Genomic DNA, 110,699 nt, shown 5'->3' with positions numbered 1-110,699 from the left:
CTACGCGTACCTGCGACGGACGGCCCTTGGCCGGAGCAGGCGTGAATTTGAAATCGGTCAGGGCCATGCCCTTGCTGTTGCCAAGTGCGGCAGCAAGCTTCGGATCGGCATTGGCCGGAGTGAAGGATGAGATCGGGTCGAAGCTCAGCGAGATAGGCGCGGGCTTCTTCTTCGCCGTCGAGCCGGTCGCGGCGATCGCCGGGGACAGCACAAGGCCGCCAGCCGCTAACGCGGCCAGAAGCTTGGCTTCCTTGCGATGGACGACCTTAAGCAAAGACGGACTCTCTCCCTGTTTCGGAGTCGATATAGTTTGGAATAGCTGTCCGTTCCATGACTCGAATCGATTCAGTTGACGCCTGTTGCTGACTCAACACAATTTCTGCGCCGCGGAGGGACACCTTGCTCGTAAAGAGCCAGCATCTATAACGCCGCGACCGATAGTTCCCGAGGATATTCGATGACTCGCTTGCATAAGACTGCCGCTGTTTTGCTGGTTCTGGCATTCGCCAGCTCGGGATGCGCAAGGAACAGGAATGTCCCCCACGGCCAGGCGCCGTCGCGTCTGACCACGATTGGCGTGAACAGCTATCTGTGGCGTGCCGCGCTCGATACAGTTTCGTTTGCTCCGCTGCTTCAGGCCAACCCGAACAGCGGCGTGATCATCACCGACTGGTACTCCAATCCGCGCGCGCCGGGCGAGCGGGTCAAATTGACGGTCACCATCCTGGACCAGGACCTGCGCGCCGATGCGCTGCGCGTTTCGGCTTCGCGTGAAGTGAACCAGAACGGCGCGTGGGTTCCGGCCACAGTTTCGGCGGCCACGGTCCAAAAGCTCGAAGACATCATCCTGACCCGCGCTCGCGACCTCCGCCGCGTCGCCGTTCCGGGCTGATTCGCCCGACATGAGCAGCCGGTTCAACGCGGCTGAGGCCGACCGCCGCTGGCAGGCGCGCTGGGAGGAGCAGGGAAGCTTCGCTGCCGACAGCGCGAGTCCCAAGCCGAAGACCTACGTGCTTGAGATGTTTCCCTATCCGTCGGGGCGCATCCACATGGGCCATGTGCGCAATTACACGATGGGCGACGTGATTGCCCGATATCGGCGGATGCAGGGCCATGAAGTGCTTCACCCCATGGGATGGGATGCTTTCGGAATGCCGGCCGAAAATGCTGCGATGGAACGCGGTGTGCACCCGGGCGAATGGACCTGGGCAAACATCGCAACAATGCGGGATCAGCTGAAGCGGATCGGCTTTGCTCTAGACTGGAGCCGAGAGCTCGCGACCTGCGACCCTGCTTATTACGGCCACGAGCAGTCGCTCTTTCTCGATTTGTTCAACGCAGGACTGGTCTATCGCAAGGAGAGCGAGGTCAATTGGGACCCGGTCGACATGACCGTGCTCGCCAACGAGCAGGTGATCGACGGCAGAGGCTGGCGCTCAGGCGCGGTGGTCGAGCGACGCAAGCTCAACCAGTGGTTCCTCAAGATCACGCAGTTCGCAGACGAATTGCTTGAAGGTCTCGGGACGCTCGACAGATGGCCCGAGAAGGTCCGGCTGATGCAGGAGAACTGGATCGGTAAGAGCCGCGGTCTTCAGTTCCGCTTCCGCCTGGCGGAGCAGATCAACGGAATCAGCGATGTCGAGGTCTTCACGACGCGGCCCGACACGATCTTCGGCGCGAGCTTCGTAGCGGTGGCTGCCGATCACCGGCTTGCCCAAGCTGCAGCTGCCGCTGATGCGAAGGCGGCAGAGTTCATCGCTGAGTGTCGCGCGGGCGGAACCAGCGCCGCCGAGATCGAGACTGCCGAGAAGAAAGGCTATCGGACTGCAATCGAGACGGTCCATCCACTCGACCCGGAGTGGCGTCTCCCAGTCTACATCGCGAACTTCGTACTGATGGACTACGGAACGGGAGCAATCTTCGGCGTTCCCGGCCACGATCAGCGCGATTTTGAGTTCGCGAAGCAATATCAATTACCGATTCGGCGCGTCGTTGCGGCAAATACGCATCTCGCCTCAGAGCCGATCGGCGACGAGGCGGAGAAGGAGCACGGCGTTGCCGTCAACTCGCAGTTTCTCGACGGCCTCACGACGGAGAAAGCGGCGGCGGAAGTGATTCGCCGGGCCGAGCAGGCCGGCTGGGGCAAGGGAACGACTGCCTATCGCCTCCGCGATTGGGGCGTCTCCCGTCAGCGTTACTGGGGCACGCCGATCCCGATCATTCATTGCCCCACTTGTGGTGCAGTGCCGGTGCCGCGAGACCAGCTTCCAGTGGTTCTTCCCGACGACGTGGACTTCAAAACGCCGGGCAATCCGTTGGACCGCCATCCCACGTGGAAGCGCGTCGACTGCCCCAGTTGTGGCGGTGCCGCGACGAGAGAGACGGACACGCTCGACACGTTCGTCGACTCGAGTTGGTACTTCATCCGCTTCGCTAGCCAGCCCAAAGATCGGCCGTTCGATGCTGCCGAAGCCGCCGCCTGGCTTCCGGTCGCTCAATATATCGGCGGCGTAGAGCACGCGATCCTGCACTTGTTGTACGCCCGTTTCTGGACGCGCGCGCTGGAGCACCTGGGCGAAATCGGCATCTCCGAACCGTTCAAAGGCCTATTCACCCAGGGGATGGTTACGCACGAGACCTATCGCGCCGGAGACGGCAGCTGGCTGAGCCCCGACGAGGTCCGCAAGGACGGCGACGACTGGGTTCACATTGAAAGCGGTCAGCCGGTCACGACCGGCCGCGTCGAGAAGATGTCCAAGTCGAAGCGCAACACGATCGATCCTGAACCTATCCTCGCGAAGTACGGCGCGGATGCGGTGCGTTGGTTCATGCTGTCCGACAGTCCGCCGGAGCGCGACCTTGAATGGTCCGAAGGCGGGATTGAGGGCGCATCGCGCTTTGTGCAGCGCGTTTGGAAGCTCGCAAGCTCAGGCGCTGACGCGGCCGGCGAGGATCAGGATCTTGCCCGCAAGCTTCACCGAACCATCGCTGCGGTCGGCGAGGCGATCGAAGGTCTGCAGTTCAACAAGGCGATTGCGCAGCTCTACGAGCTTGTGACGGCGATCGAGAAGGCGAAGCCATCCGTGACGCGGACGGAAGCAATCCGCACGTTGATCCTGCTGGTCGCGCCGATGGCGCCGCACCTCGCAGAGGAGGCTTGGGCACTGCTCGGTAACGAAGAGCTGATCGCTGATGCAGCATGGCCCGCGTTCGATCCCGCTTTGCTTGTCGACGACCAGGTGACCCTGGCCGTGCAGGTCAATGGCAAGTTGCGCGATACGCTCACGGCGCCTCGCGGCCTCGACAAAGCTGCTGCAGAAGCGCTCGCGCTCGCTTCGGAGAAGGTGCAACGTCAACTCGAGGGCGCGGCACCGCGCAAGGTCATTGTGGTTCCCGACAGGCTGGTGAATATCGTCGCATGATGCGCCGCGCGGGCCTGATCGTCGCTATGCTGTTGCTGCCGTCGTGCGGGCTCCATCCGCTCTACGGTGGCGGCACAGACAGCGCCGCGGCTGCCGTTATGCGGTCGGTCGCAGTGGCTCCGATCCCTGGCCATCCGGGATGGCTGGTGCGCACAAAGTTGGTCGACCGATTGGGGCAGGCCGGTGAAGGCACTGCAACCTATCGGCTCGTCGTCACCCTGGACGACAACATCACCTCCTACGGACTTCGCCGGGACCAGGCAGCCACGCAGGAGCGGCGGACCCTTCGTGCCCGCTATCAGCTCGTCAACATGTCGAACGGAATGGTCGTGCTCGACGCGACTGCCGGTTCGGATACGTCGATCGATATCGTCAGTTCTCCATATGCGACGCTCGCGGCGGAACAGACCGGCCTGGAGTTGCTAGCGAACGAGGTGGCCGATCAGATTGTTTCGCGCCTGGCCGTCTATGCGGTGCGGACGCAGCAGGCGAAGTGAAGCTCTCCAAGCAGTCGATCGGCCGGGCCGTCGATCAACCTAACTCGGCGATCCGTTTCTATCTTTTCCACGGCCCTGACGATGCTCAATCGCGTGCATTGGGGCAGCGGCTCGTCCGTTCGCTTGGAGCCACGAAGTTTGCGGTTGCCTCCGGGACGGTAAAGTCGGACCCAGCCACATTAGCAGACGAAGCAGGTGCGATGAGCCTCTTCGGCGACTCTCGAGTCATATGGGTTGAACCTGCAGGTGACGAGATCGCCAGCGGTGTGGAGGCCCTGCTCGAGGCGACTTCGGTCGAGAGCCCTGTGGTCGCGATCGCCGGAGCGCTTCGCAAGACCTCTGCGCTTCTTAAGCTCGCCGAAGCTTCGCCGCATGCGGCCGCTTTCGCCGCCTACATGCCCGAAGGACAAGACGCCGAGCGCATGGTCGCAGAAGTGGGCCGCAGCTTCGGCCTCAAAGTGAGTCCAACCGTCGCTGCCCGGATTGCCGACTCTGCAGGCAACGATCAGGCGCTTGTGAGCCAGGAGCTGCAGAAGCTCGCCATCTATCTCGATGCGTCTCCGCAGACCCCGAAGGAGTTGGATCACGTCGCGATCGACGCGGTCGGGACAGATGCGGCGGAAGGCGACATGCTCCGTCTCGCCGACCTGGCGCTGAGCGGTGAAATCGATGAGCTTGCAGAAGAGCTATCGCGGCTGGTTCCCGGGGGCTCCGAGGCGATTCCGGTGGTTCGTTCACTGCAACGCAGACTTCTGATGCTGGCTCCAGCGAGAGCGCGGGTTGAGCAAGGTGAAAGCGCGGACGCCGTCATGACGTCATTAGGTAAGTCTTTGTTCTGGAAGGATAAGGCGATAGTTGGGCGAATGCTTGCACAGTGGAATGCAGAGCGTTTGGCCAAGGTAGCGGAGCGTGCTGGAAGGCTCGAACGCGGCCTGATGTTCGACCCGGCGCCGCAACAGGAAGCGCTTGGAGAAGAGCTGCTCGCGATCGCTCGCGAAGCTCGCCGACGCTAGGCTAAATCGGTTCGCCGGACAGTCGCTGGCACACCATGTCGAGCTGATCCAGGCTCGAGTAATGCAGCGTCACCGTCCCGCCCTGCCCTTTATGAGTCACCACGACCTTGAGGCCGAGGATGTCGCCCAGCTGGCGCTCCAGCGCGGCGAGGTCCGCGTCGACAGTCTTGGCGGCATTTCGAGCGCTGGCGCGGCCAATGTCGTGGCCAGGACCAATCTGCTTGGCTTGCTTCGCGCGATCTTCGGCCTGCCGGACGGACAGACCGCGCGCAACGATCTCCTGGGTCAGTGCCTCAGGATCTGGCGCTGCCGCAACCGCGCGGGCGTGTCCCATGCTAATCTCACCGTTGAGGAGTGACCGCCGAACAAACTCGGGAAGATCAAGTAGTCTCAACAGGTTAGCGACATGGCTGCGTGACTTGTGCACCAGCTTGGCGACATTGTCCTGGGTGTGGCCATGGCGATCGATGAGCTGCTTATAGCCCTCGGCTTCCTCGATTGCGTTCAGGTCCTCGCGCTGAATGTTTTCAATCAGCGCCAACTCGGCCATCGAAGCCTCGTCGATATCACGAACGATGGCTGGGATGACGTGGAGCCGGGCCTTTTGCGCTGCGCGCCAGCGACGCTCGCCGGCCACGATCTCGAAACCGTCGGCCACCGACCTCAACAAGATGGGCTGGAGGACTCCGCGTTCCGCAATGGAATCGGCGAGCTCGCTGATCGCTTCTTCGTCGAAGTGCATGCGCGGCTGGTTTGGGTTCGGCCGGATACGAGCAATCTCGACTTCACGGACGCCGCCCCGACCCTCGCCCGGTGCGTCCTGCGCTTGCGGCCGCTGGGCATCGCCAAGCAGCGCTGAAAGCCCCTTGCCTAACCCTCTATTGCGTTCGGTGCTCATGCGGCCTCCGCGACCTGCGGCAGCCGCGCGATCAGTTCCTTGGCCAAGCGCACGTAAGCTTCTGAGCCGGGACACTTCAGGTCATAGATCAACGCAGGCAGACCATGACTTGGCGCTTCCGAGAGTCGAACGTTGCGCGGGACGATGGTCTCGAAGACCACGGCGCCGAGGCACGCCCGAACGTCTTCAGCGACAGCCTGTGAAAGATTGTTGCGGCGGTCGAACATCGTCAGGGCAACACCAAGGATGGATAGCTCTGGGTTAAAAGCAGCGCGGATGCGCTCGACGGTCTGAAGAAGCTGGCTAAGCCCCTCGAGTGCGAAGAACTCGCACTGCAGGGGCACTAGCACGTTCCGCGCCGCCACCAGAGCGTTGACGGTCAGCAGCCCCAAGGACGGCGGACAGTCGATGAGGCAAATGTCCCAACGGGCCGAAGCTGCGGCCAGCGCTTTGTCGAGACGGTGAGCACGATCCTCGAGTGTGACCATTTCGACTTCTGCGCCCGACAGATCCACGGTAGCCGGGAGGAGATCAAGCCGGGGCACTCGCGTAGGCACCATCGCTTCGATGACCGACGCCGATCCGATTAGCACGTCGTAGCTGGAACGATGGCGTTCCGACGGTCCTACACCGAGCCCCGTGGACGCGTTACCCTGCGGATCAAGATCCACCAGAAGGACACGCCATCCGATTGCGGCAAGCGCCGTGGCAAGATTGATCGCCGTCGTCGTCTTGCCCACGCCACCCTTTTGGTTGGCCACCGCGATCCGGTTCATCACCTCTTCGCCCTCACCCCGCTACCGACCACGATTTTCGCTTCCGGGTCCGTAATGCTGTGTTCCACGTGAAACACACCTTGCCATGAGCGCCTCGCCTCTTCCAGTTCGGATTGCGCACTGCGGCCCTTGGGAAGCACCCAAAGCGTCTTTCTTGTGGACAGATGGTCGCACATGCTGAGGAAACGCGAGAGGGATGCGACCGCCCGACCGGTGATCACGTCGAAATGGCCACGCACGCTCTCGGCCTTCGCTGATTCGACAGTTACGCGGAGTCCGAGGGTGGCAGCGACCGATTTCAGGAACTCCGCACGTAACCGCCGTGGTTCAACCAAAGTGATTGGCCCCTCCAAAAGGGAGGCCAATACAATGCCGGGAAGCCCAGCACCCGCCCCGATATCCGCCCAAGAAGCTCCTGGCCGCGGTTCGAATCTCGCCAGTTGCGCGGAGTCAATGATGTGACGATTCCACAGGTCGTCTAGCGTCGAGGCTGAGATCAGATTTTGCCGGCGTGCTTCAGCCCGGAGGAGTTCCGCGTATGTCTCAAGCCGCCTGAATGTTTCACGTGAAACAGGGCGCCCCGCAGCTTCCGAGAGTTGATCAATCACGCTGCGGCGCGACGACTAACGGCAACATAAACAGCGGAAAGAGCAGCTGGTGTAACGCCTGCAACACGCGATGCCTGGTCCAATGATTCTGGTCGCGCTGCATTCAGGCGCTCGGTCATCTCCGTCGAGAGACCAGGGACTGAGCCGTAATCAAACCCGAGGGGAATCCACACTCGAGAGTCGCGCTGGACGACTTCCCATTCCCGCTGCTGCCTCGCGACATATGGTGCGTAGAGCGCATCAGCACGGCCTTCCTCAGTCTCTACCCAAGCCGCACTCGATCGGTCAGCAAAGTGGATTTCGATTGCCTCTCGGCGCTTGGGAGAAACGCAATCTGCACTCAACGCGAGTTCCCCAAGGCGGCTCGTCGCATTGTCGGCGCGCAACGAAAGGCGATACTCAGCCCGGGCCGTCATCATGCGGTATGGCTCATTCACGCCTTGAAGCGTGAGGTCATCAATCATCACGCCGATATAGCTGGTACGGCGATCGAACCTGACCTCATCCAGATCTAGCGCGGAGGCAACGGCATTCAGACCAGCGGCCAAGCCCTGGGCTGCGGCTTCTTCGTAACCGGTGGTGCCGTTGATTTGGCCCGCGAGGAACAGGCCCGGGACGTCCCTCACCTCCAGGGTGCCATTTAGCCTACGGGGATCGACAAACTCATATTCCACCGCATAGCCCGGGCGAACGATCTTCACCCGCTCAAGACCCGCAATGCTGCGGACGAAATCCCGCTGCACATCCATGGGCAGGGAGGTCGATATGCCGTTGGGATAGACCAGGTGATCGCTCAGACCCTCTGGCTCGAGGAAGATCTGATGCGCATCGCGCTCAGCGAAGCGCTTCACCTTGTCCTCGATCGAAGGGCAGTATCGCGGACCCCGCCCTTCAATCGCCCCGGCGAAGAGCGGCGAGCGATCGAAGTTTGAAGCAATGATCTCGTGCGTACGTTCATTTGTCCGCGTGATCGCACAGCACAGTTGCGGCTGCTGAAACCCGCCATTCAGCGCCGACATCGTCCACGCCTCGGGATCACTCGGCTGCTCTTCAAGGCGTGACCAGTCAATGGTGCGTCCATCCAGCCTGGGCGGCGTACCGGTCTTGAGCCGCCCCTGTCCTAATCCGATCTCTCGGATCTGAGCCGCCAACGGCACCGAAGCACTCTCGCCCCGCCGCCCGCCAACGGTGATCTCATCACCCACAAACATGCGGGCATCGAGAAACGTCCCTGTCGCGACTATCAACGCCCGGCATGACAACGAGCCCGCGCTCGTCTCGAGGCCGGCTACTCGCCCCTTGCGGATGATCAGGCGCTTGGCCTCCGCAACGACCAGGTCGACCTGATTCTCGCGCAGGAGCTCGCCAATGGCTGCCCTATAAAGTTGGCGATCCGCCTGAAGGCGCGGACCCCAAACAGCAGGGCCTTTGCTCCTGTTGAGCATGCGCCGGTGGATAGCCGCTCGGTCGGCGGCTCGCGCCATTAGTCCATCGAAGACGTCCAGTTCGCGGACCAGGTGGCCCTTGCCGACCCCGCCAATCGACGGATTGCACGACATCTGCCCGGCGTCTTCAGTGCGAAAGGTTAGGAGGCCAACGCGCGCGCCACGACGTGCAGCCGCAGCTGCAGCTTCACAGCCAGCGTGACCCGCACCAATAACCAATACGTCGTACATCGGCTGCGCCTTACCGCATCAACGTTTCACGTGAAACACCCGGCTATTTGCCCAGACAAAAACGGCTGAAAAGTGCGTCCAGTAAAGCTTCGACCCCTGCTCTCCCGGTCAACCGGTCCAAGGCACCCCGCGCTCGACGCAATTGCTCAGCGACCAGCACGACGTCGGAGGTCGAAACCGCCTCCTGCATTGCGGTCGCCGCTTCAGTGACATGCTCCACTTGGCGCCGGTTCAAGGCAATAGCCCCCTCACCGGGGAGCACCCCACGGGCTAGCTCTCCGATCCGGCCCATTAGCGTGCGAATCCCCGCGCCAGTCACGGCCGAAACGGCAACAGATCCCGCGGGTGCACGAGCGCGCTCGGCGCGGTCACATTGGGCATGCACTCTAATGAGCCGATCGTGCGCAGGCGCATCGTCTGGCTCACCAAGCCAGACAAGGACATCTGAGCCACGCGCGAGCATCGAAGCACGCTCAACGCCGATGGACTCTACAATATCATCCGTCTCTCGCAATCCAGCCGTATCCGTGAGCAAGATCGGTATTCCATCCAACGAAAGTGGAATCTCGATATGGTCCCGCGTCGTTCCCGGCACATCGGTGACGATTGCCCGCTCATCTCCAGCTATCATATTGATAAGACTAGATTTTCCAGCGTTGGGTGGTCCGGCGATCACGACGCGGACACCGTCCTTCAGGGGTTCGGCACGCGGCCGCTCGAGCCAGGCGTGCAACTCCTCGGCCAATGCGGTGCAGGATGCGAGCAATTGCGGGTCGGTTTCGACATCATCCTCATCGTAGTCGATGGCCCGCTCAGCCCGGGCGGACAGATCGAGCACTTGCGCCTGCCATGAGCTGATTTGTTTCCTTAGTCCGCCCTCCGCCATCGCGAGCGCCGATTTGCGCTGAGCTTCGGTCTCGGCCTCGATTAGGTCAGCCAGCCCTTCCGCTTCCGTCAGATCGATCCGACCATTCTCGAAGGCCCGTCGCGTGAACTCCCCGGGCTGCGCCTGTCTTAAGCCCTCAAGCGAACCTAAAGCTGACAACAGGGCATCGACGATCGCGCGACCGCCATGGCATTGAAGTTCGAGTACATCCTCGCCCGTCGAGCTTGCAGGCCCGTCGAAGCGCAGGACGAGCGCCTCATCCAGCAAATCGCCTGTCTCCGGATGCCGCAATTCTCTCACTGAGGCAGTTCGCGCCTCCGGAAGCGAACCGGCCAAGCGCCTACCCGCGTCATGCGCTGCCGGTCCGCTGACACGGATGATCGAGACGGCCGCCGGTGGGCGCCCGCTCGACAAGGCGAAGATTGTGTCCATGCGCTTAGGTGAGGAGCGGCTTGATCACCGGAGCAACGTCGTGAGCGCCCTCCCAGATCATCTTCAGCGCAACCCAGAGGATCACCAGCAGCCCGCCCCAGCCAATCCAGCGATAGCGATCGATGTACCTGGCGATCACGTTGGCGGCCAAACCCATCAGAATCACCGAAAGGATGAGTCCGAACACAAGGATATAAGGGTGGTCGCGCGCGGCGCCCGCCACAGCAAGCACGTTGTCCAGGCTCATGCTGACGTCGGCCAAAGCAACGCCCCAGGCGGCCTGAGCGAAGCTCTTGGGCATTCGCACGCCCGAATGCTCGTCCCCAACGATTTCCGCAGACCCAGGATTCTCATGAGGATCACGCAGTTCGCGATACATGCGCCAGGCGACCCAGAGCAGCAGCAGACCGCCGGCGAACACGAGGCCCACGATCTGCAGAAGCTGCGTCACAACGAGAGCGAAGGCGATTCGCAGGACCAGCGCCGCGAGGACGCCGATCATGATAACCTTGCGGCGTTGTTCGGCAGGCAGTCCGGCAGCGAGTGCACCCACGACGATCGCATTGTCGCCCGCGAGCACGATGTCGATGAAGAGGATCTCGAAGAACGCTGTGATCGCGCTCGGCGTCAGATAGGCAGTGAGGTCCATCGACAGACCCTAGTCGAGGCTGAGCACGGTCCTCAAGCCCAGTACGTTCTCTCCGCCGACCCAGCCCTCGTAGATCATGTGGAGCGCTACCCAGAGAATGACCGCCAGGCCAATGTAATTGATCCAATGATAACGTTGGATGAGCTTCGCCACGTAATTGGCAGCGAACCCCATGAAGAGCACCGAGAAAGTCAGGCCGATGAAGAGTAGCGCCGGCTCGTTGCGTGCGATCGAGGCCACAAGCAGCACGTTGTCCAGGCTCATGCTGAGGTCCGCGATGGTGATCTGCACCGCCGCCTGGAAGAAAGTCTTGGTCCGTGGCGGCCCTTCGACTGCCGGCGTTTCCGGATCGTCACAGACGACGGTTTTCGCCGGGTGCAGCTCCCGGAACATGTTGTAGGCGACCCACAGCAGCAGGAACCCGCCGGCGAACACCAGCCCAGTGATCCGAAGCAGCTGCGTCGCGATCACCGCGAAGGTGACAAGGAAGACCAGCGCCATGCCGACGCCGAGCATCAATACCTTGCGCCGGTCCTTTGGTGGCAGGCCAGACGCCAGCGACCCCATGATGACGACATTGTCGCCCGCCATCGTGAGGTCGCCGATGATGATCTGGCCCAGCTTCGCGAGCCCGCTGGCGGTCAGGACCGCCCCAAAATTCAGGCTCGGAAAGACCATACGCTTACTGGTTCATGGACGCGAAGAAGTCCTCGTTAGACTTGGCGTCCTTCATCTTGTCGAGAAGGAACTGCATCGCGTCGACGGTACCCATCTGCATGAGGATGCGGCGCAGCACCCACATCTTGGTCAGCGTTCCCTGTTCGACCAGCAGCTCTTCCTTGCGGGTGCCAGACTTTCCGACATCCAGCGACGGGAAGATCCGCTTGTCGGCGACCTTGCGGTCGAGAACGATTTCGCTGTTACCGGTGCCCTTGAACTCTTCGAAGATGACTTCGTCCATCTTGGAGCCGGTGTCGATCAGCGCAGTTGCGATGATTGAGAGCGAACCGCCCTCCTCGATGTTGCGCGCCGCACCGAAGAAGCGCTTCGGACGCTGCAAGGCATTGGCATCGACACCGCCGGTCAGCACCTTGCCTGAGCTCGGCACAACCGTGTTATAGGCACGACCCAAGCGGGTGATCGAGTCCAGGAGGATGACGACATCCTTCTTGTGCTCGACCAGACGCTTGGCCTTTTCGATTACCATTTCGGCAACCTGGACGTGGCGCGACGCGGGCTCATCGAAAGTCGAGGAAATAACCTCGCCATTCACCGAGCGCTGCATGTCCGTAACTTCTTCGGGCCGTTCGTCGATGAGCAGCACGATGAGGATCACCTCGGGATTGTTGTCGGTGATCGCGCGCGCGATGTTCTGCAGCAACACCGTCTTACCGGTGCGCGGCGGCGCGACGATCAGCGCGCGCTGACCCTTGCCGAGCGGCGAAACGATGTCGATGACGCGCGCCGACTTGTCCTTGATAGTCGGGTCGAGCGTATCGAGCTTCAGCTTCTCGTCCGGATAGAGCGGCGTCAAATTGTCGAAATTGACACGGTGGCGGACGGTCTCGGGATCGTCGAAGTTGATCGACGTGACGCGGGTTAGAGCGAAATAGCGCTCGCCTTCCTTGGGACCGCGGATCTCACCCTCGACCGTGTCGCCGGTACGAAGACCAAAACGGCGGACGACCGACGGCGCGACATAGATATCGTCCGGGCCCGCGAGATAATTGGCTTCGGGCGACCGGAGGAAGCCGAAGCCGTCGTTCAGCACCTCGATCGTGCCTGCACCCATGATCTCGACGCCGTTTTCGGCCTGGACCTTAAGGATGGAGAACATGAGGTCCTGCTTGCGCATCGTCGACGCGCCTTCGACCCCCATCTCCTCAGCCATCGCGACGAGGTCGGCGGGTGTTTTCTTTTTCAAATCTTTCAAATGCATAGGTCGTTCTTTTCTTGGGGAAGAGTCTTCAACGGGAGATTCTGGGCTTCACGAAATCGAAAGCGCGTGCGGCAGGACGCCGCCTGTTGGACAACGGATTTCCGGTGAAGAATGGAACTGACCGGGGAGCCCGTCGTGATTCGAGGTATGTTCAGCCGGGACCTGTGTCAATCAGTCGCTGCGATGTGCAGCGCCAGACGGTTCAGAACGGGCGAACAATCACCAGCACGACGATGATCGCCGCAGCGATGCCGGGGATCTCGTTGATCATGCGAACAGCCTTGCCAGAAAGCGGCCGCTGACCGTTGGCGAGCTTCTTGCCATAGCCGACCAGCCAGCCTTGATAACCGCTCAGGGCGATCACCATGGCCAGCTTTGCGTGGAACCAGCCTTGGCTCCACGCATCCACGTTGAACGCGAGCATGAGACCCAGGACCCATACCAACAGCATCGCCGGCGTCAGGATGATTGAACGGACCCGAGCCTCGCGCTCGATCCAGGCGCGGTCCTCGGGCGAGCCCACTGCCGCTTCCTGATGATAAACGTAGAAGCGAGGCAGCAGAAACAAGCCGGCCATCCAGAAAATCACGAAGGTGACGTGGGCAGCCTTTACCCATGGATAGGCCAAGCCAAGGAAGCCTGTCAGGTGCGGCACTAATCCCCCTTCACGAGCGCGAGCAGCTCTTCGACGTGGGCGATCGGCGTGTCCTGCAAAATCCCGTGGCCCAGATTGAAGATGTGAGGACGCTCGGCGAATGCGTCAAGGATGCGGCTGACTGCGGACCGCAACGTCTCGCCGCCTGCGATCAGCGCCAACGGATCGAGATTGCCTTGGACGGGCAGGCTGGCCGGCAGTGTCTTCGCAGCCCAGACCGGATCGACCGTTTCGTCGAGCCCTAAGGCGGTCACTTCCGTCTCACGGGCATAAGCCGAGAGCTTGGCTCCTGCGCCCTTTGGAAAACCGATAATCGGAACGCCACGATGGCGTTTACGCAGTTCGGCGACGATACGGGAAGTCGGACCGATCACCCATTCCTCGAACTGCGCCGGTGAAAGGCTGCCCGCCCAGCTATCGAAAAGCTGCACAACTTCGGCACCCGCTTCAATTTGCCCCGACAGATATTCCAGAGTCACATTCTCGATGCGCTCTATGATTGCTCCAAACGCCCCAGGATCGGTGTAAGCGAAGCGGCGGGCCTCAGCCTGCTCTCGACTACCGTGCCCCGCCACCATGTATGTGGCGACCGTCCACGGGCTCCCAGCAAACCCTATGAGCGTCTTTGATGGGTCGAGTACCGCCCGGACCTTGGTCACGGTGGCGTAAATCGGCCCAAGCCGCGCGGTATATTCGGTCAGGTCGTCCAGGTTCGCATTGAGGAGCGGCGGCGTAAGCCGTGGTCCTTCGCCCGCGACAAAGGTCAAATTCTGCCCGATCGCGAATGGAACGATCAGAATATCCGAGAAGAGGATCGCGGCGTCGAGCTGCGGGAAGCGCTTTAACGGCTGAAGCGTGATCTCCGCCGCGGCGTCGCTGTCATAGACAAGATCGAGGAAGCCGCCCTTCTGCTCACGCAGCGCGCGATATTCCGGCAAGTACCTTCCTGCCTGGCGCATCATCCACATTGGCGGAGGGTCTCTCCGCTCACCACGGAGGACCGAAAGCATGGGCTTGTCCGCCTGGACGTTCACCTGTTCGCCAGGCTTCGAAGGCACCCCTTCTCTCCCTTTATATAAATATAGAATAAGATTGATGATGTAATTGGCTGCGGGATGGCGGGGTTTAGGCGGCGCTTCCGGAATTGCCAACATGGCCCCGGTGGCGCTTCTCTCGGAGACACCGCGAGTCGGGCGTTAATGCTCCCATGATTCACAGGCTGAGGATTGAATCTGTCCCCGTGGATGAATCTTTGAACAGTTGAAGAGCGGAACCGTGCAATCGAGCGGTTGAGTGGGTCCCCAGCATCGCGCTAGCTTTCCAATGGCAGTTTTCCACAAGGTTATCCGTGGCCCTGATTCTTGCTTCCTCGAGCGCTATCCGGCGCCAGATGCTCGACGCTGCCGGCGTCGAATATGAGGCGATTCCGTCGCGCGTGGATGAAGATGAGGTCAAGGCACGCCTGATTTTACCCGAGGAAGTCGCGGCTCGGCTGGCAGAAGCGAAGGCGCTGGACGTCGGCTCCCGCCGCCCGGAAGCCATGGTGATTGGAAGCGACAGCGTCGTCAGCGTGGACGGGCGACTTTTCGACAAACCCGCTTCCCGTGAAGATGCCGCAGCGCACCTGCGATTGTTCTCCCGCAGGGAGATGAAGCTGACGAGCGCTGTTGCCTTGATACGCAATGGCGAAGTGGGCTGGTCGCACGTCGACACCGCACGCCTGTATGTCCGCGCATTATCGGATGAGTTTATCGAGACCTATCTCGACGCGGAATGGCCTGAGGTGGGATATTGTGTCGGCGTTTTTCGGATGGAGGGACGCGGTGTGCAACTATTCGACAGGATCGACGGCAACTACTTCACGATCCTAGGCATGCCGTTGATTCCACTGCTCGGCGCTCTCCGCCAGCAAGGATTGCTGCTGTCGTGATCCGGATCGCGCTGACTGGTTCGATCGGCATGGGCAAGTCCACCGTCGCAGACATGTTCGAGCGCGCGGGCATTCCCGTGTTCGACGCCGACGCCGAGGTCAGGAGCCTGCAGGGTCCTGGCGGAGCGCTCGTCGAACGCATCGGCGAGCAATTCCCGGGAACGGTCCACAGCGGTGTGCTCGACCGCGACAAGCTGGCCGGCCTTGTCCTCGACGACCCCGAGCAGCTCACTAATCTCGAACAGATTGTGCACCCCGCAGTCCACGACGCGCGGCAGGCCTTTATCGACAAGAACCGAGACGCCCCGGCCCTGCTCTTCGATATCCCTCTTCTTTTCGAGACTGGCGGAGAAAAGGAGTTCGACAAGGTCGTCGTCGTGTCCGCCCCATCTGACGTCCAGCGCACGCGGGTCCTCCGGCGACCCGGGATGACGGAGGACAAGCTGGACTCGATACTCGCCCGTCAAATGCCAGATGCCGAGAAAAGAGCGCATGCTGACTTCGTCATCGACACCAGCGGAGACCTATCCACAACTGAGGCGCAGGTCAGGGATATTCTCGCTTGTCTCGGAATCGCGGTGGGTGGATAGATTCACGCGTGCGTGAAATTGTATTCGATACTGAGACCACTGGGCTGAACCCGGCGACCGGTGATCGCATGGTCGAGATCGGCTGCATCGAGATCTACAATCGTGTCGAAACCGGCCGGCACTTCCACGCTTATTTCAATCCCGACCGCGACATGCCGTTCGAGGCTGAAGCGGTGCACGGCCTCAGCACGATTTTCCTGTCGGACAAGCCGCGCTTCAATGAGCGGGTCGAGGAGCTGCTCGAGTTCATCGGGGACTCGCCCCTCGTCGCTCACAATGCGGGCTTCGATTTCGGCTTTCTGAACTTCGAGCTCGAGAAATGCGGTCGGCCGCTTGTCTCCGCCAGCCGCATGGTCGACACGCTTCAGCTTGCGCGGATGAGGCACCCGGGTGCCAAGCACAGCCTCGACGCCTTGTGCATGCGCTTCGGAATCGACCGCAGCCATCGCGTCAAGCACGGTGCGCTCCTCGACGCGCAACTGCTTGCGCAAGTCTATGTCGAGCTGACCGGCGGCCGGCAGATCGGCCTTGGCCTGGTCGCCGAAGCGGGCAGCGTCGCGGTTCAACCATCGTCGCGCCCGGTTACCATTCGCGAGCCACGCCCAGCGCGGCCGCACTTCGCGGGCGAAGAGGAACTTGCCCGCCATCGCGCGTTTATCTCCCAGCTAATCAATCCGCTCTGGGCACAGTTCGCCAGCGCGAGTTGACGGCATCATGCGGGCGGGCCTAACGCCGCCCCGCGTCGATTGAGGAGCTACAAAAGTGGACGTTCGGGTCGCTGGACATCAAGTCGACACGGGCGAATCTCTGCGCGAACATGCTGAGCGCCGGATCGCCGAAATCACCCAAAAGCATTTTTCCAGAGCAGTAGGGGCCAACGTCACCTTCGGGCGTGGGCCGAACAACGATTACACGTGCGACATCGTCGCTCCGGTCGTGAACGGGGTCGTGCTGAAGGCCACTTATAGCGGCCGCGAGCCGGAGATCGCCTTCAATGGCGCCGCCGACCGGATCGAGAAGCAGCTGCGGCGCTACACGACGCGGCTCAAGGAGCATAAGGTCGACGAGGATGCCCAAGCATTCGTCGAGAATGCGTCCTACACGATCTTCCAACCGGGTCAGTCGGAGGAAGAGGAAGCCGATGCGCCGGCAATCGTCGCCGAAACCCGCGTCGATATCCCCGAATCCAGCGTTTCCGACGCCGTGATGCTGATGGATCTCAGGAACACCAACGCGTTGCTGTTCAAGAACAGCGGCACGGGTGAGTTCAACATGATCTATCGTCGCGAAGACGGGAATATCGGCTGGGTGGAACCTCGCACCCGCTAAGACGATACTGAAACAACAACCGGCCAGGTGCGACAGGTCGCACCAATGACGAGTTACGAGCATGCAGCTTGCCGATTTCCTCGACTTCGACGCGATCAAGACCAGCCTTTCCGGCGGCAACAAGCGCTCGCTGCTTCAGCAGCTGGCGAACGCCGCTGGCCAACGGCTCGGGCTCGATCAGGCGGCGATCCTCGCAAGCGTGTCGGAACGCGAGCAGCTGGGGTCCACCGGATTCGGGCAGGGCGTTGCCATCCCGCATGGTAAGATAGACGGGCTCAACCGGATCTACTGTCTGTTCGCCCGCCTGAGCGAGCCGATCGACTATAAGGCGATCGACGGCCGCCCGGTCGACTTGGTCTTCCTGCTTCTCTCGCCGGTGGATGCTGGAGCCGAGCATCTGAAGGCGCTTGCGGCGATCAGCCGTGTGACGCGCAACATCGCGACGCTGGAGAAGGTTCGTGGCGCGCGAAGTCGCGATGCGCTTGCTGCCGTGCTGATGGGCGCGGATGAGCGCGACGCCGCTTGAGCACCGAGCGGCTTCCCGCTCACCTTGAAGTCGCAGCGATTCTGCGCCGCGCCGAGGCGGCCGGCGACTTCGGGATCGTACTGCGCAAGGGCGATCCTGATCGCGGCTCGTTGCTTTTGCTGATCAACAGTCGGGGCCGCCACATTGCGTGCTTGGAGCGTGTCTTGTCGCTCGACGGCAGCTACTCCTGGCAGGCCGCTGGGCCCACCGAATCGTCGAGTTCCGTCGAAATCGGGGAATTCCTCGCTCGCCGAACACGATTCGACGAGGATTTGTGGGCTGTGGAACTGGATATCGCGCACCCCGAACGGTTCATCGCTGAAACGACCTCTGCGGGTTGACCCTGAGGTCTGCCCGGGGGACACCTCGCTCAACAACAAGAGCGGGGGGCATTCTGCGCGGGGAAATCGAGCAGGAATGCCACGCGAGACGGGGAACAGCCGAGGGGCGAAAAGCGGAAGTATTCGCGAGTAATTAAGCCTTCGTTTTTTCGGGCGGTTCACCGCAATTTCACGGCCTTTATGTTGCTTACGCTTCGACCAGCGTTGCTGTTTGTTGCTGCGCTCAGTGCAGCTTCTATCGCTCCGGCTCAGGCTGGACCAACTGTTGACTCTCCGGCTGCCTACGCTGTGGCCGATCTTCCGAAAGTTCCGGTTCCCGAGCTGCTCGACACTCAGGGCGAACCCCAACTTTCCGATTCCAAATCTCAGGCGTCTGACGACCGGGACAGCGACGATGCCGTCGCCCAGTCCGACGCAATTGCTCCCAAGGTTGGCGGCGACCTCCCGGCGATGGTTGCTCAGTTGAGGGGCTCTGAAGCCGGAAGCCGCGAGCTCGAATGCCTCGCCACCGGCATCTACTTCGAATCGAAGGGCGAGCCGCTCGCCGGGCAGCTGGCGGTGGGCCGGGTCATCGCGAACCGTGCCGCAAGCCGCGGCCGCTTCCCGCCGACCTATTGCGGCGTGCTGTTCCAGCGCGGGCAATTCTCATTCGTCCACGGCGGAAGGCTTCCTTCGGTGCCGCGGTCGAACAGCCAGTGGCAGACGGCGGTGGCGATCGCGAAGATCGTCGACCAGAACCTCAAGGAATCCGCGGTCGGCAACGCGTTGTTCTTCCATGCCCGCTATGTTTCGCCGGGCTGGCACGCCAAGCGCGTCGCGTCGATCGGCAATCACGTCTTCTACCGCTAAACGGTAGGAGGTCTGGGGGCGAAACGGGCGGGCTTCGGCTCGCCCGTTTTTCTTTGTGCGCGGTTGGCTATGTTCTAGCGATGTTCTAGGCTGACCGCATGGCAACGCGGCCCGATTCTTCCTGTTTCAACGACATTCCACCGATCGCGGCCGAGGTTGCCCGCGGCGTGACTCGCCTGTTCTGCCGGCAGGATCTGTTCGCCGTGTGTGAGATGCCGCTGCCGAATGGCCGGCGCGCCGATCTCATGGCGATCGACTCGAAGGGCGGTTTGACCATTGTCGAGATCAAGGTCGCCAAGGCCGACTTGCTCGGTGACGGCAAATGGTTCGACTATCTCGAATATTGCGACCGCTTCTTCTGGGCGGTGCCGCCCCATCTCGCGCGCATCCTCGAGGAAGAGAGATATCTCCCCGGGGAGGCCGGCCTGATCGTTGCCGATCGGTATGACGCCGCAGTGGTCAGGGATGCAGCCCATCGCCCGATGGCTCCGGCAAGGCGCAAGGCCGAAGTGCTGCGGTTCGCGCGCCGAGCCGCGCGCCGACTGTCGGCGCAGATCGATCCTTCGTTGGGCGACGCGAACTAGCTACTTCTTGGGCGAGGGCTTCTTCGCTTCGATCATTCCGAGAATGTCGCGAGCCCGCGGATCGCGCTTGGCATAGTCGCGCGCCGAGTAGCCTGCGGCGGTATCGGTTTTGTCCGGATCCGCGCCTGCAGCGAGGAGCATCCGCACGACCATCGGTTGCCGCTGGACGACCGCGGTGATCAGCGGAGTCTCGCCCATCTTGTTCGTACCATCGACCTTGGCCCCCATGGTGAGGAGCCATTCGACGCCCTGTGTGAAGCCGAGGCGAGAAGCTATGATCAACGGCGTGTCACCGCCCTTCCTGGCTCCCAGATTTGGATCAGCGCCCTTGTTGAGCAGGTAGCCGGTGTAGGTATCGTCGCTCCGGGCCACCGCGATCAACAGTGCGGTATTTCCTTCGGCATCGCGGGCATTGACCAGCAGCTTGGGATTGCCGCCGAGCAGCTCTTCGGCCTTGCCGCCGTCACGGTCCTTGACCGCCGTGACGAACTCCAAGCCTTTGTCGGTGCCGAGCTGCGCTGCCGCGGGCGCAGAGATGATCGACATGGCGGCTGCCGCAAGAATGGTAAAGCTGACTGGTTTCACTATCTATTGCCCTGAGTGACCCGCTTGATCGGGTCCGCGTAGCAGAGCAAGGCTGCCTTTGTCATGAATGCCGACACGCCATTTTGGGAGAAACCGCTCGTCGCGCTCGATCGTGGCGAATGGGAGGCCCTGTGCGACGGCTGCGGGCGATGCTGCGTGCATAAGCTTGAGGATGAAGAGACTGGCCTGCTCTACGCGACCAACGTCGCCTGCAAGCTGCTCGACCGGAGGAACGGGACCTGCGTCGACTACAAACACCGGATGAAGCGCGTTTCGGATTGCGTGAAGCTCGACCGCAAGAATCTGGCAGGCTTGGACTGGCTTCCTGAAACTTGTGCCTATCGGCTGCGCGCTGCAGGCAAGGCGCTTCCCGAATGGCATTACCTTATCTCCGGCAGCCGCGAGACCGTGCACGAGGCCGGACAGTCGACGCGCGGCTGGACCGTGAGCGAAGAGGACGCAGGCGAACTCGAATATCATGTGGTCGACCGCGCGCTCTGAAGCCGCTTTGGAAGCGGCGCTTCCCGTTCCGATTGAAATCCGCCCGATGCGCACGGCCCGGCGGATGCGGCTTCGTTTCGACGATTCGAGCGGGACACTGAAGTTGACCTGTCCGGCTCGAATGAGCCGGCGGACGGCCTTGAGATGGGCGTTAGACCAGCGCGACTGGCTCGAGGCCCAGCTCGCAAGAGCACTTCCCGCCGAACCATTCGCCGCCGGCTCGGTCATTCCCATCGAGGGGCGCGACACGCTGATCGTGTGGGATGAAAAGGCCCGACGAACGCCGATATTGTCTGATGGCCAATTGCACTGCGGCGGTCCCGAGGCTGGTCTGGCGCGGCGGGTGGAATCATTCCTGAAGGCACTCGCGCTGAAGACCATGTCGGCGGAAGTGACTGAATATGCCGAGGCCGCCGGCGTTCAGCATGGTCCGGTCAGCATCGGCGACGCCGGCACCCGTTGGGGAAGCTGTTCCTCGACCGGACGCATTCGCCTGAGCTGGCGGCTCATCCTCGCTCCGCCGCAGGTTCGCCGTTACGTCGTCGCACATGAGGTCGCGCATCTGAAGCACCTCGACCACAGCGCGAAGTTCAAGGCGCTGGAGGCTCGCCTGTTCGGGCCGGGACTTTCAGAAGCGAAGTCGATCCTAAAACGGATTGGTCCGCGGCTCCGACGCATCGGGCGCGGGCGCTAACGGATCATTGCTCGGCCGCGGCTGCGGCTGAGCCTGCGGAGGCGGCGCCTGCCGCTGCTGCTGCGGATATTGCTGCTGCGGCGGGAATGCTCGATCGAGTTCCTGCTGCGTCGGCTCGCCCGTCCCGTCCGGGCGCACCATGGGCTGCTGCTGCGGATAGCCTTGCTCTTGCGGCGGCATCGCAATTGGCATGCCATTCTCGTCCACGAGCTGCGGCTGAATGGCATTTTCGTCGACTGTGGCATCGCCAAACGCTTCTTCTTCCGGCGTCAGCTGCCAGTCCGGAATCGGCACCTGGGTTTCAAACTGTTCGATCGGCCTGCGGGCGACGGCGACGGACATGAAATCGTGGAACGCTCGCGCTGGAGCGGTGCCCCCCTGAAGCCCGGCGACTGCGCGCGCGTCGTCACGGCCCATCCACACGCCGGTGGTGAGGCCGCTGGAGAAGCCGATGAACCAGCCGTCCTTGTTCGAGCTTGTCGTTCCGGTCTTACCGGCAACTGGGCGGCCGATCTGCGCCGCCCGACCGGTTCCGCTGAGCACCGCCGACTGCAAGAGGTCGGTCATTTCAGCCGCAACCCACGGCGCGACCAGCACCCGCTCTTCCTCATTTTCGTGATTGTAGATCACCCGGCCATCGGCGGTGACGACTCGCCGGATGCCATAAGGTGTGACTGCTACGCCCTTGTTGTTCACCGACGCGAAGGCGCGCGTCATTTCGATCAGGCGAACGTCACTGCTGCCGAGCACCATCGACGGGAAGGTCGAGATCGGCGTTGTGATCCCGAACCGCCGTGCCATGTCCGCGATCGTCGAGAATCCGAGTTGCTCGCCGATCTTGGCGCTGATCGTGTTGATGGAGCGAGAGAAGGCTTCGCGCAGCGTCACCGGCCCAAGATTGGTCCGAGTGGAGTTTCGCGGGCTCCAGCCGTTAATAGTCACGGGCTCGTCGACGATCGTGTCGGTCGGCTTCATCCCCGATTCGAGCGCTGCCAGGTAGACGAATAGCTTGAACGCCGAACCCGGCTGGCGCGTCGCCTGCGTCGCCCGGTTGTAGATCGAGTCGACGTAATCCTTGCCGCCGACCATCGCCCGGACAGCACCATCGCGGTCGAGGGCCACGAGCGCGCCCTGCGCACCGTCAGGTGCATTGGCCCTGATCGCTCGGTCTCCGGCCGCCTGCATACCTGGATCGAGCGTCGTCCAGACGTCGATCGGTTCCTGAGTCTGATCGATCAGCTGGTCGAGCTGCGGCAGGGCCCAGTCGGTGAAGTAGCGAATGCTATTGTTGTTGTTGGCAGTCTGCTGGATGCGGATGCTAGCCGGGTCCACGGCCGCTGCGGCTTCCGGCGTGATGAAGCCGTTCCGCACCATGGTCTGCAGGACTACGCCTGACCGAGAGCGGGCGGCTTCGACGTCGGCCGTCGGCGAATAGTTCGACGGAGCTTTGACCAGGCCAGCAATGATCGCCGCTTCGCCTAGGCTCAGATGGTCCGCACCGTGACCGAAGAACTTCCGCGATGCCGCGTCGATCCCGTAGGCGCCGCCGCCGAAATAGACGCGGTTGAGGTAGAGCTCGAGAATCTGGTCCTTGGTGAACTTGCGCTCAAGCGCGAGCGCCAGGATCCCTTCCTTGATCTTGCGCCCATAGCTGCGGTTGTTCGTCAGGAAGATGTTGCGCGCCAGCTGCTGCGTGATGGTCGACGTCGCACTAACACGGTGGTTCTTCGCAACGGCGGCGCCGAGGGCGCGCGCGATGCCAATCGGATCGACGCCGATGTGGCTGCGAAAGCGGCGGTCCTCGGTGGAAATCAGCGCGGCGCGCATCTCCGGCGGGATCTGGTCGTAGGATAGCCATTTGCCGAAGCTAGGGCCGAGCGAAACCAGTACCGCCCCGTTCGCAGCGCGCACGCGGATCATCTGGCCCAGGTCGTTGCGCTTCGTCAGTTCCGAATAGCTCGGCAGGTACGCGACGGCGACTGCCACGGCGACGACGAGCCCGAGGACCGCCAGGACGCCGCCATAGATCAGGCCCTTAAGGACCGTCTTGAAAGTGGAGCGCCCTGATGAGGCAGCTGTAGGGCGCGAACGAGCCATTCGGGATCGGGATAGAAAGCTGGAGGCAGGACGACAATAGGCGAGCTTGAGCGCTGTGGTGCAGGCAAGGTTAGCCCCGGATTAACCGTGCTTTAGCGTGTGAGCGATAGAGCGCTCGGCATGGGCGGAACCAGGCTCTTGATTGTCACGCTCGCCGCAGCGCTTGCCGTTGTGGTCGCCCCGACGCCTGCGCACAGTCAGTGCCGACTGTGTGAGAAGCCTACCACGGCCATCGATGCAGGGCCGGGTGGCTCGGACGTTCAACTCGAGATTGAAACGGCGCTGAACTTCGATCGCCTGATCCTCGCCGGGTCAGGTCAGGGAGAAGCCGTCATTCGTCCGGATGGATCTACGATGGGCACTGGCGCTATCGGCAATGTCGGTCCGCGAGCTGCCGTCGCCACGGTCGTCGTGCACGGAGAGCCAAACCGCACGCTTCGCATTGAAGTGCCCAGAAGGATCGATCTCTACTCACTCGGCGGCGGCCGCCTGACCTTCGACCAGGTCGTCACCGATGCAGGGAGCCTCCCGAGACTGGATGGCGCGGGCAAGCTGACATTCCACATCGGCGGCACGCTACGCTTCAAGGGAAGCGAAGACGGGGATTTCCGCGGCGATCTACCGATTACGGTTGAGTATCAGTGAACCCCGTTGGCGTGCAGTTTCCCGGCACGCTCTCAATCGTGTCTGATCCGGACCAAAGCCTAAGCTCGCATTAACCAAGGCCCTTTCGGAAGCCGTAAGCGGTCAAGGTTAATAGCGACGCCACGGATGACCGGACTTCGGCCAACCGGCTGAGTTTGAATCAAGTGGGGACCTCAACAATGACCAAGCTTCTCCGTATTGCTGCTGTCACGACGCCTGTCGTTGCTATCGCGCTGATTGCTACTTCGGCGAATGCCGTGCCCGTCACCATCGGCGGTCCGGCCCTGGGCCATGCCAACATCGTGAAGCCGCTGACCCTCAAGAAGGATCGCGACCTCGATTTCGGTACCATCACCGTTCTTGACGCCGGTCTCGCCAAGATTGACGCCGCAGGCGCAGTCACCTGCAACGGCGGCCTGAGCTGCTCGGGCACGGCGACGACGGCACTGTTCACCGTCACCGGAACCAACAACCAGGTGGTGACGATCACCAAGCCGGCGAGCGTTACGCTGACCAACAGCGCGAATCCGGGGACGGACCTGTCGATGACCTTGATCGGGCAGGACACCGTCACGCTGACGAATGCTGGCGCACCGGGGACTCAGTTCCCGCTCGGCGGCCAGATGAACGTTCCGGCGAATGTGAAAGAGGGCACCTATCAGGGCGACCTCAACGTCACCGTCAACTATCAGTAATACCCAGGGGCACTGCGGCGGTTTCGGCCGCGCATGGAGGGGTCGTCAGGTTTGGCGGCCCCTTTTCCGTTGCGGCGCAAACAAGCGTGGTTGACCGAAATTAAACCATTCTGGTGGAAATAGCTGACCGGGTCTCGGGGAGTTGATTCAGCATGGCTGCGTGCGTTCGAGCGGTGACCCTGATGCTCGCACTCGGCGTGTCGACGCTGAGCTCGCAAGCCATGGCCGCCAACCAGGTCATCCAGATCAACGCCAGCGTCGCCAAGCCATTGGAATTCTCCAGCCTTCAAGACCTCGACCTCGGCACCATCACGTTGACACCAGGCACTTGGTCCGGGGCGACTGTGTCAATTTCACAGGCGGGCGTCTTCGCTTGCAACCCGAACGTCGTGTGCACGGGCACCGCAAAGCCCGCGATGTATAATGTTCAGGGCACCAACAAGACCGTCGTCCGAATTACGGCACCGAGCGTGACTCTGGTGAACCAGTCCGATTCGACGCAGAAGTTGACGCTCGTCCTTGATGGCCCGGGGAGCGTGACGCTCCAGAACTCAGGGGCGCCCGGCCTGAACTTCAACATCGGCGGATCGATCGTGCTGAACTCGACGACGGCAGGCGGCACCTATGCAGGAACGCTCAACGTCACCGTCGATTTCTGACGTCGAAAGGCTGTTTTCCCGACGTGGTTGACCGAAAATCAACCATTCCGGATCAATAAAGGCGGCGATCGCTCCGACCTGGAGCAAAGTGGGGATCGCCAGAATGACCGTCAGTTCCAAGCCGTTCGTATTGGCCGCGTTTGCTGCGGCCTCCATCTTCGGATTTTCCACGCCGGCGCGTGCGGGGGTCGGAGATCTGTTGGTGGCCCCGACGAGGATCGTCCTTGATGGCGGCCGCGGGGCGGAGATCGTTCTCAACAACATCGGCGAAGAACCCGCGACCTATCGGGTGTCCGTCGAGTTCCGCCGCATGACGGAAGACGGAAACCTCGAGGATGTGACCGATCCCACAGCCATGGACAAGGCGACCGCCGACATGATCGTCTATGCGCCGCGCCGCGTGACTTTGGCTCCCCGTGAACCGCAGACGATCCGCATCGCAGCCCGTGCGCCGCAGGGGCTCGCCGATGGCGAATATCGCGTACACCTGCTGTTCCGCGCGATCCCGCCCGCCAATCCGGTAGTGCAGCAAGCATCTGCGAAGGAAGAGAAGGGCCTGCGTTTCCAGCTCACACCGATCTACGGTGTGACCATCCCGGTCATCGTGCGGTTAGGCAATCTCGAAGCGAAGGCGGGCATTGCCGACGTGCGTCTCGAGAAAGGTGCTGACGGCAAGTCGGATGTCGCGCTCGACCTCACTCGCACCGGCAGCCGTTCCACCTTTGGCGAAGTGCGCGTCCTGAAGGCTGGGGTTAAGGACCCGATCGCCATTCAGAAGGCGGTCGCTGTCTATACCGAGCTCAAGGAGCGTCACGTCACCATCCCGGTGAACGCGGAATATAAGGGTGAGATCGTTGGACCGGTGACCGTCCAATATGTCGAGACGTTCAACGACGGCGAACATGTGATCGCCGAGACCAAAGCCGTCCTGCGCTAGGACGGGAACGGCCGGGGGGGGCAATTTCCGGTGCCTGGGCCGGGCCAATGGGCGCGTAACGCCGCGCTGCTGCTGGCGCTTTGCGCTGGGGCGGTCGGCGCGTCCTCGCCTTCCCTGCCGACCACCGCAACGCAAGCCGCCGCTTCTTGGAAAGCGGATCCCGACGACCAGCTGCTGCTGGACGTCAACATCCGGCAGCTCCGGCTGGGCGATGGAGTTCGCGCCTACAACACGCCCGAAGGCACATGTGTCGTCTTAGGCGACTTTTTGACCTCACTTGACGTGCCGATGCGCATCGACCTGGGCGCAAAGAAGGCGAGCGGCTGGGCGTTCAAGGAAAACAACCGTATTTCAATTGATTATGCGGCGGCTGCGGTGTCGTACGGCGGCAAGCAGGAGCCAATCACTCCTGGCACCATCCGTGAGACGCCCGAAGGTTGGTGCGTTCAAGCGACCGCCTTGTCCCGCTGGTTCGGGATCGGCGTCAAACCGGTAACGACGGGTTCGGTGCTGCTGCTCCAATCCGAAGCCAAGCTTCCCGTCGAGTTGGCGATCGAGCGCCAGAAGCGGGCAGCATCGATAAAGCCGGCCAAGTTCGACCTGTCGAGCCTTCCGCAAGTGCGCATCCCTTATCGCATGTGGCGCGCGCCGGCTCTCGACTTCGTGGTCAGCGCCGGCATGACCTATCGAGCCAGCGACGGCATGCGCGTCGATCGTCAGAGCTCGGTCTTCGCGGCGGGCGAGATCGCGCACCTTTCTTACGATGCCCAGCTCTCGACGACGCAGCAGGGGAAACCGAGCCTCCTACGGCTTCGTGCCTATCGCTCAGATCCCGACGGTGGGTTGCTTGGCCCGCTTCATGCGACCCATTTCGGATTCGGCGACGTCGCGGGCTTCGACAGCGGGCTCACCGGATCGGTTGTCAGCGGAAGAGGCGCGCTCATCACCAATCGCCCGCTCGCCGCACGAGCCGCCTTCGACCGAACCCGCTTCGAGGGAGACCTGCCAAGCGGCTGGGAAGCGGAAATCTACCGTAACGGCGAATTGCTCGGATTTGCCAAGCCCGACGGCAGCCAGCGTTATATCTTTGATAACGTTCAGCTTCTCTATGGCGAGAACAATATCCAGATCATTCTTTATGGCCCGCAAGGGCAGATGCGGACCCGCGACGAGATGATCAACGTCGGCCAGGACAACGTGCCGAAGGGCAAGACCTGGTATTGGGTGGGCTTCAACCAGCCGGGGCGCGATATCCTTGAGTTGGAAAAGCCCCCCGATGAAACGACCCTGCCCAAGGCGCAGGCGACCGCTTCAGTTGAGCACGGCATCGACGATCGAACGTCGGTGGGCGTGCTCGCACGCGCGATGCTCGTCGGGGACGAGCATTTGACCTTTGTCGAGGGTAACGTCCGAAGAGCGATAGGCCCTGCGCTCGTGGAGGTCGGCGCCGCTCGAGAATCGAACGGCGGATACGCCGCTCATGCCCAGATGCTCGGAAAATTCGGCACGGTGAACGTAAGTGCCGAAGCGCTTGTCGCGAATGAATTTCATTTGCAGACGGACGATCCGCAGAGCCTGCGCAAAGCAAGAATTGCGGTGGATGCCCCGGTGAGAATCGGTCGAACGATCGTCCCGGCGCATGCCGACATGCAGATCACCGACAACCGAGACGGAACCCGGCAACTCGACGCCGCCGCGCGCCTCTCGGCAAACATCGATCGCTTCAATCTCGCGACCGACGTGCATTACACCCGGCAATATGTGCCCCTAGGCACCGGGCCGCCTGGCGAGGTCAGCGTCGGACTGATCGGTACCGGGCATATCGGCGACGTGCGCATCCGCGCCGGCGGGAGCATCGATGTCGTCCCGTCAGCACGATTCAGCAGCGCGGAGATTTCCGCTTACTGGTCGAAATCCGAAGAGGTCGATTGGGAGGGAGACCTCGCTTACGACGCGTCGTCGCATGTGGGCCGCGCCAGAATCTCGCATGTTCGGCGGCTCAACAGCATCGCAATCGCGCTCACGGGCGAAGCCGCCACTGACGGTTCGGTGGCGTTCGGCGTCAATTTGAACTTCTCGCTCGATCCGACACATGGCCTGAGCTTCTCGCGGCGCCCGCTCGCTCAGGCCGGCGCAATTCGTGCCGTCGTATTCCGCGATCTCAACGACAATGGCGTGCGCGATCCCTCCGAGCCGTTCGAAAAGGGCGCTCTGATTACGACCGGAACGGTGCAATCCGACGCGGCGACCGACGCCAAAGGTGCAGTCGTGGTCGGCGGTCTGACCGCTTACGCGCCAGTTGCCGTCGGGCTTGATCAAAGCAGCCTCAAAGATCCAATGCTGGTGCCCAAGAAGGCGCTCCAAGTCGTGGTCCCGCGGCCTGGCGTGCCTGCAGAGGTGCAGATTCCGCTCGTTGGTGGTGGCGACATCGAAGGCGCCGTCCTCAAGAGTGCGGAGCTCGGCTTTGAGGGACTCGATCTTGAGCTGGTCGATGAGGCGGGCAAAGTCGTGAGCAAGGCGCGCACCGATTTCGACGGCTTCTTCCTGTTCGAGCGCGTGCCGTACGGCAGCTATATCGTTAGAATCTCGAAGGAATCGGCGACAGCTGCAAAGCTTGTGCCGGAGCTCGGCGTCTCTGTGACTGTGAGCATAGACAAGGCCGTCGTCCGGACGGGCGCCATACACCCGCACTCATTGCCGGTCATGGCATCGGCGGGAGCTCAATAGCTCCGGTTCAGGGAATGGTGCGGTCGAGAAGACTCGAACTTCCACGGCCTTTCGGCCACAGCGACCTCAACGCTGCGCGTCTACCAGTTCCGCCACGACCGCACGTCATGAAAAGGCTGGCGCCGGAACGGCCCCGCCACTGGCAAGGCGGCGCCTCTAGCAAAGCGTCCCATGGGGCGCAATGGCATGTTGAATCGCGGCAAATCCGGTCCGTTTTGGAACAAAGGTTAATGCGCTCTTTACCTTTGACGGACGTAAGCGTTACGCGTTCGTCATGCTCTTGTTCGCCGCAGCCGCTGCCCTTGCCGCATCGCCGCAAAATGCGCCGGCAGAACATGTTGGCGCCTCCGCTCAGGCTCAGGCTTTCGTGAGGATCATCTCAGGGGCGGTTCTGCGTTTGGGGGAAGGCCCGCAGAGTGGTGACGCCCCCATGGCACAGCTAACGGTCGTCCACACGGACGGCGCAACACGCCCGGCGAAATTGATCGAATTCGAATGAAATTGCGCGCGGCTTAGTCGCGCGGGTTTGCCAATGTAATCGTCAGATATTCGCCACCCTGGGGCACGTTCACTTCGGCGCTGTTGAAGCTCGTGCTCGCTCCGGCGGCCAGCGTTCGCGCAGGCGGAGCAATCGTCCATTTGTAGACCAGCTCGCCAGATTTGTTCTTGAGCTGCGCCTGGAGCGGCGGAACGACCTGCTCCTTGGCCGTCGGATTGATCACCCGGCCCGTGATGGTCACCAACTGGTTGCCGCTTTCGAGGTTCTGCCGATCGCGGTGGGTAACGATCAGGGCGAGCTGGCTCGCTGCACCCGTTCCAAGGCCCAGCTTCGCCTTGAGGTCCGCTGGAGCGAAGAAATAGAAGGCTGCTGCCAGCGCCGCGACGACCAGGACGACGATGAGGATCGTTAGGATCGGACTACGACGGCCCGGAGCTCTTGAGTCCGCTGCCGGGAAGGGGCTGAACTCGTCGTCCGTCGCTTCGGGAAGCGGTGGCTCGCGCCAGTCTTCTGCGGCAGCCGGTGCAGTGTCGACGACTTCGCCGGTTTCAAAATCGGCAGAAACGGCCTGTGCGCGACGTTCCGCAGCCAGCTCAGCAGCTTGCCTGCCGCGGTCGTCCTGATCGGCAGCGTCTGTGTGAGCAACGGGCGGCGCATTTTCATCCGCCTCATCGATCATCGCCTCCTCGTAGGCGCGTTCCTCGGCCTCGGGCCCGCTTCGCGGCTCGATCAGCGTCGCTTCTGCGAGGCTTTCGTCCTCTTCAGAAGCTACAGCCTCCGGATCTGCCTCGCTTGTGAGGACCATCTCAGCCTCAGGCTCCGGGTCCTGATGCCAGCTATGCTTGCAGGAGGCGCAACGGACCTGGCGTCCCATCGGTGGGATCGCGCCGTCTTTCACCACATATTGCGTTCCGCAATTCGGGCAGGTGAGGATCATTACAACAAAAGGCCTCTTCCGGGACGGTGTACTAAGGGTAAACAGGAATGCGCCGAACTTGGCAAGGCAGCGGGCCTTGCCGAGAGACAGTGCGTGAGTGGGGAGGGCACGAAAGCTGGCACATGTTGCCGAATTCGACAGCGTAGGTTTGCGCTACGGTACGGGCGCCGAAGTGCTTCGCGATCTCGATTTCCGGCTCGCGAACGGCGGCTTCTATTTCCTCACCGGGCCGTCCGGTGCGGGCAAGACGTCGCTGCTGAAGCTGCTTTACCTTGCTCAGCGGCCGACGCGCGGGCGCATTCGCCTGTTCGGCGAGGAGCTGACCGAAGCGCCGCGTGAATCGCTGCCCGATTTCCGCCGGCGCATCGGAGTCGTCTTCCAGGACTTCCGCCTGATCCGTCACCTTTCCGCTTTCGACAATGTCGCGCTTCCGCTGCGCATCAGCGGCGCCACTGACGAGCAGGTCGAGGGGCCTGTGCGAGAGATGCTGGCGTGGGTCGGACTTGCCGATCGTGCGAGTGCTCGGCCGCCGACGCTGTCGGGCGGTGAGCAGCAGCGTGTTGCGATCGCGCGGGCCGTGATCAATCGGCCAGATCTCCTTGTGGCTGACGAGCCGACCGGCAACGTCGATGCCGCAATGGCCCAGCGCCTCCTGCACCTGTTCAGCGCCCTCAATCGGCAGGGGACCACCGTCGTGGTTGCGACCCACGACGTGGGGCTCATCAACGCGACGCCAGGCGCGAAGCTGATCAGGCTCGAGAATGGCTCGGTCGCGGATCCGACTGGGACGTTACGCAACCCGCCGCGCGCTGCGCGGGGCGAGGCATAATGCTGAGCTGGCTGTTCGCATCGCCATCCGAAAGCCGGTTGCTGGGCGAAGCGCGGCTGCGCGGCCCGACGGCGTGGGTGATTGCGATCATGAGCTTCTCGATCGTCGTGATCGCCGCTGCAGGACTGGCGCTGGCGAGCACTGCCGGGACGCTCACCCAAGCCATTTCCTCGCGCTATTCAATCGAAGTCCCTGGGGGCGGTGGGAGCGTTCAGGCGTTGCTAACGGCAGTTCGCTCTACTCCCGGCGTGACCTCGGCAGACGCCGTCCCCGAAAGTGAGATGCGCCGGACGCTCAAGCGCTGGCTTGGGCCTGCCGCGGATAGCCAGGACCTGCCGGTCCCGGCGCTGGTCAATTTCGACGTCCGTGCGGGCACCGATCTCGCCGCCATCCAGAAGCGGGTTCACGCGATTGCCCCGGGCGCCAGCATAGCATCGCACCAGGAAGCCGTCGGTCCACTGCTCCATTCTCTGAGGCTGCTCCAGTGGGTGGCGTTTGGGCTCGTGCTTCTATTGAGCGCCGCCGCGTCGGCCGCCGTGGTGCTCGCGGCTCGAGGAGCACTCGATACCCACCGTTTCACGATTGAGGTCATGCACGGCATTGGCGCGACCGATGTGCAGGTCACGAACCTGTTTCAGCGCAAGATCGCGATCGATGCTTTCGCCGGGAGCATCGCGGGCGCCGCAGCTGCGGCTGTCGTTCTCCTGCTGCTCAGCGCAGGTGCTTCGTTCGCAGGGGAGCTGACTGGTGGCGCGACGCTATCCGGCTGGGACCTGCTGATCCTCGTTCTACTTCCCCTTGCACTGACCATTCTCGCGACCTGGGTTGCGCGGCTGGCAGTGCTCGCGGCACTGCGCAAAGCTCTATGATCGCTCGCTTCGCTTCACTCGTCGTCCTGCTCTACGCGGTCGGCTTCATATTCTTCGCATTCACCTTGGGCCGCCCCGCGCAGGCGAGCGCAGCGGCGACGGACGCTGCCGTCGTTCTGACCGGCGGAAGCGGCCGGATTGAGCATGCTTTAGATGTCGTCGACGCGGGCAAGGCGAAACGCCTGCTCGTCGCGGGCGCCGATCCTTCGGTGACGAAAGCCGACCTCCGCCGCCGCATTCCGGGCAGCGCGAAGACACTCAAATGCTGCGTCGACCTCGGCAGCGAATCCGTCGACACACGGACGAATGCCGAAGAAGCCGACCGCTGGCTGAAGCAGCACCGCTTCAACTCGGTCCGCCTCATCACCAGCGACTGGCACATGCGCCGCGCGCGCTATGAGTTCGAGAAGGTGCTTGGCGCTAAATATCCGGTCGTGACTGACGCGGTGCGCAGCGAGCCGAGCTTCCTCACCCTGTTCGGCGAATACAACAAGTATCTGCTCCGCCGCGGTGCGGTCTGGGCCGACATCTGATGGCGCTGCTTCGGTCGCTGCTTTACGCGGCGATTTTCTATCCGGGCACCGTGCTGTTCGTGCTTGCTGGCGTCGTTGCAATGCTGTTCGGCCGCCGGCCGACGCTGGCGGTCGTCCTCGGCTGGTGCGACTTCAATCATTGGCTCGCGAAGAACCTTCTTGGCATCCGCGTCCATGTCGAAGGCGAGATCCCGCCCGGGCCGTATCTGATCGCGGTCAAGCATCAGTCGATGTTCGAGACGCTGGAGATGGTCCGAATTTCCAAGCTGCCGGTGATCGTCCTGAAGCGCGAGCTCTCCGACATTCCGCTCTTCGGTGCCCTGACGCGACGTTATGGCGTCATCCCCGTAGAGCGCAGCGCGGGCGCCAAAGCGCTTCGCGCCATGGTCGCCGCGGGCAAGGAAGCCGTCGAGGCAGGACGGCCGGTCATCATCTATCCCGAAGGCACGCGCGTTCGCGTAGGGCAGATCCCCGCGCTACGGTCGGGCTTTGCCGGTCTCTATCGCGCGCTCGGCCTTCCGGTCGTTCCGGTTGCGGTCAACAGCGGTCGCCTGTGGGGACGAGGGCTCGTCCACCATAGCGGGACTGTGACCTTCAAGGTTGGCGAGATCATTCCGCCCGGACTCAAGCGGGAGCAGATCGAAGCGCGCGTGCACGACGCGATCAACGCCCTCGAACTAGCTCCGGAGGCGAGCGCCTAGCTTCTCTGCCGCGCCAACAATCTTGCGCGAAATCTCGCCGATCTGTTCATCGGTGAAGCTCTTATCGATGGGCTGCAGCGTCACCTCGAAGGCAAGCGAGAGGCCATCAGGCGCGTCGAAACGATCGAACAGTCGAACACCGGTGATAGCGGCCTTGTCGGCGCCTCGGATGGCGCGGACGAGATTCTCGGCCGGCGCATCACCGGGAACGATGAAGGCGAAGTCGCGGGTGATTGGTTGCAGCGGCGGCGGAGAGAAAGCGGCTCGGGCGCGTCCGGCCGACCGCGGTGCCGGGATGGCGTCGAAGTAAATTTCTGCCGCCACGGCACCGGCTGGCGCGTCCAGCTCTTTCTGAAGCTTCGGATGAAGCTCGCCGAAGCTTGCGACGATCGTCTTCGGTCCGAGACCCAGCTTCGCCGAGCGGCCCGGATGCCAGTTAGGCCCGGCGTCAGGATAGACCTGCAGGTTCGCGACCGGCGCACCCGCCGCCTCGAGCAACGCACTCACGTCAGCCTTCGCATCGAAAGCGTCGAACGACTGCGCCTTGCCCGACTGCCACTCACGCGGCTTGCGATCGCCGGCGAGCAGGAGCGTGAAGGTGGAATGCTCTGCGTCGCCGAGATAGCGGCGTCCGATCTCGAACATGCGCACCGCCGACGCGCCCCGGTCGAGATTGCGGCGTGCGGCTGCGATCAGGCCCGGCAAGAGCGACGGCCGCATGACCTTCATGTCCTCGCTGATCGGGTTGGCGATCCGCCAGTCCGCACCACCGAAGGCAGCGGCTTCGCCTTCCGAGATGAAGCTCCAGTTGATCGCTTCGTCGAGGCCGCGCGCCGCGGCGGTTCGGCGCACCCGCCGCTCCATTAGCTGTGATCGCGTCGCCGTAGGATGAGCAATGCCCGGCTCGCGCTCCAGTGGAGTGGACGGCACCTTGTCATAGCCTTCGACCCGCGTGACTTCCTCGACCAGGTCGGCCGACCCGTCGATGTCGCGACGCCAGGTCGGGACGATCACGGTCGACCCGTTCACCTCGAAACCGAGGCTCCCGAGGATCTCGCGCTGGCGCGGCTCGGGAACGTCGAGGCCGCCAAGGGTTCGGGTGCGATCGAAGTCGAAGCTAACCACCTTGCGCTCGACCGGCGGTTCGCCCGCGCGAATTTCGGCGGAGGACTCACCGCCGCAAATGTCGAGGATCAAGCCGGTCAGGATCGCAAGTCCATCACCGAGGAACGCCGGATCGACGCCTCGCTCGAACCTGCTGCGCGCGTCGCTGCTCAGCGCCAGTGCCTGGCCGGTGCGCGCAATGCGCTCCGGCGTGAAGTAGGCAACCTCGATCATCACGTCGGTCGTGGCGTCGCTGACGCCCGAATCCTCGCCGCCCATGATGCCGCCGATGTCGTGCACTTGGGCGTCATCCGCGATCACCGTCATGAACGGCTGGAGCGCATATTCCTTCTCGTTGAGGGCGAGCACCTTCTCGCCCTGGCGGGCCGCCCGAGCCGTGAGAGCGCCAGTCAGCTTGGCGATGTCGTAGGCGTGGCTCGGCCGGTCTAGGTCGAGCATGACATAGTTGGTGATGTCGACCAGCGCCGAGATCGGACGCTGCCCCGCCGCCTTCAGCCGTCGCTGCATCCACTTCGGCGAGGCACCATTCTTCAGCCCGCGGATCGCTCGGCCGTAGAAGGCGGGGCACCCGTCCGGGTCTTCGATCCTGATCGGAACCGGGCAATCGAAGCTGCCTTCGATCTGCGGCACCGCAAGCGGCTTCAACGTTCCCATGCCGGCCGCAGCGAGATCGCGCGCAATGCCGCGAACGCCCATGCAGTCCTGACGGTTGGGCAGCACCGCAACGTCGAACACGACATCGTCGAGGCCGGCATATTCGGCATAGGCCGTTCCGACCGGCGCATCCGCGGGCAGCTCGATGATACCGCTATGGTCGTCGCCAAGCTCCAGCTCGCGCGACGAGCACATCATGCCGCGGCTCTCGACGCCGCGAATCGCGGCAATCTTCAGCGTGATGTCGCTTCCCGGAATGTAGGCGCCCGGAGGACCAAACACGCCGACAAGGCCGGCACGCGCATTGGGCGCGCCGCACACGACCTGGATTTCCTCGCCGGTGCCTGCGTCGACGGTCAGCACCTGAAGCTTGTCAGCCTGCGGGTGCCGCTCCGCCGTGAGCACGCGCGCGACCCGGAAGGGCGCGAGCGCCTCGGCCGGGTTGGACATTTCTTCGACCTCAAGGCCGAGCCATGTGAGCCGATGCGCGATTTCCTGCGGCGAGGCGTCCGTGTCGAGATGCTCGCGAAGCCAGTCGAAGCTGAACTTCATGCGCCCAGTCCGCCCGAAAGCGTGGGCACGTTCAGCGACCGGAAGCCGTAATGCTTCAGCCAGCGGATATCGCCGTCGAAGAAGGCGCGAAGGTCGTCCATGCCGTACTTCAGCATCGCGAGACGATCGACGCCGGTGCCAAAGGCGAAGCCTTGCCACTCATCCGGATCGAGCCCGCAATTGGCGATGACGCGCGGATGGACCATTCCGCTACCGAGCACCTCCATCCAGTGGTCCGATCCGCCGACGACGCGGCGGCCATTCTCCCAGGACCAGCCGACCTGCACGTCCGCCGACGGCTCGGTGAAGGGGAAGTAGCTGGGGAACATGCGGATCACCACGTCGTCGCGCTCGAAATAGGCCTTGAGGAAGGTCTCCAACGTCCACTTGAGGTGACCGAGGTGGATGCCCTTGTCGATCACCAGCCCTTCGATCTGATGGAACATCGGCGTGTGCGTCGCGTCGCTGTCGGAGCGGTAAACCCGCCCCGGCGCAATGATGCGGACCGGCGGTGGGTTCTTCTCCATCGTCCGGATCTGGACGGGCGAGGTGTGGGTGCGCAGGACGTACGGTTCCTCACCGGGTTCGCGAGGCTCCAGGTAGAACGTGTCCTGCATTGCCCGCGCCGGATGGAACTCCGGCATGTTGAGCGCGGTGAAATTGTACCACTGCGTCTCGATCTCGGGACCTTCCGCGACCGAGAAACCCAGGTCGGCAAAAATCTCCGCGAGCTCGTCCATGACCTGGCTGACCGGGTGGACGGTGCCGGAGACGCTCTCGGGTGCAGGCAGCGAGAGGTCCATCGTCTCGGTCGCGAGCTTGCGTTCGAGCTCAGCGGTCTCGAGTGCCGACTTGCGGTCCGAAAGTGCGTTCGAGACCTGCTCTCGGAGCGCGTGGATCTTCGGGGCCTCGGCAGCGCGCGTTTCGGGGTCCATCGAACCCAGCGACTTGAGCTTGGCGGTGATCTCTCCCGATTTGCCGAGCAGCGACACTCGCACGGAATCGAGGTCCTGCAGATTTTCGGCTGCGGCGATACGGTCGAGCAGAGCGTCGGACATGGGCCGAGCCTCTAGCAATGCCGCGCTGCAAAATGCAAAGGCACAGGAGTCATGGGCGACTGGCCTGAACTCAGCGTCGAACGCGATCACGACACACTCGCGATCCTGCATCTCGCCTCGCAGATGCTCGGCAAGATACGCGTTGCCCACGCGCCTTGGGCGAACCACGGCTGGCACGTTGCCCTTCAGCCGGTGGCCAACGGGTTCGAAACGCTGCCGACGTCGTCCGGGGACGGAAGGACGTTCACGCTCCGGCTCGACTTTTGCGAGCATGCGATCGTCTTGTGGGCTAGCGACCGCTCACGTGAGCAGGTCTCGCTCGATCTCGGGAATATCTCGGCCATCCATTCGGCGCTGATCGAGATGCTGGACCGGCATCGCCTGCCTTCCAGCTTCAACGGCACGCCGAGCGAAGTCGAAAATGCAGTGCCCTTCGCGGAAGACACGGCGCAGCGCGCCTACAGTCACGATTCAGCCGAGCGCCTTCGCCAGGCCTTCGCGGAAATGATGCCGGTGTTCGAGCATTACCGTGCCGGCTTCATCGGCAAGTCGACGCCGGTGCAGCTTTGGTGGGGCGCCTTCGACCTGGTGGTGAGCCGCTTCTCCGGACGAACGGCGCCGAAGCACCCCGGAGGACTCCCCGGCCTTCCCGACCGGATTACGCGCGAAGCGTATAGCCACGAGGTGGCAAGCGGCGGCTTTTGGGCCGGAGGCGTGACTGCAGCCGAGCCTTTCTTCTACGCTTATGCCTATCCGGAGCCGGAAGGGTATCGCGCCGCCAAGGTCGCGCATGGACGATTCGACGAACAGTTCGGCGAGTTCGTGCTTCCCTATTCCGAGGTTCGCGCGTCTCCGGATCCCAAGGGAGTGCTCAGCCGGTTCCTGCAATCCTCTTACGAGGCAGGGGCAGACCTGGGCCGATGGGATAGAGCAGCGCTGGAGCGAGAGCCGGTCGCGCCCTAACTCGGGACGAACGGGTAAGGCGAAATCGTCTTCCGGTTCTCTTCTACCGCCAGCATTCGCCCTGCAGGAGCCGTTGCGCGATAGGCGCATTGCAGTCTCGGACAGACGGCACAGGCCGGCCCCACCGGCGTCGCCTCGGTGTTCACCAAGTCCAACCCGTCGGCATAAGCGATGCGGGGAGCATGCTTCACATCGCAGCCAAGACCGATCGCGAGCAATGCATCGTCGCGAAGGTCGGGGCGGATCGGCCGCTCGATCGTGCGGCTGATGGTGAAGAAGCGCTGGCCGTCCGGCGTTTCTATGAGCTGGCGGATCGTCTGGCCCGGAGTCTGGAACGCGGTGTGCAGGTGCCAGCGCGGACAGGTGCCGCCGAAGTGCGAGAAGGGGAAAGCCTCGCCCGCATAGCGCTTCGAGATATTTCCCGCCGGATCCACCCGAAGCATGAAGAACGGCACGCCCTTCGCGCCGGAGCGCCCCAACGTCGTCAGCCGATGGGCTACCTGCTCGACGTTAGCGCCGAACTGCGCGCAGAGCCGATCGATCGCGTACCGATGCTCCTCGGCAGCCCGGAGAAACTTGCCGTAGGGCATGATGATCGCGCCGGCTGCGTAATTGGCGAAGCTCATGTGCAGCAATCGCCGGCTTCCGGGGTCAGGCGGACGTGCCGCTTCCAGCATCCGCGCCAGAATCGGCGCAAACTCCAGCAAGGCAAGCTGATAGGCGATTCCGAACTGACGGTTCTCCGGCCTTAGGAGCGAAGAGAGCATCAGGATGCGCCGCTGCGCATCGTAATGCTGGCTCGCATCTTCCAGGATTTCGGGCCCGACGACGCGGACTTCGACGCCCCACGCTTCCTTGAGGCGCTGCCGGAGCGGCTCCGCAACGGACAAGGGATGATTGAACGCTCCGCCGAGCGTCTCAGACGCTTCCTCCAGGTCGGGATAATGGTTGCGCTGGGACTGAATGTAGTCACGAACCCAGGTCTCGGGAGTAATCAAGGCGCGAGGATCCGATCCGGCGGTGTCGGCTTCGGGCTGGCGCTGAAGCTCTCGGAAAGCGGTATACAGCCGTGCAATCCCCTCGGTCACCGCAGGCACATTGTCCGCCAGTTCGACCAGTTCGTACCGGCTGACGCCGAGGTCGGCGAGCATCGGGTCTGAGAAGACCTCTCCGAGTTGCTGCGCTCCACCGCCCTCTCCGCTCTCCGAGGCGAAGGACTTCACATCGACGTCGAAGCTTTCGGCCAGCCGAAGCAGGATGCCCGCGGTTACTGGCCGTTGATTGCGTTCGAGGTGATTGAGATAGGAGCCGGAAATGCCGAGCTCGTCCGCCATCTGGCTCTGGTTGAGCCCGCGATCGCGCCGCAGCCGCTTGAGCCGCGCTCCGAGAAAAAGCTTGCGCTGAGCCATGATTAGTCAAGCTGTCAAAGAATTTACAAACGGACAAGTCGAAAGCTGACATCTAGTCCCTTTTCGGTGCGACTTTTACCATGCGGAGGGGTTTTCCTGCGCCTCGACACCGACTCACAGGGGAATGAAAATGAGCGACTTCGGCGTGGTAGTGGCGGCTCCTCAGGGCCGGTTCGATGGGATCCAGCGGCCCTACTGCGTCGAGGATGTGCTCCGGCTCCGCGGTTCGCTTCCGATCGAACATACCGTCGCACGTCAGGGTGCGCTCAGGCTGTGGGATCTCCTCAACCAAAGCGAGCCGATTCGAGCGCTGGGCGCGCTGTCCGGCAATCAGGCGATGCAGATGGTCCGCGCCGGGCTTCAGGCGATCTATCTGTCCGGCTGGCAGGTTGCGGCCGACTCGAACGTCAGCGGTTCGATGTATCCGGACCAGTCGCTCTACCCCGCCAATTCCGGTCCGGAGCTTGCGCGCAAGATCAACAAGACGCTGCAGCGCGCCGATCAGATCGAGCATATGGAGGGCGGCGCGAAGCACGACTGGTTCGCGCCGATCCTGGCCGATGCCGAAGCGGGCTTTGGCGGGCCGCTCAACTGCTTCGAGATCATGAAGGCCTATATCGAAGCAGGTGCGGCGGGCGTTCACTTCGAAGACCAGCTCGCCAGCGAAAAGAAATGCGGCCATCTGGGCGGCAAGGTGCTGATCCCGATGCAGGCGGCGATCCGCAACCTCGACGCGGCGCGGCTTGCAGCCGATGTCTGCGGCGTTCCGACGATCCTCGTCGCGCGCACCGACGCGGAGAGCGCCAAGCTCATCACCAGCGATGTCGACGAGCGCGATCGTCCGTTCATCACCGGCGAGCGCACGCCCGAAGGTTTCTTCCGCCTCAAGGACGGCACGGGCTTGGATCATTGCATCGCGCGCGGTCTCGCTTTCGCGCCGCACGCCGACCTTCTGTGGTTCGAAACCAGCCATCCGAACCTCGATGAAGCTCGCACCTTTGCGGAAGGCATTCACGCGCAATTCCCGGGCAAGCTCCTCGCTTATAATTGCTCGCCGAGCTTCAACTGGAAGGCCAAGCTCGGTGACGAAGTCATTGCCAAGTTCCAGCGCGAACTCGGCGAAATGGGCTACAAGTTCCAGTTCGTCACGCTTGCCGGGTTCCACAGCCTCAACCATGCAATGTTCGAGCTGGCATCCGATTATCGCGACCGCGGCATGGCCGCTTATTCGGAACTGCAGGAAGCTGAATTTGCCAGCGAAGCCGCCGGTTACACCGCGACTCGCCACCAGCGCGAGGTAGGCACCGGCTATTTCGACGCGATCGCCACCGCCGTCTCGGGCGGACAGGCGTCCACCGTCGCACTGAAGGAATCCACCGAAGCCGCCCAGTTCCACGGGAACGAAGCGGTTGCGGCCGAGTAGGAGGAAGTTGATGGGACAGCGTTATTGGGTCGTCGGCGGCGATTATTCCGACTGCGCCTTCAAAGACCTCAAGCCGGGCACCGAGATCGTCCACGGCCCCTACAATGACGAGCTGAAAGCGAGGATGGAATGGCAGCGCCTGACCTTCCGCGATCGCTGCGGTGCAACCGAGCGCTATTCGATCTGCATCGAACCGGCCCTACATTGATGGACGTGCTCGATATCTCTTACATCATCGCGGAGCCGTCGCGGGTCCGCGGCGCCAATGAAATCCTGACCCCCAGCGCGCTAGAGTTTCTTTCTGAGCTGCACGAACGGTTCAACGACCGTCGGCTGGAGCTGCTCGAAGCGCGTGAGGAGCGGCAGGACCGCTTCGATGCCGGCGAGCTCCCCGACTTCCGCGAGGATACGCGTGACATTCGCGCGGCGGACTGGACGGTTGGAGACATCCCCCGAGACCTACTCGACCGTCGTGTGGAGATTACGGGGCCGACCAACGCCAAGATGCTGATCAACGCGCTCAACTCCGGCGCCAAGGTGTTCATGGCGGATTTCGAGGACGCCACCTCGCCCGTTTGGGACGAGCTGGTCCAGGGCCAGGCGAACCTGCGCGACTATTGGAACGGGCGTCTCGACTACACCGATCCGGACAGCGGCAAGCATTATGCTGTCGGCGACGATCCAGCGGTGCTGATGGTTCGGCCGCGCGGCTGGCACTTGCCGGAAGACCATGTGACCGTCGGCGGCGATGTGATCTCGGGGTCGCTGTTCGATTTCGGGCTGTACCTTTGGCACAACGCGCGTTCTTCGCTGGCGAAAGGCTCGGGACCTTACTTCTACCTTCCGAAGCTCGAGAGCCGCGAGGAAGCGGCGCTGTGGAGCGACGTCTTCGCATTCGCGGAGAACAAGCTCCGGCTGGAACGCGGTACCATCAAGGCGACTGTTCTGATCGAGACGCTCCCCGCAGCATTCGAGATGGACGAGATTCTCTACGCGCTGCGCGAGAATATTGTCGGCCTCAATTGCGGCCGCTGGGATTACATCTTCTCCACGATCAAGCGCTGCGGCCGCTCGGCCGACCGGCTGACGCCCGACCGCGCCTTGATGACGATGGATAAGGCCTTCCTCGCCGCCTACTCGCTGCGGCTCGTCGCGACCTGTCACCGGCGCGGCGCCTTTGCGATGGGCGGAATGTCGGCCTTCATTCCGGTGAAGGGCGACGAGGAAAAGAACCGCGCGGCCTTGGAAAAGGTCCGCGCGGACAAGCTGCGTGAGGTCGGCAATGGCCACGACGGCACCTGGGTTGCGCACCCGGCACTGGTGCCTGTCGCCATGGAAGCCTTCGAGGCGATGGCACGCCCCAACCAGCTGTCCAAGATGCCAGATCATGTGCCCGGCCGCGATGAGATGCTGGAGCTGCATCAGGGCGTCCGCACCGAAGCCGGCGCCCGCGAGAACATCCGCGTCGGTGTCCAGTATGTCGCCGCCTGGCTCGGCGGAAAAGGCGCGGTGCCGCTCTACAACCTGATGGAAGATGCGGCGACCGCGGAGATCTGCCGCACGCAACTATGGCAATGGCTGAAGTATGAAGCGCCGCTCGACGATGGGCGGAGCCTGACGCTCGACCTGTTCGAACAATGGTTCGACGAGGAAGTCGGCCCGCTCGCCGAAGTGCCGAACATCGCCGAAGCGGCGCGACTGATGCACAACATGATTGTGTCGGACGATCTAGTCGAGTTCCTGACGCTGCCCGCTTACGAGTTGCTGGACTAGAGCGACCGCTCCCAAACGATCAGCGGGCCATCTTCCTCGTCCATGCGTTCGCCTCTGTGAGAGAAGCCGTTCCGCTCCAGCACGTGCTGCGATGCCGGATTCTCGGTCGAAGTTTCGGCGCGAACGAGACTGACGCCGCGTTCCATAAGGATGGGGAGCAGCTTACTGACTGCCTCTGATGCGAATCCTTTTGCCCACCGAGAAGCCGCAACCCCGTAGCCGATCTCGACCTGATCGCCGCTGTCGATCTTGAGGCCGATGATGCCGACCAGTTCGTCATCCACCACCATCAGCCAGTTGGCCGGCAACTGGCGGACGATCTCGATCACTTCAACCGGGGCGAGGTCGGGCGCCAGCGAAAGTGATCGCGTTGCGGCACGCTGCCCCAACAGCCATTCGAAATCTTCGTCAGTGGCGAGTTCGAGCTTCATGTCACCTCGATGGAAAAAAAGGGCGCCGAGATTGCTCCCGACGCCCTTCGTTGTTCGTGCCTGAGAAAGCTTAAGCCGCCTTCTTCTCCAGCGCGCCCTTCGCCTGCGCGATGATGGCGCTGAATGCCTCAGCCTCATGCATCGCGATGTCCGCGAGCACCTTTCGGTCGAGGTTCACGCCGGCGAGCTTCAGCGCGTGCATGAACTGGCCATAGGTCAGTCCTTCAGCGCGAACCGCGGCGTTGATGCGCTGGATCCACAAAGCGCGGAAGCTCCGCTTCTTCACCTTGCGGTCGCGATAGGCGTACTGCCCGGCCTTCTCGACGGCCTGACGGGCGATGCGGATCGTGTTCTTGCGACGGCCGTAATAGCCCTTCGCCTGCTCCAGAATCCGCTTGTGCTTGGCGCGGGTGGTTACACCCCGTTTGACGCGTGCCATGTCTTATCCGCTCCTTACTTGAGGCCGTACGGGGCCCAGGCCTTCACGCGCGCCGTATCGGCATCTGCGAGAATTTCCGTGCCGCGGTTCTGGCGGATATACTTGGCGTTGTGGCTGATCAGCCGGTGGCGCTTGCCCGCCACGCCGTGCTTGATCTTGCCGGTCGCGGTGAGCTTGAAGCGCTTCTTCACGCCGCTCTTGGTCTTCAGTTTGGGCATTTCGTCTCCTTAATGCGCCGCCGAAGGTTTCCCCTGGGACGCGACATTATCCAATCGCCACGGCATGCCTTTGGGCCGGGCCATTGGTTTTCCAACGATCTGGAAAGCGCGCGCCTATAGAGGCGGCATGCGATTCTGGCAAGCGAAGCCGCTTACCAGGGAATGCGGCTCCCGTCGTAAGCGAAGAACTCGCCGGAGTCTTCGGGGCGCAGCTGCTCGATCACGCGGCGCATTCCCGAGACGCTCTCTTGTGGCTCGAGCGGCGCCGAACTGCCGCCCATCCGCGTCTGCACCCAGCCCGGGTGAAGCATTGTCGCGATGACGCCTGAGCGCCCGACATCGAGCGCGAGATTATGCCAGGCCATGTTGAGCGCCGTCTTGGAGCTCCGATAGGCGAGATAGCCGCCGGAGCTGTTGTCGGCGATCGAGCCCATCTTCGTGCTGATGGCGATGAGCTTCCCCTTGGCGCGTTCCACCAGAGGGCGGACCGATTGAGCGAGCAAATAGGGCGCAACCGTGTTGACCTCGAACGTTTCGAGCCAGGCTTGCGCGTCCTCGGCCGTGTTCGCGTCCTTCGGACCGTAGGTGCCGGCGTTCGCAATGAGCAAGTCGAGCGAATCGAGCCGATCGCCGAAGCTCGACACCGCTTCCCAATCGCGCATGTCGAGCTGCTCCACGCGAATGCCGAGGGCATCGAGCTCGGGACTCGATTCACGTGCGGTGGCGATGACGGTCCAACCGTCGGACGAATATTGACGCGCGAACTCGAGGCCTAGGCCGCGGTTCGCGCCGGAGATCAGGACTGTCGGCATGTGCGCTCAACGCAGGGCACGCCCGAAGTTCCCTAATCGAACAGGCTGGAGACCGAACTTTCGTCGGCGATTCGGCGCATCGCCTCGCCGAGCAGTGGCGCCACGGTCAGGCGGCGGATCTTGCTTCCCTTGGGGTCGGGCTCGCCGGTCCAGATTGTGTCGGTGACCACGAGTTCGCTCAGCTCCGACTTCGAAACGCGAGCAGCTGCGCCTCCCGACAGAACGCCGTGGGTGCAGTAAGCGAACACCTCAACCGCGCCCTGCTGTTTGAGGGCTGCCGCGGCATTGCAGAGGGTGCCGGCCGAATCGACGATGTCGTCGACCAGAATGCAGGTCCGACCCTCAACGTCGCCGATAATGTTCATCACTTCGGATTCGCCCGCTTTCTCGCGGCGCTTGTCGACGATGGCCAGCGGCGCGTTGTTAAGCCGCTTCGCGAGCCCGCGTGCACGGACCACGCCGCCGACGTCAGGCGAAACAACGAGGAGGTCCCGATTGCCGAAGCGCGCGCGGATATCGGTTGCGATCACCGGCGAGGCAAAAAGATTGTCCGTCGGAATATCGAAAAAGCCCTGGATTTGCCCCGCGTGCAGATCGATCGACAGGACGCGGTTGGCACCGGCGGTCGTGATCAGGTTCGCCACCAGCTTGGCGGAAATGGGGGTGCGCGGACCGGGCTTCCGATCCTGCCGGGCATAGCCGAAATAAGGCACGACCGCCGTGATCCGCTTGGCCGACGCGCGGCGCAGCGCGTCGACGCAGATCAGCAGCTCCATCAAATTGTCATTGGCCGGGTAGCTGGTCGACTGGAGCACGAAGACGTCCTCACCGCGGACGTTCTCGTTGATCTCCACGAACACTTCTTCGTCGGCGAAGCGGCGCACGCTGGCATCGGTCAGCGGCACTTCTAGATAGTCGGAAATGGACCGGGCCAGCGGTGCGTTGCTGTTCCCTGCGAGCAATTTCATTCGTCAGTTCCCCGAGCGGCGTGGAACGGCTTTAGCGGGCGGTTACGTTTCCGGAAAGGTTGCCGAAGCAGGCGGGGTCGCTAAATCGCCCTCATGACCGACCGGCTCCGTATTGCGTTCGCCCAGATGAACCAGCGCGTCGGCGACCTCGAAGGCAATGCCGCGGCGATGCTGGAGATGCGCCGGCGGGCCAAGGACGCAGACTTGCTGCTCTGCCCGGAGCTGCAGGTGACGGGCTATCCTCCCGAAGATCTGGTGCTGAAGCCCGAATTCGTCCGGCGCACGATGGAATGCACTGAGAAGCTGGTCGAAGCGACGATCGAGCCGGGTCCGGCGATGCTGATCGGTACGATCATCGACGAGGGCGGCCTGAATTATAATGCATTCATCCTTGCCGACGGGGGCCGGGTGATCGGGCGGACGCTGAAACGTGAGCTGCCCAACTACGGTACCTTCGACGAGAAGCGCGTCTTTGCTGCCGGTCCTTTGCCGGAGCCGATCGAATTCCGGGGCGTGAAGCTTGGCGTCCCGATCTGCGAGGACATCTGGCAGGAAATCGTTTGCGCTCATCTGGCCGAAGCCGGCGCCGAAATGCTGCTGGTCCCGAACGGCAGCCCCTACGAACTCGACAAGGACGACATCCGGTTCCGGCTGGCCCGCAACCGCGCGCTGCAAACCGGCTTGCCCATTGCTTACGTCAATCGCGTCGGGGGCCAGGACGAACTCGTCTTCGATGGCTCCTCTTTCGTAGTTCACCCTGACGGCGAGCGAGTCGTTCAACTGTGCGACTGGGAAGAAGCGCTGCTGATCACCGACTGGGAACGCACGGGCGAGGGTTGGCGCTGCACGACGCGCGAGACCCACGATCTCGATGCGTTCCCGAAGGATGTCTATCTCGCGATGATGGTCGGTCTGCGCGATTATGTTCAGCGCAATGGCTTTCCCGGCGTGATCCTGGGGCTTTCCGGCGGCATCGACAGCGCGCTGTCGGCCGCCGTCGCGGTGGACGCGCTGGGCGCGGACAAGGTCTGGGGCGTGATGCTCCCATCCAAATATACGAGCGACGAAAGCCTGGACGATGCGCGGGAGTGCGCACGAATGCTGGGCTGCCGCCATGACGTCATCTCCATCGCGCCGGCCGTCAGTGCCGTCGACGAAATGCTGCCCGATCTCAACGGCTTGGCCGCCGAGAATGTCCAGGCCCGCCTGCGAATGGTGACGTTGATGGCGTTGTCCAATGCCGAAGGGCAGATGCTCCTCACCACCGGAAACAAGAGCGAGATGTCGGTTGGATACGCCACGCTCTACGGCGATATGGCTGGCGGCTATTCCGTCCTGAAGGACGCCTACAAGACGACCGTTTTTGCGCTCTCGCGTTGGCGCAACCGCAACAAGCCCGAAGGGGCGCTTGGGCCGGATGGACCGGTAATGCCCGAAAATGTGATCACCAAGCCGCCGACCGCCGAGCTGCGCCCGGGTCAGAAGGACGAGGACAGCCTCCCGCCTTATTCCGTGCTCGATCGCATCCTCGAAGGTCTGGTCGACAAGGAGCAGTCCGTGCAGGAGGTCGCCAATGCGACCGGAGAGGATGCGGCGCTAGCGGGCGACATCGAGTCCAAGCTCCTGAAGGCGGAATATAAGCGCCGCCAGGCGCCGCCGGGCGTGAAGATCGGCAATCGCAATTTCGGCCGCGACCGCCGCTATCCGATCAGCAACTTCTTCCACACCGGCCCGAAGACGAAGCTGCCGCGATGAGCGTCGTTACCCGCTTCGCCCCCTCGCCGACGGGTCGGCTTCATGTCGGCAATATTCGGACGGCGCTGCACAATTATCTCTTCGCGAGGAAGAACGGCGGGAAGTTCATCCTCCGTATCGACGACACCGACCGGGAACGCTCGACCGCCGAGTTCGACCAGGCGATCCGCGACGACCTCGAATGGATGGGCCTGATCCCGGACGAGACCGTCCGTCAGTCCGAGCGGTTCGATCTCTATGAGCGGGAATTCGAGAAGCTGAAGGCCGCCGGCCGGGTCTACGCCTGCTACGAGACGCCCGAAGAGCTGGACCTCCGCCGCAAGGTGCTGCTCGGCCGAGGGCTCCCACCGGTTTACGAACGCAAGCCCGCGGACGGGCCGGTGCCCGAAGGTCGCGCGCCGCACTGGCGGTTCAAGCTCGATCACGATGCGCCGATCAGCTGGAGCGACCTGATCCGCGGCGAGCAGACGTTCGATCCGAAGCTGCTGAGCGATCCCGTCGTTCGGCGCGAGGACGGCAGCTGGCTCTATCTCCTGCCGAGCGTCATCGACGACGTCGACCTCGGCGTCACACACATCGTTCGCGGTGAGGATCACGTCTCCAACAGCGCCGCGCAGATTCAGATGTTCGAGGCGCTCGGAGCCAAGCCGGCGGAGTTCGCGCACGAGGCCCTGCTCGTCGCTGCCGAAGGCAAGCTCTCGAAGCGTCTCGGTTCTTATGGCGCCGAGCATCTCCGTGCGGAGGGCGTTGAGCCCATGGCCATGCTGTCCGTCCTGGCGCGCATCGGCACCTCACAGCCAGTCGAACCGGTGGCGAATCTGGGCGAGCTGGCGGAAGGCTTCGACTTCGGGACGTTCGGTCGGGCCCCCGCGCATTTCGACCCACACGACGTCGAGCTGGTCAACGCGCGCCTTCTTCACAAGCTGGATTATGCAGCCGTTGCGGAAAGCCTGCCGGCCGATGCGAGCGAAGAGGATTGGCAGCTCCTTCGTCCGAACCTCGAACGCTTGAGCGATTTCCCCGCTTGGTTCGCCGTGCTTCGCGGAGACATTGATCCGCCCGAACTCAGCCACGATGAACGCTTGCTCGTGAAAGACGCGGCCTCGATTGCCGAGCGACTCGAGTGGAATGCAGAAACCTGGAAATCGTTGACCGGCGAGCTCAAGGAGTCCTCCGGCAAGAAGGGCCGTGAGCTATTCCATCCGCTTCGGCTGGCGCTGACCGGCCGCGAAAGCGGTCCCGAGATGGCCGGGCTTCTCGCGCGAATGGGTCAGGAGCGGGCTGTCCGCCGCCTCGAAGCAGCCGCCAAGCGCTAACAACAAATCTTTTACTTCCTCGGCAACAAAGTGGCTTTAACGTCGTTACGTTATGTTGTAACATGCGTTCCAGAGCCACTTGGGAGAGGAGGTTCGAGATGCTTGAGTACGCGCCCAACCGCGGCAAGATCGCGCAGCGCAAATCCAGCCCCAACGCCATGTTGTTTGTCGCCTGCGGGCACATTGTCGCGATCGCTGTGGTGATGAGCGCGAAGATGGATCTGCCGCAGATGATTAAAGATCCTCCCTTCGTGGTCGATTCTATACAGACCCCACCTCCTCCCGATCCGATCGTCACAGCGCCCAAGCCGCAACCACGACCGACCCAGATCACCACGATCGAAAAAACAGTGGTGCCAACGATCAAGCCGACCGATGATCAGCCGATAGTCGACAAGCTGGCTTCAATCGATCCAGGCCCACCGGTCATGATTGGAGGCGCCGGTACGTCGCGCGTCGACTTCACAAAAATCCTCCCTCTTAGCACCCCGGCTCAGCTCATCACTCCGAGCCGCGACCTGAAACCTCCGTATCCGGACTCGAAGCTGCTCAATGAGGAAGAGGCCGCGCTTCAACTGCGTCTCACCATTGACGATCAGGGCCGCGTCGTTGCCGTCAACCCGGTCGGCCCGGCAGACCCGGTCTTTCTCAGCGCCGCGCGCAAGCACCTCCTCGCGCACTGGCGCTACAAGCCGGAGGTCAGGGACGGCCGCGCGGTGGCGAGCTCGATCGTCATCACGCTGCGCTTCCAGCTCGACGGCTGAAGAGCAGGGCTGGCGATTGCCCCCCGCCAGCCCTATCTTTCGGGCATGTCCTGGTTCCCCAGTCCCTCCAGCCCGCGCGCGGCCTTCCGCGACCTCGGCGCATTCATGCGCCAGCGCAGCCGTGAGCAGGTGATAGGCGGCGCGCTCGCCCTTCTCGTCACCGCGATCATCGTCTTCGAATTCGTGATCGACGCGAAGATGGGCACTTCGCCCGGTCCTCAGGTCGTCTACGCCGACATCTATTCGGCGAACCGGACGGACGCGGAGATCATCGCCGATCAGAAGAAGGATCAGGCTAAGAAGCTCGCTGCCGAGAAGGAAAAGCAGCGCCAGTATCAGAAGCTAGAAAAGCAGCTCGGGATTGAGTGACGACCGCAAGTGGATGGGGGAGGCGCTTGCGCTCGCGAACGATGCGAGAGGCCAGAGCGCGCCCAATCCGAATGTCGGCTGCGTCATTGTTTCGCCATCCGGCAGGATTGTAGGTCGCGGCGCGACGGCGCATGGTGGGCGGCCGCACGCTGAGGCGATCGCGCTGGAGCAGGCAGGCAAGAAGGCCAAAGGCTCGACCGTCTGTGTGACGTTGGAGCCCTGCGCACACGATAGTCCTCGCGGACCGGCGTGCACCGAGCTCCTGCTGAAGGCGAAGCCCGAGCGAGTCGTGATCGCCCTTAAGGATCCGGACCCGCGTACGTCCGGCAAGGGTATCAAGCGGCTGCGCAACGCAGGTATCGAAGTTAGGCTAGGCGTCGAGCGCAAGGCTGCTGCCCGTTCCCTCGCTGGATGGCTGACCCGGCTTGAGCTCGGGCGGCCCAGGATCACGCTCAAGCTCGCACTTTCGATCGACGGCAAGATCGCTTTGCCATCCGGCGAGAGCAAATGGATCACGGGCGAAGATGCCCGGGGCAACGTCCATCGCGAGCGGGCGCACAGCGATATGATCTTGGTTGGGCGTGGCACCTATCTCGCCGACCAGCCCCAGCTCGACGTGCGTCTTCCGGGACTCGAAGAGCGATCGCCCCGACGGGCGCTTCTTACCCGCGGTGAAGCGGTCGACGGCTGGGAAATCCTTAGAAATCCGCGGGATGTGTATCGACTTCATGACGTCAACGACCTTCTCGTCGAAGGCGGCTCGGCGACCGCGACGGCCTTTCTCTCCGAAGACCTCGTGGACCGAATCCTGATCTATCGGGCTCCGATCATCGTCGGCGAGGGCAAGTCGTCGTTCGGCTACGTCGGCCTCGATGCGATCGCGGATGCACACGGGCGCTGGGAGCTGACCGACGAAAGCCGCCTCGGCGTCGACCGGCTCGAAGTTTACGAGCGGGTGCGGGAGGGCTAGGCGAGCGCCATGTTCACCGGGATCGTCACCGACGTCGGTACCGTCCGCAGCGCCGAGCAGCGCGGCGACCTCCGGCTGCAAATCCAGACCGGCTACGATCTCGATACCGTCGATCTAGGCGCGTCGATCGCTTGTTCGGGCGTGTGCCTGACGGTCGTCGACAAAGGCGAAGACTGGTTCGCGGTCGACGTATCGGGCGAGACACTCTCGCGGACGGCAAAGGACATGTGGCGGGAAGACGCGAAGCTCAACCTCGAGCGCTCATTGCGCTTGGGTGACGAGCTCGGCGGCCATATTGTCACTGGCCACGTCGATGCGGTGGCGGAAGTCGTAGGCATCTGTCTCGACGGCGATTCGAAGCGCATTGGGATCAGCGTCCCCCGTGCGCTCGGCCCGATGATCGCGGCCAAAGGCTCGATCTCGCTCGACGGCGTGTCCCTGACCGTCAACGAAGTGCGCGATGCCGAGGATGGATCGACTCATTTCGCGGTCAACATCATTCCGCACACCGCTCAGAACACGACGCTGGGAGAATTCGCTGCCGGGCGACAGCTCAATGTCGAAGTGGACGTCCTCGCCCGCTACATCGATCGGATGCTCGCCGCTCGCGCACAATAGGAACACATCTGTTCCTTCTTACGATCACATCACAATGTGATATATGGCCGACTCATGAGCACGACCCTCATCGAACGGCTCGAAGCCATCATCGCCACCGGAGAAGTCAGCCGCGCCGGGCTTGCCCGTGCCGCCGGACTCCATCCCAACAGTCTGCGGAAGATCGGCCAGGCCGACTGGAATCCAACCGCCGATACGCTGACCCGGCTCGAAAAGCTGATCCAGCGCGGCAATACCGAAGTGCTGGTGGGCACCGAAGCGATCATCAACGAGGCTCGCAACGGCCGCATGTTCATCTTGGTGGACGATGAGAGCCGCGAGAACGAGGGCGACCTCGTCATTCCGGCGCAGATGGCGACGCCCGACGCGGTGAACTTCATGGCGCGTCACGGGCGGGGTCTCATCTGCCTGGCGCTCACCAAGGAACGCGCGGATCACCTCGGTCTCGAACCGATGACCCGCACCAACCGCAGCCGCAACGAGACGGCCTTCACCGTCTCGATCGAGGCCAAGGAAGGCATTTCGACGGGCATCAGCGCGGCCGATCGGGCGCGCACCATCGCGGTGGCGATCGAATCGGCGAACGGTCCCGAAGCAATCGTCTCGCCGGGCCATGTCTTCCCGCTCATCGCCAAGCCCGGCGGTGTGTTGATCCGTGCGGGTCACACCGAAGCGGCTGTGGACGTGTCTCGTCTCGCCGGCCTCAATCCCAGCGGGGTGATCTGCGAGATCATGCGCGAGGATGGGACGATGGCCCGCCTCGAAGACCTGATGGACTTCGCGCGTACGCATGGACTCAAGATCGGCACGATCCGCGACCTCATCGCCTATCGTCTCAAGAAAGATCATCTGGTCGAGAAGGTCGCGACTGCTCCGTTCAAGGCGAGCAGCGGCAAGGAATGGCAGGCCCAGGTTTTCCGCGACAAAGCGAGCGGGGAAGAGCAGCTCGCGCTGGTGCACGGCGCGCTCAACACCGAGGAGCCGGTGCTGGTGCGCATGCACAGCCTCGACCTTTTTGCTGATATCCTCGAGGAAAAGGGACCGCGTTCGGGACAGCTCCAGGATGCGATGCGGATCATCGAAGCGGAGGGCTCAGGTGTTGTTGTCGCGCTACATGCCGCCGCGCCCGGATCGTTGTCGCGCTCGATCGACATCCGCGCGGGCAAGCCGGTCGAGACCGGCGACGCGGTGCGGGGCTACGGTACCGGCGCGCAGATCCTCGCGGCTCTCGGTATCCACGACATGATCCTGCTGACGAATACGCATCACTCGCCCGTGGCGCTCGCAGGCTACGGCCTCGCCATCGTCGAAGAGCGCGCAATCACGGCGGAGGCCTGACGAATGGCCACCATCCTTCTGGCTGAAGCGCGCTTCTATCCGCACCTCAACGACATGCTGCTCGAAGGTGCCCGCAGTGCCATCGAAGCAGCCGGCCATAAGCATGAGACGCTGACCGTTCCGGGTGCGCTGGAGTTACCCGGAGCCATCGCGCTGGCGGCCCGTAGTGGACGCTTCTGCGCCTTCGTGGCTTTGGGCGTCGTGATCCGAGGCGAGACCTATCACTTCGAAGTCGTTTCCGAAGAAAGCGCGCGCGGCCTGATGCAGCTGACGATGCAGGGCTATGCGATTGGAAATGGCATTCTCACCGTCGAGAACGAGAATCAGGCGATCGCCCGGGCCGATCCGCGCCGCGGGAACAAGGGCGGCGGCGCGGCCGAAGCGGCGCTGGCGTTGTACCAGCTACGCGAGAAATACGCACCCTGAGTTGCCTACGCGCTTCGCTCCCACCAATGACGCGTCGAATCGTCATTGGTAGCGAAGCATCCAGTTGAGTTCCTCCTCACCGCATCGTCTGGCTTTCCCTGCCCTCCTGCTCGGCAATGTCGCGCTGGCGTTCGGGCCGTGGATGGTGCGCCTTGCCGATGTGGGTCCGGTAGCAGCTGGCTTGTGGCGGCTCGTTCTTGCCCTGCCCTTTCTGTGGCTGGTCGCGAAAGCCACGAAGCAGGAGCCGCATTGGCCTAACCGGGCACTCGTTATCACGGTCGTGATTGCGGCGATTTTCTACTCGCTCGATCTCGCGACCTGGAATGCGGGGATCCGCATGACCAAGCTCGGCAATGCAACCCTGTTCGGTAATTCGGGCAGCTTTGTCTTCGTCGTCTACGGGCTATTCCTTGCGCATCGCCTGCCCTCGGGACGGCAGGCCTTCGCGCTTCTCCTGGCACTCGGCGGCGCGGCACTGCTCATGAGCTCGAGCTACGAGCTCAGCCCCAAGAATTTCACGGGTGACCTGCTGACCCTCCTCGCCGGCCTTCTCTACGGCGGCTATCTGATCTTCGTTGAGCGCGCCCGCACCGAGCTGCAGCCCATGCCGTTGCTGATCCTCGCAACGGCCTTTTCGGTACCTGTCCTGCTCTTCGCCAGCATCGGCCTCAACGAGCGCATCTGGCCGCACGACTGGACTCCGCTGATCATCTTCGCTTTGTCGAGCCAGGTCGTCGGTCAAGGGCTGCTCGTCTATTCGATCGGCACGCTGCCGCCGCTGGTGGTCGGCTTGGCACTCCTGACGCAGCCGGTCATTTCCGCGATGATCGGCTGGCTGGTCTATCGCGAGGGACTGTCGCTGGCCGACGGGATTGGCGCCTTGGCGATCGGAGCGGCGCTGGTGCTCGTGCGTTTGCCGGAGCGGGGCTTGCGCAAGACGGAGGAGCAGCCCAGTTGAGCGCGATGGACAACCCAAGTCCTCTCGAAAAAATCCGCCGCCAGCTGGCGCTCGCGATCGGCGAGAACGCCGTGTTCGACGGTTGGACGCGGGCAGCGGTCGATTCCGCCGCCCAGCAGCTCGGCGTGGATCCGGTCCAGGCGCGTCTCGCCGTTCCCAAGACCCAGGCTGGGATGATCGACCTCTACATCCAGGAAGTGGATCGGGCGCTCGAAGCCTATTTCACGCCTGAGCGGCTCGCGAACATGAAGATCCGCGAGAAGATCCGCTCGCTCGTGTGGAAGCGGCTCGAGATCCAGGGGCCCGCCCGCGAAGCGGTGCGGCGAGCGCTAGCGATCCTCGCCATGCCGCAGAACCTGCCTCAGGCGATGCGCACCTCATGGCGCACGGCGGACCTGATGTGGCGGATCGCCGGCGATACCAGCACCGATTTCAACCATTATACGAAGCGGATGACGCTGGGCGGGGTTTACGGCTCGACCTTGCTGGTCTGGCTCGATGACCAGAGCGAAGGGTGGATGGAGACCGCGGCTTTCCTCAATCGACGCATCGATGATGTGATGAAGATCGAGAAGGTGAAAGCCGACTGGCGCAATTCGTCCGGGCAGCATTTGAGTCTGTCGCGTTTCCTTGGAAGGCTCCGTTACCCGCCGCGTTGAGCTTTAATCTTCAACTGCTTCCATCCCGCGTTCGTTAATGATAATCACTCGCAAGAATGAACGCGCCCTTTCAGCCAGACACGGTTTCGCTCGATCAGTTGAAGGTCGGGACCAAGGCGCGCGTCGCCTCGATTGCCTGGGATTCGCTCGACGAAGGCGAAGGCTGCCGCCTTCAGCATTTCGGCTTCGATGAAGGCGTGACTGTCGAGCCGCTGCACCTTGGCCCGTTTGGCCGAGACCCGATTGCGATCCGCGTAGGTCGCATGACCGTTGCGATTCGGCGCAAGCATGCCGGGGCGATCCGCGTAGTCCCGCTCGACAGGTGAATCCGCTCCCACTCGTTGCCGTCGCCGGTAGCCCCAATGCCGGCAAGAGCGCGCTGTTCAACGCGCTCACTGGCGCGCGCCAGAAGGTCGGCAATTATCCGGGCGTCACTGTCGAACGCCACTCCGGACGATTGATGCTCGCTGACGGTCGGCCCGTCGAGCTGGTCGACCTGCCGGGCGCCTACAGTCTCGATCCGGCGAGCCCCGACGAGGCGGTCACCCGCGACGTGCTCCTCGGCCAGCAGAAAGGCGAGCGGCAGCCGGACGCCTTGGTTATCGTCCTAGATGCTTCGAACCTCGACAATCATCTGAGGTTCGCGCTCCAGCTCATTGAGCTGGGCCTTCCGACCGTCATCGCACTCAACATGGTCGATCTCGCCAAGCGCGACGGCCTCGAGCTCGACTCGAAGCGATTGTCCGTCGAGCTCGGCGTGCCGGTGGTTGAAACCGTGGCCGTCCGCCGCCGCGGGATCGCCGAGCTCCAGACGGCCGTCGACGACATGCTCTCCGCGCCGTTCTGCGGCGTGCACAAGCCAGTGAAGAGCGATCTCATCCACCTGCAGCGCCGTGCCCGCGAGATCGCCACGGCAGCGGTGGTCAGCGAAACGCCGGTTCGCCGCTGGACGCACCGGCTCGATGCCGTCCTGCTTCACCCGGTTCTGGGTCCGCTGATCCTCGCCGCGATCATGTTCGTCATGTTCCAGGCCGTGTTCGCGTGGAGCCAGACTCCCGTTTCGTGGATCGAGGACGGGGTAGCCTGGCTCTCGCAACTCGCAACAAATGCGCTCCCGCAAGGCATGCTGCGATCATTGGTCGTTGACGGTGCGATCGCCGGCGTCGGTGCCGTCATCACCTTCCTGCCGCAGATCCTGATCCTGTTCCTCTTCATCCTGCTGCTCGAAGGTACCGGTTATATGGTCCGAGCGGCCTTCCTCATGGACCGGCTGATGCATGGCGTCGGCCTCTCCGGCCGTGCTTTCATCCCGCTGCTGTCGAGCTTCGCCTGTGCGGTTCCCGGCATCATGGCCACGCGCACGATCGACGATCCCAAGGACCGCCTGACCACGATCCTCGTCGCGCCGCTGATGACCTGCTCGGCGCGGCTGCCGGTCTACACATTGATCATCGCAGCCTTCATTCCGAACACGCGGGTCGCCTGGGGGGTGGGGCTGCAGGGCCTTGTAATGTTTGGCCTCTACATCTGCGGAATCGCGGGCGCTCTCGCCGCCGCCTTCGTGCTTCGACGCGGCGTGCTGAAGGGTAATAGCGGCGGCTTCATGATGGAGCTGCCCAAGTACCAGTGGCCGTCGCTCAAGGACGTTGCGATTGGCCTGCTCACCCGCGCCCAAATCTTCCTGAAGCGTGCCGGCACTATCATCCTCGGCACGACCATAGTGCTGTGGGCACTGGCGAGCATCCCGCAGGCCGACCCGGGTCAGAAGCAGAGCGAAGTATCTATAGCTGGTCACATTGCGAACGGCATCGAGACCGTCGTTAAACCGATCGGCTTCAATCATGAGATCAGCCTCGCACTGCTCCCCGCTATGGCGGCGCGAGAAGTCGCGGTGAGCGCGATCGCTACCGTATACTCCCTCGACTCGGCGGACGATCAGGCTGGCGCAATGAAGCTCGAGAATCGCCTCGGCCACAGCTGGCCGCTGCCGACTGCCCTCGCCTTCCTCGCATGGTTCGTTTTCGCACCGCAGTGCATCTCGACCATCGCCGTCACCCGTCGCGAGACGAACGGCTGGAAGTGGCCGCTCTTCATGATCGGTTACTTATTCGCGCTCGCCTACATTGCGGCGGGCGTCACCTACTGGACGGCGGTCGCACTGGGTCTATAGCTGCTCCTCAAGAAGAGGAGAGTGACATGGCGGGCGTGAACAAGGTGATCCTGGTCGGCAATCTGGGTGCGGATCCGGAGGCCCGTTCGCTCAATAACGGCGGCGAAGTGGTGAACATCCGAATCGCCACGTCGGAGACCTGGAAGGACCGCGACGGCAACCGCCAGGAGCGGACCGAATGGCACAGCGTCGTCATCTTCAACGAGAATCTCGGCCGCGTCGCGAAGAACTATCTGCGCAAGGGTTCGAAGGTTTACGTCGAAGGCCAGATCCAGACCCGCAAGTGGCAGGACCAGTCGGGTAACGACCGCTACACGACCGAGATCGTGTTGCAGCGTTTCCGCGGCGAGCTTGTGCTTCTCGACAGCCGCGAAGGCGCCGGCGGTGGCCGTGGTGCCTTTGGCGACGATTTCGGCGCCGATGACTTTGGCGGCAGTGCGCCGTCCCGTCCGCAGTCCCGCCCGCAGCCGGCGGCGTTCGACACCGACCTCGACGACGACGTCCCCTTCTAAGCGTCGTCGTTTTTCTTCAGTTTCGCGAGCGCGGCAAACGGACTTGCCTCCGCTTCGGTCAGCACGCCCGCTTCCTTGAGTGCGGCGTCCGCACCAGCGCTGCGGGGATAAGGATTGAGGCTGAGCGCCAGCGTATCGGCAATTGCCGTGCCGAGATCGATCACTGCGCCATCGTGAAAGACCACGTCGCAGTCCGACTCGCCGAGCTCGATTTCCTCGTCCGGACTCGCTGACGCAGGTTCGGGCGTGAACAGAATCTCGAAGGCCTCGTCCACATGCGCGGGCACTGGATCGCTCGTCACCACGCAACTCTGGTCGAGTGCGGCGCCGATGCGGCCTTTCGCGCGCACGATGTCCCCGGTCTTCGAGAGCGTGACGTGCGCCTCCAGGCGCTCCAGCGCCTGCAGCCCCAGGCGTTTGGCGGTCGCCTCGCGCTCCGCGTCGTCGGCGACGAGATCGAGCCGCTCGCCGTCCCTGATCTGATCGAGGCGGAGCTGATGCGCGAATCGGTCGGTCATCCGATCTTCCCTTCAACCAATGCGTCGAGATCCGTGCGCTCGAGGCGGCTCCAGTAACGGCGCAGCGATTCCGACGAATGCAAAAGCGCGTCCGGCGAGACTTCGCCTTTGTAGAGGCTTTCGTGCGCCGGTTCGTTCCAGTCACTCTTATTTACGGTCGCGCGCCAAAGATCGACTCGCCGCGAGAGCGAACCGACCAGCTTGCGCACGGTCCGCCCTAGCTTCGGGTCGCCAAGCCCCATCTCGCGATGCTCCGTCTCCATCACCTCGATGAACCGCTCCGTCAGCGCCACCGAGGCAGCATTGCCTTCGTCGCCGACCTGCTCGAGCCGAACAAGGGCAAGCGCCGTCAGCGTCGCCAGCACTGCGAACCGGCCGTCGACAGTGTCCGGCACCGTGCCCTCCACATACCAATGCGGCTGGCGCATCTGGGCATTGATCGCGCCGAACAAAGCGGCGCCGCGGTCGGGCTCGGCCGTTAATCCGCGGAACAGGAACCGGAACATAGACATATCTCAAACTTGCGCGGCAGCTTATGGGCGGCATATGAGACCCGCGCTCGAAGAGGCAAGCCTGTCCAAGCCGAGCACCCCTGGGAAGGTTCGAGAATGAAGCTGGCGTTGTTCAAAGTCTCCATCGCGGTTGCAGGCGTAGCGCTGCTCGCCGGCTGCTCGACGACGCGCGTGCACAAGGGGACCGTGCTCGACCCGCAGCTCGCCAGCTCGATCCAGCCCGGCGTCGACAACAAGGACTCGGTCGCCAAGCTCCTCGGACGGCCAACCTTCACGGGCGAGTTCACGCCGGACGACTGGTACTACGTCTCCCGCGAAGCCCGTCAGATCGCGTTCGGCAATCCCAAGGTGATCGACCAAACGGTCCTGCGCGTGACTTTCGACCAAAAGGGCAACGTCACCTCGGTCGGAAAGACCGGCAAGGAAATGGTGCTGAACGTCAATCCGACCAATCGCAGCACGCCAACCCTCGGCCGCAAGAAGAGCTTCTTCGACGAGCTGTTCGGCAATATCGGTCAGGTTGGCGCCGGTGGCCTCGGCGGGCCGCAGCAGCCTCAATAAGCGCGCCGCTTCCTAGCAGCCGTACTTTGCCCTAAGCGGCCGCGATGACTGCGACACCGGCCGGCATGACCTATGCCGACTATCTGAAGCTCGACCAGCTCCTGACGGCGCAACAGCCGTTGTCGAACCTGCACGACGAGATGCTGTTCATCGTCATCCATCAGACGAAAGAGCTGTGGATGAAGGAGATGCTGCACGAGTTGCGGCTGGCGATCGCTCTGGTCGAAGAAGATCGGTTTGCCGAGGCCTATAAGGCGATGGCGCGGATCAGCCGCATCCAGGCGGTGATGACATTGTCGTGGGATGTGCTCTCGACCCTCACGCCAGTGGACTATCTCAAGTTTCGCGATGTCCTGGGCACGTCGTCCGGCTTCCAGTCCGCACAATTCCGCGAGATCGAATTCCGGCTCGGGCTCAAGGAGCCGAACTTCGTCAATCACTATCCCGATGGCAGCGAGGAACGCGCTCGACTCGAGCTGGCGTTGCGCGAACCGAGCCTGCGCGACGCGGCCATCAGGGCCCTCGAGCGGGCAGGTTTCGACCTTGGCGACCGATCTGAAGAGGCCCTCTCCGCAGCGTGGTTGGAAATCTACCGCGACGCGGATCGCTGGTTCGAGCTTTACGAATTGGCGGAGAAGCTGGTCGACATCGACGACGCTCTTGCCGCCTGGCGCTTCAAGCATGTGCTGACGGTCGAGCGGATCATCGGCAACAAGCAGGGCACCGGCGGCTCGGCCGGCGCGCCCTACCTTCGCGCCACTCTCGAAAAGCGCGTCTTCCCTGAACTGTGGTCGCTGAGGACTGCTCTTTGAGCTTCAAAAGGCTGTTCTCGCGGAGCCTGTCGGCCGATCCCGAGCGGCTGCACTTCGCGTCGCACAGTCATCACCTGTGGCCCGACGCCAGCTTCGACGGGCAGGTCGAAGGCTGGAACGACGCCGCCCAGCTCGCCGACCGCAAGTGGGAAAAGGTGATGGGGGAGGTATGGCCCGAAGCGCAGCGCCACGTCGCGCGCGAGCTCGGCACCGGCCAGCCCGAGGCCGTCGTCTTCTCCTCGAACACCCACGACTTCCTCATCCGTCTGGTCACCGCGGCCCCGCGGCGCGGCGGCGGTCCACTGCGCGTCCTCACCACCGATGGCGAGTTTCACAGCGCACGTCGCCAGTTCGCGCGTTGGGCGGAAGAGGGCTGGATCACGCTCGAGCGCGTTGCCGCCGAGCCATTCCAGGATCTCTCCAAACGTTTCCTCGAACATGCACGCAGCGGCGATCACGACTTCATCCTTATCAGCCAGGTTTTGTTCGGCAGCGGTCGGACCTTCGACCTCGTCGACGAACTGGCGGAGCTGAGTCAGCCCGAAGGGCCTTGGGTCGTAATCGACGGCTATCACGCCTTCATGGCCATTGATCGGCCATTCGGAGAGCAGGCTGCGCAGAGCGCCTTCTATCTCGCGGGCGGTTACAAATATGCGATGGCCGGTGAAGGCTGCGCGTTCCTTCATGCGCCGCCTGGCTTTGGACCTCGCCCGCCAATCACCGGCTGGTACGCGGAGTTCGAAGACCTGAGCCTTCCCCCTGGAAGCGTCGGCTATGCCAAGGACGCATCGCGGTTCCTCGGCGCGACCTTCGATCCTTCGGGGCTGTACCGCTTCAACGCCGTACAGCGCATGCTCATTGAGCAGGGCCTTACGACCGATCGCATCGCGGTGCATGTCGCTGCGCTTCAGAAGCAGCTGCTCGCCGCCCTGGCTGCAACGCCGCTCGCGGACGCCGAGCTGTTGAACCCGCTCGATGGCGCGTGCCACGCCCGCTTCCTCGCATTCCGCAGCCCGCACGCGCAGCGCTGGTACGAAGCGCTAAAAGCGCAGAAGTGCATCACCGACGTGCGGGGTGACGTGCTCCGCATTGGGTTTGGCATCTATCAGGACGAAGGCGACGTTTCGAAGCTCGTGACTTTGTTGGGGGGAATGGAGTGAGTGAAGTTCAGCCGCGGCGCGCGCCGCTCGTGCTCGCGTTTTTGCTCATCGCTTACATCTTCAATTTCCTCGACCGCCAGATTCTCGGCATTCTCGCGGCGCCGATCAAAGCCGATCTCGGTCTCACTGATGCGCAATTCGGTGCCCTTGGCGGCACCGCCTTCGCATTGCTATTCGCCTTCCTGGGAGTGCCGCTCGCGCTCCTCGCCGACCGGACCAGCCGCAGCACTGTGATCGCCTGCTCGCTTGCGGTGTGGAGCGCATTCACGGCGCTTTGCGGTACCGCGACCGGATTTTGGCAGATGTTCTTCTATCGAGTCGGCGTCGGCGTCGGCGAGGCCGGCGGTGTAGCTCCTTCCTACGCGTTGATCGCCGACTATTTCCCGCCCGAGCGCCGGGCCCGCGCGCTGGCGATTTTTTCGCTCGGCATTCCCATCGGGTTGGGGGCCGGCTCCTACATCGGTGCGCACCTTGCAGCCTGGTTCGGGTGGCGCGCGGCATTCATCATTATGGGCGTGCTAGGCGTGCTCCTGGCACCCGTCCTTCGGTTAGTCGTCCGCGACTTGCCTCGCCCTCCGGCCTCCAAGCAGGCGCCATTGACGGATGCGTTCGTCATCATCGCGAAGAAGCCGGCCTTTTGGCTGCTCGCCTTCGGCGCCTCGGCGAGCTCGCTGTGCGGATACGGCCTGGCCCTTTGGACGCCGTCGATCCTGATGCGCAGCTTCAACCTCGATTTGCTTCAGGCCGGCACCTTCCTAGCCAGCCTTGTCGTGATCGGCGGATGTGTAGGGGTATTTGCCGGCGGCTGGTTCGCCGACCGCCTCGGCCGTGCCGACCGGCGCTGGTATGCGAGGCTGCCGGCCATCGCCTGGCTGATCACCGCGCCGACCTTTGTTGCGGGTTTTTTCGCGCCGAATCTCTGGGCCGCATGGATCCTGCTGCTGATTCCCAACGCGCTGAACATCCTGTGGCTCGGACCGATCGTCACTTCCGTCCAACACCTGGTGCCGGCCCGTATGCGGGCGACCGCTTCGGCGAGCTTCCTCCTCATCAACAATCTAATCGGCCTCGGCGTCGGGCCATGGCTGATCGGCCGCATCTCCGACGGTTTTAAGTCCTCCTATGGCGTGGATGCATTGCGCAACGCGGCTGTTGTCTGCTGTGCATTCTATCTCGTGGCCGCTTTGCTGGTCCTGCTTGCCGCCAAGCCCCTGCGCGAAAGCTGGGTCGAAGACGAGAAAAGCCAACTCCCTGAATAGCTTAGAAATTTAAGGTTCAGCCTAGTGCGCTAAACCGCAGGTTCCATCCGTTAAGAGGTTGGAACGGTGCGGCGAACGAGCCGTTTTTGCCGTTCGAAGGGAGATTTTGTGATGACCAGGCTATTTCTCGCTGCAGGCGTCGCCGCACTCGCGATCGCGGCCCCGGCGACAGCTAAGCCAGGCGGCGGACATGGTGGTAGCCAGGGCGGCCAGCCACAGGCTCAAGCGCCTCACGGGGGCGGCAATGGTGGAGGCGGACAGGCACGTCAGCGCGGTGGCGGTGGCGGCGGTCCCCGCATGCAGATGCAGCGTCAGGGCGGCGGTGGCCAACGCTTCCAGGCGCAGTCCTTCCAGCGCCACGGCGGTGGTGGCCAGCAGCAGCGCTTCGCGATGCAGCGTCAGGAGCGCCAGCAGGTCCACGCCCAGCGTCAGCAGCAGCAGTCGCGCGGCTTCGAGCGCCAGCAACGCCAGGCGCAGAATCGGAACGTTGAGCGCCAGCAGATGCGCGTCCAGCGCCAGGCTCAGAACCGCGATGTCGAGCGGCAGCAGATGCGTCAGCAGCGTCAGGCGCAGAATCGCAATGTCGAGCGCCAGCAGCAGTTCCGTCAGCAGCAGGCTCAGAACCGCGGGTTCCAGCGCCAGCAAATGCAGGCGAACCGCAACCTGCAGGCGCAGAATCGCGGTTTCGAACGCCAGCAGATGCGTCAGCTTCAGGCTCAGAACGGCAATTTCGACCGGATGCGCGGCAACCAGTTCCGCACGGCGGAACGTCAGCGCCTGAACCAAGAGAGCATCCAGCAGCTGCGTCAGCAGCGGTTTGCGGACCGTCCGCTCAACAACGGGCAGTTCGCGCGCAACGCGAAGTTCAATAACGACGCCCGTCAGTTCGTGCAGAACCAGCAGCGCGACTACTGGCAGGCGGTGAATGGGACGCGCTTTGCGGCACTCAATTACGGCGCTCGCAACACGATCCTTGCGCCGACGGTGGTCGAGCGGTTCGTCGGCGTCCCGGTCGCGACGGTGGGCAGCTTCGCGGCCCTCAGCCCTCTGCCGGCATCGATCCAGTACCTCTATCCGAATACGCCGAACTATTATTACCAGTACGGCGACGGCTATCTGTACCAGGTCAACCGCGGCTCCGGCCTGATCGCGGCGCTGATGCCGCTCCTCGCGGGCGGCTATTTGCCGGGGCAGTATCTGCCGCCCACGTACATGAACAGCTATGTCCCGGCGGCCTACGGGTACAATGCCTTCTACCCGGACTATGGCGGCACCTGTAACCGCTACGGCTACGGTGTTGTGTACGAGGTGGATTGCTACACCGGCTTCGTCGAGGACGTGATCCCGGTCTACTCGGGCGGCTACGGCGTCGGGCAGATCCTGCCATCGTCCTACGCTTACTATAACGTCCCGCAGCAGTATCGCCGCGTCTATTACGATACGCCCGACTACAATTACTGGTACGCGCCTGGCGCAATCTATCAGTACGACCGTGGGTCGAGCATGATCACATCGGTCGCGGCGCTGCTGTCACCGGGCTTCGCGGTCGGCCAGCCGATTCCAGTCGGCTACGACGTGTACAACGTCCCTTACGGCTACCGCGACACCTACTTCGATACGCAGACTGCCTGGTACCGTTACAACAACGGCTACATCTATCAGGTCGACCCTGCGACGAGGTTGGTTACGGCGATCGTTGCATCACTCCTCACCTGAGGGCCAACGTTAAAATCCACTGACGATGGATCGCATCTGGCCGGGCATGCGTTGCCCGGCCATTTCGCCCTAAGAACGAATCAAGGAGAACAAGGGCATGAAGACCCGAGTACTCATGTTGAGCATCGCCGGCGCGTCGCTTCTTGCGGCGGCTGCCTGTGGCAAGAAGGATAATGGCCCCTCGAACGGAGCCGCACCCGAAGCGCAGACGCCGAAGGCGCAGAAGGCTGCGGGTAGCAAGACGATCGCAGCCGGCATCCCGGCTAACAGCCGCTTCATGACTGCCGCGAAGGCGGCAGGCCTCGATCAGACGCTGGCAGGCCCTGGACCCTACACTGTCTTCGTTCCCGACGACGCGGCCTTCGATAAGGCGCCTCCGGGCACGTTCGACAATGATCCCAAGAATCGACCGCAGATCACCGGTGTGCTCACCAATCTGATCCTGCCGGGTACGGTGCTCGTCGCCGACATCGACAAAGCGATCGACGCGAACAAGGAACACAAGGCGCTCCTGGCGACGGTCAGTGCCGGAACGCTGACGGCGACCAAGGATGGCGGCAAGACCGTCCTCACCGACTCCGCTGGCAACAAAGCGACCATCACCCAGGGTGACGATCAGTTCACCAACGGCGTCGTCCATCACATCGATGCGGTGCTTCTGCCGAGCAAGGAAGCCTCGTCGCCGCGCGCCGTGGGCCAGAAAGCAGGCAAATAGCCGCTACATCTTGCGTTTGCACAAGGCTTCGTCCCCAAGATGAAGCTTTGCGCATCATTCCACTTCCGCAGGCAAAACGGCTCGCTATAAAAGTCGTCTAGCCAAGCGGATGATGGGGTGTTTGCGCGATGAAAGCGACGATTGAACGGGCGGTCCTCCTGAAGAGCCTCGGCCACGTCCAGTCGGTCGTGGAGCGGCGAAATACCATTCCGATCCTGTCCAACGTGCTGATCGAGGCGCGTGAGGATGGATCGATCCGCCTGATGGCGACCGACCTCGATCTTCAGGTCGACGAGAGCATCCAGGCGTCTGTTGCTCAGCCGGGCGCCACGACTGTCTCAGCGCACACCTTGTTCGACATCGTCCGCAAGCTTCCCGACGGCAGTCAGGTCGAACTGACCGCTGCCGAGGGCAAGATGCAGGTCGTCGCCGGGCGTTCGCGCTTCAACCTCTCGACGCTGCCGCGCGACGACTTCCCGGTGATCGCCGAGGGCGAGCTGCCAACGCGCTTCGAGCTGCCCGCTGCGACGCTGCGCCAGATCATCGAGAAGACGCGCTTCGCAATCTCGACGGAAGAGACCCGCTACTATCTAATGGGCATCTTCCTCCACGTGATTGACGATCAGCTGCGCGCTGCCGCCACCGACGGCCATCGCCTCGCGCGAGTCACCGTGCCGCGTCCGGAAGGCGCCGAGGGCATGCCTGACGTAATAGTGCCGCGCAAAGCGGTCGCCGAGCTCTACCGGCTGCTCGAGGAACTCGAAGGCACCGTCGAGATCTCGCTGTCGCCGACGAAGGTTCGCTTCGGCCTTGGTAGTGCAGTGCTGACCAGCAAGCTGATCGACGGCACCTTCCCCGATTACAACCGCGTCATCCCGACCGCTAACGACAAGCTGCTCAAGCTCGATCCCAAGAGCTTCTCGGCCGGCGTCGACCGCGTCGCGACCATCGCCAGCGAGAAGACTCGCGCCGTGAAGATGGCGGTCGACCGCGACAAGGTGACGCTCTCCGTGACCAGTCCGGAGAACGGCCTCGCCACGGAAGAGCTTGCCGCGGACTATGGCTCCGACGGTCTCGAGATCGGCTTCAATGCTCGATACCTGCTCGACATCCTGAGCGAGATCGATGGCGACACGGTCGAGGTCCATCTCGCCGATGCCGCGGCCCCGACGCTGCTGCGCGAAAACGACAAGTCGAATGCGCTGTACGTCCTCATGCCAATGAGGGTCTGACCAACCGAGGAGATAAAGGTGCACGTCGACGTCGAAGAGCCTCGCGTTCACCCTCCTCACACCGGTTCACGTCGAGCGGATCTCATCCTCCCGCTTGTCGCGCTGGTCGTCTCGTTCGTGTCGATCGCCATCGCGTGGCACCACGCTCAGGTAATGACTGAGCTAGTCCACCAGAACGAGAAGCTCGTCGAGGCGAATTCGCTTCCGTACCTCCAGGTCTACGATGGCAACGCCAATCACGTCGTGTCGCTCAACGTCACGAACGAAGGCGTCGGCCCAGCCAAGATTCTCACGACCGAGGTCAGCGTCGACGGCAAGCCGGTTCAGGATCTGGAAGAGCTGCTGCGGGCATGTTGCGAGTCGGGTACGGAGGGCGTCAGCGCCTCTTCGCTAGACGGCCGGATGGTTCGCCCCGGAGAGACGGTTGCCTACGTTTCCTATCCCGAAGCCGCCATGGGTGCGCTGCATCGCGCCGCGTTCGACCGCGCGAGACAGACCGACCGAATCGTGACCCGCGTCTGCTATTGCTCGGTGTTCGACGATTGCTGGATGGCCGACAGCCGCGATCCGACGCCTGACCCGGTCAAGCAGTGCACGCCGCCCAAAAATCCGTACACGGAATAGCTGGCCCCTTGACGTGCTTCGATGAAGGCGCCTCCATTACGAAGTCATCGACCGGCGCGAGCAATAGCGGCTAAGCCGCTCCCGTGCCCGTCAGCCGTCTCTCCCTGACCGACTTTCGTTCCTACAGTTCCGCGCTCATCGAGCCGGCGCCGGGCTTCGTTCTGCTGTATGGCGAGAACGGCGCCGGCAAGACGAACCTGCTCGAGGCCGTGTCGCTCCTGACGCCCGGACGCGGGCTTCGCGGAGCCGCATTATCCGAGATGGCGCGCCAAGGCGGTGATGGCGGTTTTGCGGTTGCGGCACGGATCGGCGACACCGACATCGGTACAGGCACGCAGCCTTCCGCTCCTGAGCGCCGGCAGGTTCGCGTCAATGCGGCACCCGCGTCGGTGAACAGCCTTTCCGAATGGCTTTCGATCCTGTGGCTGACGCCTGCGATGGACCGTCTATTCACGGGAAGCGCGGGCGATCGCCGCCGCTTCCTCGACCGGCTGGTGCTCGCGCTCGAACCCGGCCATGCGCATCACGCATCGCGCTACGAAGCGGCCATGCGCAGCCGCAACAAGCTGCTCGCGGAGGACGGATGGGACGAGACCTGGCTCGGCTCGCTGGAACTCGCAATGGCCGAGCATGGCTCAGCCATTGCCGAAGCTCGCGCCCGCACCGTGACTGCGCTCAGCGAACGCCTCGAACGGGCACCCGAGGACGAGTTCGCCCGCGCCTCGATCGCGTTGGAAGGCTGGGCGGGTGGGGACCTTGCCTTGGCGTTGCACGCTTCGCGGCACCGCGACGCCGCAGCCGGCCGCGCCATCGAAGGCCCGCACCGGCAAGACCTTCTGGTCACGCATCGCGCTAAGCAAATGCCGGCAGCGCGCTCCTCGACCGGGGAACAGAAAGCGCTCCTACTCGGCCTCGTTCTTGCTCACGCAGAACTGGTCACGGATCGCCGCGGACAGCCTCCCATCCTCCTGCTCGATGAGGTGGCCGCTCATCTAGATCCACAGCGCCGCGCCGCTCTGTTCGCGCGTCTCGAAGGTCGAGGGCAGGTGTGGATGACGGCGACTGAAGCGGATCTCTTCAATGAAATCGGCCCCGCCGCAACCCGCTTCCGGGTTGCAGACGGGGCCGTATTCGCGTCCGCTTAGCGGCGTTAGGCGATAGCCGCAGTCCTGCGGCGCCGACGGCAGGCAACACCGATCGCGCCGAAGCCGAGCAACATCATAGCCCAAGTCGCCGGCTCTGGGACCGCGCCGGCGACGAGGCTGACGTTGTCGAGCCCAAGCCATCCAGGATCGTTGCGCTGGTTGAATGTAAGGGTGTCGGATCCCGTCCCGAGCACGGTGAACTGATACAGCGTGTTCCCCTGACCGCCCGCATTGTTCAGGATGCTTCCGACGATCTCGGTTCCGTTCCAGCTCGCGCTGAAATAGTTCGGAGTGTTGCCATCGTTCGAAAGGTAATAGCTCAGCGTATATGACGTGCCCGCCGTGGTTCCGACTAGCTGGGATAGCGTGCCGCAACAGCCGATATTTCCTAGTGCCGCGAAGTAGGTGCCTTCCTGCGGGAAGAGCCCGTCAAAACCGGCAGTTTCCACGCCGGTGTTGTTTGCACTCACTGTCCAGCCAGTGAAGTCGCCGGTCTCGAAACCACCATTGGTGATTTGCGCCTGGGCCGGGACCGCCGTGATAAGTGCCCCTGCCAGCACGGCCGATGCTAGGAAAAAATTGCGCATGCCATATCCCCTATTTAGTTAGGCACACTGCCGATTAACTGCGCGCGCGCGATATAGCGGTTACGGCTGGTAAACGCAAAATAAACCACTTTGGAGCGCGGTCCAAATTCGTGCGTTGCCTCACGGGCTCTATCAAATCGACTGAAACTTCCAGCCAAGTGGACTTTTGAGCGTCTCACCCCTATATTGCACTGCAACACGAGGCGCTTTCAGCAAGCGGCGTGATCTTTCTCGACAGGATCGAGACTGGCCCGCGCCTCCCCGAACCCATGCTCTCCATTTCACGCGGGGTGCTTTTTGAACCCCAGCGTGCCCGCGCCTCAGCGCGGCGCATGGCTTATTCGATTGGACTTTCATGACTTTCCAGACTCTCGGCCTGTCTAAGGGCCTGCTCGACGCGCTTGCGTCGAAAAATTACTCGAACCCGACCCCGATCCAGCGCGACGCGATTCCGCTCGTGCTTCAGGGTCGGGACCTGCTCGGCATTGCCCAGACTGGCACCGGCAAGACGGCGGCGTTCATGCTGCCTGCGATCGACCGGCTTCTTGCGTCTTCGCGCGGCCGTCAGATGCCGGGGAGCGCACGTATGCTCGTTCTCGCGCCGACGCGTGAGCTTGCGGCCCAAATCGCCGAGGCGGCTCGCGCCTATGCCGGCAACACGCGGCTTTCAGTCGGCGTGATCTTCGGCGGCGTGCCGGTGCCGCGCTCCATCCGCGAAGTCGGTCGCGGACTCGACGTGCTCGTCGCGACGCCCGGCCGCCTGCTCGACCTTGTCGATCAGCGCGCGCTCGACCTGTCGCGCCTCGAGATCCTCGTCCTCGACGAGGCTGACCAGATGCTCGATCTCGGCTTCATCCACGCGTTGAAGGCGATCGTGAAGCTGATCCCGGCCAAGCGCCAGACCTTGTTCTTCTCGGCGACCATGCCGAAGAGCATCCGCCAGCTTGCCGACACTTACCTTCATCATCCGGCGCAGGTCGCGGTGACGCCGGTGGCCACGACGGCAGAGCGCGTCGATCAGAGCGTCACGTTCGTGAACCAGGCGGAAAAGCAGGCGCTTCTGACGGCCTTCTTCCAGTCGACGACGATCGACCGGGCGCTTGTGTTCAGCCGGACCAAGCATGGCGCGGACAAGATCGTGCGCTTCCTTGAAGCGGCGGGCATCGCAGCCAATGCGATTCACGGCAACAAGAGCCAGGCGCAGCGTGAACGGGCGCTCGACCTGTTCCGTTCGGGCGAAGTTCCGATCCTCGTTGCGACGGATATTGCCGCGCGCGGCATCGACATCCCGGGCGTCAGCCACGTGCTGAACTTCGACCTGCCCAACGTGCCGGAGCAATATGTCCATCGCATCGGCCGCACCGCGCGTGCCGGCGCGGAGGGCGTCGCCATCGCATTCTGTGCGGAGGACGAGCGGCCATACCTTCGGGATATCGAGCGGCTTACACGCCAGAAGATCGAGATCGTGGCTTTGCCCGAGGGCTTCATGGCAACGGTCGAGGCGCTCAAGCGCCTGAAGCCGGCGCCGCGCCGTGCGGCTCCAAAGCATGCGCCGCGACCAGCGACCAAGGCCGATCGCCGTGCCGACGGCCAACGCCGCCAGCAGCGCAACGACCGTCCGCAACAGCAGCGGGGCGAGCGTCAGCAGCCACGCGGCGACCGTCCGCAGCAGCCGCGACATCCCGGCCGCTCAGACGGACACTCCGCCCATCGGCCGGAAGGCGCGCGTCCGAAGCGGAAATTCCGCGGCCGTCGACCGAACGGGCCGCGGCGGTCCGCGAGCTAAGGCTGTCCTACAGCCCGGCCGATGTGCAACCAGCCGAGCTGGCCGCTAGATGGGGTATTCGGGCTCGCGCCGATGCTCGTCACTGCGAAGATCAGTGAAGATTGAACATTTGGATTCACGCGCGTGCGCATGTGCGCGCGCGTGACTTCCCTCCCGGAATCCCTATATCTGTACTATGGCAACCGACCCCAACCAGAATTCTTATGGCGCAGACAGCATCAAGGTCCTCAAGGGCCTCGATGCGGTGCGCAAGCGTCCCGGCATGTACATCGGGGACACCGACGACGGCTCCGGCCTCCACCACATGGTGTTCGAGGTCAGCGACAACGCGATCGACGAGGCGCTCGCCGGTCACTGCGACCGCATCCTGATCCAGCTCAACCCGGACGGATCCGTCACCGTTGAGGACAATGGCCGCGGCATTCCGACCGGCATCCATCCCGAAGAGGGCGTGTCGGCCGCCGAGGTCATCATGACCCAGCTTCACGCCGGCGGTAAGTTCGAGAACACCAGCGACGACAATGCTTACAAGGTCTCAGGCGGCCTCCACGGCGTCGGCGTTTCGGTCGTCAATGCGCTCTCGGAATGGCTGGACCTGACCATCTGGCGGGACGGCGAAGAGTATTTCATGCGCTTCCGTCACGGCGACGCCGAAGCGCCGCTTAAGGTCGTCGGCCCCGCGCCGGAGGGCAAGAAGGGCACGCGTGTTACGTTCCTGCCGAGCCCCGAAACCTTCAAGATCACCGAGTTCGACTTCGAACGGCTGGAGCATCGCTACCGCGAGCTTGCCTTCCTCAACTCCGGCGTCCGCATGATTCTCGCCGATGCACGGCATGAGGAGCGGGTCGAGCACGAGCTTTATTACGAGGGCGGCATCGCTGCGTTCGTGAAGTATCTCGACCGCGCCAAGACGGCGCTGTTCCCGGACCCGATCGCCATCTCCGCGGTGCGCGACGGAATCGGCATCGACGTCGCGCTCGAATGGAATGATTCTTATTACGAGAACGTCCTGCCGTTCACGAACAATATCCCGCAGCGCGACGGCGGCACGCATATGGCTGCGTTCCGCGCGGCCCTGACCCGCACGATCAACAATTATGCCGAAAAGTCCGGCATGCTGAAAAAGGAAAAGGTCACGCTGACCGGCGAGGACATGCGTGAAGGCCTGACGGCGATCGTGTCCGTCAAGCTGCCGGATCCGAAGTTCAGCTCGCAGACCAAGGACAAATTGGTCAGCTCGGAGGTCCGCCAGCCGCTCGAAGCATTGATGAGCGACAAGATGAGCGAATGGCTGGAAGAAAATCCGGCTAACGCCCGGGCAATCATCCAGAAGATCATTGACGCCGCCGCCGCCCGCGAAGCCGCGCGCAAGGCGCGCGAGGCTAGCCGCAAGTCGGTGCTTGGAATCGCCTCGCTGCCTGGGAAGTTGGCCGATTGCCAAGAGCGTGATCCGGCGCTTAGCGAACTGTTCCTGGTCGAGGGTGACTCGGCAGGCGGCTCGGCCAAGCAGGGCCGCAACCGTCACAACCAGGCGATCCTGCCGCTGAAGGGCAAGATCCTGAACGTCGAGCGTGCGCGCTTCGACCGGATGCTGGGATCGAAGGAAATCGGGACGCTGATCCAGGCGCTCGGCACGTCGATCGGCCGGGAAGAATTCAACCTCGAGAAGCTGCGTTATCACAAGATCGTGATCATGACGGACGCCGACGTCGACGGTGCGCACATCCGTACGTTGCTGCTGACCTTCTTCTACCGGCAGATGCCGGAGCTGATCGAGAACGGTCACCTCTTCATTGCCCAGCCGCCGCTGTACAAAGTCAGCCGCGGCCGGTCGGAGGTCTACGTCAAAGACGATGCGGCGCTCGACGATTATCTCGAAGAGGCCGGTCTCGAAGGGCTGGTGCTCGACACCTCGGAAGGGCAACGTTCGGGGCAGGACCTCAAGACCCTGGTCGACCATGCTCGGCGCTTGCGCACGCTGATGCGTTACGCGCCGCGGAAATATGATCCGGCGCTGATCGAGGCGATTGCCATCAACGGCGGTCTCCAGGCCGATTTCGATAAGACTCGCAAGGCCGCTGCTGTGGCTAAGGTCGCGGAGTGGCTTGGTGCCAGTGATCCCGAGGCGACATGGTCGGGCGAAGTCGCTGCGGAGGGCGGCTATCTGCTCAAGCGCCTGTGGCGGGGCGTGACCGACGCTCACATAATCGAGCCGACGTTCCTGATTTCCGCCGAAGCGCGGAAGCTCGACGCGCTCGCCAAGGAACAGGCGGCGACCTACGCCAAGCCTTCGACTTTGCGCACGTTGAAGAAGGGTGCGGCGGTTCAGCAAGAAGCTGAGGTCGGACCGGGCGAAGGCGAGGAAGCGGCCGAGCAGGCCGAAGCCGACACCAAGGGCAAGCCGGTGACGATCACTCGTCCGTCGGAACTGCTCGACGCCGTTCTGGCGGCGGGGCGCAAGGGTCTTTCGATCCAGCGCTACAAGGGTCTTGGCGAGATGAATGCCGAGCAGCTGTGGGAGACCACACTCGACCCGGCCAACCGCTCGTTGCTCCGAGTCGAGATTTCGCAGGCGGACGTCGCCGACGAGATCTTTACCCGGCTGATGGGCGACGTTGTCGAACCGCGCCGCGAGTTCATCCAGGACAACGCGCTGAGCGTCGCCAACCTGGACGTCTAGGAACTATTCAGCAGCAATGGCTATTGGCGCTGTTGTGAGCAACGGCCAGACGATCACTCTCGCCAGCTACAACATGCACAAGGCGGTTGGCCTCGACGGCCGCCGCGACCCCCATCGCGTGCTCAAGGTCCTTCAGGAAATCGACGCCGACATCGTCGCGCTCCAGGAGGCCGACCGTCGCATCGGCGGGCGCGGCTCTACCGTGCCGCACGAGCTGATCGACAGCCACGGCCTTTATCGTCCGGTGCACCTCGGGGTCCGACACAAGCGCGTGTTCGACAAGGCTCGGCAGCACACCGACCGCATCCTCAAGGTCAACACGCGCAACATCGGCTGGCACGGCAATGCCATCCTGGTGAAGCCGCACATCGGCGTGCTCGATTGCGCGGCGTTAGAATTGCCGACCTTGGAGCCGCGCGGCGCCGTGATTGCGGAACTGCTGATCGACGAGAAACCTCTGCGGGTCGTGGGCATGCACCTCGACCTCTCCGGCCTGTGGCGTCGGCGCCAAATGCGAGCGATCCTCGAAGCCATCGCCCAGCGGCCTCACAAGATGCCGACGGTGATGATGGGCGACACCAACGAGTGGCGCACTGAAGCGGGCTGTCTCCGGGACCTCAACGGCGAGTTCCAGATCGCACCGACGGGACCGAGCTTCCATGCCCGCCACCCGGTAGCGACGCTCGACCGCATCATCGTCGCAAGGGAGCTGAACATCGAAGCTGCCGGCGTCCATATGAGTGCGACGGCACGGCGCGCGTCCGACCACCTTCCGATCTGGGCGCGCCTTTCGGCCTAGCCGGCGATCTTCCTCATCCGTCGCCGTTGGATAGACGATCCGATCCCCATCGCCTCTCGGTATTTGACCACGGTCCGACGAGCGCAGTCGAAGCCGCGCTGCTTCAGCATTGCTGCAATCGCGTCGTCGCTCAGGACTTCGGTCTCATGTTCGATGATGTCGCGGATCCCGGCCTTCACCGCTTCGGCGGCAGCGCCATCGCCTTCAGCGGAAGCGACGCCGGAGCCGAAGAAGTATTTCAGCTCGAACAGCCCCCGATCGCACAGCAGATATTTGTTCGACGTAACGCGGCTGATCGTGGATTCGTGCATTCCAATCGCTTCGGCCACTTCTCGCAACGTCAACGGCTTCATCGCCGACACGCCACGTTCGAAGAATCCCTGCTGCCGCTTCACAATTTCGGAGACGACTTTGACGATCGTCCGTGCCCGCTGGTCGAGAGCTTTCACCAGCCAGCTCGCGCTCTGCAGACACTCGCTGAGCCAGGCCCGCGAAGCCTTGTCCTGCGGGCCCGATTTGAGCTCCTGATAGTAGCGGCGATTGACCAGCAGCCGGGGCAACGTCGCCTGGTTTAGCTCGACTGCGAAGCCGCCGCGGGTCTGACGGACGAACACGTCCGGAGTGACATCCTCCGCTGCCGAGGTTGAGAACTGGCATCCAGGCTTGGGATCGTAGGAGCGAAGCTCGCGGATCATGTCTGCGAGGTCTTCGTCGTCGACCCCGCAGATCCGCTTGAGGTCGTTGGTTCGGCCCTTGGACAGCAGTTCGAGATTGTCGATCAGCCGCGCCATGGCCGGATCGTACCGGTCGACGGCCCTGGCCTGCAGCGCGAGGCATTCGGACAGCGAGCGGGCGCCGACGCCTGCTGGCTCGAGCCCCTGAACAAGCTCAAGCGCCTTCCCGACGACCTCAAGCGAAGCGCCAGACAGTTCGGCGATCTGGTCCAGTGGAATTGTCAGATAACCCGTCTCATCCAGCGCTTCGGCGATGATCCGCGCGAGATCGCCTTCGGGGCCGGAGACGCCGTGAAGCTGGTCGAGCAAATGCTCGGACAGTGAGGCGGCAGAATATTGAACCCGTTCGAAATCAAAGGCTTCTTCGCCACCAGATGACGTCACGACGTCAGCGAAACTGTCCGTTTCCAGCGCCTCGGCGGTCCAATCGACGTCGAGCGGCCGGTCGTCGTCGGCCTGGCCGCGGATGAGATCGTCCGCTCCCGGGTCGTCGGGCGCATCGTCGCCTTCCACCTCTTCGCCGAAATCGACGGCGGCAGGCGCGTCAGCATCACTCTCACCGGCCTGCGCTTCTAGAAGCGGGTTCTTCGAAAGCTCTTCGGCAATGAAGGATTCCAGCTCGAGGTTGCTGAGCTGAAGTAGCTGAATCGCCTGGCGAAGCTGGGGCGTGAGGACCAGCTGCTGCGTCTGGCGAATGCTTAGAGAGGGCCCGAGACCCATAAAGCCTCGCTACAGGGCGAAGCTCTCGCCGAGGTAAAGGCGCCGGACCTCTGGGTCGGCGACCAACGCATCGGGAGTACCAGCAAACAGCACCTGACCGTCGTAAATGATGCAGGCCCGGTCGACGATGTCGAGCGTCTCGCGAACATTATGGTCGGTGATCAGCACACCGATGTCCCGCTGCTTCAGCTCTTTCACGAGATCGCGGATATCGGAGATGGAGATGGGGTCGATGCCGGCAAACGGCTCGTCCAGCAGCATGATCGACGGGTTAGCGGCCAAAGCGCGAGCGATTTCGCACCGGCGACGCTCGCCGCCTGACAAGGCCATTGCAGCCGATTCGCGGAGGCCGGTCAGCCCGAATTCGTCTAGAAGCTGCTCCAGCCTGTTCCTGCGGACCTGCGGATCGGCCTCCGAGACCTGGAGGACGGCGAGGATGTTGTCCTCGACGCTCAGCCCGCGGAAGATCGACGTTTCCTGCGGCAGATAGCCAAGTCCGAGGATCGCGCGCCGGTACATCGGCAGGTCGGTGATGTCCTCGCGGTCGAGGAAGATTCGCCCGCTGTCCGGCTTCACCAGCCCCATGACCGAATAGAAGCAGGTCGTCTTGCCGGCGCCGTTTGGCCCGAGAAGCCCGACGACCTCGCCCCGGTGCACGTCCAGCGAGACGTCGTGAAGCACCGCGCGCCGGTCGTAGGCCTTGGCGATCGACCGGACCTCTAGCCCGTCCACCCCCTGCCGCGCTTCGGCGGAGGGCCGTGGGAAAGGCGCGGCTTCATTCATGGGAGGGCTCAGCTTCCGTTCTTCTGTGGAACGGTGAAGTGACCTGTGACGCGACCGCCACTGGAGTTCACGCCCGGGGGTCCGCCATCGACCACGGCGCGGCCGGTGTCGAGATTGATCACCAAGCGCTGACCCTGGACCACATTCTGCTTCTGAGTCAGTCGGACGTTGCCGATGATCGTGATCAGCTTCCGGTCGAGATCGTAGATACCGAAATCGCCCTTTGCTGTCTCAGAAGGGCTTTGGACGGTCACTCCGCCCGCCGCATCCAGACGATGGATCTGCACGCCGCTGCCGCTCGCGCCGCCGGCGCCGGGCTTATTCGAATAAGCGACGGTCAGCCGCTCCGTGTTGAGGGTCAGCTCGGCCTGCGTGGCATGGACGTTGCCGATGAAGAGGGCTCTGTCCGCACGATCCTGAACTTCGATCCGGTCGGCCGTGACGTCGACGGGGGCGTTGCTGTTGTGGCCCTTGAGAGCCGACACGTTCCCCTGTTGCTGCACCTGAGCGAAAGCCGCGCCTGCTCCGGCAATACCGGCAGCTGCAAGGATGATGCCAACGAAGCGCACAGACGTCATCTGACCGCCCCTTGCGTGATTTTCAAGCGAGCCCCGCCATCGAGCACGACGGTTCGACTGTTGAGGTCGCCTTTTAGTTGAGCCGCCTGGAATTGGCCGAGTCGCATTTCTCCGGCAGCAGGGCCTGAACTCTGGACGCGGCGTTGCTTGAGGTCGACCGTGACGTCCCGTGTCGCGAGCTTGAATCCGTCGCCTCCGACGACCTTCACCGGTCCGTCAATGGCGATCTTCTGGGTGTCCAGATTGTAGCGACCCTGGTTCGCGCCAATCACCAGCGGCCCGTCGGAATGATTGAGCTGCGCTCGGACGCCTTTGATATCGACAATTGGCACTTCGGCACTGTGCTGGATGGCATTATTCGCGGTCATTTCGAAAGTCTCGCCCTTGTCGTCCGTCCCGGTGTAGCGGGGCGAATCGACACGCATGCGTTCGCGCGCGGTCTCCACCTTATTCTTGTCGAGGATGAAGCTGACGTCCCCCCGTTTCCCAAGCGGCGCGAGGGCGAGGATCGCGATCAGGATCCCCACGGCGCTAGGAAGCAGGATCTTGGACCAGCGAACCAGGCGATCATGGTTGCTTCCGGGCTCCGCCCAAAACTGCTTTCCCGAGCGGGTAGAGCTCTTGTTGTCAGGCATCAGCCGTCATGTGCGAAAATATCCTGATCGGGCCAACCCGCGATATCGAGGAGCGCCCGAGCAGGAAGGAAGTCGAAGCAGGCCTGCGCCAGCGGCATGCGGCCTTCGCGCTCGAGGCGCTCGTCGAGCTTGGCCTTCAGCGCATGGAGGTAGCGCACGTCGCTGGCCGCATATTCGCGCTGCGCATCGGATAGTTCGTCGGCGCCCCAGTCGCTCGTCTGCTGCTGCTTCGAAATCTCGACGTTCAGCAGTTCTTTCACCAGGTCCTTGAGGCCGTGGCGGTCGGTGTAGGTACGGACGAGGCGGGAGGCCGTGCGTGTGCAGTAAAGCGGCGCGGCCATGATCCCGAGATACGCCTGCATGATCCCCACATCGAATCGGGCGAAATGATAGAGTTTGAGGCGATTGGGATCGCTGAGAAGCGCCTTCAGATTGGGAGCGGCATAATCGCTGCCACGGCGGAATCGAACGAGATGCTCGTTGCCGCTGCCGTCGGACAGCTGTACCACGCACAGTCGGTCGCGGCCGGGAATCAGGCCCATGGCTTCAGTATCGACCGCAATCGGTCCGTCAGCGAATCTGACGTCCGACGGTAGGTCTTCCTCGTGGAAATAGACGGCCATGGATACTCCTGCGGGTGGGCTCTCAACCTGCTTTAGTCCGCGTTTCCCGGACCTTGCCAGCCCCTCGAATCCGTTACGAAGATTCAATCACTAGGCCCTGTAGTATTTTTCGGGTAAGGGTGTGAATGGTGCGTGAGCGATCTGCGCACTGTGACCGGTTGCGCACGGGGCCCAAGCGCGTTGGTTCTAAATCATTGCGGGCTCACGGAAGTTTGGACAAGCATGGGTTTCGACAGAGGGCGCAAGGGGGATCGCGGCGGACGCGGCCGCGATAAGCGCGACAATTTCGGCGGTGGTGATAATTTCGGCGGCGAGTTCGCCGGCGGCGGATTCGAAGAGCGTGGCGGCTACGGCGGCGGGCGCGGCGGATTCGGCGGCGGTGGCGGCTACGGCGGCGGAGGCGGCGGTTATGGTGACCGCGGCGGCTTCGGCGGCGGTGGCGGCGGCGGCTTCCGCGGCGGTGGCGGCGGTGGTTTCCGCGGCGGCGGCGGTGGCGGAATGCCTCCCCAGGTCGTTGGCGAAGGCAAAGGCGTCGTCAAATTCTTCAACCCGCAAAAGGGCTTCGGCTTCATCGTTCGCGATGACGGCGGCGAAGATGTGTTCGTTCACATTTCCGCAGTCGAGCAGGCTGGACTCACCGACCTGGCCGACGGCCAGCCGCTCGAGTTCACGCTCGTCGACCGCGGCGGCCGCATCTCGGCGACCAACCTGCGAATCGAAGGCGATCCGATGCCGGTCGAACGTAGCGGCGGCGGAGCTGGAGCGGGTGCGGGTGGTCCGCAGCGTCAGCTCACGGGCGAGAAGGCCAGCGGAACGGTCAAGTTCTTCAACTCGATGAAGGGCTTCGGCTTCATTCAGCGCGATGATGGCCAGCCCGATGCATTCGTTCACATCTCGGCTGTCGAGCGTGCGGGCATCCCGACGCTCAACGAAGGCGACCGACTCGAGTTCGAGCTCGAGGTCGATCGCCGCGGCAAGACCGCTGCAGTGAACCTTCAGTCCATCAGCTGAAGCAAACCAATTTTGGGGGCGGAAGGGTCGGCGGAGTGATTCGCCGGCCCTTTTCCTTTGCCCTCAGTTCATCGGGATCGGTCGACCTTCGACCATGACGTAAGCGATGTGCTGGACCGCATTGGGATCGGTCAGCGGGTCTCCATCGACGGCGATCAGGTCGGCTGACTTGCCCGGGTCGAGCGTGCCAGTCACGTTGGAGATCCCCATGAGGTCCGGGCCGCCCTTGGTTGCAGCGACGAGCGCGTCCCGCGGAGTCATCCCTCCCTTGGTGACCATCAGCGCGACTTCTTTGTTCGCGTCCTTGTGCGGCGCGACAGCGCTGTCAGTCCCGAGCGCGATCTTCACCCCGCTGCGGTAGGCCAGGTTCAGTCCTTTGCCCCAGACAGCGAAGGTTTGGCGGGCTTTAGCTTCCATTTCGAGTGTCAGCTTGCCGCTGCCCATGATCGACTGAACGCCCGTGAAGGCCATCAGCGTCCCCGAATAGTAAGTGCCGTGGGCCTTCATGGCCTTGGCGCCTGCCTCGTCGAGGAATGTGCCGTGCTCGATCGAATCGATGCCGGCATTTGCCGCGGCCTCGATCCCGCGAGCGCCGTGCGCGTGGGCCGCGACCTTGAGGTGGAGCGAATGCGCCATGTCGGCGATCGCCTTCAGTTCCTCATCGGTGAAGTGCTGCTCGAGACCCATCGCCCCAGGATCGAGCACGCCGCCCGTCGCCATGACCTTGATCACGTCCACGCCAGCGGCTGCGAGCTTGCGCACGACCTCCTGGCATTGCTGGGCGCCAGTGCAGACGCCTTCGGTCATGTGGGCCTCATTCACGGCTGCTGCGAGCTCGGGCGGCAGGGCCGTGGCGGGATCAGCGTGACCGCCGATGATCGAGAGCGGATCGCCCGAAACCTTGATTCGGGGTCCCGGAAAGCGCCCCTCACCCACGGCGTCTCTCATGGCGATAACAGCCGCCGTGTTGCCGCCCAAATCACGAACGGTGGTGAAGCCTGCACGGGCCATTTCCAGCGCGTGCGTCAGCCCAACGGTCGCCGCATAGGGGTTCGACCGAGATTGCGTGTAGCCGATGTACCAGGGCTCGCCGCTGTTGCCGGTGAGATGGACGTGGACGTCGGTCATGCCGGGCAATACTGTGCGGCCGCGCTCATCGACCACCGTAGCGCCCGAAGGCGCGGTGAAGCCATTCTCGATCCGAGCGATCCGCCCATTCTCAACGATAACGGTGGATGCACCCCGGGCAGGCTGCGCGGCATCGACGATCAGGCGACCCGCCTGGATCGCATAAGTTTCGGCATTTGCCGCACTGGCAGCAACGAGCGCCGCAGCACTCGCGAGCATATGTCTGATCATGAAGCCCCCTCCAACCTGAAGCGGCAAGGCTTAACGGCTCGGGGCTCCGCTTCAAGTTACCAGTGACTGAAGCGTGGAGATCTGATCGGCCTCGTTCGCAGGCTTGTCGGTGCGGATGCGGCTGACGCGGGGGAAGCGCATGGCTAGGCCGGACTTGTGCCGACCGCTGGGGTGGATCGAATCGAAGGCAACTTCGAGGACGAGGCTCTTCTCGACTTCGCGAACCGGACCGAAGCGCTGGATGGTATGGGCGCGGATCCAGCGGTCGAGCCAGCGAAGCTCTTCGTCGGTGAAGCCGAAATAGGCTTTGCCCACGGGAAGCAACTCGCCTCCCTCGTTCCAGCAGCCGAAGGTGTAGTCGCTGTAATAGCTCGAGCGTTTGCCGGACCCACGCTGGGCGTACATCAGCACGCAGTCGGCAGTCAGCGGATCACGCTTCCATTTGTACCAGAGACCGGTGCGGCGACCGGCGACGTAAGGGCTGTCGCGGCGCTTGAGCATGATCCCTTCGATGGCGACATCGCGGGCACCGGCGCGGAGATCTTCGAGCTGCTCGAAATTCTCGGCGTCGATCAGTTGGGAGATGTCGAACCGTTCTGGGTCGAGCTTTTCTGCGAACTGCTCCAGGCGGACACGCCTCTGTTCCCAAGGAAGCTCCCGCAGGTCCTCCTCGCCATCGAAGAGAATGTCGTAGAGCCGGACAAACGCCGGATAGGAGCCAAGCATCTTTTGGCTGACGTTCTTCCGGCCCAGCCTTTGTTGGAGGGCATTGAAGCTGGCGGCCGATTCGACTTCGAGCCCGGAGCCCTGAGCCTCGCCTCGAACGAGCAGCTCGCCATCCAGGACGGCAGGCGTCCGGAATGCTTGCGCGACGTCGGGAAAGCTGCCGGAGATGTCGTCGCCGGTGCGGCTGTAGAGCCGAGTTTCGTTCCATGCATGGACCAGCTGAACGCGGATGCCGTCCCACTTCCACTCGGCCGCATAATCGTCGAGCGAGATCTTCGTGTCGTCGAGGGGATGGGCGAGCATGAAGGGCCGGAAAACCGGGACGTCGCGCACGGTGGGCTGCTCGCCCCGCCCCTCGGCCCAGTCGAACAGTTCCGTGAAAGGCGGGCGCAAGCCGTGCCACACTTCTTCGACCGCCTCGACTTCCAGGCCAAACGCCTGTGCCAGCGCTTGCTTCGCCAATCGCGCGTTGATCCCGACGCGGAGTTCGCCGAGCGCAAGCTTCAGGAGCGCATAGCGGCCCGATGCATCAAGGTGATCGAGCATCGATGCGAGCACCCGCGGCGCCTCCAGCTTGGACGATGATCGAAGACGGTCGATGGCGTCCGTAATGCGGATCGTGGCGTCGTCGATCTCGGAGGGTTCGCCAGTACGTTTGGGCCAAAGCAGCGAAACGGTCTCGGCCGTGTCCCCGACATAGTCGCGGCTCATGTAGAAGAGTACCGGATCGATCGTTTCTTCCACCAGGCCGCGAATGGCTGCGGGTTTCACGTGCGGGATGTCGAGCGTGCCGGTGAGCGCGGCCAGGCCGTAGCCGCGGTCGGGGTCCGGCGTCTCCTTCAGATAATCACCGATGAGCTGCAGTTTGGTGTTGCGCGAACGCGTGTAGACGAGATCGTCCAGAAGTTGCGAGAAAGCGCGCATGGATCAGCAGTTCGGCAGTAAACGCGCGTTTCGCAAGATTGCTGCTTGGTTCTTAGTTCTGTTGCTCGGCGCGGTTGCTTTGCTCGCGTGGATGTATCGGGAGGCGACTTCCGACCCGATAGTACGCAAGGCCCAGTTGGAGGTCCCCGGACTGAGCGAGCCGCTGCGGCTGGTGCTCTTGTCGGACATTCACGTCGGCGGACCGGACATGCCCCCCTCACGGCTTCGGCATATCGTCGATCTGGTCAATGCTACGTCGCCCGATCTCGTGCTGATCGCGGGCGACTTCGTCAGCGACAAGAGATCGAGCACTCGCATCTACAGCGTGTCCGATGCGATCGCTCCTCTCAGTGGCCTCCGGTCGCGGCTTGGGACAGTCGCCGTGCTGGGCAATCACGATCATTGGCGCGACGCCATCGCGATCCGGACGAAGCTCCGCCAAGCTGGGATTCGCGTGCTCGACAACGATGCCGTGCGCATAGGGCCCCTAACGATCGGCGGGGTTGACGATCCCTACACCGGCAACGATCAGCTCGGCCGAACCCTTCCGCGGATGCGCTCGGAAGGTCGGCCGTTCGTTCTTCTCAGCCATAGCCCCGACATCTTCCCGCAGGTTCCGTCGGATGTCGCGCTCACAGTGGCCGGACACACTCATTGCGGACAGATCCGGCTGCCGCTGATCGGAGCGGTCTCAACCATGTCCGACTATGGCGAACGCTATGCCTGCGGTCGGATCGACGAGAATGGAAGGACGCTGATCGTGTCGGCGGGTCTGGGAACGAGCATCCTGCCGCTCAGGCTTGGTGCGGCGCCGGACTTTTGGGTGATCGAGCTCCGCCCGAGGCGCTAGCGGCGATCAGTGCAGGCGAATCGCCATGGCGGCGAGGATCGCAGTGCAGTCGCCGTCGGAATCGCTATTCAGCGCTTCGTCGACATGTTCGAGGCAACATTTCATTGCGACGCGGTGGCCCGGGAGAAGGGCCAACTGGGCGGAATGGCGTGCGAGCCCTTCCAGCGCGGCAAGCCCATTCACGGCCGCGAGCCGGCGAATCGCGTCCATCTTGGCGTGCATGTCGAGAGGAGAGAGGCGTGGTCCGGCTTCACGGATCTCGGCCACGCGCAGGCCGACCTCGTTCCTCACCTTGGCGAGCGGATCGGTAGCCATGGACGTTCCCTCCTGATTTAACGGAGGTTCGCCCAACTGGGTTAAGGCGAGGTTACAGCGTTGCGTCGGTTGACAATTCAGCGACGCTGCGTCATTGGCGCCACACGTGAGCGGCGGCAGGCCGCTTTTCTTTTTTCTAGCATTTGGGACTTGCCCGATGGCCAAGCCGGCAACCGTCAAGATCAAGCTCGTCAGCAGCGCCGACACCGGTTTCTTCTACGTGACGAAGAAGAATCCGCGCACTCAGACCGAGAAGCTCAGCTTCAAAAAGTACGACCCGGTCGCGCGCAAGCACGTCGAGTTCAAGGAAGCCAAGATCAAGTAAGCCGACCGCGGCTCTGCCGCGCCGTCAGCCTTCTTCGCCTCCGGCCTCCGTTGGTCCGGGGGCGTCTTCCGATTCGTTCGGCGTGAACAGCGGATCCGCCGCTTCTCCCTGAGCATCCCCGCGCCCGGCCTTGAGCAGCTGCTCTACGGTTTCCGCGAAGCGCATCACTGAAATCGGTTTCGACACATAGGCCTGCGCACCCGCGGCCCGAATCCGTTCTTCGTCCTCAGTCGTGGAATAAGCCGTCACCGCCATGATCGGCGTGGGCGCCAGCTCCTCGTCTGCCCTGATCAAGCGGATGAGGTCGAGCCCGCTAACGTGAGGAAGCTGGATGTCCGTGATCACCAGGTCCGGGTGAAAGCCTCGCGCGGCATCGAGCGCATTTCGGCTGTCGGTCACTGCTTCAGGCTCATGGCCATGTGCCGCGAGCAAGTCGCAGAACAACTTGATGTTCAGCGCATTGTCCTCGACGATCAGGATCTTGGCCAAGCTGTTTCCTTCCACCTTATGTGATGCGTGTAGGGCGTGATTCGACCAATACCAACCGACCCCTATGCCATGGCGCTTTCCGCTTTGGCCGCGACGCTCTCCGACGAACGGCGTGCGCAACGGTTCCTGGACCTGACCGGAATCGAGACAGACGAACTGCGCGCCAAGGCGGACGATCCACGCCTGCTGGTGGCACTCATCGACTTTCTCGAGGCGCATGAGCCTGATTTGCTCTCGGTTTCGGAGGCGATTGGCGTAAAGGCCGACGAGCTCGTCGCAGCCCGCATGCAGATCGAAGGAAGACCATGACCAAGACTGTCCTCATCACCGGCGCCACGGCTGGATTCGGGCGAGCTGCAGCCAAGCGCTTCGTTAGCGGCGGTTGGAATGTGATTGGGACGGGACGGCGGGCGAAACGGCTGCGCGAGCTGCAGGACGAGCTGGGAGATGCGTTCTTGCCGCTCGAGATCGACATGCGGGATCGCGATGCGGTCGAGAGCCTAGCCAAACTCTCCGCGCCGTGGGGAGAGATCGACCTCCTGCTCAACAATGCGGGCCTCGCGCCGCCGACAGATCCGCTGCCTGACACAGACTGGGACCGGATCGAAGAAGTGATCGACACCAATATCGTGGGCCTGGTCGCGCTAACCCGCGCGCTCTTGCCGAAGCTGGTCGAGCGCAAGGGCCAAATCATCAACCTATCATCGGTTGCTGGAACCTATCCCTACAAGGGCGGGGCCGTCTACGCCGGGACGAAAGCGTTCGTCCGCCAGTTCTCGCTAGATCTGCGTTGCGACCTCGCCGGCACCGGCGTTCGGGTGACCTCGGTCGAGCCTGGCATGGCCGAGACCGAGTTCACGATCGTCCGCACCGGCGGGGACAAGGAGGCCTCCGACAAGCTCTACTCGGGCATGGACCCGATGACTGCCGAGGACCTCGCCGACCTATTCTGGTGGCTCGCCAACCTGCCGCCGCATATGAACATCAACACCATCGAGCTGATGCCGGTGAGTCAGAGCTGGGCAGGCTTCACGGTGACCCGCGAGGGTTGATTCCAATGGGCTTGAGTGCTTGGGGCAGCGCATGAGCATCGACCAACGCCTCTCCGAACTCGGCATCACCCTTCCGCAGCCTGCTGCTCCCGTCGCGGCCTATGTCCCGGCTGTCGAGCATGGCGGCGCGCTGCACATTTCTGGACAGATCAGCTTTGCCGAAGACGGCAGCCTGATCAAAGGGCGCCTTGGCGAGGACGTCGATTTGGACGGCGGAATTGCGGCGGCGCGCCGCTGCGGGATCATGTTGCTGGCGCAGATCAAAGCGGCGCTTGGCTCGCTCGACCGCGTCGAACGCATCGTGAAGCTGGGCGTGTTCGTGAACAGCGCGCCGTCCTTCACGGACCAGCCGAAGGTCGCGAACGGCGCTTCCGAATTGATGCAGGAAGTGTTCGGCGAGGCCGGACGTCATGCGCGCAGCGCGGTCGGAGTCGCGGTGCTGCCGCTAGGGGTCGCCGTCGAAGTGGATGCGATCGTCGCGGTCCGAGCCTGACCCGTTAGATCCCGGACCCGCGGGCTTCGCACACCGCGGGTTGCACTATGGCCCGGGTTTTCCCGAGAATAGCCTGATCGCTTTTGCGGCGGCGCTCGAAATGGGCGCCGGTATCGAATGCGACCTGAGGCTGACTGCCGACGACCAAATCATCGTCTTCCACGATTCGGATGCGATGCGTCTCTGCGCAAGCCCGATGCGAATCGGCGCGTCGAAGCTGGCCGATTTAAGGCGCCTGCGCCTGGGTGAGCAGCCGATCCCGACCCTCTCCAGTCTCCTATCGCTTGTCGATGCGCGCGTGCCGCTGCTGCTCGAGATCAAGGTCGAGAAGGATATCTGGAGCTGGGCGCCCGCGCTGGCGAACGGGCTTGCCGGCTATCGTGGTCGGTTCGGCGTGATGAGCTTCGATCCAAGAATTTCGCGCCTGCTGAAGACCAACTTGCCGGGCGTGAGGCGAGGGTTGGTCATTCGCGACGGATTGCCGGCAGCGCGGCGGCGTCTGGCGATGTGGCTCGCCGATCCCCAATTTATCGCGGTGGAACGGACCGCACTCGGCAAGCCCTGGGTGGAACGCGCTCGGCGGCGTATGCCCGTCTACAGTTGGACGATCCGCACGGAGGAGCAGCGGACGCAAGGCGCGGTTCATGCCGATGCGCTCATCTGGGAAGCCGATGGCAGACCGCGAATCTGAAGTCCTCGCAAAGATCGCCTCGGGTGTTTCCGGCCTCAACGCGCATGCCTGGGACCGGCTGAACGGCAGCGACCCGTTCGTCAGCCACGCCTTCCTCTCCGCGCTCGAGGATTCGGGCAGCGTCGGGCCCGGCACCGGCTGGACGCCTGCACCGATCTTGGTCGAGGATGAGGGAGGACGACTGGTTGCCGCGGCGCCGGCATATCTGAAAAGCCACAGCCAGGGCGAATATGTGTTCGATCACGGCTGGGCCGACGCGTGGCAGCGCGCGGGCGGCGAATATTATCCCAAGCTACAGGTCGCGGTGCCGTTCACGCCTGTGCCTGGGCCGAGATTGCTCGGTGATCGGCCGCAGCAATTGCTCGCTGCGATCGAGGCCGTGACCGTGCAGAACGGCATCTCGTCCGCGCACGTCACCTTCATCGACGCGGACGGCGCGGGCGAATGCGAGCAGCGTGGGTGGCTGATCCGGCACGGAGTCCAATATCATTGGTTCAACCGCGGCTATTCGACCTTCGAAGAGTTCCTCGGCACGTTGACGAGCCGCAAGCGCAAGACGCTGCGCAAGGAGCGAGCGGTGGCATGCGAAGGCCTGGAGATCCGCGGACTACGCGGCACGGAGATCGGGCCTGATGAGTGGGACGCGATGTGGGCCTTCTACCAGGACACGGGCAGCCGGAAGTGGGGGCATCCGTACCTGACTCGTGAGTTCTTCGATCTTATCGGCGAGCGCATGGGTGACCAGTTGCTGCTCTTCCTCGCCCACCGCGATTCACGCCCGATAGCCGGAGCACTGAATGTCGTCGGCGCCGACACCTTGTACGGACGTTATTGGGGATGCACCGAGGAAGTGCCGTTCCTGCACTTCGAGCTGTCTTACTATCGGGCGATCGAATGGGCTTCCGAGCACGGGTTGGCCTGCGTTCAGGCGGGCGCGCAGGGCGAGCATAAGGTGGCGCGCGGCTATGAGCCGGTGGTCACAAGATCCGCGCACTTCATTCCCAATGCGAGCTTCCGCAACGCCGTTGCAGAGTTTCTGGACGCGGAGCGTGCCGGTGTAGCCACCGAAGTCCAATGGCTTCGACAGGACTTGCCCTACCGTTCGTCCGCTTCCGAATAGATCCGCACCGTCCGTCCAGTCGCGTCCGCTATCCCGCGGTACATTGCGGGTGTCGTGAAGCCCCAGGCGGCGTCGCCGTTCGGAGCGACGGCAATCAAGCCGCCCTTGCCGCCTAGCGATGCGATGTCCGCAAGCACAGCGTCGAGCGCTCCCTGCAACGACTGACCTCCGAGGCGAACTCGCTCGGCGAGTTGATGCGCCGCGACCGCTCGGATGAAGAATTCGCCGGAGCCGGTGGCGGACACGGCGGCAGATCGATCGTCGGCGTATGTACCCGAACCGATCAGCGGAGAATCGCCGACGCGGCCCCAGCGTTTTGCGGTCAGTCCGCCGGTCGACGTAGCGACGGCGACATGTCCATCGACATCCACCGCGACGGCGCCAACGGTGCCGTACTTCACCTCGTCGTCGAACCCGCCCTGGCTCATAAGCTCTTCGAGTTGCCGACGGCGCTCGGGAATCTCGAACCAGCTGTTTTCGACCTGTTCGAAGTCATGGTCGCGCGCGAAGTCGTCGGCACCTTTGCCCGAAAGGAAGACGTGCGGACCGGTCTGTAACAATGAGCGAGCAAGGCTGATCGGTGCGCGGGTCGTGCGAAGGCCTGCGACTGCTCCGGCTGCTCGATTGCTGCCATCCATGATGGCGGCGTCGAGCTCAATGACGCCCTCGGCCGTCAGCACGCTGCCGCGGCCAGCGTTGAAACAGCTGTCTTCTTCAAGGACGCGGACTGCAGCCTCGACTGCATCGAGCGCGGACTCGTGCTTCTCGAGGATGGAAGCGCCCGCCGCGAGCGCGGTCTCAAGCCCGTCGCGCGCGCATTTTTCCTGCTGCGGATCGAGTTTGCCGGGACGCATCGAACCCGCGCCACCGTGCACCACCAAACGCCATCGAGTGTCAGTCATGCGGGGGCCTTAGCGATGGCTCCACGGACGCGCCAGTTGACGATTGCGGGTCAATCATATAATTATGATATCATATTTATGGAGGCAATAAGGTGGCAAACGACAAGGTCATTGCACTGACTGCGACCAGCGAGCGGCCCGCTTCGACGATGAGCGGCTATGCGATGCTGATCATCCTCTTGGTCGCGATCCTCGCCGACATTTACGGCATCACGCAGCTTGGAAGCGCGATCAATGTCGCCGCGCCGCTCGGGATCGTCGTGGTCGCAACCCTCGCGTTCATCCTGGTGATGCCGGGGTTTTACATGCTGCAGCCCAACCAGGCGGCCGCCATCACCCTGTTCGGTGAATATAAGGGCACAGATCGCACGACCGGCCTTCGCTGGACCTGGCCGTGGATGGCCAAAAAGAAGCTGTCGGTCCGCGCCAACAACTTCATCTCCGAACGACTGAAGGTGAACGACCTTCGCGGCAACCCAATCGAAATCGCGGCGCAGATCGTCTACCGCGTGGTGGACACGGCGCAGGCCTTGTTCGACGTCGACGACTACCGGCAGTTCGTTCGCGTGCAGGTCGAGGCGGCAATCCGGACCATAGGTTCGCGCTATCCTTACGACGACTTCACGCATCAGGAGATCACGCTCCGCGGCAACCATGAGGAGGTCGGAAGCGCACTTCGCGAGGAGCTGATCGCGCGGCTCGCCGTGGCGGGCATCACCGTCGATGAGTGCGGCTTCACGCACCTCGCTTATGCACAGGAGATCGCCGGCGCGATGCTTCGACGCCAACAGGCGCAGGCCGTGGTCGCGGCACGCAAGACGCTGGTCGAGGGCGCGGTCGGCATGGTCGAAATGGCGCTCGATGCCCTGTCGGAGAAGAACGTCGTCGAACTCGACGACGAGCGCCGCGCAGCCATGGTCTCGAACCTGATGGTCGTGCTCTGCGGCGAACGCGACACTCAGCCCGTCGTCAACACTGGCACCCTGTATCAGTAAGCCATGCCCGACGGCGGCGAGCGCAAGGCGTATCCGTTACGCATCGATCCGGCCTTGTGGGCGGCGGTCGAGCGCTGCGCCGCCGCCGAGCTCCGAAGCGTCAATGCGCAGGTCGAATGCCTGCTTCGCGAAGCGCTGGCCGAGCGAGGCGTGAAGCTGAAGGGTCCCGCCCCGCGGAGGAAAAGGGGCCGCCCGCCAAAGGAGAAGCGTGATGAGTGATGGACCCGAGTGGTTCGCGCCGAAGCGTTACGGCTATGGCTCGGGGCTGCCGATCACCTGGCAAGGCTGGGCTATCACGCTTGCGTTCGCTGTCCTGATTGGCGGGATAGCGATCGCGTTGCGCGACCGCCCCGTTCAGCTGTTCGCGGCAATCCTTCCCGTGATAGCCATCCTGATGTTCATTTGTGCACGCACCACGCGAGGCGGATGGCGGTGGCGCTGGGGCAATGAGGACTAGCCGACGGTTAAATCGCGCTGCTGGTTGACCAGCCGCCATTCGTCCAGATCGCCGAGCATGATGCGTCCCGCCTGTTCGGTCAGATCGGCGGCACGCGAGAGCGGGACGTCTCGGCGCAATTCCTGCTCGATGTTCCGCAACGTGTCCGCGGTCGCCAGGGAGCGCAGAGCGTCCCCGCCGAAATCTGCCTGGAAGCGAATACCGAAAACCGCGGTTCCCAAGGCCGGGAATCCCGCCGATACCAAAGTAAACCAGTTGCCGAACCGGTTCACGTAATGGGCGTCGATCGCGAGACCGACGAGTGTCGCAACCGACACGAGCAAAGTCCCCGCGAATAGCATCGTCCCAATCCGCTCCAGTCGCTGGTCCAGCTTCTCGATCTGGATCGAATGACGCTCATGATAACCGACCTGCGGTGCCACCTCATATTCGGCGATCGCCTTGGCGAGCGATGCTGCGCGTTGTCGATCGATCGAGCCGGTCGGACATCCCATCGCCCGCCACACGCCGCTCGCGTACCAATCGATCCAGCGTCTCGGCACGGGGTTGGTCGATGTCCCTGGCGGATCGGGCGAGGCAATCCCGAGCAGCTTCAGGCTGCGCATGGGCCGCAGGCGCTCTGCCAGCTGGCGATAGTCGAGCCAGCGGCGATGCCATTCGTTTCGGGAGCCGATCGTCGCATTGAGGATGATCGCAAGTGTGATCACCACCTCCAGCGCGGCGAAGTCGAACTTGAGGTGCGGTGCCATGAATGCGCTGAGGCCGAGGCACACGGCGATGCCGCCCAGCAGGAAGTTGAAGATGTGCCCGCTGCGGTAGGTCTGAGCAAAATGCGTCGCGAGGCGATCGGCCCAACTGTAAGCCTGCTCGAGCAGATCCATCGGTGCTGAGATATGGAGTGCGTCCGCGCAGCCTTCGCGATAGCGGCGCCATTCGTCGCGGATCTGCGCCTCGGCGTGCTTGTTGGCGAAGTCCTTCCGCCCGAACTTGCCTACTCCGGCGGCTGCCAGAAGCAGCGGATATTCGACGCGCGTGCGAATTCGCCTCAAGCGCTCGTGCGTGAAGCGCCGCAGGAACTCCTGCTCCTGGGAATCTGGCGGCGGCATGAGGAGACCCTCAAGCAATGCGTCCATTCCGGCCCGGTCCAGCGGGCGTTCGGCGGTGGGCTCGTCGGCAGTGGTCATCACGGTCGGATCGAATGCGCTCCACAGCAGGCGCGACGCAGCCGTTGGGTCAAGCGGCAGGTGAATGACCGCAGTGCCGCGTGTGATCGCCAGTTGAACGACCTCGCCGGTACCGCCGCGGCCGCGTGGCGGGAGACCATCCCAAACTGCGATCAGCGCGTCGCAGTGAGACACGGTGGCACGGCCTGTCATCACATAAGCGTCGATGAGGCGCTGCCCGTGGCCGGGCAGTTCGAGCACGCACTTAGCCTTCGCGACCAGCGCATCGAAACGCTCCCGTGCCTCATCGCTGGCGAGGCTGGCGCGATATTCCGCTCGCTGGAAGGGCAGAACTGCCTGCAGCTCCCAGCCGAGATCCAATGCGACTTCCGCCGCGATCTGGTCGGCGCCGTCCGCAATCGGCGATACGAAGCGCATCTGCGGGGGATCGGCGGAGAAGCAGGCACGCTCCCTGGCGAAGAGCGCGGCGCCCGAATCGGCGACCAGCCGGAGAACGTTTTGTATACGCAGCCGCAAGGCGCCAAGGCTGCCGGGCGGCAAACTATCCGCGCGATGGCCAGTGATGCCTACGCTGAGGACGAAGGGGAGTTGAGGCGGTCCCTTGCTTCCCTGCACCACTCGTTTCGATGAACCGATTGGCGGTGCGGGCGCGTTCAATGAGACCGCCCCTTCATGGAATTAGCTACCACCATTCCGAATGATTGGATCGAAGCTGATCGGCAGCCACGTCTTGTCATTGCAGGTGAAATTCCACTGGTACGATACATCCTGGGCCGGACCCGAATTGTTATCGGTGAAAGCGGCAGTATTGCCGTTGATCGTCACACCGACAATCTGCTGCGAATTTTCGCCCGGATTTGGCGGGCAAGTCGAGCAATTGTCCTGCGCGTCCAGGCTCAGGAAGGTAATTCCGAGCCCTGTGTTGTCAGTCAGGTTGAAGTTGAAGCGGTGTTGGCCCGACTTGGCTGGAAGGCTGGGGCTCGCGTCGCCGGAGGCCACGCTGATCACCGCATTTCCGCCAACAATATTGGCGACGAGTTCAATGGTACCAGGCGGACCGCCAACTTGTGGGTGAGGCTCCATCACTCCGGCGTCTGGACGTCCCATGATCTTTCTCCTTTGGATCTGACGCGTCACCAGCCGCTTGAGAATGAGGCGGCTCAGAGCTCACGTAGCTCAGTTCATCGTCCTCGATTGTCGATGATCGGATCGAAGACTGGTTGCTGGCCGTCCTCGCAAACGAAGTTCCACCGGAAACAGACGTCCATCGAGCCCTTATTGTCGTTGTTGTCGACGAACTTTGCTGACGCGGTGTTTATCTTCACCTCATTGGCGGGGATCTGACTCGAATGCAGCCCGGAAACTGTAGGGGGGCAGGTCGATCTGTTGTCCTGCGTATCCAGGCTGACGAAACTGACCTTCTGCTTCGGATTTGTGTTGTTCTTGAGTGTGAAATGAAATGGCGTGGGTGGATCTCGGTATGCCAAAACATGCTTCGCTGTCTTGCCGGTGATACGGACCGTCCCATCTGTTTCGGTCTTTGCAGTCAATGTACGGTTCACCATCGCACGATCCTTTCCATCGAAACGACCATCAAGCCTTTCGGTAGCTCATAGATTGCAGCCTTGATCTGATTGGCTGCGCCTCAGCCTCCCGGCCGAGCCGGCGGAGGATCAGCGCTTGCTCTGCCATTTGATCGGGCTCCAGCGGCGCACCGCGAGGGATCTGCGACAGGGCGGCCTCCCAGGTCGCGCCGGCTGCGCGGGCGTCGCCGAGGTCCAGCTGCATGTCTCCGACCACGCGATACGCACCGGCAACGAGGAGGGCGTCGTGAACCTTGTTGCCGCTATTCACGGTCTTAGCGATCTCCGCCGCCCGCTGTGCGAAGCTGAGCGCATCACTCTTATTGCCCGCGGCTCGCGCCAGCGCCGCTTTGAGGCTCCAGCAACTGCTCATGATCGCGCGCCAATCCGCCTCGCGCGGATCTCGGGAGAGTAGGCGCGTAGCGCCATCGCAAACTGATTGGGTGAGGCCTGCGGCCTCGTCCTTATTCCCCACGACGATCAGCTGTTTGGCGAGGTCAGCGCGGGCCTGGGAGGCATATTCCAGCCACCGGGCGTTGGTGGGTTCCTTCGGAAGCAAGACGTCGGCCTGATCGACGGCTGCACGAAATTGCTGCAACGCTAGGTCGTCTCGCCCTTGCTCCGCATACATCCGTGCGAGCTTTTGCCCGGCGGGAATGAGACGCGCCTGGAAGTCGACATCGCCGGTCTCGCTGAACAGCCTGCGCAGCACGTCCATCCCTTGGCGCCGGGCCGAGATAGCTTCAGCATAATTGCCCGTCGCGTGGTCCGCGTCCGCCAGCCAGGCGAAGGACTCGGCGACCCCCTGTTGATATTCCCTGTTCCCCGGATCCGCGGTTGCGATGGCCTGCATCGTCCTCATCGCTTCGCGGAATTGCCTCGCGGCTTCCGGGAAACGACGCTGGTCGTTCATGAGCACGCCGAGGTTGGTGTCCGCATATTGCTTTTCCATGCGGTACTTCATGCTGTCGGGTGCGAGGGCGACTTCTTGCAGCGACAGCCGCTTATATTCGCGCATGTTCGCTTCCGCAGTGCGGAAGTCGCCCCGTTGGTGTGCGATCTCCCCAACGTAGAAGACATTCTGTGCGTGCTCGTAGAGGCCTTCAGGATTCGACGGGTTTCGCGCGATGGCCTCCGACGTTCCTTTGATCGCCTCACGATAAAGCTGCAGGGCCTTGTCGAACTCACCGCGTGAGTAGGCGACCTGCGCCATAAGGCTAAGTGCGGCTGATCGTTGCGTCAGTGCCGAATCGCTCAGGTCAGCGGTACCCTGCTTCTGATAGTAGGCCAGCACCTTCGACCCGACCCCGTCCAGCGCATCGAGCCGGCCTATGGGCTCGAGCTTGTCCTTGAGATCGCCGAGCATGAAGCCGACGAGACCTTCCGCCTCGCGCCGTTGCTCGCGCGCCTCGTTACGCGCCTGCATGGCGGTAACGGCGAGGGTGCTGGTGACGGCCATGCCCCCCAGCGATGCTGCCGCGAGCCAAGCCAGGCGCCGCTGGCGCCGCGTCGTTTCGCGCTGGACGAGCTCGTCGAGCCCTACCCCGAGCATCCCCGCGACCAGTTTCAGAAAGGCAAGGCGCTTCCCTTCCCCGCTGTCGCGGAAATCGGCAGCTAGCGGATCGGCCCGTTTCGTCGTCTGGTGGCCGCGCCGGTCATATTTGAAGCGCAAAGCGGGCGGAAAGCATTCCTCCTCTTCCCGACCGGGCATCTCGCTGGCGAATGGCTCGCCAGCCGCGACGGCCGCCAACACGCAGCCCTCAGGTCGCGTCCGCTTGAAGGATTCGATCTCGGCATTCGTCCAGAATGACTTCGCGGCGGTGGGTGAACAGAGGACAATCAGGAATTGGGAAGCTGCCAGCGCCGCCTTGATCTCCTCGGCAAGGTCTCCGCCAGCGGACAGATCGTGCTGGTCGCGAAAGATCGGGGTCAATCGCCGGGGGACCACGCCATTCGCCGTTAGCTTGCCGGCAAGCGAGTGCGGCACCCGGAATTTCTCGAGTTCCTGGTGCAGCCAGTCGGCTAACTCCTTGTCTTTGTGACTGTAGCTAAGGAACGCGTAGAAGCGCGTCCTAAGGCGAGGGACGCGACTATGATCCGCTTCCGCCCCGGCAGAACCGTCAAATTGTGGCAATCGGGCAAGCTTGGCCATCGGCCGCCCCCAGCGAGTCCGTTAACCCTGTTAACACAGGAGGGTATCTCAGCCTAGCTTTGCCCCCGGGGACGGACCGCCTATATGCGGGCCATGTCCATCCGTCCCTGGCGAGATATCGAGCGGCGTCAGTCGCGTCAGATCATGGTCGGCTCCGTCCCTGTGGGCGGAGACGCGCCGATCAGCGTGCAGACCATGACCAACACGCCCACCGAGGATGCAAGGGCGACGATTGATCAGATCCGCCGCTGCGAGGACGCTGGAGCGGACATCATCCGAGTTTCCTGCCCTACCGCGGAAGCAACGACCGCATTGAGGCAGATCGTGCGCGAGGCTCGCGTACCGATCGTCGCGGACATCCACTTTCACTACAAGCGTGCGCTTGAAGCGGCGGACGCCGGGGCCGCGTGCCTCAGGATCAACCCAGGAAACATCGGTTCCGAGGAGCGGGTGAGGGAGGTCATTGCCGCCGCCCGCGCTAATGGCTGCGCGATCCGTATCGGCGTGAACGCGGGCAGCCTCGAGAAGGACCTGCTTGAGAAATACGGGGAGCCGTGCCCAGAGGCCTTGGTCGAGAGCGCGCTCGACCATATTCGCATCCTCGAGGATCACGGCTTTCGCGAATACAAGGTCGCCGTGAAGGCGAGTGATGTCTTCCTGGCCGTGGCGGCCTATCAGCAGCTCGCGAGCGAAGTGGACTGTCCGCTTCACCTCGGCATCACCGAGGCGGGCGGCCTGATCGGCGGTACCGTCAAATCCTCGATCGGTATCGGCAACCTGCTCTGGGCGGGGATCGGCGATACGATCCGCGTGTCCCTGTCTGCCGAGCCTGAGGAAGAAGTACGCGTCGGCTACGAGATCCTGAAGGCGCTCGGCATCCGCAGCCGCGGCGTTCGTGTCGTGTCCTGCCCGTCATGCGCGCGGCAAGGTTTCGACGTGATCCGTACCGTGGAGGCGCTCGAACAGCGGCTCCAGCACATCAAGACACCCATGTCTCTATCCGTCCTCGGCTGTGTCGTGAACGGGCCCGGAGAGGCGCGCGAGACCGACATCGGAATTACGGGCGGCGGCAACGGCAAGCATATGGTCTATCTGTCGGGCGTAACGGATCACCATGTGCAGGATGCCGACATGATCGATCACATCGTGAAGTTGGTCGAAGCAAAGGCCGCCGAGATCGAAGCGGCGTCGGAACCGCTACCCACACTCGATGCTGCAGAATGAGCCTGCGGGTCAGGAATAAGAGCGTCGCGTTTGGGGCGAGTGCGACCGGGGTTTCTTCTCTTGGAGCTTTTGCACTTGGCGCGGCCGCTACCGGCGCGCTTGCCCTCGGTGCCATGGCGATAGGACGGCTTTGGATCGGCCGCGCTCACATTCGTAAGCTGCGGATCGACGAGCTGGAAGTTGGCCGCATCGTCCGCATCGAAGACCAGCAGGGTTAGCCTTCCTTAACCTCGCCGGCGCAGACTCGCGCCGTGACCAAGCTGCTACTGATTCTCGCTTTTGGTGGAGCGCTCGCAAGCGGTCTTTCCGAGCAGTCGCAGCCGCCGCTGCTGATCGACTCAGCGCCGGGGCCCGCTTCCCTCGACGCCAACAACTGATCGCAGCTAAGCGCGGCTTGTGAGCCGCGTCAGTCAACAACCGGTACATGCCTTCGTCGCTGCCCTCGGCGCGGTCGCCGTATTGTCGATCATGGATGCGGTGATGAAGCATCTGGTGCTCGTCATCGGGATCATTGCCGTCAGTGTGTGGCGGTCTTCAGCGAACCTGCTTCTCAGCGCGGTGCTTTACCTGCCGCGGCGATCGTCGTGGCCGGATAGGAAGACGCTGCGGGTTCATGTCGTCCGCGGCATTGTCATCGCCGTGATGGCCGCCTTCTTTTTCTGGGGCATTAGCCGGGTGCCACTGGCGCAGGCGATTGCACTGACCTTCATCGCACCGCTCATCGCGATGCTGCTCGCGGCGGCGTTCCTAGACGAAAAGATTGGACCCAACTCCATTGCCGGATCGCTTGCCGCATTCGTGGGGGTGATCGTTATCGTCGTCGGGCAGGCGGCCGCACACGTCGGCAACAATGTGCTGGTCGGCATCGCGTCGATCATCGCCTCGGCGCTCTGCTATGCCGTGAACATCGTCCTGATGCGCCGTCAGGCGCTCGCCGCGAAACCACTGGAGATCAACTTCTTCCAGTCGGTCATGGTGTTGCTGCTTTGGCTTTTGGCGGTGCCGTTTGCCGGACTTCCGGCGTGGCCTGGGGAGCAATGGATCTGGGTTGCGGTCGCCTGCTTGCTGTCGACATCAGGTACGTTGCTCTTCGCCTGGGCTTATGCGCGCGGACCCGCGAGCTATCTCGCGGCGACGGAATATAGCGGATTCTTGTGGGCGTCCGTGCTCGGGTGGATCGTGTTTCGCGAGAGCGTTTCGATCTACACGCTGGCTGGTGCAATGCTGATCGTCGGAGGGTGCGTGGTGGCGGCGCGTGGAAAGGTGTCCGAGCCGCCGGAGATCGACGTGGTTGCCTAGCTGCTGCCCAGCACGTTGATGGTGAAGGCCAGCACGCCGATGTTGAAAGCGAAAGCGGCCAGACAATGGACTGTCACCGTCTTGCGCATGTGGGTCTCGGTTATCACCACGTCCGACGTCGCAAAGGCCATCCCGCAGGTGAAGGAGAAATAGACGAAGTCCCAATAGACGGGATGGGTCGTGCGCGGAAACTCGAGGCCCATGCAGCCTAGGTCAGGCTTCAAGTACGCAAGATGCGCATAGTGCAGCGCGTAGACGATATTGCTGAACAGCCAGGCCAGCACGAGCGTGCCGATGATCAGTGCTTTAGTGAAGGGCTGCGGATTGTGGCCGATCGCTTCCGCGCCGATCGCAGTCAGCAACACAGCCATAACAATGCCTGTGACCACCAACAGGCCGATACGGTTGGCATCGTTCTGCGCAGCATGATCCCGGATAATGCGGGCCTCACGCGTCCCGAGCAGAGGGATGCACGAAATCAGGAACAGCAGCGATGCAATGTCGAACGCGGCCATCGCTCCCAGCGCCCAGCGGTGGAATGCATCGGATAGGATGGGGAAAGCGACGATCATGATCGCCATGAACGCGAGGAAGCGTGGGGGTGCGAAGATGTTGCCGATGGTCCGGGGCTTCGTCATGAGCGGGTTTGTTATCGCACCTTTGCAGCGCGTCCAGTGAAAGGATTTTCATGCCCTGGGTCTGGCTGATCGTCGGCGGATTGTTTGAAGTCGGATTCACGACCTCGCTCAGATTCGTCGAGGGCTTTCGCAACGTTCCCTGGACGCTCGCCTTCCTCGCTTCGGTCACGGTGAGCATGGGGCTGCTCGAAGTCGCATCTCGCTCGATCCCGATGGGGACAGCTTATGCCGTTTGGGGCGGGATCGGCGCGGTCGGCACAGTGGTCGTCGGCATCCTGTGGTTCCACGAACCAGCGAGCACGATGCGGATATTGCTCATCCTCGCGATCGTCGCTGCGATCGGCGCACTGAGGCTAACGGCTTAAGACTAGAGCTTGAGCCTACTTGTTCACGACAGAATGGGTCGTCGGATCATAACCTGGCGGCGGACCGGCGTGATATTGCCCCTTGTACGTGTAGCCAGTCACGTAGCCGGTATTGTTGGGGTCTGACCAAACTGCGCCGGCAAGCCCGGCGATCGGCGCATCTACCGCGACGCCTTCCAAGACCGCAGTATTAGCGGTTGGTTCAACGGCCGCGGCAGGGACCGGCGGATGGGCGGGCTCAGGTCGACGGGTGCCGCAAGCGGAGAGCGCTAACGCACTGCCAATCACCATGACAAAAAGCCGCATTTGCATCGCTCATCTCCAATCGAAGCCGCGTGCATGTCCTTCGCTATTCGGCGCTCAGCCCGTAATCTGGCACCGCTTCAGCGCCTCACTAAGTACCACGTCGAGGTCTTCGGCCCAATTGTCGGCCTCAGCATTTAGCTTCGAGTGTGAGATGCGGTACGGTCAGTGTTGCGGCTTGAATAGCGGAGCGACCTGCGGACTTTCTTCGATCGATCGATAGAATTTCGGCGCCGGAAAGGGCCCCCGTGCCTGCTCGAACGCGAAGCCGAGGTTGAGAAGTAGCTGCTCCGACCACTTCGGACCCATGAAGCTCAGGCCTACCGGCATTCCCTTGATGAGCGCCATGGGCACCGTGAGATGCGGATACCCTGCCACCGCCGCCAGATTCCCCGCTCCGCCTTCGGTGTAGAGATCCCTGTTCACCGCATCGATGTGCCAGGCTGGGCCGGCGGTCGGGCCGACCAAGGCACTAACGTTGTGCTGCTTCAGCAAGCGATCGATGCCGTTGGGGCCAGCCGCGGTGAGGCTCGTCAGGCGTGCCTTCTTGTAGGCTGGGTCGTTCAACCCTTTGGTCTTCTGAGAGTCTTCGAAATAGTCCTGGCCGAACAGCGGCATCTCCTGGCGCTCATGCGCCTTGTTGAAGGCGATCAGGTCGGCGAGGCTACGCACACCGATGGGTGCGGGGCTGCTCTGGAGATATTTGGCCATGTCGGCCTTGAGCTCAGTCTGGAGGACGATGTTCTCATTCTTGCCGATCGCGCTTTGGTCGAACTTCTTGATGTCCACCAGGATCGCCCCTTGCGCCCGGAGGATGGCGAGTGCCGTCTCGAACGCCGGATCCAGGATTGGGCTCGAGGAGAAGCGCATGACGCCGATGCGCTTCCCCTTGAGCGCGTTCACGTTGAGGCCGGCGGCATAGTCACGCTTGTGGGCGTCCGCTTCGCGCGTCGCCGGGTCCGCTGGATCGCTGCCGGCGATGACAGTCAGCAATTGCGCCGCTTCGCGCACGCTGGCCGTCATCGGACCCGCCGTATCTTGGCTGTGGCTGATCGGGACGATGTGCGTGCGGCTGACGAGACCAACGGTGGGCTTGAGCCCGACGATGCCGTTGATTGACGCTGGGCACGTCACCGAGCCGTCGGTTTCGGTGCCGATAGCGAGGCGAACGAGACCGGCTGCTACGGCCGCGCCGCTCCCGCTCGAGCTGCCGCAGGCGTTGCGGTCGAGGGCGTAGGGATTGCGGACCTGTCCGCCGACCGCGCTCCAGCCTGAGATTGAATGGGCGGAGCGAATGTTCGCCCACTCGCTCAAATTGGTCTTGCCGAGGATCACGAGTCCGCCAGCGCGCAGGCGCATGACCAGCGGCGCGTCTCGGTTGGTCACATTGTTCGCGAGCGCGAGGCTGCCCGCCGTGGTTGGCAGCGGACCGGCGGTCTCGATATTGTCCTTGATGAGGATCGGCTGACCGGCGAGCGGACCTCGAGGCCCAGAAGCGTCGACGTGACGCGCCTGATCCATTGCCGTCGGATCAAGCGCAATGACAGAGCCGAGTTGGGGGTCGATGCGCTTCACCCGTGCAATCGCCTGAGCAGTAGCGGCTTCGGCGACGCGCGGTTGCTGAGCAAGCGCTACTTGAGGCGTTGCTGCCAACGCGGCGACGATCAGCAACTTGCGCATCGATGTCCCCCTCTTGTCAGCGCGGCGCGAGCAGCGCGTCGAGCGTCCCCTGGCCCTTTCCGACCTTCTCGAGCTTGGGATAGCGCAGACCGCCGTGCCAATCGAGCGTCACGGTCCGATAGAGATCGCCGCTCTTGACCAGCAATTGCGGAGCCGGGCCCTGGCCGGCAGCGCCCTTGATTGCAGCCTTCAACGCGTCCCCGTCGAACGCACGATTGTTGATGGCCAGGATCTCATCGCCGATGGTGATGCCGGCGTTGAACGCAGGGCTGTCCCACAGCACGCTCTGGATCTTGCCGTCGTTGCCGACTGCGAAACCGCCAGAGTAGGTGAAGTCGTTGCCCTTGCGGAGCTTCTCTATCCCCTTCCACCACTTGGTCGGCTCGGCCGTGTAGACGAGCTGGTAGCCGCCCTGGGTGATACCTTCGAGCGGCGCCTGCGGCGCAACGCCGTTGACCTTCTGATTGAGGTAAGAGCGCCAATCGTACGGCTGGACGCGGTTGAGGGTCTCGACGATGTCGTCGAAGGTGTAGGTCACCTCGCCCCAGTCGCGGTCGCGAATGCCGAAGAAGGCCTTCGCGAAATCGTCGATCGAGCGCTTGCCGCCGGACTGCTGGCGAATGATGCGGTCGACATCCATCCAGATCAGCTGGCCTTCGGAGTAATAATCCTCCGAACGCTGCCAGCTGCGCCACGGAATGGGCTGACGGCCGGCGATGATCGGGTCGTTGGTCGTATCGATCAGCGGGCGCCACTGGCGGCCCGGCGTGCCCAGTCCGTACGAAGCAGCGGTCGCCGCGATGGCGTCGAGCGTGTCTTGCTTCGACAGCATCCCGGAGCGTGCGCCCAGCACATAGCCCCAGAATTGCGTCTGGCCTTCGTAGACCCAAAGCAGGCTGTTCTGCATCGGCATGCGGTAATCAGCGGTCCAAAGGTCGGCCCCGCGGCGGAACTTGCCGTCCCAGCTGTGGCTATACTCGTGCGGAAGCAGGTTGCGGGCGTTGAGCTGGTTGTCCCAGTCCGTGAAATAGCCGCGGCGTACGCCGTCTTCTGAGCTGCGGTGATGCTCGAGCCCGATACCGCCGAGGTTGTTCGAGATGGTCAGCAGGAAGTCGTAGTGATCGTAGTGCTGAGCTCCGAAGGCCTTCACGGCCTGCTCGACCAGACGGCGGTGCGCAGCAATTTGCTCCGGCGTTGCGGCGAGTTCGGCCTCATTGTCCGCCATCACCTCGATAGCGACGTCCGGCGTCAGCTCGATGCGGCGGTGGTGAGCGCCAGCGATCATCGGACTGTCAAGCAGGATCTCATAGTTTGTTACGGGGAAGCTGATCCGGTTGCCGGCCTGGCCGCTCGGACGAAGCGCCGTTGCCAGGCTCCATCCCTGCGGAACAACGACCGTAGTCTGGACCGGGATCTGACGAACGTAATAGCCTGCCGGGTACAGCGACGTGACGATGGGTTCGATGCTCGCCATATCGGGCGTCATCATGATGCGGCCCTGGTCGCCGGTCGTCGGCGAGACGTACTGGAAATCGACGTCGACCGATGTGACGCCCTGCGGCACGTCGACGTGGAAAGCATAGACGTCGAGCGTGTCACGAACCCACTTCAACTCCTTGCCGCCTGAGGTGAAGCGGAAGCCGGTGGCGTTCTTAAGGTCGTTGCGTGGGCTATGACCTCCGGGGACCCATTTTGGGTAGAGCAGAACGAGGTCGCCAGGCTGAGTGACCGGGATGGTCTGGTGCACGCGGAAGATGGCGCGCGTTACGTCGCTGGCGTCGATCGTGAGCTGCATGGTGCCGGGAAACGGAACGTCGCGAGCAGCCGGAATCCTGTCCGTCTTATCGGTGGGAACGGGCTTGCTGTTCTGCGGAGGAACGAGCTGCGCTACGGCGGAAGTGGCGACGGAAGACATCAGAAGGAAAGCAAGCGCGGCTCGGCGCATTCGATAACTCCTTGAACAGCGACCTGTGGTGAACCGCGTTGGGTGTAACGCGAATATCATCGCGCGCAACGCGCCGATTCCCGTTAGAAGACGCCAGTCGGCACTTTGTCGAAGTTCATTGCGTTGTCAGCAGGGGTTAAGTTTCCGGCACTAGCGGGGGAAGGCATGTCAGTTCGTACCACGCTGCTGCTGGGAGCAGCTTTTTTCATGCCCATCGCGGGCGCCGAAGCACAGCAGACGAGCGGGTCCGATCAGACTCCGGCGACGAATGCTCCTATGACCTCAGCCGAGCAGCAATCGAGCACGTCATCCCAGCACCCCCCCGCGTCTGAGCAGCCCTCCACCACTGCCCCCGCAACTGCGGGTGCTCCAGCGCAAGCCGATGAATCTGGCGAGGAAGAAGAGATCGTCGTGGTCGGCCAGAAGCCGCGCGGCTCAGTAGTCGGGGACATTCCGCCGGAAAATACACTCGACGCGCGGGACGTTCGGGCGACCGGCGCGACAAACATCAACGAGCTGCTCGACGCGATTGCGCCACAAGTTGGGAGCGCGCAAGGCCGCGGCGGGGAGCGCCCAGTGCTGCTGCTCAACGGCCAGCGGATTTCCAGCTTCCGCGAGATGCGGGACATCCCAACCGAGGCGATCCAGCGCGTCGAGATCCTGCCCGAAGAGGTGGCCCTCAAATATGGCTACAGGGCCGATCAGAAGGTCGTGAACATCGTGCTTCGTGAGCGCTTTCGTTCGACCGTGGCGCAAGCTGCCGCTGGTGTTGCGACGGAGGGTAATTACGCCAATGGCAATGCGGACGTCACGCGTCTGATGATCGGCAAGAATGGACGGACGCAGTTCAACCTGCACGCCGAGGGCAACAATATGCTCACGGAAAACGAGCGGGACATTGAGCCCTTTCCCAACGATCCTCCGGGTGATCTCGCCGCCCGATCATTGGTTGGAAAAAGGGCTGACGTTCGTGGGTCGGCTATCTTCAATCGCCAGGTCCTGGGCGACGTTTCGGCGACTCTGAACACCGAGCTCGAGCATGTCTCCGGTAAGTCGCTGATCGGGCTTAACCCCGAGACGCTCGATTTACGTACGCGCAATACCGACAGCGACGCGGCCCACGCCGGCCTCACCCTCAATTGGGACAAGGCCAAGTGGCACTGGAACGTGACCAGCAACGCCGATTGGGAACGCGACATCACGAACACCGATCGTGGCGGCGTCGAGTTTCCATTAGAACGAGCGCGCGAGATTACGACCTCGGGTGACATCACGGCTACCGCGAACGGGACGCTGTTCCACCTTCCAGCTGGCAATGCGGGTACGACGGTTCGCGTCGGAGGGAGCACCGTCAATCTCGATACGCACCGCGGTGCGAGCGGCATCACCACGAACAATTCGCTGAGCCGGACGGCGGGCAATGCAGCCATCAACCTGGATCTTCCTGTCTCCCGTCGGGGGCGCGACTTCAGCGCGCTCGGGAATCTCACCTTCAGCGCGAATGCCGAGGTAAACCAGCTTTCGGACTTCGGTACACTGACCAAGATCGGCGGCGGCGCGAACTGGTCGCCGGTGAACCAGCTGAATTTCGTGACCAGCTGGAACCTCGAGGAAGGCGCGCCGACCATGAACCAGCTCGGCGACCCGTTGCTCCTCACCCCGGACGTGCGCATCTTCGATTTTACGACGGGTGACACGGTGCAGGTCACGACGCTCACAGGCGGCAACCCGAACCTGTCGGCAGATCGCCGGACGGTCTTCAAGCTAGGGGGCTATTGGAAGCCGAGCGAGAAGATGGATCTCACATTCAGGGCCGACTACGTCCATCAAAAGATCGACCGGCCCATCTCGGGCATTACCGTGACACCGCAGATCGAGGCGGCCTTCCCGGACCGGTTCGTTCGTTGTCCCGCGGGTTCGACCGAATGTACGCCGGGCCAGCTGCTGAGTGTCGACCTGACGCCGGTGAATTTCGACAATTCGCGGCTCGATACGCTGCGGATTGGGTTCGATTTCTCCCAGCCGCTTAAGTCCCGGCGCCCGTCCCAGGCCGTAATTGACCAGTTCCGGAAGCAATTTGGCCTGCCTCCGAGAAACGCACAGGGCGGTGCTCCCGGTGCAGGCGGTCCGCCGCCTGGAGAGGGCGGTCGTGGAGGTTTTGGCGGCGGACGGGGTGGCGGCGGCTTCTTCGGAGGCGGCGGCCAAAACCGCGGACGCCTGACCCTCTCGGTCAGCGACACGATCACATTCGTGAACAAGGTTACGATCGCGCCGGGCCTCGAACTGGATTACCGCCATGGCGATGCCGCGGGGCAGACCGGGGGCACACCGCTTCACAACGTCCAGGCTCAGGCTGGCTATTTCAATAATGGACTCGGTGCCCGCATCGGCGCCAACTGGCGCAGCGGGACGAACGTGGACACGCTCACTGGAGACAATCTGCGCTTCTCGCCGCTCGCCACCTTCGACCTGCGGCTGTTCGCAAATCCGGGTGACATTCCAGAGGTTGCGGTAAAGCATCCGTGGTTGCGCGGAACGCAAGTGCGGCTCGAGTTCAACAATGTTTTCAATTCCCGGCCAAACGTCCGCGACGCAGACGGCGGAGTGCCGTTGAACTACCAGCCTGCCCTGCTCGATCCGATCGGGCGCACGATCATGATCAGCTTCCGCAAGCTGTTCCTGCCGCCGCCCAGCTTCTTCCGCCAGCAACGGCAGCAGGAGCAGCAGCCGGGCGGGAACAGGCCGGTAGGCGAGTAGTGATCGATTGCCGGGCTCTCAGGCCGGCTGATCTGTCCAGAAGTTCATGTGGCGGCCAGTGATTATTCAGCCGCACGAGCGCACTGGCGCCAGGCATGCGACGCCTCATAAGTCTGCCGCTCCTAGTCGGCGTGAGCTTCACGGCGTTGACGGGAGCCGCGAGCGCGCAGCCTGCGCAAGGCACGAGTTCGCCCACTGCGCAAAGTCCTGCGCCAAGCGGAACTGACGACGAAGACATTGTCGTAGTCGGCAAGCCACCCCGTGGCTCCGCGATTGGCGATATCCCTCCTGTCAGCGTCCTCCATTCTCGTGATGTGAAAGCGACAGGCGCGACCAGCTTCGATGAGCTGCTGGAAGCGATTGCGCCGCAGATCGGAGCTGCTCGGCAGTCGGGTAGCGCGCGTCCCCTGGTTCTGTTGAACGGCAGGCGAGTGTCAAGCTATCGCGAGCTGCGTGACATTCCCATCGAGGCGGTTTCGCGGGTGGACATCCTGCCGGAGGAAGTTGCGCTCAAATACGGCTATTCGCCAGACCAGAAGGTCGTGAACGTTGTCCTTCAGAACAGGTTTGCGGAAACCGTAGGACAAGTGGCCGGAAACACCGCCGCGCAACACGGTTTTGGCGGTGGCAGCGGCGATGCCACCCGGATCATCTTGAGTCCAAAGCAGCGGACCACGCTTAACCTCCATGCGGGCACCGACGACATTCTGCGCGGCTCGCAGCGCAGTCTCGTTCAGCAGCAATATGAATCGAACGGAACGGGTGCCACGGGGCTGCTCATTCCGCCCGAAGTCAGCGTTCACGGCACTGCCACGGTCAGCCGCTCTCTGCCGGGCGACATCGAAGCGACCGTCAACGCAGAATTGCAGCGGAGCTCCGGCCACTTGCTCAGTGGGCTTTCCGAGCAGTTGCCCGCGGAGCTGCATCGTTCGTCGACGGACGACCGGGCGCACCTCGGTGCAACGCTAAGCGGCGACCAATCGAACTGGCACTGGAACATCGCCGCCAATGCTGATGTCGACCACAATCACACGACGACCAGCGACCAGGGGCAGTTTTTTGCGCCTGGAAGCGCTAAATCGACCGAGACTTCAGCCAACCTCGACGCAACTGTGAACGGGTCTCCGTTCAGTCTGCCGGCGGGGAAAGCGGACCTGACGCTCCGCGTAGCCGGCTCGACCGACAATCTCGACATCGATCAAATGCATTTTCCGACGCCACCTGAAGGGTCGACCAACCGAAATACTGCCACGGGCGCCGTCAGCTTCGACCTTCCGATCGCGCATCGAGGGAAAGCCCTGGGCGCGCTTGGCAACCTGACGATCAATGGCAATGCGCAGGTCGACCAGTTGTCAGACTTCGGCACCCTGACCCGGGTCGGCGCGGGTGCTAACTGGTCCCCGATCGAGCGAATGAATCTCATCGCAAGCTGGAGCCGCGAGGAGGACGCCCCGAGCGTTCCGCAACTCGGGGATCCGTTTCTGCAGACGCCTGGCACACGCATCTTCGATTTCACGAAGGGAGTTGTCCCTCGGGTTACGGTTGTGACGGGCGGCAATCCCGAATTGCAGACTGATCGACGCAGGACGCTGAATCTTAGTGCGAATTGGCAACCACTCGACCAGGTCAATTTTCGGCTTCGCGCAGATTATGCGCATGTGATTGTGGACAATCCCATCGCAGACATAACGGTCTCGCCTGAGCTCGAGGCTGTGTTCCCCCAGCGCTTCGTGCGCGACGCTTCGGGCAATTTGCTTAGCGTCGACCTCCGCCCGGTGATGTTCGACAGCGCGCGTCGCGACACGCTGCAGGTCGGGTTCGACTTCACCAAGCCGCTGAAGTCGAAGAAGGCGACAAACGCGCAGGTGCAAAAATTGCTCGACAGCGCCCGGAGCGCCGGAATCGCGGTTCCACAAGGTTCGAGCGGCTCCGCGAATGCCACCCCTGGTTCGATCGGCGGCGCGGCCAATGGTAGGCTGACCTTCTCACTGACGGACACGATTACGCTCGTCGACCGTGCAGTGGTTCGGTTGGACCTGCCTGCACTCGATTATCTTCATGGTGCCGCAATAGGGCAGACGGGCGGCCAGCCACATCATCAGGTTCAAGCCCAGGCTGGGTGGGCCAACAACGGGTTCGGCGCGCGGATGGGTCTTATCTGGCGGAGCGCAACAGACGTGGACACGCTCACATCCGGCCCGATGCACTTTTCTTCCTATGCGACCTTCGACCTGCGGCTTTTCGCCAATGTCGGACAGTATTTGCCGATCGTTTCGCGCTATCCTTGGTTGCGCGGTGCATCGTTCAGGTTTGAGGTCGGCAACGTCTTCAATGCCCGCCCCGATGTTCGCAACAACTCGGGTGGGGTGCCGCTCGGGTACGAGCCGAGCATGCTTGATCCGCTCGGACGGACCATCATGATCAGCTTCCGCAAGCAGTTTCTTCCCAAGAGCTATTACGAGCAGCAACTTCAGAAGTTCGAGAAGCAGCTGCCGTAGGTGGCAACTCACAAGACTTTCCGCTTCTCGCAGAAATGTGCTTAAGCGCGCGCCAATGACGTCCGTTCAGCCCGTGAGGGGCACGCAAAGCCTGCTTGGAGAAGAAGCCGACCGCCTGGCCACGGTGGTCGAAACGTTCGATCGCGTCCGGCGGCTGTACGGCTTCCGTCGGGTCGAAGTGCCGACGATCGAACACACTGCGGTGTTCGCCCGGACGATTGGCGAGACCACAGATGTCGTCTCGAAGGAGATGTACAGCTTCGAAGATCGCGGCGGGGAGTCGATCACGCTTCGGCCTGAGTTCACGGCCGGGATTTGCCGCGCCTACATCAGCGAGGGCTGGCAGCAGTTCGCGCCGCTGAAGGTCGCGACGGCTGGTTCTGCCTTCCGCTATGAGCGGCCGCAGAAGGGTCGCTTCCGCGAATTCCACCAGCTTGATGCCGAGATCATCGGCGCGGGAGAGCCGCAGGCCGATGTCGAACTCCTTTCGCTCGCCGACCAATTGCTGAAAGAACTGGGCATCGACGGTGCCATCCTTCAACTCAACACGCTCGGCGATCCAGAGACGCGCGCAGCTTGGCGCGATGCGCTTTACGAGCACTTCCGCGGCCATGCTGCGGCTTTGAGTGAGGACAGTCAGACACGGCTTGAGCGCAACCCACTGCGCATCCTCGACAGCAAGGCGCATCAAGATTGGCCGATTGTCGACAGCGCGCCGACCATCGACGAATTCCTGACGAGCGAGGCGTCCGACTTCTTCGCCGAAGTCACTGAAGGGCTCAGCGCGGCCGGCGTTCAGTGGGAGCGCGCGCCGCGTCTTGTGCGTGGTCTGGATTACTACCGGCATACGGCATTCGAGTTCGTGACGGATCGGCTCGGCTCGCAGGGAACGGTACTAGCGGGCGGGCGCTATGATGGGTTGATCGAAGCCCTCGGTGGTCCGCACACGCCGGCGGTTGGCTGGGCAGCGGGTATTGAGCGACTGGCGATGATGATCGGCGCACCAGAGGTCGAAAAGCCTTCAGTCGCCGTCATCCCGCTTGGCGAACGGGCCGAAGCGGAAGCCCAGAAGATCGTCGCTGGACTGCGTCGCGAGGGCATCGCTACCGAGATGGCTTATCGCGGCAACATGAAGAAGAGGCTCAGCCGCGCGAATTCCGCCGGGGCAGCCTATGCTTTGATTATCGGAGACGATGAGCTGGCCCGTGGCGAAGCGCAGCTCAAGGACCTGGCGACCGGTGAGCAGAGGTCCGTGTCTCTAGATCTGATTTCGGAAGCTATCACCAAGTGACCCAGATTTCGTCGGATCGCATCGCGTCCATCGAGGCGCGGAAGCAGGAACTCGCGAACCAGATGTCGGCGCCGAACCTGGCGCCGGACGAGTTCGTGCGCCTCTCCAAGGACTATGCTGCGATTGAACCCGTAGCGGCGGCGGCGCGCGAAGTGCGGCGGCTTCGGGCGGAGCTCGAGGTGCTGACTGGGATGCTTCATGACGCGTCAGCCGAGCCCGAGCTTCGCGAGATGGCGGCAACCGAAGCGGAAGAGATCAAGCACAAGCTACCGCAGGCTGAGCGGGAACTCGCGATCAAGCTGCTTCCGCGCGATGCGGCTGACGATCGCGCGGCAATGCTGGAGGTTCGTGCCGGTACGGGCGGCGACGAAGCCGCGCTTTTCGCGGGCGACCTGCTCCGGATGTACCAGCGCTTCGCCGAGGTTCAGGGCTGGCGGTTCGAGCTGATCTCCGCCTCCGCGTCGGAGCTTGGCGGATATAAGGAAGCGATCGCTTCGATCAGCGGCGCAGGCGTGTTCGCCAAACTCAAGTTTGAAAGCGGGGTACACCGGGTACAACGCGTTCCCGCAACGGAAAGCGGAGGTCGGATTCACACGTCGGCGGCTACGGTCGCGGTGCTGCCGGAGGCAGAGGACGTCGATGTCCAGATCGACGACAAGGACCTACGGATCGACGTTTATCGCTCCTCCGGTCCGGGTGGTCAGTCAGTCAACACCACCGACAGTGCGGTGCGTATCACCCACCTTCCGACCGGGCTCGTCGTCATTCAGCAGGACGAGAAATCACAGCATAAGAACAAGGCCAAGGCGTTGAAGGTCCTTCGTACACGCTTGTTCGAGATGGAGCGCGAGCGTCTCGCCAACGAACGGGCCGGCGCTCGGAAGTCGATGGTCGGGTCGGGCGATCGTTCTGAACGGATCCGGACCTACAATTTCCCGCAGGGCCGGGTGACGGACCACAGGATAAACCTGACTTTGCACAAGCTCGATGAAGTGCTTGAGGGCGGCGGGCTCGGACAGATTGTCGAAGCCCTGATCGCCGAGGACGAAGCGGAGCGTCTGGCGGGTCTGGAGGAGGCGTGAAGCCCGTAAATCGCGCGCTGTCTGACGCAACGCGCCAATTACAGGAAAGCAGCGACACGGCGCGGCTGGATGCCGAGCTGTTGATGGCCGAAGCCTTGCATATCGACCGCGACAAGCTGCTGCTCTCGCCGCCGGACCGTAAGGTGCCGGAGCGGTTCTGGGACATGCTCGAGCGCCGGAAAGCGGGGGAGCCCGTCGCTTACATCACAGGTCGGCGAGCCTTCTGGAATATAGAACTTCACGTGGGGCCGGGCGTGCTGGTGCCTCGGCCTGATTCGGAGGTTCTGATTGCCTCCGCCATCGAGCATTTCGATCGGACTGATGGTCCCAAGCGGATTCTGGATCTTGGCACCGGACCCGGAACCCTGCTGCTCGCGGCTTTGGATGTTTGGCCTCATGCCACGGGGCTCGGCGTCGACGTTTCGCGTCGCGTGATGTCCTATGCCGCTGCCAACGCGCGCCGGCTTGAATTCGAGGCCCGGGCCAAGTGGAAGGAGGGGGACTGGGCCGAAGGGATCCTGGAGACGTTCGACCTGATCCTGTGCAATCCGCCTTATGTGCCGGATGGCGCCGAACTCGGCGCGGGAGTGCGCGAGTTCGAGCCGGACGAAGCCCTGTTCGCCGGCAAGGAAGGGTTGGACGCATACCGTGCGCTCGCGCCCCAACTGCCTCGTTTGCTGAACGACGGCGGGCTGGCGGCAGTTGAAATTGGTCATGATCAAGCAGGGGCGGTTACCGCTCTTCTGGCCCGCGATGGCTTGCAGGCGACGGTCGCTCAGGACCTCGCTGGCAGAGACCGAGCCCTTTTGTTAACCTGGATTTGAGAGAAAATCGCTTGGCATCCGGTGTCGGGCACACTACATCGGTGTCAGGGCCGGGCCCGCTCCACCACGAAAGCTGAAGAGCGCATCCCGTCCCAACCCCCGACGCAATCGGCCGTTCAAATCGCGCTTCTGGAACGAAGCGAAGACCGGAACGAAAGGGTCAGGAGCGGCGCTCGGCGATCGGGCCGCGCGCGGCCCTGCCTGGCTAGGGCGCCAAAGGGGCTAGCGACTACTGCGTAAGGACGTAGGCATTTGATCAACAATCGACAGGGCGGCCGCAGGCGCGGTCGCGGGGGCCAGCGGGGACCAAATCTCGGCGGACAGCCGGGGAACCGCCAGGATAATCGCCAGCGGGGCAATGCCGCGCAGCTGCTCGAGAAGTACAAGAGCATGGCGCGTGACGCGCAGCTTGCGGGCGATCGTGTCCAGACCGAATATTATCTTCAATTCGCGGATCACTATTTCCGCGTGCTGAGCGAGAGCCGCGCCCGGTTCGAAGACCAGCGTCGCCAACGTGGCGACGATATGGATGACGACGGGGGCGACGAGGAATTCGAAACGGCCGAGGCGGAAGCTTCGGACGAGCGTCCGGAGCGGCAAGAACGCCAGGATCGGCCGGAGCGGGGACCGCGGCCCAATCGCCGCGATCGCGAGCCACGCCGCTTCAATCGTGATGAGCGCGCCGCCGCCAACGAGGGCGACGAGCGGGACGACAACGAGATGAATGGTGCCAACGGAAGCCTGCCGCTCGATGCCCTTCCGCCGGCGATCGGTGCTGACGAAGGTGGAGCGGAAGAA

The 110,699-nt window shown here is 63.0% G+C and carries 116 protein-coding genes, 1 tRNA gene and 1 pseudogene (2 of these 118 running past the window's edge); 73 read left to right on the top strand and 45 right to left on the bottom strand.

Translation table 11 applies throughout. The features are described 5' to 3' along the window. A protein-coding gene (locus tag AC4GYV_RS13740; RefSeq protein ID WP_491101261.1) for a porin crosses the window boundary here: on the bottom strand, positions 1-274 show its start. Its footprint begins 458 nt before the window's first position; only the first 274 of its 732 coding nucleotides appear in the window; it begins with the start codon at positions 272-274; the stop codon falls past the left edge of the window. A 183-nt stretch (positions 275-457) separates the two neighbouring features. On the opposite strand from AC4GYV_RS13740, the gene AC4GYV_RS13735 reads away from it, so the two are divergent. The 4 genes from AC4GYV_RS13735 to holA are packed head-to-tail and all read left to right on the top strand — an operon-like array spanning position 458 to position 4,932. Beyond that, positions 458-892 (top strand): DUF3576 domain-containing protein, encoded by a 435-nt coding sequence (locus AC4GYV_RS13735; RefSeq protein ID WP_491101260.1) that lies wholly within the window; start codon positions 458-460, stop codon positions 890-892. Between the two features lie 10 nt (positions 893-902). Beyond that, on the top strand, positions 903-3,422 hold the full coding sequence (gene leuS, locus AC4GYV_RS13730; protein ID WP_491101259.1) for a leucine--tRNA ligase: 2,520 nt from the start codon (positions 903-905) through the stop codon (positions 3,420-3,422). Further along, positions 3,419-3,919 (top strand): LPS assembly lipoprotein LptE, encoded by a 501-nt coding sequence (lptE, locus tag AC4GYV_RS13725; RefSeq protein WP_491101258.1) that lies wholly within the window; start codon positions 3,419-3,421, stop codon positions 3,917-3,919. The genes leuS and lptE overlap by 4 nt, the downstream gene beginning before the upstream one ends. After that, on the top strand, positions 3,916-4,932 hold the full coding sequence (gene holA, locus AC4GYV_RS13720) for a DNA polymerase III subunit delta (RefSeq protein ID WP_491101257.1): 1,017 nt from the start codon (positions 3,916-3,918) through the stop codon (positions 4,930-4,932). The genes lptE and holA overlap by 4 nt, the downstream gene beginning before the upstream one ends. Position 4,933: 1 nt before the next feature. Here the strand turns inward: holA and AC4GYV_RS13715 are convergent, their stop codons facing one another. From AC4GYV_RS13715 to hemE, 10 genes are all read right to left on the bottom strand, one after another. Next, on the bottom strand, positions 4,934-5,830 hold the full coding sequence (locus tag AC4GYV_RS13715; RefSeq protein WP_491101256.1) for a ParB/RepB/Spo0J family partition protein: 897 nt from the start codon (positions 5,828-5,830) through the stop codon (positions 4,934-4,936). Next, the gene (locus AC4GYV_RS13710; protein ID WP_491101255.1) at positions 5,827-6,606 is read right to left on the bottom strand and encodes a ParA family protein; all 780 of its coding nucleotides are present in this window, start codon (positions 6,604-6,606) and stop codon (positions 5,827-5,829) included. Before AC4GYV_RS13710 ends, AC4GYV_RS13715 begins: the two co-directional genes overlap by 4 nt. Next, on the bottom strand, positions 6,606-7,214 hold the full coding sequence (gene rsmG / locus AC4GYV_RS13705; RefSeq protein WP_491101254.1) for a 16S rRNA (guanine(527)-N(7))-methyltransferase RsmG: 609 nt from the start codon (positions 7,212-7,214) through the stop codon (positions 6,606-6,608). The genes AC4GYV_RS13710 and rsmG overlap by 1 nt, the downstream gene beginning before the upstream one ends. Beyond that, a complete protein-coding gene (mnmG, locus tag AC4GYV_RS13700) occupies positions 7,211-8,890 on the bottom strand; it encodes a tRNA uridine-5-carboxymethylaminomethyl(34) synthesis enzyme MnmG (protein WP_491101253.1) in 1,680 nt (559 codons plus the stop codon). Before mnmG ends, rsmG begins: the two co-directional genes overlap by 4 nt. Positions 8,891-8,933: 43 nt before the next feature. Then, complete coding sequence (mnmE, locus tag AC4GYV_RS13695; protein ID WP_491101252.1) at positions 8,934-10,208, bottom strand: tRNA uridine-5-carboxymethylaminomethyl(34) synthesis GTPase MnmE; 1,275 nt, start codon at positions 10,206-10,208, stop codon at positions 8,934-8,936. 4 nt (positions 10,209-10,212) lie between these two features. Continuing rightward, positions 10,213-10,857 carry a TerC family protein gene (locus tag AC4GYV_RS13690; RefSeq protein ID WP_491101251.1) on the bottom strand — a complete coding sequence of 215 codons (645 nt, stop codon included), beginning with the start codon at positions 10,855-10,857 and terminating at the stop codon, positions 10,213-10,215. Between the two features lie 9 nt (positions 10,858-10,866). Next, positions 10,867-11,535 carry a YjbE family putative metal transport protein gene (locus tag AC4GYV_RS13685; protein WP_491101250.1) on the bottom strand — a complete coding sequence of 223 codons (669 nt, stop codon included), beginning with the start codon at positions 11,533-11,535 and terminating at the stop codon, positions 10,867-10,869. A gap of 4 nt (positions 11,536-11,539) precedes the next feature. After that, positions 11,540-12,796 carry a transcription termination factor Rho gene (rho, locus tag AC4GYV_RS13680; protein WP_491101249.1) on the bottom strand — a complete coding sequence of 419 codons (1,257 nt, stop codon included), beginning with the start codon at positions 12,794-12,796 and terminating at the stop codon, positions 11,540-11,542. A gap of 202 nt (positions 12,797-12,998) precedes the next feature. Beyond that, positions 12,999-13,451, bottom strand: a complete 453-nt coding sequence (locus tag AC4GYV_RS13675) for a CopD family protein (protein ID WP_491101248.1) — start codon at positions 13,449-13,451, stop codon at positions 12,999-13,001. Continuing rightward, positions 13,451-14,461 (bottom strand): uroporphyrinogen decarboxylase, encoded by a 1,011-nt coding sequence (gene hemE, locus AC4GYV_RS13670; RefSeq protein WP_491101612.1) that lies wholly within the window; start codon positions 14,459-14,461, stop codon positions 13,451-13,453. The genes AC4GYV_RS13675 and hemE overlap by 1 nt, the downstream gene beginning before the upstream one ends. Before the next feature lie 338 nt (positions 14,462-14,799). Between hemE and AC4GYV_RS13665 the strand changes: the two genes are divergently transcribed. The 8 genes from AC4GYV_RS13665 (at position 14,800) to AC4GYV_RS13630 (ending at position 19,600) form a co-directional block, all read left to right on the top strand. Further along, entirely contained in the window at positions 14,800-15,381 is a 582-nt protein-coding gene (locus tag AC4GYV_RS13665) for a Maf family protein (protein ID WP_491101247.1), read from the top strand. Beyond that, a complete protein-coding gene (gene coaE, locus AC4GYV_RS13660; protein WP_491101246.1) occupies positions 15,378-15,971 on the top strand; it encodes a dephospho-CoA kinase in 594 nt (197 codons plus the stop codon). Before AC4GYV_RS13665 ends, coaE begins: the two co-directional genes overlap by 4 nt. Positions 15,972-15,979: 8 nt before the next feature. Beyond that, positions 15,980-16,678 carry a DNA polymerase III subunit epsilon gene (gene dnaQ, locus AC4GYV_RS13655; protein WP_491101245.1) on the top strand — a complete coding sequence of 233 codons (699 nt, stop codon included), beginning with the start codon at positions 15,980-15,982 and terminating at the stop codon, positions 16,676-16,678. Positions 16,679-16,733: 55 nt separating this feature from the next. Further along, complete coding sequence (gene hpf / locus AC4GYV_RS13650; RefSeq protein ID WP_491101244.1) at positions 16,734-17,300, top strand: ribosome hibernation-promoting factor, HPF/YfiA family; 567 nt, start codon at positions 16,734-16,736, stop codon at positions 17,298-17,300. Positions 17,301-17,361: 61 nt separating this feature from the next. After that, a complete protein-coding gene (locus tag AC4GYV_RS13645; RefSeq protein ID WP_491101243.1) occupies positions 17,362-17,826 on the top strand; it encodes a PTS sugar transporter subunit IIA in 465 nt (154 codons plus the stop codon). After that, on the top strand, positions 17,823-18,167 hold the full coding sequence (locus tag AC4GYV_RS13640) for a DUF1491 family protein (protein ID WP_491101242.1): 345 nt from the start codon (positions 17,823-17,825) through the stop codon (positions 18,165-18,167). Before AC4GYV_RS13645 ends, AC4GYV_RS13640 begins: the two co-directional genes overlap by 4 nt. A gap of 288 nt (positions 18,168-18,455) precedes the next feature. After that, positions 18,456-19,016 (top strand): cell wall hydrolase, encoded by a 561-nt coding sequence (locus tag AC4GYV_RS13635; RefSeq protein WP_491101241.1) that lies wholly within the window; start codon positions 18,456-18,458, stop codon positions 19,014-19,016. Positions 19,017-19,114: 98 nt separating this feature from the next. Next, positions 19,115-19,600, top strand: coding sequence for an MmcB family DNA repair protein (locus AC4GYV_RS13630; RefSeq protein ID WP_491101240.1), 486 nt, complete (start codon positions 19,115-19,117; stop codon positions 19,598-19,600). Here AC4GYV_RS13630 and AC4GYV_RS13625 read toward each other — a convergent pair whose 3' ends face one another. Beyond that, positions 19,601-20,185: an ankyrin repeat domain-containing protein gene (locus AC4GYV_RS13625; protein WP_491101239.1), complete on the bottom strand. Its 585-nt coding sequence runs from the start codon at positions 20,183-20,185 to the stop codon at positions 19,601-19,603. A 63-nt stretch (positions 20,186-20,248) separates the two neighbouring features. On the opposite strand from AC4GYV_RS13625, the gene AC4GYV_RS13620 reads away from it, so the two are divergent. Together AC4GYV_RS13620 and AC4GYV_RS13615 are read left to right on the top strand one after the other, a co-directional pair. Continuing rightward, complete coding sequence (locus AC4GYV_RS13620) at positions 20,249-20,686, top strand: YcgN family cysteine cluster protein (protein ID WP_491101238.1); 438 nt, start codon at positions 20,249-20,251, stop codon at positions 20,684-20,686. A 121-nt stretch (positions 20,687-20,807) separates the two neighbouring features. Beyond that, positions 20,808-21,380 carry a M48 family metallopeptidase gene (locus AC4GYV_RS13615; RefSeq protein ID WP_491101237.1) on the top strand — a complete coding sequence of 191 codons (573 nt, stop codon included), beginning with the start codon at positions 20,808-20,810 and terminating at the stop codon, positions 21,378-21,380. Here the strand turns inward: AC4GYV_RS13615 and AC4GYV_RS13610 are convergent. After that, positions 21,333-23,477 carry a transglycosylase domain-containing protein gene (locus AC4GYV_RS13610; protein WP_491101236.1) on the bottom strand — a complete coding sequence of 715 codons (2,145 nt, stop codon included), beginning with the start codon at positions 23,475-23,477 and terminating at the stop codon, positions 21,333-21,335. The two genes, AC4GYV_RS13615 and AC4GYV_RS13610, sit on opposite strands and share 48 nt — an antisense overlap. 120 nt (positions 23,478-23,597) lie before the next feature. Here AC4GYV_RS13610 and AC4GYV_RS13605 point away from each other — a divergent pair, with 120 nt between their 5' ends. The 5 genes from AC4GYV_RS13605 to AC4GYV_RS13585 all read left to right on the top strand — a co-directional run bounded on the left by AC4GYV_RS13605 (position 23,598) and on the right by AC4GYV_RS13585 (position 29,140). Next, positions 23,598-24,122 carry a DUF4402 domain-containing protein gene (locus AC4GYV_RS13605; protein ID WP_491101235.1) on the top strand — a complete coding sequence of 175 codons (525 nt, stop codon included), beginning with the start codon at positions 23,598-23,600 and terminating at the stop codon, positions 24,120-24,122. A 179-nt stretch (positions 24,123-24,301) separates the two neighbouring features. Continuing rightward, on the top strand, positions 24,302-24,817 hold the full coding sequence (locus tag AC4GYV_RS13600; protein ID WP_491101234.1) for a DUF4402 domain-containing protein: 516 nt from the start codon (positions 24,302-24,304) through the stop codon (positions 24,815-24,817). 152 nt (positions 24,818-24,969) lie between these two features. After that, on the top strand, positions 24,970-25,476 hold the full coding sequence (locus AC4GYV_RS13595) for a DUF4402 domain-containing protein (protein WP_491101233.1): 507 nt from the start codon (positions 24,970-24,972) through the stop codon (positions 25,474-25,476). A gap of 103 nt (positions 25,477-25,579) precedes the next feature. Then, a complete protein-coding gene (locus AC4GYV_RS13590; RefSeq protein ID WP_491101232.1) occupies positions 25,580-26,413 on the top strand; it encodes a fimbrial biogenesis chaperone in 834 nt (277 codons plus the stop codon). 30 nt (positions 26,414-26,443) lie between these two features. Next, positions 26,444-29,140 (top strand): carboxypeptidase-like regulatory domain-containing protein, encoded by a 2,697-nt coding sequence (locus AC4GYV_RS13585; protein ID WP_491101231.1) that lies wholly within the window; start codon positions 26,444-26,446, stop codon positions 29,138-29,140. A gap of 15 nt (positions 29,141-29,155) precedes the next feature. Here AC4GYV_RS13585 and AC4GYV_RS13580 read toward each other — a convergent pair. Together AC4GYV_RS13580 and AC4GYV_RS13575 are read right to left on the bottom strand one after the other, a co-directional pair. Next, a tRNA-Leu gene (locus tag AC4GYV_RS13580) sits at positions 29,156-29,242 on the bottom strand. A gap of 410 nt (positions 29,243-29,652) precedes the next feature. Continuing rightward, positions 29,653-30,576, bottom strand: a complete 924-nt coding sequence (locus AC4GYV_RS13575; RefSeq protein WP_491101230.1) for a zinc-ribbon domain-containing protein — start codon at positions 30,574-30,576, stop codon at positions 29,653-29,655. Positions 30,577-30,691: 115 nt separating this feature from the next. Here AC4GYV_RS13575 and ftsE point away from each other — a divergent pair, with 115 nt between their 5' ends. Genes ftsE through AC4GYV_RS13555 form a run of 4 tightly spaced genes read left to right on the top strand, consistent with a single transcriptional unit; the run spans position 30,692 to position 33,508 of the window. After that, positions 30,692-31,405, top strand: coding sequence for a cell division ATP-binding protein FtsE (gene ftsE, locus AC4GYV_RS13570; RefSeq protein WP_491101611.1), 714 nt, complete (start codon positions 30,692-30,694; stop codon positions 31,403-31,405). Continuing rightward, on the top strand, positions 31,405-32,274 hold the full coding sequence (locus AC4GYV_RS13565; protein ID WP_491101229.1) for a cell division protein FtsX: 870 nt from the start codon (positions 31,405-31,407) through the stop codon (positions 32,272-32,274). Before ftsE ends, AC4GYV_RS13565 begins: the two co-directional genes overlap by 1 nt. Continuing rightward, on the top strand, positions 32,271-32,807 hold the full coding sequence (locus tag AC4GYV_RS13560) for a YdcF family protein (RefSeq protein ID WP_491101228.1): 537 nt from the start codon (positions 32,271-32,273) through the stop codon (positions 32,805-32,807). Before AC4GYV_RS13565 ends, AC4GYV_RS13560 begins: the two co-directional genes overlap by 4 nt. Beyond that, positions 32,807-33,508, top strand: a complete 702-nt coding sequence (locus AC4GYV_RS13555; RefSeq protein ID WP_491101227.1) for a lysophospholipid acyltransferase family protein — start codon at positions 32,807-32,809, stop codon at positions 33,506-33,508. Before AC4GYV_RS13560 ends, AC4GYV_RS13555 begins: the two co-directional genes overlap by 1 nt. Here the strand turns inward: AC4GYV_RS13555 and pheT are convergent. After that, positions 33,485-35,839 (bottom strand): phenylalanine--tRNA ligase subunit beta, encoded by a 2,355-nt coding sequence (gene pheT / locus AC4GYV_RS13550; RefSeq protein WP_491101226.1) that lies wholly within the window; start codon positions 35,837-35,839, stop codon positions 33,485-33,487. The two genes, AC4GYV_RS13555 and pheT, sit on opposite strands and share 24 nt — an antisense overlap. Further along, positions 35,836-36,897, bottom strand: coding sequence for a phenylalanine--tRNA ligase subunit alpha (gene pheS / locus AC4GYV_RS13545; RefSeq protein ID WP_491101225.1), 1,062 nt, complete (start codon positions 36,895-36,897; stop codon positions 35,836-35,838). Before pheS ends, pheT begins: the two co-directional genes overlap by 4 nt. Positions 36,898-36,948: 51 nt before the next feature. On the opposite strand from pheS, the gene AC4GYV_RS13540 reads away from it, so the two are divergent. Continuing rightward, the gene (locus tag AC4GYV_RS13540; protein WP_491101224.1) at positions 36,949-37,860 is read left to right on the top strand and encodes a DUF5996 family protein; all 912 of its coding nucleotides are present in this window, start codon (positions 36,949-36,951) and stop codon (positions 37,858-37,860) included. Here AC4GYV_RS13540 and AC4GYV_RS13535 read toward each other — a convergent pair. After that, positions 37,857-39,269: a helix-turn-helix domain-containing protein gene (locus AC4GYV_RS13535; RefSeq protein WP_491101223.1), complete on the bottom strand. Its 1,413-nt coding sequence runs from the start codon at positions 39,267-39,269 to the stop codon at positions 37,857-37,859. The genes AC4GYV_RS13540 and AC4GYV_RS13535 overlap by 4 nt on opposite strands. A 130-nt stretch (positions 39,270-39,399) precedes the next feature. Here AC4GYV_RS13535 and aceA point away from each other — a divergent pair, with 130 nt between their 5' ends. The 3 genes from aceA to aceB are packed head-to-tail and all read left to right on the top strand — an operon-like array spanning position 39,400 to position 42,465. Beyond that, positions 39,400-40,692 (top strand): isocitrate lyase, encoded by a 1,293-nt coding sequence (gene aceA, locus AC4GYV_RS13530; RefSeq protein WP_491101222.1) that lies wholly within the window; start codon positions 39,400-39,402, stop codon positions 40,690-40,692. A gap of 10 nt (positions 40,693-40,702) precedes the next feature. After that, positions 40,703-40,900 carry a DUF4170 domain-containing protein gene (locus AC4GYV_RS13525; protein WP_491101221.1) on the top strand — a complete coding sequence of 66 codons (198 nt, stop codon included), beginning with the start codon at positions 40,703-40,705 and terminating at the stop codon, positions 40,898-40,900. A 5-nt stretch (positions 40,901-40,905) separates the two neighbouring features. Next, complete coding sequence (gene aceB, locus AC4GYV_RS13520) at positions 40,906-42,465, top strand: malate synthase A (protein WP_491101220.1); 1,560 nt, start codon at positions 40,906-40,908, stop codon at positions 42,463-42,465. Here aceB and AC4GYV_RS13515 read toward each other — a convergent pair. The 5 genes from AC4GYV_RS13515 to AC4GYV_RS13495 form a co-directional block, all read right to left on the bottom strand. Beyond that, on the bottom strand, positions 42,462-42,896 hold the full coding sequence (locus tag AC4GYV_RS13515) for a GNAT family N-acetyltransferase (protein WP_491101219.1): 435 nt from the start codon (positions 42,894-42,896) through the stop codon (positions 42,462-42,464). The genes aceB and AC4GYV_RS13515 overlap by 4 nt on opposite strands. A gap of 70 nt (positions 42,897-42,966) precedes the next feature. Further along, on the bottom strand, positions 42,967-43,335 hold the full coding sequence (rplT, locus tag AC4GYV_RS13510; protein ID WP_491101218.1) for a 50S ribosomal protein L20: 369 nt from the start codon (positions 43,333-43,335) through the stop codon (positions 42,967-42,969). A gap of 14 nt (positions 43,336-43,349) precedes the next feature. Further along, entirely contained in the window at positions 43,350-43,553 is a 204-nt protein-coding gene (gene rpmI, locus AC4GYV_RS13505; protein WP_028968696.1) for a 50S ribosomal protein L35, read from the bottom strand. A gap of 152 nt (positions 43,554-43,705) precedes the next feature. Then, complete coding sequence (locus AC4GYV_RS13500) at positions 43,706-44,365, bottom strand: SDR family oxidoreductase (RefSeq protein WP_491101217.1); 660 nt, start codon at positions 44,363-44,365, stop codon at positions 43,706-43,708. Between the two features lie 32 nt (positions 44,366-44,397). Continuing rightward, positions 44,398-45,333, bottom strand: coding sequence for a ribose-phosphate pyrophosphokinase (locus AC4GYV_RS13495; protein ID WP_491101216.1), 936 nt, complete (start codon positions 45,331-45,333; stop codon positions 44,398-44,400). Positions 45,334-45,426: 93 nt separating this feature from the next. On the opposite strand from AC4GYV_RS13495, the gene AC4GYV_RS13490 reads away from it, so the two are divergent. From AC4GYV_RS13490 to ssb, 13 genes are all read left to right on the top strand, one after another. Then, complete coding sequence (locus AC4GYV_RS13490; protein ID WP_491101215.1) at positions 45,427-47,088, top strand: NAD+ synthase; 1,662 nt, start codon at positions 45,427-45,429, stop codon at positions 47,086-47,088. Continuing rightward, complete coding sequence (gltX, locus tag AC4GYV_RS13485; RefSeq protein ID WP_491101214.1) at positions 47,085-48,404, top strand: glutamate--tRNA ligase; 1,320 nt, start codon at positions 47,085-47,087, stop codon at positions 48,402-48,404. Before AC4GYV_RS13490 ends, gltX begins: the two co-directional genes overlap by 4 nt. A gap of 98 nt (positions 48,405-48,502) precedes the next feature. After that, positions 48,503-49,168: an energy transducer TonB gene (locus AC4GYV_RS13480; protein ID WP_491101213.1), complete on the top strand. Its 666-nt coding sequence runs from the start codon at positions 48,503-48,505 to the stop codon at positions 49,166-49,168. Positions 49,169-49,213: 45 nt separating this feature from the next. Beyond that, entirely contained in the window at positions 49,214-49,537 is a 324-nt protein-coding gene (locus AC4GYV_RS13475) for a hypothetical protein (protein WP_491101212.1), read from the top strand. 13 nt (positions 49,538-49,550) lie between these two features. Next, on the top strand, positions 49,551-50,507 hold the full coding sequence (gene ribD, locus AC4GYV_RS13470; RefSeq protein ID WP_491101610.1) for a bifunctional diaminohydroxyphosphoribosylaminopyrimidine deaminase/5-amino-6-(5-phosphoribosylamino)uracil reductase RibD: 957 nt from the start codon (positions 49,551-49,553) through the stop codon (positions 50,505-50,507). A gap of 9 nt (positions 50,508-50,516) precedes the next feature. Continuing rightward, positions 50,517-51,125: a riboflavin synthase gene (locus AC4GYV_RS13465; protein ID WP_491101211.1), complete on the top strand. Its 609-nt coding sequence runs from the start codon at positions 50,517-50,519 to the stop codon at positions 51,123-51,125. 54 nt (positions 51,126-51,179) lie between these two features. Then, on the top strand, positions 51,180-52,463 hold the full coding sequence (gene ribB / locus AC4GYV_RS13460) for a 3,4-dihydroxy-2-butanone-4-phosphate synthase (RefSeq protein WP_491101210.1): 1,284 nt from the start codon (positions 51,180-51,182) through the stop codon (positions 52,461-52,463). 3 nt (positions 52,464-52,466) lie between these two features. Further along, positions 52,467-52,889 (top strand): 6,7-dimethyl-8-ribityllumazine synthase, encoded by a 423-nt coding sequence (ribH, locus tag AC4GYV_RS13455; protein ID WP_491101209.1) that lies wholly within the window; start codon positions 52,467-52,469, stop codon positions 52,887-52,889. Between the two features lie 64 nt (positions 52,890-52,953). Beyond that, the gene (locus AC4GYV_RS13450; RefSeq protein ID WP_491101208.1) at positions 52,954-53,847 is read left to right on the top strand and encodes a DMT family transporter; all 894 of its coding nucleotides are present in this window, start codon (positions 52,954-52,956) and stop codon (positions 53,845-53,847) included. A 5-nt stretch (positions 53,848-53,852) separates the two neighbouring features. Further along, a complete protein-coding gene (locus AC4GYV_RS13445; RefSeq protein ID WP_491101207.1) occupies positions 53,853-54,506 on the top strand; it encodes a COQ9 family protein in 654 nt (217 codons plus the stop codon). Between the two features lie 56 nt (positions 54,507-54,562). Then, complete coding sequence (locus tag AC4GYV_RS13440) at positions 54,563-54,832, top strand: FeoA family protein (protein WP_491101206.1); 270 nt, start codon at positions 54,563-54,565, stop codon at positions 54,830-54,832. Continuing rightward, complete coding sequence (feoB, locus tag AC4GYV_RS13435; RefSeq protein ID WP_491101205.1) at positions 54,829-56,676, top strand: ferrous iron transporter B; 1,848 nt, start codon at positions 54,829-54,831, stop codon at positions 56,674-56,676. The genes AC4GYV_RS13440 and feoB overlap by 4 nt, the downstream gene beginning before the upstream one ends. Before the next feature lie 26 nt (positions 56,677-56,702). Further along, positions 56,703-57,188, top strand: a complete 486-nt coding sequence (ssb, locus tag AC4GYV_RS13430) for a single-stranded DNA-binding protein (RefSeq protein WP_491101204.1) — start codon at positions 56,703-56,705, stop codon at positions 57,186-57,188. On the opposite strand, the gene AC4GYV_RS13425 is transcribed toward ssb, so the two are convergent. Together AC4GYV_RS13425 and AC4GYV_RS13420 are read right to left on the bottom strand one after the other, a co-directional pair. Next, entirely contained in the window at positions 57,185-57,706 is a 522-nt protein-coding gene (locus AC4GYV_RS13425) for a YceD family protein (protein ID WP_491101203.1), read from the bottom strand. The two genes, ssb and AC4GYV_RS13425, sit on opposite strands and share 4 nt — an antisense overlap. Beyond that, positions 57,703-58,218 (bottom strand): ubiquinol-cytochrome C chaperone family protein, encoded by a 516-nt coding sequence (locus AC4GYV_RS13420; RefSeq protein ID WP_491101202.1) that lies wholly within the window; start codon positions 58,216-58,218, stop codon positions 57,703-57,705. The genes AC4GYV_RS13425 and AC4GYV_RS13420 overlap by 4 nt, the downstream gene beginning before the upstream one ends. Positions 58,219-58,314: 96 nt before the next feature. On the opposite strand from AC4GYV_RS13420, the gene AC4GYV_RS13415 reads away from it, so the two are divergent. The 4 genes from AC4GYV_RS13415 to AC4GYV_RS13400 are packed head-to-tail and all read left to right on the top strand — an operon-like array spanning position 58,315 to position 62,010. After that, entirely contained in the window at positions 58,315-58,779 is a 465-nt protein-coding gene (locus AC4GYV_RS13415; protein WP_491101201.1) for an outer membrane protein assembly factor BamE, read from the top strand. Positions 58,780-58,823: 44 nt separating this feature from the next. Next, a complete protein-coding gene (locus AC4GYV_RS13410; RefSeq protein WP_491101200.1) occupies positions 58,824-59,591 on the top strand; it encodes a tryptophan 2,3-dioxygenase in 768 nt (255 codons plus the stop codon). Beyond that, positions 59,588-60,751, top strand: a complete 1,164-nt coding sequence (locus AC4GYV_RS13405; RefSeq protein ID WP_491101199.1) for an aminotransferase class V-fold PLP-dependent enzyme — start codon at positions 59,588-59,590, stop codon at positions 60,749-60,751. Before AC4GYV_RS13410 ends, AC4GYV_RS13405 begins: the two co-directional genes overlap by 4 nt. Further along, positions 60,748-62,010: a spinster family MFS transporter gene (locus AC4GYV_RS13400; protein ID WP_491101198.1), complete on the top strand. Its 1,263-nt coding sequence runs from the start codon at positions 60,748-60,750 to the stop codon at positions 62,008-62,010. The genes AC4GYV_RS13405 and AC4GYV_RS13400 overlap by 4 nt, the downstream gene beginning before the upstream one ends. A 120-nt stretch (positions 62,011-62,130) precedes the next feature. Here AC4GYV_RS13400 and AC4GYV_RS13395 read toward each other — a convergent pair whose 3' ends face one another. Then, positions 62,131-62,796, bottom strand: a complete 666-nt coding sequence (locus AC4GYV_RS13395) for a hypothetical protein (RefSeq protein WP_491101197.1) — start codon at positions 62,794-62,796, stop codon at positions 62,131-62,133. On the opposite strand from AC4GYV_RS13395, the gene AC4GYV_RS13390 reads away from it, so the two are divergent. The 5 genes from AC4GYV_RS13390 (at position 62,749) to recF (ending at position 67,442) form a co-directional block, all read left to right on the top strand. Beyond that, a complete protein-coding gene (locus AC4GYV_RS13390) occupies positions 62,749-63,726 on the top strand; it encodes a hypothetical protein (protein ID WP_491101196.1) in 978 nt (325 codons plus the stop codon). The two genes, AC4GYV_RS13395 and AC4GYV_RS13390, sit on opposite strands and share 48 nt — an antisense overlap. A gap of 97 nt (positions 63,727-63,823) precedes the next feature. Beyond that, the gene (locus AC4GYV_RS13385) at positions 63,824-64,441 is read left to right on the top strand and encodes a fasciclin domain-containing protein (protein WP_491101195.1); all 618 of its coding nucleotides are present in this window, start codon (positions 63,824-63,826) and stop codon (positions 64,439-64,441) included. Between the two features lie 128 nt (positions 64,442-64,569). Continuing rightward, the gene (gene dnaN, locus AC4GYV_RS13380) at positions 64,570-65,673 is read left to right on the top strand and encodes a DNA polymerase III subunit beta (protein WP_491101194.1); all 1,104 of its coding nucleotides are present in this window, start codon (positions 64,570-64,572) and stop codon (positions 65,671-65,673) included. A gap of 18 nt (positions 65,674-65,691) precedes the next feature. Next, the gene (locus AC4GYV_RS13375; RefSeq protein WP_491101193.1) at positions 65,692-66,297 is read left to right on the top strand and encodes a DUF8453 domain-containing protein; all 606 of its coding nucleotides are present in this window, start codon (positions 65,692-65,694) and stop codon (positions 66,295-66,297) included. An 83-nt stretch (positions 66,298-66,380) separates the two neighbouring features. Then, complete coding sequence (gene recF / locus AC4GYV_RS13370; RefSeq protein ID WP_491101192.1) at positions 66,381-67,442, top strand: DNA replication/repair protein RecF; 1,062 nt, start codon at positions 66,381-66,383, stop codon at positions 67,440-67,442. A gap of 5 nt (positions 67,443-67,447) precedes the next feature. Here the strand turns inward: recF and AC4GYV_RS13365 are convergent, their stop codons facing one another. Further along, positions 67,448-68,029: a PEPxxWA-CTERM sorting domain-containing protein gene (locus AC4GYV_RS13365; RefSeq protein WP_491101191.1), complete on the bottom strand. Its 582-nt coding sequence runs from the start codon at positions 68,027-68,029 to the stop codon at positions 67,448-67,450. A gap of 355 nt (positions 68,030-68,384) precedes the next feature. Here AC4GYV_RS13365 and AC4GYV_RS13360 point away from each other — a divergent pair, with 355 nt between their 5' ends. The 3 genes from AC4GYV_RS13360 (at position 68,385) to AC4GYV_RS13350 (ending at position 73,294) form a co-directional block, all read left to right on the top strand. Next, positions 68,385-69,815, top strand: coding sequence for a DEAD/DEAH box helicase (locus AC4GYV_RS13360; protein WP_491101190.1), 1,431 nt, complete (start codon positions 68,385-68,387; stop codon positions 69,813-69,815). Positions 69,816-69,990: 175 nt separating this feature from the next. Continuing rightward, complete coding sequence (gene gyrB, locus AC4GYV_RS13355; RefSeq protein WP_491101189.1) at positions 69,991-72,495, top strand: DNA topoisomerase (ATP-hydrolyzing) subunit B; 2,505 nt, start codon at positions 69,991-69,993, stop codon at positions 72,493-72,495. Positions 72,496-72,511: 16 nt separating this feature from the next. Beyond that, entirely contained in the window at positions 72,512-73,294 is a 783-nt protein-coding gene (locus AC4GYV_RS13350) for an endonuclease/exonuclease/phosphatase family protein (RefSeq protein ID WP_491101188.1), read from the top strand. Here AC4GYV_RS13350 and rpoN read toward each other — a convergent pair. From rpoN to AC4GYV_RS13325, 5 genes are read right to left on the bottom strand one after another with little or no spacing between them, the layout of a single operon-like run. Beyond that, positions 73,291-74,748 carry an RNA polymerase factor sigma-54 gene (gene rpoN / locus AC4GYV_RS13345; RefSeq protein WP_491101187.1) on the bottom strand — a complete coding sequence of 486 codons (1,458 nt, stop codon included), beginning with the start codon at positions 74,746-74,748 and terminating at the stop codon, positions 73,291-73,293. The two genes, AC4GYV_RS13350 and rpoN, sit on opposite strands and share 4 nt — an antisense overlap. A gap of 9 nt (positions 74,749-74,757) precedes the next feature. Beyond that, positions 74,758-75,531, bottom strand: coding sequence for an LPS export ABC transporter ATP-binding protein (lptB, locus tag AC4GYV_RS13340; protein ID WP_491101186.1), 774 nt, complete (start codon positions 75,529-75,531; stop codon positions 74,758-74,760). A gap of 8 nt (positions 75,532-75,539) precedes the next feature. Next, positions 75,540-76,109: an LptA/OstA family protein gene (locus AC4GYV_RS13335; RefSeq protein WP_491101185.1), complete on the bottom strand. Its 570-nt coding sequence runs from the start codon at positions 76,107-76,109 to the stop codon at positions 75,540-75,542. Beyond that, positions 76,106-76,744, bottom strand: coding sequence for an LPS export ABC transporter periplasmic protein LptC (lptC, locus tag AC4GYV_RS13330; RefSeq protein ID WP_491101184.1), 639 nt, complete (start codon positions 76,742-76,744; stop codon positions 76,106-76,108). The genes AC4GYV_RS13335 and lptC overlap by 4 nt, the downstream gene beginning before the upstream one ends. After that, entirely contained in the window at positions 76,744-77,367 is a 624-nt protein-coding gene (locus AC4GYV_RS13325) for a ribonuclease D (protein WP_491101182.1), read from the bottom strand. The genes lptC and AC4GYV_RS13325 overlap by 1 nt, the downstream gene beginning before the upstream one ends. Positions 77,368-77,589: 222 nt before the next feature. Between AC4GYV_RS13325 and AC4GYV_RS13320 the strand changes: the two genes are divergently transcribed. Next, positions 77,590-78,378, top strand: a complete 789-nt coding sequence (locus tag AC4GYV_RS13320) for a cold-shock protein (RefSeq protein ID WP_491101181.1) — start codon at positions 77,590-77,592, stop codon at positions 78,376-78,378. Between the two features lie 63 nt (positions 78,379-78,441). On the opposite strand, the gene AC4GYV_RS13315 is transcribed toward AC4GYV_RS13320, so the two are convergent. Then, positions 78,442-79,737 (bottom strand): metal-dependent hydrolase family protein, encoded by a 1,296-nt coding sequence (locus AC4GYV_RS13315; RefSeq protein WP_491101180.1) that lies wholly within the window; start codon positions 79,735-79,737, stop codon positions 78,442-78,444. A gap of 51 nt (positions 79,738-79,788) precedes the next feature. Next, complete coding sequence (locus AC4GYV_RS13310; RefSeq protein ID WP_491101179.1) at positions 79,789-81,387, bottom strand: cisplatin damage response ATP-dependent DNA ligase; 1,599 nt, start codon at positions 81,385-81,387, stop codon at positions 79,789-79,791. On the opposite strand from AC4GYV_RS13310, the gene AC4GYV_RS13305 reads away from it, so the two are divergent. Next, positions 81,386-82,237: a metallophosphoesterase gene (locus tag AC4GYV_RS13305; RefSeq protein WP_491101178.1), complete on the top strand. Its 852-nt coding sequence runs from the start codon at positions 81,386-81,388 to the stop codon at positions 82,235-82,237. The two genes, AC4GYV_RS13310 and AC4GYV_RS13305, sit on opposite strands and share 2 nt — an antisense overlap. A gap of 6 nt (positions 82,238-82,243) precedes the next feature. Here AC4GYV_RS13305 and AC4GYV_RS13300 read toward each other — a convergent pair whose 3' ends face one another. Next, entirely contained in the window at positions 82,244-82,552 is a 309-nt protein-coding gene (locus AC4GYV_RS13300; protein ID WP_491101177.1) for a hypothetical protein, read from the bottom strand. A gap of 157 nt (positions 82,553-82,709) precedes the next feature. Here AC4GYV_RS13300 and rpmG point away from each other — a divergent pair, with 157 nt between their 5' ends. Continuing rightward, positions 82,710-82,877: a 50S ribosomal protein L33 gene (gene rpmG, locus AC4GYV_RS13295; protein ID WP_491101176.1), complete on the top strand. Its 168-nt coding sequence runs from the start codon at positions 82,710-82,712 to the stop codon at positions 82,875-82,877. A gap of 132 nt (positions 82,878-83,009) precedes the next feature. Here the strand turns inward: rpmG and AC4GYV_RS13290 are convergent. After that, positions 83,010-83,357, bottom strand: a pseudogene (locus AC4GYV_RS13290) (response regulator); the annotation flags it as partial. A 45-nt stretch (positions 83,358-83,402) separates the two neighbouring features. Between AC4GYV_RS13290 and AC4GYV_RS13285 the strand changes: the two are divergent. The 5 genes from AC4GYV_RS13285 to AC4GYV_RS13265 are packed head-to-tail and all read left to right on the top strand — an operon-like array spanning position 83,403 to position 86,722. After that, positions 83,403-83,675, top strand: a complete 273-nt coding sequence (locus AC4GYV_RS13285; protein WP_491101175.1) for a DUF3572 family protein — start codon at positions 83,403-83,405, stop codon at positions 83,673-83,675. Beyond that, on the top strand, positions 83,672-84,418 hold the full coding sequence (locus AC4GYV_RS13280; protein ID WP_491101174.1) for an SDR family NAD(P)-dependent oxidoreductase: 747 nt from the start codon (positions 83,672-83,674) through the stop codon (positions 84,416-84,418). Before AC4GYV_RS13285 ends, AC4GYV_RS13280 begins: the two co-directional genes overlap by 4 nt. Before the next feature lie 31 nt (positions 84,419-84,449). Continuing rightward, on the top strand, positions 84,450-84,911 hold the full coding sequence (locus AC4GYV_RS13275) for a RidA family protein (RefSeq protein ID WP_491101173.1): 462 nt from the start codon (positions 84,450-84,452) through the stop codon (positions 84,909-84,911). Continuing rightward, positions 84,886-85,602: a glycerophosphodiester phosphodiesterase family protein gene (locus AC4GYV_RS13270; protein ID WP_491101172.1), complete on the top strand. Its 717-nt coding sequence runs from the start codon at positions 84,886-84,888 to the stop codon at positions 85,600-85,602. The genes AC4GYV_RS13275 and AC4GYV_RS13270 overlap by 26 nt, the downstream gene beginning before the upstream one ends. Next, on the top strand, positions 85,583-86,722 hold the full coding sequence (locus tag AC4GYV_RS13265; protein ID WP_491101171.1) for a GNAT family N-acetyltransferase: 1,140 nt from the start codon (positions 85,583-85,585) through the stop codon (positions 86,720-86,722). The genes AC4GYV_RS13270 and AC4GYV_RS13265 overlap by 20 nt, the downstream gene beginning before the upstream one ends. Here AC4GYV_RS13265 and AC4GYV_RS13260 read toward each other — a convergent pair. Continuing rightward, positions 86,698-87,624 carry an isoaspartyl peptidase/L-asparaginase family protein gene (locus tag AC4GYV_RS13260; protein ID WP_491101170.1) on the bottom strand — a complete coding sequence of 309 codons (927 nt, stop codon included), beginning with the start codon at positions 87,622-87,624 and terminating at the stop codon, positions 86,698-86,700. The genes AC4GYV_RS13265 and AC4GYV_RS13260 overlap by 25 nt on opposite strands. Positions 87,625-87,716: 92 nt before the next feature. Here AC4GYV_RS13260 and AC4GYV_RS13255 point away from each other — a divergent pair, with 92 nt between their 5' ends. Genes AC4GYV_RS13255 through AC4GYV_RS13245 form a run of 3 tightly spaced genes read left to right on the top strand, consistent with a single transcriptional unit; the run spans position 87,717 to position 89,076 of the window. Then, the gene (locus tag AC4GYV_RS13255) at positions 87,717-88,619 is read left to right on the top strand and encodes an SPFH domain-containing protein (RefSeq protein ID WP_491101169.1); all 903 of its coding nucleotides are present in this window, start codon (positions 87,717-87,719) and stop codon (positions 88,617-88,619) included. Positions 88,620-88,622: 3 nt separating this feature from the next. Continuing rightward, on the top strand, positions 88,623-88,838 hold the full coding sequence (locus AC4GYV_RS13250; protein WP_491101168.1) for a type II toxin-antitoxin system antitoxin: 216 nt from the start codon (positions 88,623-88,625) through the stop codon (positions 88,836-88,838). Continuing rightward, entirely contained in the window at positions 88,831-89,076 is a 246-nt protein-coding gene (locus tag AC4GYV_RS13245; RefSeq protein WP_491101167.1) for a hypothetical protein, read from the top strand. Before AC4GYV_RS13250 ends, AC4GYV_RS13245 begins: the two co-directional genes overlap by 8 nt. On the opposite strand, the gene AC4GYV_RS13240 is transcribed toward AC4GYV_RS13245, so the two are convergent. From AC4GYV_RS13240 to AC4GYV_RS13225, 4 genes are all read right to left on the bottom strand, one after another. Next, a complete protein-coding gene (locus AC4GYV_RS13240; RefSeq protein ID WP_491101166.1) occupies positions 89,073-90,917 on the bottom strand; it encodes a hypothetical protein in 1,845 nt (614 codons plus the stop codon). The genes AC4GYV_RS13245 and AC4GYV_RS13240 overlap by 4 nt on opposite strands. Positions 90,918-90,938: 21 nt before the next feature. Further along, a complete protein-coding gene (locus AC4GYV_RS13235; RefSeq protein ID WP_491101165.1) occupies positions 90,939-91,367 on the bottom strand; it encodes a hypothetical protein in 429 nt (142 codons plus the stop codon). A 74-nt stretch (positions 91,368-91,441) separates the two neighbouring features. Continuing rightward, on the bottom strand, positions 91,442-91,825 hold the full coding sequence (locus tag AC4GYV_RS13230; RefSeq protein ID WP_491101164.1) for a hypothetical protein: 384 nt from the start codon (positions 91,823-91,825) through the stop codon (positions 91,442-91,444). Positions 91,826-91,853: 28 nt separating this feature from the next. Further along, positions 91,854-93,995, bottom strand: a complete 2,142-nt coding sequence (locus tag AC4GYV_RS13225; RefSeq protein ID WP_491101163.1) for a TIR domain-containing protein — start codon at positions 93,993-93,995, stop codon at positions 91,854-91,856. 93 nt (positions 93,996-94,088) lie between these two features. On the opposite strand from AC4GYV_RS13225, the gene ispG reads away from it, so the two are divergent. From ispG to AC4GYV_RS13210, 3 genes are all read left to right on the top strand, one after another. Beyond that, the gene (gene ispG, locus AC4GYV_RS13220; RefSeq protein WP_491101162.1) at positions 94,089-95,219 is read left to right on the top strand and encodes a flavodoxin-dependent (E)-4-hydroxy-3-methylbut-2-enyl-diphosphate synthase; all 1,131 of its coding nucleotides are present in this window, start codon (positions 94,089-94,091) and stop codon (positions 95,217-95,219) included. 251 nt (positions 95,220-95,470) lie between these two features. Then, the gene (locus AC4GYV_RS13215; protein ID WP_491101161.1) at positions 95,471-95,596 is read left to right on the top strand and encodes a hypothetical protein; all 126 of its coding nucleotides are present in this window, start codon (positions 95,471-95,473) and stop codon (positions 95,594-95,596) included. A gap of 19 nt (positions 95,597-95,615) precedes the next feature. Next, positions 95,616-96,518, top strand: a complete 903-nt coding sequence (locus tag AC4GYV_RS13210) for a DMT family transporter (protein ID WP_491101160.1) — start codon at positions 95,616-95,618, stop codon at positions 96,516-96,518. Here the strand turns inward: AC4GYV_RS13210 and AC4GYV_RS13205 are convergent. After that, positions 96,515-97,156, bottom strand: a complete 642-nt coding sequence (locus tag AC4GYV_RS13205; protein WP_491101159.1) for a DUF1345 domain-containing protein — start codon at positions 97,154-97,156, stop codon at positions 96,515-96,517. The two genes, AC4GYV_RS13210 and AC4GYV_RS13205, sit on opposite strands and share 4 nt — an antisense overlap. Positions 97,157-97,206: 50 nt before the next feature. On the opposite strand from AC4GYV_RS13205, the gene AC4GYV_RS13200 reads away from it, so the two are divergent. Beyond that, positions 97,207-97,521: a DMT family transporter gene (locus AC4GYV_RS13200; protein ID WP_491101158.1), complete on the top strand. Its 315-nt coding sequence runs from the start codon at positions 97,207-97,209 to the stop codon at positions 97,519-97,521. 15 nt (positions 97,522-97,536) lie between these two features. Here the strand turns inward: AC4GYV_RS13200 and AC4GYV_RS13195 are convergent, their stop codons facing one another. From AC4GYV_RS13195 to AC4GYV_RS13185, 3 genes are all read right to left on the bottom strand, one after another. Continuing rightward, positions 97,537-97,827: a hypothetical protein gene (locus AC4GYV_RS13195; protein ID WP_491101157.1), complete on the bottom strand. Its 291-nt coding sequence runs from the start codon at positions 97,825-97,827 to the stop codon at positions 97,537-97,539. A gap of 162 nt (positions 97,828-97,989) precedes the next feature. Beyond that, positions 97,990-99,504, bottom strand: a complete 1,515-nt coding sequence (locus tag AC4GYV_RS13190) for an amidase (RefSeq protein ID WP_491101156.1) — start codon at positions 99,502-99,504, stop codon at positions 97,990-97,992. A 16-nt stretch (positions 99,505-99,520) separates the two neighbouring features. Beyond that, positions 99,521-101,449 (bottom strand): M61 family metallopeptidase, encoded by a 1,929-nt coding sequence (locus AC4GYV_RS13185; RefSeq protein ID WP_491101154.1) that lies wholly within the window; start codon positions 101,447-101,449, stop codon positions 99,521-99,523. 165 nt (positions 101,450-101,614) lie between these two features. On the opposite strand from AC4GYV_RS13185, the gene AC4GYV_RS13180 reads away from it, so the two are divergent. From AC4GYV_RS13180 to AC4GYV_RS13155, 6 genes are all read left to right on the top strand, one after another. Next, on the top strand, positions 101,615-104,206 hold the full coding sequence (locus AC4GYV_RS13180; protein ID WP_491101153.1) for a TonB-dependent receptor plug domain-containing protein: 2,592 nt from the start codon (positions 101,615-101,617) through the stop codon (positions 104,204-104,206). Positions 104,207-104,301: 95 nt separating this feature from the next. Continuing rightward, positions 104,302-106,704: a TonB-dependent receptor plug domain-containing protein gene (locus AC4GYV_RS13175; RefSeq protein ID WP_491101152.1), complete on the top strand. Its 2,403-nt coding sequence runs from the start codon at positions 104,302-104,304 to the stop codon at positions 106,702-106,704. Between the two features lie 55 nt (positions 106,705-106,759). Further along, on the top strand, positions 106,760-107,995 hold the full coding sequence (gene hisS / locus AC4GYV_RS13170; RefSeq protein WP_491101151.1) for a histidine--tRNA ligase: 1,236 nt from the start codon (positions 106,760-106,762) through the stop codon (positions 107,993-107,995). Continuing rightward, positions 107,992-109,077, top strand: a complete 1,086-nt coding sequence (prfA, locus tag AC4GYV_RS13165; protein ID WP_491101150.1) for a peptide chain release factor 1 — start codon at positions 107,992-107,994, stop codon at positions 109,075-109,077. The genes hisS and prfA overlap by 4 nt, the downstream gene beginning before the upstream one ends. Continuing rightward, a complete protein-coding gene (gene prmC, locus AC4GYV_RS13160; RefSeq protein WP_491101149.1) occupies positions 109,074-109,901 on the top strand; it encodes a peptide chain release factor N(5)-glutamine methyltransferase in 828 nt (275 codons plus the stop codon). Before prfA ends, prmC begins: the two co-directional genes overlap by 4 nt. 252 nt (positions 109,902-110,153) lie before the next feature. Next, positions 110,154-110,699, top strand: partial view of a DUF4167 domain-containing protein gene (locus AC4GYV_RS13155; protein ID WP_491101148.1) — the 5' portion only. It continues 81 nt past the right edge of the window; 546 of the gene's 627 nt are visible here — the first part of the coding sequence; its start codon is at positions 110,154-110,156; its stop codon lies off the right edge, out of view.

The organism is Sphingomonas sp. SP4 (genome assembly GCF_058313375.1).
This window is presented reverse-complemented; position numbering and strand designations above follow the sequence as displayed.

Excerpts from the sequence above, each read along its gene's own strand:
- AC4GYV_RS13735 (WP_491101260.1), top strand. The coding sequence starts at position 458 with ATGACTCGCTTGCATAAGACTGCCGCTGTTTTGCTGGTTCTGGCATTC.
- leuS (WP_491101259.1), top strand. The coding sequence starts at position 903 with ATGAGCAGCCGGTTCAACGCGGCTGAGGCCGACCGCCGCTGGCAGGCG.
- lptE (WP_491101258.1), top strand. The coding sequence starts at position 3,419 with ATGATGCGCCGCGCGGGCCTGATCGTCGCTATGCTGTTGCTGCCGTCG.
- AC4GYV_RS13715 (WP_491101256.1), bottom strand. The coding sequence starts at position 5,830 with ATGAGCACCGAACGCAATAGAGGGTTAGGCAAGGGGCTTTCAGCGCTG.
- AC4GYV_RS13710 (WP_491101255.1), bottom strand. The coding sequence starts at position 6,606 with ATGAACCGGATCGCGGTGGCCAACCAAAAGGGTGGCGTGGGCAAGACG.
- mnmG (WP_491101253.1), bottom strand. The coding sequence starts at position 8,890 with ATGTACGACGTATTGGTTATTGGTGCGGGTCACGCTGGCTGTGAAGCT.
- mnmE (WP_491101252.1), bottom strand. The coding sequence starts at position 10,208 with ATGGACACAATCTTCGCCTTGTCGAGCGGGCGCCCACCGGCGGCCGTC.
- AC4GYV_RS13690 (WP_491101251.1), bottom strand. The coding sequence starts at position 10,857 with ATGGACCTCACTGCCTATCTGACGCCGAGCGCGATCACAGCGTTCTTC.
- AC4GYV_RS13685 (WP_491101250.1), bottom strand. The coding sequence starts at position 11,535 with ATGGTCTTTCCGAGCCTGAATTTTGGGGCGGTCCTGACCGCCAGCGGG.
- rho (WP_491101249.1), bottom strand. The coding sequence starts at position 12,796 with ATGCATTTGAAAGATTTGAAAAAGAAAACACCCGCCGACCTCGTCGCG.
- hemE (WP_491101612.1), bottom strand. The coding sequence starts at position 14,461 with ATGCTTTCGGTCCTCCGTGGTGAGCGGAGAGACCCTCCGCCAATGTGG.
- AC4GYV_RS13645 (WP_491101243.1), top strand. The coding sequence starts at position 17,362 with ATGCAGCTTGCCGATTTCCTCGACTTCGACGCGATCAAGACCAGCCTT.
- AC4GYV_RS13630 (WP_491101240.1), top strand. The coding sequence starts at position 19,115 with ATGGCAACGCGGCCCGATTCTTCCTGTTTCAACGACATTCCACCGATC.
- AC4GYV_RS13620 (WP_491101238.1), top strand. The coding sequence starts at position 20,249 with ATGAATGCCGACACGCCATTTTGGGAGAAACCGCTCGTCGCGCTCGAT.
- AC4GYV_RS13615 (WP_491101237.1), top strand. The coding sequence starts at position 20,808 with ATGAGCCGGCGGACGGCCTTGAGATGGGCGTTAGACCAGCGCGACTGG.
- AC4GYV_RS13610 (WP_491101236.1), bottom strand. The coding sequence starts at position 23,477 with ATGGCTCGTTCGCGCCCTACAGCTGCCTCATCAGGGCGCTCCACTTTC.
- AC4GYV_RS13605 (WP_491101235.1), top strand. The coding sequence starts at position 23,598 with ATGGGCGGAACCAGGCTCTTGATTGTCACGCTCGCCGCAGCGCTTGCC.
- AC4GYV_RS13600 (WP_491101234.1), top strand. The coding sequence starts at position 24,302 with ATGACCAAGCTTCTCCGTATTGCTGCTGTCACGACGCCTGTCGTTGCT.
- AC4GYV_RS13595 (WP_491101233.1), top strand. The coding sequence starts at position 24,970 with ATGGCTGCGTGCGTTCGAGCGGTGACCCTGATGCTCGCACTCGGCGTG.
- AC4GYV_RS13590 (WP_491101232.1), top strand. The coding sequence starts at position 25,580 with ATGACCGTCAGTTCCAAGCCGTTCGTATTGGCCGCGTTTGCTGCGGCC.
- AC4GYV_RS13575 (WP_491101230.1), bottom strand. The coding sequence starts at position 30,576 with ATGATCCTCACCTGCCCGAATTGCGGAACGCAATATGTGGTGAAAGAC.
- AC4GYV_RS13565 (WP_491101229.1), top strand. The coding sequence starts at position 31,405 with ATGCTGAGCTGGCTGTTCGCATCGCCATCCGAAAGCCGGTTGCTGGGC.
- AC4GYV_RS13560 (WP_491101228.1), top strand. The coding sequence starts at position 32,271 with ATGATCGCTCGCTTCGCTTCACTCGTCGTCCTGCTCTACGCGGTCGGC.
- AC4GYV_RS13555 (WP_491101227.1), top strand. The coding sequence starts at position 32,807 with ATGGCGCTGCTTCGGTCGCTGCTTTACGCGGCGATTTTCTATCCGGGC.
- pheT (WP_491101226.1), bottom strand. The coding sequence starts at position 35,839 with ATGAAGTTCAGCTTCGACTGGCTTCGCGAGCATCTCGACACGGACGCC.
- pheS (WP_491101225.1), bottom strand. The coding sequence starts at position 36,897 with ATGTCCGACGCTCTGCTCGACCGTATCGCCGCAGCCGAAAATCTGCAG.
- AC4GYV_RS13540 (WP_491101224.1), top strand. The coding sequence starts at position 36,949 with ATGGGCGACTGGCCTGAACTCAGCGTCGAACGCGATCACGACACACTC.
- AC4GYV_RS13535 (WP_491101223.1), bottom strand. The coding sequence starts at position 39,269 with ATGGCTCAGCGCAAGCTTTTTCTCGGAGCGCGGCTCAAGCGGCTGCGG.
- aceA (WP_491101222.1), top strand. The coding sequence starts at position 39,400 with ATGAGCGACTTCGGCGTGGTAGTGGCGGCTCCTCAGGGCCGGTTCGAT.
- AC4GYV_RS13525 (WP_491101221.1), top strand. The coding sequence starts at position 40,703 with ATGGGACAGCGTTATTGGGTCGTCGGCGGCGATTATTCCGACTGCGCC.
- AC4GYV_RS13515 (WP_491101219.1), bottom strand. The coding sequence starts at position 42,896 with ATGAAGCTCGAACTCGCCACTGACGAAGATTTCGAATGGCTGTTGGGG.
- rplT (WP_491101218.1), bottom strand. The coding sequence starts at position 43,335 with ATGGCACGCGTCAAACGGGGTGTAACCACCCGCGCCAAGCACAAGCGG.
- rpmI (WP_028968696.1), bottom strand. The coding sequence starts at position 43,553 with ATGCCCAAACTGAAGACCAAGAGCGGCGTGAAGAAGCGCTTCAAGCTC.
- AC4GYV_RS13500 (WP_491101217.1), bottom strand. The coding sequence starts at position 44,365 with ATGCCGACAGTCCTGATCTCCGGCGCGAACCGCGGCCTAGGCCTCGAG.
- AC4GYV_RS13495 (WP_491101216.1), bottom strand. The coding sequence starts at position 45,333 with ATGAAATTGCTCGCAGGGAACAGCAACGCACCGCTGGCCCGGTCCATT.
- AC4GYV_RS13490 (WP_491101215.1), top strand. The coding sequence starts at position 45,427 with ATGACCGACCGGCTCCGTATTGCGTTCGCCCAGATGAACCAGCGCGTC.
- gltX (WP_491101214.1), top strand. The coding sequence starts at position 47,085 with ATGAGCGTCGTTACCCGCTTCGCCCCCTCGCCGACGGGTCGGCTTCAT.
- AC4GYV_RS13480 (WP_491101213.1), top strand. The coding sequence starts at position 48,503 with ATGCTTGAGTACGCGCCCAACCGCGGCAAGATCGCGCAGCGCAAATCC.
- AC4GYV_RS13475 (WP_491101212.1), top strand. The coding sequence starts at position 49,214 with ATGTCCTGGTTCCCCAGTCCCTCCAGCCCGCGCGCGGCCTTCCGCGAC.
- ribD (WP_491101610.1), top strand. The coding sequence starts at position 49,551 with ATGGGGGAGGCGCTTGCGCTCGCGAACGATGCGAGAGGCCAGAGCGCG.
- AC4GYV_RS13465 (WP_491101211.1), top strand. The coding sequence starts at position 50,517 with ATGTTCACCGGGATCGTCACCGACGTCGGTACCGTCCGCAGCGCCGAG.
- ribB (WP_491101210.1), top strand. The coding sequence starts at position 51,180 with ATGAGCACGACCCTCATCGAACGGCTCGAAGCCATCATCGCCACCGGA.
- ribH (WP_491101209.1), top strand. The coding sequence starts at position 52,467 with ATGGCCACCATCCTTCTGGCTGAAGCGCGCTTCTATCCGCACCTCAAC.
- AC4GYV_RS13445 (WP_491101207.1), top strand. The coding sequence starts at position 53,853 with ATGGACAACCCAAGTCCTCTCGAAAAAATCCGCCGCCAGCTGGCGCTC.
- AC4GYV_RS13440 (WP_491101206.1), top strand. The coding sequence starts at position 54,563 with ATGAACGCGCCCTTTCAGCCAGACACGGTTTCGCTCGATCAGTTGAAG.
- ssb (WP_491101204.1), top strand. The coding sequence starts at position 56,703 with ATGGCGGGCGTGAACAAGGTGATCCTGGTCGGCAATCTGGGTGCGGAT.
- AC4GYV_RS13425 (WP_491101203.1), bottom strand. The coding sequence starts at position 57,706 with ATGACCGACCGATTCGCGCATCAGCTCCGCCTCGATCAGATCAGGGAC.
- AC4GYV_RS13420 (WP_491101202.1), bottom strand. The coding sequence starts at position 58,218 with ATGTCTATGTTCCGGTTCCTGTTCCGCGGATTAACGGCCGAGCCCGAC.
- AC4GYV_RS13415 (WP_491101201.1), top strand. The coding sequence starts at position 58,315 with ATGAAGCTGGCGTTGTTCAAAGTCTCCATCGCGGTTGCAGGCGTAGCG.
- AC4GYV_RS13410 (WP_491101200.1), top strand. The coding sequence starts at position 58,824 with ATGACTGCGACACCGGCCGGCATGACCTATGCCGACTATCTGAAGCTC.
- AC4GYV_RS13390 (WP_491101196.1), top strand. The coding sequence starts at position 62,749 with ATGCGCGGCAACCAGTTCCGCACGGCGGAACGTCAGCGCCTGAACCAA.
- AC4GYV_RS13385 (WP_491101195.1), top strand. The coding sequence starts at position 63,824 with ATGAAGACCCGAGTACTCATGTTGAGCATCGCCGGCGCGTCGCTTCTT.
- dnaN (WP_491101194.1), top strand. The coding sequence starts at position 64,570 with ATGAAAGCGACGATTGAACGGGCGGTCCTCCTGAAGAGCCTCGGCCAC.
- AC4GYV_RS13365 (WP_491101191.1), bottom strand. The coding sequence starts at position 68,029 with ATGCGCAATTTTTTCCTAGCATCGGCCGTGCTGGCAGGGGCACTTATC.
- AC4GYV_RS13360 (WP_491101190.1), top strand. The coding sequence starts at position 68,385 with ATGACTTTCCAGACTCTCGGCCTGTCTAAGGGCCTGCTCGACGCGCTT.
- gyrB (WP_491101189.1), top strand. The coding sequence starts at position 69,991 with ATGGCAACCGACCCCAACCAGAATTCTTATGGCGCAGACAGCATCAAG.
- AC4GYV_RS13350 (WP_491101188.1), top strand. The coding sequence starts at position 72,512 with ATGGCTATTGGCGCTGTTGTGAGCAACGGCCAGACGATCACTCTCGCC.
- rpoN (WP_491101187.1), bottom strand. The coding sequence starts at position 74,748 with ATGGGTCTCGGGCCCTCTCTAAGCATTCGCCAGACGCAGCAGCTGGTC.
- lptB (WP_491101186.1), bottom strand. The coding sequence starts at position 75,531 with ATGAATGAAGCCGCGCCTTTCCCACGGCCCTCCGCCGAAGCGCGGCAG.
- AC4GYV_RS13335 (WP_491101185.1), bottom strand. The coding sequence starts at position 76,109 with ATGACGTCTGTGCGCTTCGTTGGCATCATCCTTGCAGCTGCCGGTATT.
- lptC (WP_491101184.1), bottom strand. The coding sequence starts at position 76,744 with ATGCCTGACAACAAGAGCTCTACCCGCTCGGGAAAGCAGTTTTGGGCG.
- AC4GYV_RS13325 (WP_491101182.1), bottom strand. The coding sequence starts at position 77,367 with ATGGCCGTCTATTTCCACGAGGAAGACCTACCGTCGGACGTCAGATTC.
- AC4GYV_RS13320 (WP_491101181.1), top strand. The coding sequence starts at position 77,590 with ATGGGTTTCGACAGAGGGCGCAAGGGGGATCGCGGCGGACGCGGCCGC.
- AC4GYV_RS13315 (WP_491101180.1), bottom strand. The coding sequence starts at position 79,737 with ATGATCAGACATATGCTCGCGAGTGCTGCGGCGCTCGTTGCTGCCAGT.
- AC4GYV_RS13305 (WP_491101178.1), top strand. The coding sequence starts at position 81,386 with ATGGATCAGCAGTTCGGCAGTAAACGCGCGTTTCGCAAGATTGCTGCT.
- AC4GYV_RS13310 (WP_491101179.1), bottom strand. The coding sequence starts at position 81,387 with ATGCGCGCTTTCTCGCAACTTCTGGACGATCTCGTCTACACGCGTTCG.
- AC4GYV_RS13300 (WP_491101177.1), bottom strand. The coding sequence starts at position 82,552 with ATGGCTACCGATCCGCTCGCCAAGGTGAGGAACGAGGTCGGCCTGCGC.
- rpmG (WP_491101176.1), top strand. The coding sequence starts at position 82,710 with ATGGCCAAGCCGGCAACCGTCAAGATCAAGCTCGTCAGCAGCGCCGAC.
- AC4GYV_RS13280 (WP_491101174.1), top strand. The coding sequence starts at position 83,672 with ATGACCAAGACTGTCCTCATCACCGGCGCCACGGCTGGATTCGGGCGA.
- AC4GYV_RS13275 (WP_491101173.1), top strand. The coding sequence starts at position 84,450 with ATGAGCATCGACCAACGCCTCTCCGAACTCGGCATCACCCTTCCGCAG.
- AC4GYV_RS13270 (WP_491101172.1), top strand. The coding sequence starts at position 84,886 with ATGCGATCGTCGCGGTCCGAGCCTGACCCGTTAGATCCCGGACCCGCG.
- AC4GYV_RS13265 (WP_491101171.1), top strand. The coding sequence starts at position 85,583 with ATGGCAGACCGCGAATCTGAAGTCCTCGCAAAGATCGCCTCGGGTGTT.
- AC4GYV_RS13260 (WP_491101170.1), bottom strand. The coding sequence starts at position 87,624 with ATGACTGACACTCGATGGCGTTTGGTGGTGCACGGTGGCGCGGGTTCG.
- AC4GYV_RS13250 (WP_491101168.1), top strand. The coding sequence starts at position 88,623 with ATGCCCGACGGCGGCGAGCGCAAGGCGTATCCGTTACGCATCGATCCG.
- AC4GYV_RS13245 (WP_491101167.1), top strand. The coding sequence starts at position 88,831 with ATGAGTGATGGACCCGAGTGGTTCGCGCCGAAGCGTTACGGCTATGGC.
- AC4GYV_RS13235 (WP_491101165.1), bottom strand. The coding sequence starts at position 91,367 with ATGGGACGTCCAGACGCCGGAGTGATGGAGCCTCACCCACAAGTTGGC.
- AC4GYV_RS13230 (WP_491101164.1), bottom strand. The coding sequence starts at position 91,825 with ATGGTGAACCGTACATTGACTGCAAAGACCGAAACAGATGGGACGGTC.
- AC4GYV_RS13225 (WP_491101163.1), bottom strand. The coding sequence starts at position 93,995 with ATGGCCAAGCTTGCCCGATTGCCACAATTTGACGGTTCTGCCGGGGCG.
- ispG (WP_491101162.1), top strand. The coding sequence starts at position 94,089 with ATGTCCATCCGTCCCTGGCGAGATATCGAGCGGCGTCAGTCGCGTCAG.
- AC4GYV_RS13205 (WP_491101159.1), bottom strand. The coding sequence starts at position 97,156 with ATGACGAAGCCCCGGACCATCGGCAACATCTTCGCACCCCCACGCTTC.
- AC4GYV_RS13200 (WP_491101158.1), top strand. The coding sequence starts at position 97,207 with ATGCCCTGGGTCTGGCTGATCGTCGGCGGATTGTTTGAAGTCGGATTC.
- AC4GYV_RS13195 (WP_491101157.1), bottom strand. The coding sequence starts at position 97,827 with ATGCGGCTTTTTGTCATGGTGATTGGCAGTGCGTTAGCGCTCTCCGCT.
- AC4GYV_RS13190 (WP_491101156.1), bottom strand. The coding sequence starts at position 99,504 with ATGCGCAAGTTGCTGATCGTCGCCGCGTTGGCAGCAACGCCTCAAGTA.
- AC4GYV_RS13185 (WP_491101154.1), bottom strand. The coding sequence starts at position 101,449 with ATGCGCCGAGCCGCGCTTGCTTTCCTTCTGATGTCTTCCGTCGCCACT.
- AC4GYV_RS13180 (WP_491101153.1), top strand. The coding sequence starts at position 101,615 with ATGTCAGTTCGTACCACGCTGCTGCTGGGAGCAGCTTTTTTCATGCCC.
- AC4GYV_RS13175 (WP_491101152.1), top strand. The coding sequence starts at position 104,302 with ATGCGACGCCTCATAAGTCTGCCGCTCCTAGTCGGCGTGAGCTTCACG.
- hisS (WP_491101151.1), top strand. The coding sequence starts at position 106,760 with ATGACGTCCGTTCAGCCCGTGAGGGGCACGCAAAGCCTGCTTGGAGAA.